This window comes from Kineosporia rhizophila (assembly GCF_021277265.1).
Classification (GTDB): domain Bacteria; phylum Actinomycetota; class Actinomycetes; order Actinomycetales; family Kineosporiaceae; genus Kineosporia; species Kineosporia rhizophila.
Window position 1 is genome coordinate 1 of sequence record NZ_JAJSOH010000002.1, and the last position, 111,427, is coordinate 111,427.

Genomic DNA, 111,427 nt, shown 5'->3' on the forward strand with positions numbered 1-111,427 from the left:
TCGGTGAGCAGGGCCTCGTCGTCGGCCCGCAGGTAGGCCGAGGCCACCCCGACGCGCAGCCGGCCGTAGCGCCGGGCGCTGTCGCCGATCAGGTACTCCAGCGGCTGCGGCACCGGGGTCCGGCTGTGCTCGGTCAGCCAGCGGGTGAGGTCCTCCCCGGTGCGGCCGGCATCCAGCGCCCGCCGCACCGAGGCCGTGGTGAATCGGAACACCGAGGCCCCGCCCCGGCTCTCCACCTCGGCCATCAGCATCAGCTCGCGCTCGATCGGGGCGGGCAGCCGGCCGGGCGCCACCACGGTGAGGTCGGCCTGCAGCAGCACGTGGTCGACCGGGGGCGGCAACGTCTCGTCGAGCAGGTCGGCGGCCGGCTTGGCGCCGTTCACCCGCCGCTGGGTCTGCGCCGCGCTCGGCTCCGAGCCGCTGCCGGCGCCGTACCCCGGGCCCGACTCCGTCGCCCCGATCAGCACCCGCCCGAACGACGAGACCGCCGCCATCCCGGTGATCCCCAGCCAGGCCGCCTCGGTCAGCGCCCAGCGCACCAGCTCGGGCTGCGACGCCGAGGCCCGGCGCGGAGCCTGCCAGACCAGACGGTTCACCAGCCCGGAACCGGCCGGGTCGCTCAGCGCCGGAGTGACCCCCTCGAGGTGCCGGGCGCTGGCCTCGGCCAGGTCGCCGAGCACCCGCTGCCGCACGATCCGCGCCTGCGGTCGCTCCACGGCCGGCCCCAGCGCCGCGACCGGCCCCTCCTTCGGCCCCCGCGTACCGATCAGGCCGGCCGCCCGCGGGGTCTCCCACCAGGCCAGCGCCAGCCGGGTCCAGCGCTCGCCGATGCTGCCGGCCAGCCAGGTGTCGAACTCGGCGGTGGGCAGCCACGACGGGTCGGCCTCACCGTCGTCGGCGATCAGCCCGGCGGCCAGGGCGATCTCGACCACCAGCCCGGCCACGGTCTCGTCCACGTCCAGCTGGGTGGCCACGCGCCGCAGGTCGCGCACACTGAGCCCACCGGCCCGCAGCAGCGGCGGTGGGTCGACGCCCCAGCGGCTGCCGAGTTCTTCGAGCAGCCGCACCGCCTCGGCGGCGGCCAGCGCGGCCGTGTCGTCGACCTGGCGGGTCTTGCGATCCCGGAACTCCAGTGCGGGGGGCGACTGTTCGGGCCGCCGGTGCACCTTGCCCCCGCGCAACGCCAGGCCGATCTCGCGCGGAAGCACCACGTGCCCCGGATCGGCGACCGCGAGCAGACCGTGGGCGAGCAGCCACTCGACCGGGGAACCGGCGGTACCGGCCCGCACCGCGCGGTCGGCGTCGGGCACCTGCCCCACCGGCGGCCCCCAGACCAGCCGCTCCAGCACCTGCGCGGCCGGCCCGGGGGCCTGGTCCAGCAGGTTCTTCACGGTGTCGGGGTCGCCGAGGTGGTCGGCCAGCCGGGCCAGCGCCGTGTCCGGATCGCCGGACGGCGGGAGCCCCAGATCTTCCATCACCTCGGCCAGGCGCTGCGGCGAACGCCGGCCCAGGGCCTCGGCCAGCGGCGGGCCCCCGCCGGCGGGGGGGGGGGCCCCACCCCCCCGCGCCGCCCCGGCCCCGGGCGGCGGGACAGGGGCCCCCCCCCCCCCCGGGGGGGGGGGGCACCCCGCGGGCCAGGTCGGCCGAGATCATCAGGGGACGCCGGGCCCGCCGGTCGACGAGGACGCCCACCCACAGGGGAAGTAAGAGGTAGGGCACGACGAACGCGGCGCGGGTGAGGGAAAGCTGGAACGCGCTCGCCCCCAGGGTGACCACGGCCAGCACCGGCAAGGAGAGGTCAGCGATCTGGGTACCGGCCTCCGACGCCGTACCCGCCGCCCATACCCGGCGGAACGAGCGGTTGCCCCAGGCCGATGCGGGCGGCCCCGAGCCCAGCTCGCCCTCAGACCCAGTGCCGGCCGCAGCGCCCGACCCAGTGCCCGACCCAGCACCCGGCCCCACGCCCGTCTCAACACCCGACCCTGCATCCGGCCACACCCCCACGCCGGACGCCGAGCGCTGCGCCGTGCCCGAACTCGGGTCCGGCCGCCCACCGGGCTCGGCCTCCGTGTCTGCCTGCCCCGCTCCACCCACCGACATCGCAAGTCCCCATTCCTACGAGCGCCAGTAACCATCGTCCTTAATTTGAAGGTTACCCACAACCAGCGTCGGCGCAACGAGGGTTAGCATTGGTTGTGGCCGAGACCGACCCGAGCACCGAGAGCACGCCCCCGGCGGGCGGCCTCGAACTGGTGCGCCGGTTCGTGAACTCGCTGGACATCGAGGCCGGCACCGACGAGCTCACCGATCCCGACGGATGGCCCGCCTGGGCGGGCCGCAACGGTTTCCGGCAGCAACCGTCCTCAAGTTCTGATGATCTCGCCCGTCTGGTCAGGCTGCGTGAGGCGTTGCGCGAGGGGCTCCAGGCCAACCATGACCGGGCTCCCCTGCCCGAGGCCGTGGCCACCGAGCTCACTCGGGCGGCGCAGTGGGCCGAGGTGCGGGTGCGGTTCTGCCCGGATGGCGCAATGCTCGGCTCGGAAGCCGACGGTGCGCGGGCGGTGGGGGCGCAGGTGCTGGCTCGGGTGGCCGCAGGGCTGGCCGACGGCACCTGGGCGCGGTTGAAAGTGTGTCGAAACGACGCCTGTCGCTGGGCTTTCTTCGACACTTCGCGCTCGCGCACCGGCCAGTGGTGTTCGATGGGGGTGTGCGGCAATCGGGCGAAACAGGCACGGCACCGGTCCCGCCGGACCGCGGAGCCGAACCTCTGAGCCCGCCCTTCTCAGCATCGTCACCCCTCGGCCGATGGTTGAGGCAGATGCTGTTGCCAGAAGGAGGACGAGTGCAGACCCGACCGTCTCAGCCGGCGCGTCCGCTCGCCACTCTCCTGCGGGACCCGGTCCTGCTCGGACTGGTGGCGCTGACCGTCGTCGGGTGGGTGCTGTTCGGTTTCTTCCCCGGCAACACCGTGCGCCAGACCCAGCTCTACTGGGCCGTGCAGGTGCCGATGGACGCGGTGCTCGCCGTAGGGGCCTGGCGGCTTCGACAGCTGGCGCCGCCCCACTTCCGCCGCTTCTGGTCGTTCATCGCCTTCGGCGGCACCTCCTTCACCATCGGCGACAGCTTCCAGTTCTTCTACTGTCTGGCGGTGCCCGACCAGGCCTCGGTCGACGGCAGCATCGTGCAGAACGCGTTCTTCGCGGTCGGCATGACCGGCAACCTGCTGGCCTGCCTGACCTTCCCGCAGGGCCCGCAGACCGGCCGGGAACGGCTGATCTTCTGGCTCGACTCGGCCACCGTGCTGGTCGGCGGGGCCGTGCTGGCCTGGTGTTTCGCGGTGAACCCGGTCGACGAGGGCACCAACCGGGTGGCCGCCAGCCTGACCGTGGCCCTGGTCGTGGTGGCCGCGTTCGCCGCCACCAAGGTCGCGCTGTGCCCCGACCCGCCGATGGACCGGATCGCCGCCTGGCCGATGGTCGCCGCGCCGGTGGTGCAGGGCGTGAGCGTGTTCCTGCTGGGCATCTTCGACCAGGAGCACGAGCCCTACGCCTTCGCCGTGCAGCTGCTGCCCTCGCTGCTGATCGCCGCCGGCCCCCGCATCCAGGAACTCACCGTCCGGATCACCGGTTACGCGCCACGGCCCAAGCGCCGGGCCTACAGCCTGCTGCCGTACGTCATGGTCGCGCTCACCTTCGTGATGTTCTACTTCGTGCTGCCGGACCACGTGTCGATCCAGCTGTGGGGGGCGTTCGCCGGGATCGTGGTGATCACCGCGCTGGTCACCGGCCGGCAGCTGATCTCCTTCCAGGACAACAGCCGGCTGCTGGGCCGTCTGGACGTAGCCCTCGAGAACCTGCGTGGGCAGGACGTGCAGCTGCGCTGGCAGGCGTCGCACGATGCGCTGACCGACCTGGCCAACCGGGTGCACTTCCAGGAGGAGATGACCCGGCTGCTGGCCCGTACCGAGGCCCGGCGGGCCGGTGACCCGGCCGACTCGCACACCGTGCTGCTGATCGACCTCGACGACTTCAAGACGGTCAACGACACGATGGGGCACGCCGCCGGCGATGCCCTGCTGGTCTCGGTGGCACAGCGACTGCAGGAGGCGGTGCGGCCGGGCGACCTGGTGGCCCGGCTGGGTGGTGACGAGTTCGCGGTGCTGCTGCCCAACGCCGACGCCGTGGTGGCGCTGCGGGTTTCCGAGCGCATCCTGCAGGGCTTCGCCGAAGAGGTGGACGTGTTGCAGCACACCCTGGCGGTGCGGGCCAGCATCGGCATCGCCGTGGCCCAGCCCGGCACCCTGCCCTCGGTGCTGCTGAGCAACGCCGACATCGCGATGTACGAGGCCAAGCACCGCGGCAAGGGCACCTCGGCGCTGTACGACCAGGAGATGGGCGTACGGATCAACGCCGAGGCCGACACCCTGCGCGACCTCGAGACCGCGGTCAACGCCGGCGAGTTCACCCTGGTCTACCAGCCGATCGTGCGGCTGCAGGACATGAGCCTGGTCGGGGTCGAGGCGCTGATCCGCTGGTGGCACCCGGTGCACGGGCTGGTCGCGCCGTCCGACTTCATCCCGCTGGCCGAGCGCAGCGGGCAGATCGTGCAGATCGGCCGGTGGGCGCTGCGCGAGGCCTGCCGTCAGGCCGCCGTCTGGCGGAAGGAGTTCCCGCAGGCCGAGCAGCTCAACATCGGGGTGAACGTGGCCGGCCGGCAACTGCGCTCCGGCACCTTCGTCCAGGAGGTGGCGCAGGCGCTGGAGGAGTTCGGGCTGCCCGCCGAGCGGCTGAGCATCGAGGTCACCGAGACCGCGGTACTGGACGACCAGGAGTCGATGGACGCGCTGGTCGCGTTGCGCGAGCTGGGGGTCAAGCTGGCGCTGGACGACTTCGGCACCGCCGCCTCCTCGCTCGGCCTGCTGCTCACCTGCCCGGTCACCACGCTGAAGCTGGACCGCTCGTTCGTCGAGTCGATCACCACGGTGGGCCGGCAGGCCGCGGTCGCCACCGCGGTCAGCCAGATGGCCGACACGCTGGACTTCGCCTCGGTGGCCGAGGGCATCGAGACCGAGGAGCAGCGCAGCCTGCTGCAGGACCTGGGCTACCAGTACGGGCAGGGCTTCCTGTTCTCCCAGCCGGTCACCGCCGACGGCCTGACCGCGTCCTGGACCCGGATCGACGAGGCCAGCCCGATCAGCGCCGCCTGAGTGGTAGCGGCAAATTCGGGCAACTTCTACGGTGGCCCGGTGAAGCTTCTGTCGGTCAACATCGCCCACGCCATCGACAACCCGTGGCGCACCGCGTCGCAGACCGGGATCGACAAGCGGCCCGTGTCGGTGCCGGTGCTGGTCACCGCGCCCGGCCCGATGGGCGACGGTTCGGTCGGGCTGGCCGGCGACCGGGTGTACGACGTGGACCACCACGGCGGCACCGACCAGGCGGTCTACGCCTACGCCCGGGAGGACCTGGACTCGTGGGAGTCGATCCTGGGCCGCCCGCTGGTCAACGGCTCGTTCGGCGAGAACCTGACCACGGCCGGTATCGACGTGAACGAGGCCCTGATCGGCGAGCGCTGGAAGGTCGGCGACGAGGTGGTGCTGGAGGTCACCCGGCCCCGCATCCCCTGCTCCACGTTCCAGGGCTGGCTGGACCGGAAGGGCTGGGTGAAGGAGTTCACCAAGGGCGCCCTTCCCGGCCCCTACTTCCGGGTGATCACCCCGGGGCACCTGCAGGCCGGCGACGCCGTGGAGGTTCTCGAGCGCCCCGACCACGACGTCACCGTGAGCCTGGCGTTCCGGGCCATGACGCTCGAACCGGCGCTCCTGCCTCGGCTTCTCGATGCGCCGGCCCTGCCGGCTGCCGACCAGGCTCTGGTGCGGCGGCGGCTGCGGCTCTAGGGCCGCTCAGGCGCTCATGTGCTGGTCGTTGGCGGGCAGGCCGTCGACCTGATCGGCCTCGATGGTGACGGCGGCGAAGGCCATCGGCAGACCCTGGGCCAGGGTAGGTGATGCCCTGTCCATCAGCTGGGCGTGCACGTGGGGTTCGCTGCTGTTGCCGGAGTTTCCGCAACTGCCGACCTGGTCGCCGGCATGGACCCGGTCGCCCACCCGGACTTTCAGCGAACCTTGCTGCAGATGGGCGACGGCGGCGAAGATGCCGTCCTCGCCGCGGATCACCACGTGATTGCCCAGAATAAACCCAGGTCCGCCGATCTCGCGGACCATCCCCTCGGCGAACATGTAGAGCAGCGCCGCAGTGGTGGAGCGGGAACGGTGGTCGCGCCGCCAGCCCGAGGCCTTCACCACCTCACCGTCGATCATCGCCAGCACCGGTTGCCCGAAGGCCGGGTACTGGTGGTTGGGCCGCAGAGCAGGACCAACCCCGAATTGAGGACGAGTGTCAGCCTCCGGTTCGTGGACGAGATCGATCGCATACGCCTGGCCGTAGGCCCGGATGCCGTGGCTGGGCGTCTTCGTGGCGGGACTGTTGATGCCCAGCCACCTTCCGCGGACCGGCGCGGTGACCACCCTGGGCTCGGGCACCGGGAGCAGCTTCGGGCCCAGGACGACCAGCGCCAGGCAGAGGACGACGGCCACCAGGGCCAGGATCGGGAGCACCGGCGGCAGTGCTGCACCGGACAGGACGTTTCCGATCAGGATGACCGCAGCGCCGAGGTAGATCGGCATACGCACGCGGTACAGCGCCAACACCGTTGCCTTCATCGCTGCGCTCCAGTCAGACAGGCCAGCAGTGGCACCACGCGTGTGGCCGGGACCTCGTAGCTGCCCCGCCCGCTCTGACGCAGCCAACCCGCGGCCATGAGGGGCCGTAGGTGGTGATGCAGCTGCCCGGTGGTGCCCAGCGACTCCAGCGCGGCCAGGTCGGCGGTGGTGTGCCGGCCCAGCAACACCTGGCGCAGGATCTCGATGCGCACCGGATGCCCGAGCGCGGCGAACACCGAGGCCTGGTCGGACCACTCTGTCTCGAGCAGCCCGGCCGTGCCGGCGCTCTGCTGCCAGGAGACCGGCGCCCCGGTGGGCAGGGTCAGCGCTCCGACCAGCATGACCGCGCCCTCGGCAGTGGACGGGTCGTCGTCGAGCCGGGCCTGCAGGCCGGTCAGCGCCCAGAACGTCTCCTCCGACAGGGGCCCGGGCGCAGCGGGCTGCTTCTCCAGCGCTTCCACCCGGTCGGTCAGAGCCCGCAGCTCCGCTCGCAAGGCGAGCATGTCCTCGTCCACAGTTCTACGTTACTACGCACAAACGTATTAACGTCCAACCCGGCGAATTCCCTCGCACTCTGCCCGCCGTTCAACGACGCGACACCCGGTGGTGGCAGGCTCCCCGTTCGGCAGGTCAGGCAAGAGAGGGCGGTATGCGCAGGTCACGTGGTGGGGCTCGACCCGGTCAGGCACCCACGCTGGTCATGATGGGCGCAGTGCTCTCCCTCACGGCAGCCTGCTCCAGCGCGAGCGGCACCCCCCGCGGGCAGGGCATGACCACCCCGCCGCCGACCGTCCAGAAAGACAGCGACGAGCCTCCCGGCCTGGGCGACGTGTGGACCAAGCAGGACGTGGTCGAGATGTACGAGCGGGACAAGGGCCTGCGCCTGAAGCTGCCGGTGACCCTGCCCGAGGGCTACGAGTTCACCGGCTTCGTGCCCCCCGACGTGCGCCCGACCAAGAAGGGCGAAAAAATCATCGCCCGCAAGGCCTGGTTCCGGCTGAACCACGAGACCGCCATGGTGTGCGTCGAGCTGACCCGCGCCGACGCCGGGATCTGCCCGGAGACCAACATCGACGTGAGCAGCACCGAGAAGGGGCAGCTGCTCCAGGTCTCGGTGGAGGTCCCGGTGTCGAACGACACGCTCGACTGGGGCGACGTGAGGTACTCGGCCGATCCGGCCGACTGGACCTGGCTGCCGTAGTTCAGCCGGCCGGCCGCCAGTGGGCCTCGGCCTTCTGCAGGTCGACGACCAGGTGCCCGGCCGGTTCCTCCTCGGTGAAACCCTCGCTGCTCACCGGGTAGAGGCTGAAGGTGAGCACCCGGGCCTGCGGCGGCAGCGGCCAGTCGCCGCGCGAGCCGTGAGTGGTGTCGCCGCCGGTGAACGGCGCGATCGCCCCGCCGTCCTGCGGCTCCCACGGCAACGGCACGTCGGCCTCGTACTGGATGCCCACCAGGTAGCGGAAGAGGGCCGCGCCGTCGGACTGCGGCGGTACCCCCGGCGCGAGCTCGTACTCCAGCGAGAAGCCGAGATAACCTCCACCGTCGAGGTATTCGAGCATCTGTTCGTACTCGCCCGCGTCGCCGTCCCACTCCTGAGGCACGGTGAGCTCGTACGGCCCGGCCAGACCACGCGCGATGAAGTTATGCCCCGGCACCAGCTCACCGCAGTCCACGTCGAAGGCCTGCAGCATGCTTCTCGCGGCCACCGCGGGGCCGCGCGGTGGCAGCCGGGAGCTCTTCACGCCGCTCAGCGTCGGGCACCGGAGGTTGCGGCGGCAAGTCGTTTCCGGGGCTCTTGACCGGCGCAATCCGGGACGCTCAAACTGCTCCTCATGCTCGTTCAGCGGATCAGTGCGTTCACCCGTGACCCCGAAGGCGGCAATCCGGCTGGTGTGGTGATCGGCGACTACCTGCCCGACGAGGCCACCATGCAGCGGGTGGCGGCCGAGGTGGGCTACTCCGAAACAGCTTTCCTGGCCATCGCCCCCGGCTCCACCGTGGCCGAGGTGCGCTACTTCAGCCCGGAGCGGGAGGTCGACTTCTGCGGCCACGCCACCATCGCCTCGGCCGTGGCCCTGGCCGACTCGCACGGCCCGGCCACCTACGAGTTCCGCACCCGGCCGGGTGTGGTGATGGTCAGTACCGACCTCGAAGAAGGCTGGCCGGTGGCCACTCTGACCTCGGTCGAGCCGCAGGTGAAGCCGGTGCCCGACGGTCTGCTGGAGAAGCTGCTGCCGCTGCTGGGCTGGAGCCCGGACGACCTGGATCCCGAACTGCCGCCCGCCCTGAGCTTCGCCGGCGCCTGGCACCTGGTGCTGGGCCTGCACACCCTGGGCACGCTCTCGGCCCTCGAGTACGACTTCACCGCCGTGCGTGAGCTGATGCTGGCCGAGAACCTGACCACGCTGCAGTTGGTGCACCGCACCGGCCCCGACACCTTCCGCGCCCGCAACCCGTTCCCGGTGGGCGGGGTGGTGGAAGATCCGGCCACCGGTGCGGCGGCGGCTGCGCTGGGCGCCCACCTGCGATACTTCGGCATCGTCCAGCCTCCGTCCGAGGTGCTGGTGACGCAGGGCATCGAGATGGGCCGCCCGAGCATGATCAAGGTGAACATCCCGGCCGAGGGCGGGATCAGCGTCAGCGGGAACGCCTGCCGGATGAGCTGAGCACCGGCCCGGCCGGGCTGGGCTGCTCGTTCGTGAAGAGGTGCCGCAGGCCGACCACGGCGAACAGGACCAGCCAGGCCAGCTGCGGGAACACGGCCACCCGCTCCATCCCGCCCATCCCCAGCCCCAGGTACTGCTGGCTGAGGAACAGCGTGAACGCGGTCAGGCCGAGCGCGCCCAGGGGCAGGCCGAAGCGCCGCACGATCGGGTCGGACGCCTGCCGCCCGGCCACGATCAGGCCGATGTTGCCGGCCAGCATGATCAAGGCCGCCCCGAGGACGTGCACGTTCTCGTTCACGTCGGCCGGTGCCAGCCCGACCAGGACCCAGCCGAGGCCCGCGCCGAGCAGCAGCCCGCGGGCCGCCCGCGCCCCCGGCCGCCACAGCGGAGCGCTCAGCAGCAGGCCGATCACCGCGAGAACGCCCAGCCGTATGAAGGATTCGTTCATCATCCCGTGATCGGGTGAGCAGACCCAGCGCATCTGCGGCTCGGCCTGGACGGCACAGGTGCGGTTGCCCAGATCGCTGATGTTGTGGTCGGCCCAGCTGTACGGCCGTTCCCAGGCGGCCTGGACCACGAGGTGGAACACCAGGAACTGCACCACCGCGCCGACCAGCGCAGCGAGCCCCACCACGGTCTTGGTCTTCCGGTTCGTAAGCATGTGTCCAGCACACCAGCGGGCCGTACTACCGGGCACTCCGATGCACCACCGAACGGGGGTGGGGTTAACCCCCGTAAGTCACACCAACCGGATGCGGATGGGGCCGCGCACAGTCGCAGGATCGACGGCCTCACCGCCCTGGGTGATCTCGACCCGGCCGTCGGAACGCAACCCCCGGGCGGCCTCCCGGACCGGTTCCATCAGGTCGCGCCACTGCTCACCACCCAGGGCCCGGGCCACCTCGGACGGGCAGATCGTGGCCCCCTCCCGGCGCTCGGCCAGCAGGTCGAGGATGCTCTGCCGCAACTGCTTCTCACTCGGCGCCGCCATGGGAACACCCTGCACCCGGCGGGCGGGGCCCGCAGCCGTGCCTGCCCGGATACCGACCAAAGTCCCGCACAACCGGGCCGGGAGGCCCCTCCCCCACAGGTGAGAAGCCACAATGATGCCATTACCGCGTTCGCCAGCACGAGCGTCCATCATTGGCCGAAGGAAACCGCCATGCAGAGCACCCAGCTCACCGAACTCGCCGACGAACTGCTGGAGCAGGCCCGCGCGGCCCACAGCGGCCGCGCCGCGCACACCCTGGTGGTGGGTCACGAACACCGGCTCAAGCAGCTGGTTCTCGCGCTCGCGGCCGGGCACCGGCTGGCCGAGCACGACAACCCCGGCGAGGCGACTGTGCAGGTGCTGACCGGCAAGGTCACGCTGCAGGCCGGCGAGGAGACGTGGAGCGGCGCGGCCGGTGACCACCTGGTGATCCCCGCGGCCAAGCACGACCTGAACGCCGAGGAGGACGCGGTGGTGCTGCTCACCATCGTCGCCGGGCGGCTCAGGGAAGAGTGATCGCGATCTTTCCGCGCCCGTGACCGGTCTCCAGCTCGCGGTGCGCGTCGGCGGCACCGGCCAGCGGGTAGGTGCTGCGGATGTGGATGCGCAGTCGGCCCTGCTCGTGCAGTTTCACCAGCTCGGCCAGGCGGGCGGCCGAACGCGTGGCCGGAGTGACGCGGATGCCGAGCTCCTCGGCCCTGCCGTGCTCGACCAGGGTCAGGATCCTTGAGCGGTCGGCCACCAGAGCCAGTGACGTCTCCAGCGCCGCACCGCCCGCGCAGTCCAGCGCCGAATCCACGCCCTGCGGGGCCAACTGCTTCACCCTCTCCACCAGACCTTCGCCGTACTCGACCGGCGTGGCACCGAGAGACCGCACGTAGTCGTGATTCTCGGGACGCGCCGTGCCGATCACGACCGCACCCGTCTGAACCGCCAACTGCACGGCGACCGTGCCCACCCCACCGGCTGCGCCCTGAACCAGAAAAGTCTCCCCCTGGGCGGGCCGCAGCTCACCGTGGGCGATGTGCGCGGTCTGGGCGCTCGCACTGAACGCGCCGGCCACTTCCCAGGACATGCTCGGCGGCTTCGCGGTGATCTGGTCGGCCGGGATCACCAGGTATTCGGCATAGGCGTCCAACCGTCCGAACCCGAGAACCTCGTCGCCCGTGGCGAAATCGGTCACGCCAGCGCCGATCTGATCAATCACCCCAGCGAATTCGTTGCCCGGGATCGTCACGGCCCTTGGCTCTACCCCCTGCGGTATCCATCCGGCCCGCACGGCGAGGTCGAACGGCTGAACCCCGGCCGCCCGCACCGCGATCCGCACCTGCCCCGGACCTGCTTCGGGCGCCGGAACCTCCATCACCTTGAGCACTTCCGGCCCGCCCGGCTGCTCGAACGCCGCTGCCCTCATCGTCTGGCCCCCTGCTGCTCGCTCCTACGTCCCGCGGGTAAGCCTGATTGCTGAAGCGCGCTTGAGGTCAAGGGGCCGCCCAGATCGGGTCGTCGTCGGCCGGACGGCCGCTGAGCGTGTTCAGCCGGCCCGCACCCCGCACGAGACGGGAGCGGCAGACGTTCACGAAGGTCAGCTTGGCCTCGTCGAGAGCCCTGCGCTGGGCCGCCCACTCGGTGAGAGATATCGGGCGTCTCAGCAGTTCTCGCCCGACCCTCCAGAGTGACGCGTCCAGATCGTGCGCAGCCTGAGCGATCTCGGCGTCCGCCCGGATGTTCAGCGCCTCCAGCGCCTCGTTGAACTGGGCCCAGTCAACGAAGTCGGAGGTGTGCTGGGCCGTGGCGGCCGTGCCGGAACGCACCGCCTCGACGTGGGCCAGGTAGACGCCGGCGTAGGCAGCGAGGAACGCGGCGCAGGCATCGGCCTGTTCGGAGAACCGCCAGTGCCGGCTCTGGGCGCGGGCAGCCAGCAACCCGCCGACCACCACGCCGAGCAGGGCCAGCACCGAGCCTGACACCGCGATCACATGGGCCCAGGCCTGTCCGCTCATCGCTGCCCCCCACCGTCGGATGGCGAGGGAGCCTAGGTTCAGCCGGGCCGGCGGCACGGCGCGACTGCCGGACAGTGCACCGCGGAGGCTCAGATGTAGACGCTGATCCGGTTCCGGCCGCTGGACTTGGCCGTGTAGAGCTGCTGGTCGGCGCGGGCCAGGAGGGTCTCGTAGGTGTCGCCGGGGTGCTGGGCGGCGACGCCGGCGCTGAGAGTCAGCCCGCGGCCGGGGGTCACCGGGCTCCAGTCGTACTGCTGCACGGTGCGGCGCACGTGCTCGACGATGCGGTGCGCCCGGCCCCGGCTGGGCGTGATCATGACCAGCAGGAACTCCTCCCCGCCGAGCCGGGCGGCGAACGATCCCGCCTCGTCCGGGGGCAGCGCCGCCTCCAGCAGTCCGGCCACCGTCTGCAGCACCCGGTCGCCGGCCTCGTGCGAGTAGCGGTCGTTCACCGACTTGAAGTGGTCCAGGTCGACCAGTGCGACGCTCAGGCCACCGATCGGCCCCGGGCCGGAGGCCAGCAGTTCGCCCAGCCGCTCCTGCACGTAGAGCCGGTTGCGCAGGCCGGTCAGCGGGTCGCGGCGGGCCTCCTCGCGGTAGCGCGCCGCCTCCTCGCGGGCCGTGCGGGTCTCGAACAGGGTCTGCCGGATGCGGGCCTGGGCCTCGCGCTCGTGGGAGAGCAGCTCACGGTCGGCGGTGCTGAACGCCTGGAGCATCTCGTAGGCCGCGCGGTAGTCGCCCAGGGCGGCCCGCACCTCGGCCCGGGCCTTGAGGATCTCGTTCTTGACCCGGGCGCAGCCCTCGTCGGCGCAGGCCTGCTGGGCCCGGGCGAGGGCGTCCAGGGCGGCCTGCGGCCGGTCGAGCGCCAGCTCGGCGGCGGCCAGGGTGATCAGGTAGTACGAGCCGGCGTCGGGGGTGCGGAAGTCGACCTGGACGGCCGCCTCCACCGCCTGCTGGGCGACCTCGGCCGCCCGCTGCGGCTCACCGGCGAGCAGGTGGATGCGGGCGATGGTGTCGAGGCTGGCCGCGTTCAGCGGGTACCCGTAGCGGGCACTGAACGCGGTGAGCTGCTGGGCCCCGGCCCGGGCGTCCTCCACCCGGGCATCGCGCAGCGCGGCGTAGGCCCGGTTGTTGATCACCAGCAGGTGCATCTGCGGATCGCCGACCGCCAGCTCCTCGGCCCGGGAGTACCACAGCTGCGAGTCCTCCCCGGCGCCGAGCTTGTGCAGCAGGTCGGCGGTCTTGTTCAGCACCCTGACCCGCAGCGGCCGGGGCACCTCGTCGGTGAAGGCGAGCACCGCGTCCATCACGTGCTGCAGGGCGGTCGGCTCGTCGCCCAGGTCGTTGTGCACGAACGCCTTCAGCAGCGAGGCGCGCACCCGGTTGACCGCCGTGAGCGCCACCGGCCCGGCGCAGGCCTGCCGGATCAGCTTCACCGCGGCCGTGATCTCGCCGGTGCGCTGACTGGCCTCGGCCCGGCAGAGCAGGGCCCCGGCGACGATCTGCGGCTCACCCAGGGCCTCGGCCCGCACCTGCAGGTCGCGGGCCCGTTCGGCCGCCACCGCCGGTTCGGAGGTGACCAGCGCCTGCAGCTCGCGGAGCTCGGCCTCCGGCCCGGGCCCGAACCCCGGATCGGCGGGCAGGGACGGCGGGCGCATCCGGACCAGCAGCCCGGCCGGCGCGTCGGCCCCGGGCGAGCGTTGCACCTGATCCATGCCCCGCGCCCTCCGGCCCGCTTATGTCTGCATACGACGCTTTCGCAACGTTTGCATAGTGTCGCAGCCGCACCGCTGAAGCGACAGGGATTCAGCGCTGATGTCTTGCCCGTGCGCGGACAATTCTCCTCGGCCGCCGATTTCGCGGCCGGTTCTTGCCCTGGCCTTGACGCGAACTGAAACTTCTTCACGATCGGCCCGATGCACTGGGTGAGCAGCCCTGCCCGCACCGTCATCATGCCTGCGATCTGCCTCACCCGTCCGCCGATTTACCCTCATACAACAGTGCTTTGGTTCTGGTGGGCAGAATGCCTGCACTAGAGTCGCGGTATGTCGCCGAAGCCTCGCCCGCTCAACTTCCTGGGTCTGCTCGGTGCCTTCGTGGTGACGAGTCTGGTGGCGGGCGTCCTCGCGGCCGGTCTGGCGGTCCCCGCGATCGGCGCCTCGGGCCTGGCCACCAGCAACGTGATCAAGGCGTTCAACGAGCTGCCGACCGAGCTCGCCGACACCCCGATGCCGACCAACACCAAGGTGCTGGCCGCCGACGGCTCGCTGATCGCGACGTTCTACGACGAGAACCGCGTGCCGGTGAAGCTCAAGGACATCTCGCCGTTCATGCAGACCGCGATCGTGGCGATCGAGGACGAGCGCTTCTACGAGCACGGCGGGGTCGACCCCAAGGGCCTGCTGCGCGCCGTGGTCGCCAACCAGGTCTCCGGCGGGGTCTCGCAGGGCGCCTCCACGCTCACCCAGCAGCTGGTCAAGAACATGCTCAAGGCGGAGGCCTACCTGGCCGGTGACCAGGCCGGGTTCGAGGCCGCCCAGGAGCGCACCAACGAGCGCAAGCTCAAGGAGATCCGGCTGGCCACCGCGCTGGAGCGGCGGATGGACAAGAAGGAGATCCTCGAGGCGTACCTGAACATCTCCTGGTTCGGCGGGCAGATCAACGGCGTCGAGGCGGCCGCGCGCTACTACTTCGACACCACCGCCAAGAAGCTCACGCTGCCCCAGGCGGCCACGCTGGCCGGGATGATCCAGTCGCCGCCGCAGTACAACCTGGCCGAGACCGAGAAGCACGTGCGGGCCAAGCAGCGCCGCAACACCGTGCTCACCAAGATGTACCAGCAGGGCATGATCGACGCCGAGACCCGGGACAAGGCGCTGGCCGCCAAGCTCGGCGCCGACATCAGCCCGACCTACCAGGGCTGCGCCAACGCCGGCACCCGGGCCTACTTCTGCGACTACGTGTACAACCTGCTCACCAAGAGCCCCGGCTTCGCGGCCCTCGGCAAGACCGAGGAGGACCGGGCGATCGCGATCAAGCGCGGCGGCTACACGATCAGGACCACCCTCGAGCCGAAGATGCTCAACGCCGCCTGGAAGGCCGTGAAGTCGGCGATCCCGCCGGACGACAAGAGCCGGGTGGCCACCGCGTCGGTCACCGTGGAGCCGGGCACCGGCAAGGTGCTCACGATGATCCAGAACAAGTACTACAGCGTGGAGAAGGGCCGGCAGAACACCACGGTCAACTACTCCACCGACTACACCTACGGCGGCTCCTCGGGCTTCCTCACCGGGTCCACGTTCAAGCCGGTCGTGCTGGCCGCCTGGCTGAAGTCCGGCCGCAAGCTGAACGACACGATCGAGAGCGGGCCGGGCTCGCTGGGGGTCAGCTCGTTCCGGGCCTGCGGCTCGAACCTGCGCAGCACCGAGACGTGGAACTTCAACAACGCCGGCGACGGCAGCGGGTCCGGGGCCATCACCGCCTGGGACGCCACCGCCAACTCGGTCAACGGCGCCTACGTGCGGATGGAGCAGAAGCTCGACCTGTGCCAGGTGCGCGAGATGGCCGAGGCGCTGGGCATGCACCGGGCCGCCGCGGTCGAGTGGGGCGAGGAGAAGGCGACCACCGGCATCCCCGACACGGTGCCCTCGATCGTCCTCGGCACGATCAACCAGTCGCCGCTGACCATGGCCAACGCCTACGCCACGTTCGCCGCGAGCGGCAAGTACTGCGAGCCGATCGCGGTCACCTCGATCAAGGACCGCAACGGCAAGGCGGTCAAGATCCCGAAGACCAGCTGCAAGCAGACCGTCCCGGCCAACGTGGCGAACACCGCCACCCTGGGCCTCAGCCGGGCCCTGATCAACGGCACGGCGGCCAGTACCGGCCGGCTGTCCAGCGGCCAGGACGCCTCGGGCAAGACCGGCACCACGAACAACTCGCAGGACACCTGGTTCGTCGGCTACACCCCGCAGCTGTCCACCTCGGTGTGGGTGGGCCCGGAGACGGTGAACGGCAAGCGCAAGTACATGCAGGGCGTGCGGATCAACGGCCAGTGGCACTCGCACGTGTACGGCGGCACGATCGCGGCGCCGACCTGGAAGAAGATCATGGAGTCGGCGCTCAAGGGCAAGAAGGTCAAGAGCTTCCCCAGCGCGGACAGCAGCCTGATCGGGCAGAAGCCGCTGCCGCCGAAGAAGGAGAAGAAAAAGAAGGACGATCGTGGCGGCGACGGTCCCGGTGGTAACGGGAACGGCGGCGGCGGCAATGGTGGCGGCGGGAACGGTGGCGGTAACGGTGGCGGGGGTAACGGGAACGGCGGTCGCTGACCACCGGTCCCGTCACCACCTCACCGGCTCACACTGAGGCGTAGACCGGCAGTTCGGGCATCGGGCTCGAGCGGGACAGCAGCGCCCGGTGGGCCAGTCGGCGCGCCGGGCCGCTGGCCGCGATCCGGTGCGCGGTCTCGAGCACCCGGAGCCCGGCCTCGGACTTGGGAAAGATGATGCGCGGCACGCCGGGCGGGAAGGCCTGCACCTTCTCGGCGTAGGGCCGCATCACCCGCTCGTAACCACCGAAGGCCTGGGCGAGGTGCCGGTTGTCCCACCCCTGGGCCAGTTCTCCGGCCAGGACGTAGGCGCCGACCAGAGCCAGTGTCGTACCCATACCCGAGGGCCCCGAAGCCCAGGCCGCGTCGCCCGCCAGCACCACCCGTCCTTTGGTGTAGGCCGGTAGACGCACCTGGGTGAAGCGCTCGAGGTAGAACTCCTCCGGCCGGGCCGCGAAACCGTCCAGCACGCGCTCACTCTGCCACCCGACATCGGCGTAGCGCTGCCGCAGCACGTGCAACTGCGCCTCGAACGGCAGGGTCTCCAGGCCGATCGGCGGGGAGAGGAAGGCCAGGTTGGCGCGGATGGTGCCGTAGGCATCCGGCCGCAACGAAACCATACGGCTACCGGTGGTTGTCATCCAACGCCACCAGTCGTCGTCCTCAGGTGTGCGGTCGATCGTGCCGTAGGCGATGTACTCGCCCAGGTCGCGCCAGCGCACCTCGTCGCCGAACACGATCTGCCGCGTGGCCGAACGCCGCCCCTCGGCCACCACCAGCAGGTCGTAGCGCTCCTGCCCACCGCTGGCCAGAGTCACCTCCACGCCGTCGTCGAACTGCTCGACCGCGGTCACGTGATCGCCGTACCGGTGCGGGATCTCGTCCTTGGTCAGGGACAGCAGCAGTTCGGCCAGATCACCACGCAGGATCTCCATCTCCGCGGTGGGGCCGTCGTGCCCGGTCTCGGCCGGGTGCTCGCCGTAGGGGCGGCCCGCCCGGTCGACGAAACGCGTGCCGACCTCTCCGGTGCGGGCGGCCAGCACCGCCTCACGCAGGCCCATCGCCTCGATCACCTGGTGCCCGGCGTCGCGGATGTCGATGTTCTGCCCAGCGGTGCGCTGCTGGGGTGCCCGTTCCATCAGCGTCGGGGCGAACCCGGCCCGATGTAGGGCCCAGGCCACCGCCGGCCCGGCGATGCTGCCCCCGGTCACCAGCACGGTTCTCGCCATGTCGTCCACTCCCGTCCTGGATGATTACTTCACGGTGAAGTTACCTCAGTCGTGAAGTATTGCATCTCGTGAAGTAGATTGCCCTTCATGAGCGAGGAGATGCGGCCCTTCCCGCCGATCCTCCGGCCCGGCCCCCGCCTGGATCTGCTGAACCAACTGCGGGCCTACGCCGGCGAGTTCCAGGAGCTGGCCCGGCACTCGGCGCGCGGCCTGGGGCTGCACACCACCGACGCCAACGCCCTGGTCGAGGTGCTCTCGGCCGAGCGGCTGGGCCACCCGCTCTCCCCCGCCCGGCTCTCCGAGCGCGTCGGGCTCACCTCCGGCGCCACCAACGCCCTGGTCAACCGCCTGGAGAACGCGGGCTACGTGGTGCGTACCCGGGAGCACACCGACCGGCGGCAGGTCACCCTGCGCACCACCGAACTGGCCCGCGACCGGGCCGAGGCGATCTACACCGAGCCGGCCCGGCTGCTCGAGGCCACGCTGGACGGGCTGGAACCAGAGGTCCTCGAGCAGCTGACCGGCGCCCTGACGCTGCTCACCGGCACCCTGACGCAGGTCAATCAGCAGATGGCCGCAGCCCACGAACACTGATCCCCGCGCGCCGGGTGGCGCATCCGGACCGAATCAGCGAAAAAGGTGTTCCGGCCTCGCGCGTAACTCACGTGCCGGGGCCGGCCTACAGAGAGGGCATGCATGACCGTCACCAACCCGCCGACCGAACAGAGCCTCGGCGGAGCTGATCTGGTGGTGCTGCTCGACGAGGACACCAACCCCAACGGCACTGCGAACCGCTTGACCGTGCACGACACGCAGACCCCGCTGCACCTGGCCTTTTCTCTGCACCTGCTCGACGAGCAGGGCCGCACCCTGCTCACCCGCCGGGCCCTGGGCAAGAAGACCTGGCCCGGGGTGTGGACCAACACCTGCTGCGGCCACCCGCGCCCGGGTGAGGACATCACGGCGGCGGTGGAGCGGCGGGTCGGTGAGGAACTCGGCCTGCACGTGCCCGCCGAGTCGCTCAGCGTGGTGCTGCCCGACTTCCGCTACCGCGCTGTCGACGCCGGCGGGGTGGTGGAGAACGAGTTCTGCCCGGTGCACGTGGCCGTGCTCGACCCGGCGGCCGTGCCCCGGCCCGACCCGGGTGAGGTGGCCGAGTACACCTGGGTGGCCTGGCCCGACCTCTACGAGGCGGTGCGCCGCACCCCGTTCGCCTTCAGCCCCTGGCTGGTGCTGCAGGCCGCGGCGATCGGCCCGGAACTGCGCCCCAGCAGCAGTTCATAAGTCCATGCCGGTCTCCGTCCACCTGCTGCTGGCCGACCACCTGGCCGCCCGCATCCAGGCCGGGCACTTCCCGCCGGGCGCCCCGCTGCCCAGCCCGCCCGACCTCGAGCACGAGGGCTACCCGGTGCGCACGGCGCGAGATGCCCTGCGCCGCCTGGCCCGCGAGGGCTGGGCCGAGCAGCGCGCCGACGGCGGTTACTACGTCACCGGCGAGAGCGCCGACGCAGAGTGGGACCTGGTGCACCGCCAGGTCGAGGCCCTGCTGGCGGCCTGGTCGGGCGAACCTCGGCAGGGCCGGGTCGAGGGCCGGCTGGACCAGGTCTGAGCCATCAGGGTGGCCGGCCCTCGACCCACCTCAACCCGGCCCGGTCCGACAGCCGATGCCGTCTGTCGAGACTTCGGGGGGACGGGTCCATGCACGCAAGCACACTTCGGCCGGCGGGTGGTCCGGCATGCCGGTGACCTCGTCCGAGGCCGGCGCCCGCCGGGCCATGCTGGTCTGCCGGATCGGTGCCGACCTGCTGAACACCCCCGGCACCGACGCATCGCTGATCCGGGTGGCCGGCTGGGGAGCGATCCGCGACCTGACCGAGGAGACCCCGGGCCTGCGCGCGGTGCGGATGGCCCGCACGGCCGACGGCTTCGGGCTGGGGCCGTGGCTGGGCCCGTTCCCCGAACAGCCCCCGGCCATCACCGGTGTTCTGGACGCCGACGTGCCGCTGGTGCACGAGGTGCTCAACCGGGCGGCGGGCGCCGCCTGCACCTGGGTGATGATCACCTATCCGCACGTCGCGCCGGACGTGACGATGGCGCTGGGGCACCCCGAACAGCTCGACCTCGAGGTGGTGCTGACCGCCCGCAGCATCCTCAACCAGGTGATGCTGGCCTACCGCACCAGCCTGGTGCACGAGGAGCTGGCCCGGACCGCGATCACCGACACCCTCACCCACCTGGCCAACCGGCAGGCCTTCACCGAGGTCTTCTACGACATCCTCGACCAGCCCGGGGCCGGTGAGGCCGCGCTGCTGCTGATCGACCTCGACGACTTCACCGCCCTGAACGAGGCGTGCGGCCGGGAGACCGGTGACGAGGTGCTGCGCCGGGTGGCCGACATCCTGCGGGAGATCGTGCGGGGCAGCGACGTGGTGGCCCGGCTCGGCGGGGACGACTTCGCCGTGCTGCTGCCCGGCATCGACGAGGCCGCGGCGCTGCGGATCGCCGAACGGATCACGTTCGCGGTGGCCACCCTGGCGGTGTCCACCCCGGGCGTGGACAGCACCGGCGCCGGGATCGGGGTGGTCGGCGTGGAACCCGGCGCCGACCTGCAGACCCTGATGCTGCGGGCCGAGGTGGCGCTGAAGGCGGCCAAGCGCCGGGGCCGCGGGCAGGTGCAGAACTGGCGCCCCGACCTGGCCACCGAGACCTGAGTGCGACCGACGGCACGCCCGCCGCCTCACCCATCACACTGCCCAGGCCATAGGCTCGGGGACGACCAGAGTCACAACTCAGGGACGGAGAGCCAGCGTTGGCGTCGGACGCTTCCACCATCATTTACACCCACACGGACGAGGCTCCTGCGTTAGCCACGTACTCGCTGCTGCCGATCGTTCAGGCGTACGCCTCGACGGCGGGTGTGACCATCGAGACCCGGGACATCTCCCTCTCCGGCCGCATCATCGCCGCCTTCGCCGACCGGCTGCCCGAGGGGCAGAAGCTCGACGACGCCCTCGCCGAGCTCGGTGAGCTGGCCAAGCGGGCCGAGGCCAACATCATCAAGCTGCCGAACATCTCCGCGTCGATCCCGCAGCTCAAGGCGGCCGTCGCCGAGCTGCGCGAGCAGGGTTACGACCTGCCCGACTACCCGGACAGCCCGGGCACTGACGAGGAGCGCGACATCCGCGCCCGCTACGACAAGGTCAAGGGCAGCGCGGTCAACCCGGTGCTGCGCGAGGGCAACTCCGACCGCCGCGCACCGGCTTCGGTCAAGAACTACGCCCGCGTGCACCCGCACCGGATGGGCGCCTGGACGGCCGATTCGAAGACCAACGTGGCCACCATGAGCGCCGGTGACTTCCGCACCAGCGAGAAGTCGGTGGTGCTGGAGAACGACGACACGCTGCGGATCGAGCACGTCGGCACCGACGGCACCACCACGGTGCTGCGCGAGTCGGTCCCGGTGCTGGCCGGCGAGGTCGTCGACGCCACCCGGATGGACGTGGCCGCGCTGCAGCAGTTCCTGAGCGCCCAGATCGCCCGGGCCAAGGAAGAGGGCGTGCTGTTCAGCGTGCACCTCAAGGCCACGATGATGAAGGTCTCCGACCCGATCGTCTTCGGCCACACCGTGCGTGCGTTCTTCCCGCAGACCTTCGAGCGCTACGGCGACACGCTGGCCGCCGCCGGGCTCACCCCCAACGACGGCCTCGGCGCCATCCTCGGCGGCCTGTCGGCCCTGCCCGACGGCGAGGCGATCAAGGCCTCGTTCGACGCCGAGCTGGCCCAGGGCCCGGCCCTGGCCATGGTCGACTCCGACCGCGGGATCACCAACCTGCACGTGCCCAGCGACGTCATCGTGGACGCCTCGATGCCGGCGATGATCCGCACCTCCGGGCACATGTGGGGCCCGGACGGCAACGAGGCCGACACCCTGGCGGTGCTGCCGGACAGCAGCTACGCCGGCGTGTACCAGACCGTGCTGGACGACTGCCGGGCCAACGGCGCGTTCGACCCGGCCACCATGGGCTCGGTGCCCAACGTGGGCCTGATGGCGCAGAAGGCCGAGGAGTACGGCAGCCACGACAAGACCTTCGAGATCGCCGAGGCCGGCACCGTGCGGGTGGTCTCCGCCGACGGCACCGTGCTGCTGGAGCACGAGGTCTCGCCGGGTGATATCTGGCGCGCCTGCCAGACCAAGGACGTGCCGGTCCGCGACTGGGTGAAGCTGGCCGTGAACCGGGCCCGGGCCACCGGCGACCCGGCGGTGTTCTGGCTGGACTCCGCCCGCGCGCACGACGCGAACCTGATCACCAAGGTCGAGCAGTACCTGCCCGAGCACGACACCGACGGGCTGACCATCAAGATCATGTCCCCGGTGGAGGCCACGGCCTACTCGCTGGAGCGGATCCGGCGGGGCGAGAACACCATCTCGGTCACCGGCAACGTGCTGCGCGACTACCTCACCGACCTGTTCCCCATCCTCGAGCTGGGCACCAGCGCGAAGATGCTGTCGGTGGTGCCGCTGATCAACGGGGGCGGCCTGTTCGAGACCGGCGCCGGCGGCTCGGCGCCCAAGCACGTGCAGCAGCTGCTGCGCGAGAACCACCTGCGCTGGGACAGCCTGGGTGAGTTCCTGGCCCTGGCGGTCAGTTTCGAGCACCTGGCCCAGACCACGAAGAACGCCCGGGCCCAGGTCCTGGCCGACACGCTGGACCGGGCCACCGGCACGTTCCTGAACGAGAACAAGTCGCCCAGCCGCAAGGCCGGGGAGCTCGACAACCGCGGCAGCCACTTCTACCTGGCCCTGTACTGGGCCCAGGAGCTGGCCGGGCAGAACGACGACGCCGAGCTGGCCGAGAAGTTCACCGCGCTGGCGGCCGCCCTGGCCGAGAAGGAGCAGACGATCCTGGACGAACTGATCCAGGTCCAGGGGCAGCCGGCCGACGTGGGCGGCTACTACCGGCCCGACCCGGCCAAGGCCGAGGCGATCATGCGCCCGTCGGCGACGCTCAACCAGGCTCTGGCCGCGCTGAGCTGATCCGATCCGCACAGTCAGTCACCGCAGCCCGTGTCCCGGCTCACCCGGGGCACGGGCTGCGGTGCTTTTCGGCCGCCGCAGGCCTTTTGGCCGATTCGAACCACCCGGCCGGTCGAACACATGTGCGAACGAGTGTGGGAGTCTTGCCCGGTGAGGGATCGGCAGGCACCCAGTTCGTTCGCAGGCTCGACCAGGCCGATCGCTGCCATCGAGAACAACCTCACCACCGAGGAGATCCCCTTCCCCGGCCGGGCGAGGCTCCAGACCGACCCGGCGAACTCCCGGCCCACCGGCCGGCACTGCTGGGTCACCGACCCGGCCGCCCCGGCGCGGCCCCTGGCCGGTCTCCTGATCGACTGGCGGCGTGACGGCGACGGCTGGTGGGGCCGGGTCATCCTGAGCACCTCCTCCCCCGAGGGCCGGGCCACGGTCACCGACACCTGGCTGCCGGCCAAGCGCCTGCGCCCCGCCCGCGCCCCTCGGCCCTAGGGCGCCTATCGTGCTCCTGTGATCACGAGACGGGCCGATCTGACGGTGGCCGCGATCCAGTCGATCCCGGTGATCGGCGACGTCGAGGCCAACTTGGAAGCCGCCGAGACAGCGCTCGCCCAGGCCACCGAAGGCGGTGCACGCCTGGTGCTGTTCCCGGAACTGTCGCTGACCGGTTACGACCTCGACCGGCTGGACGACCCCCGGCTGTGGTTCGCGCCGGGCGACGCCCGTCTGGACCGGCTGCGCAAGAGCGCCCGGGCAGCCGGGGCCGTGGTGGTTGTGGGCGTCCCCGTCCGGGTCGGCCAGCGCCGCTACCTCGCCTCGCTGGCCCTCAGCGGCAACGGCCCGGACGTCGTCGCTCCGAAAAGCCACCTGCACGGCGCCGAATCAGACATCTTCGACGCAGGGCACGAGCCGGTCGTCGTGCCGGTGGCCGACTGGAGCGTCGGCTTGGCGGTGTGCTTCGACACCGCATTCGCGCAGCACGCCGAAACCCTGCGCACCGCGGGCGCCCACGCGTACGCCGCCTCGGTGATCTTCACCGAGGGCGAGGAGCGCGAACTGGACCAGCGCATGGCCTCCCGGGCAGCCGACAACAATTTTTGGACGATCGCGGCCAACTTGGGTGGCTCGCCTCTCGGTCGGCGTTCGGCCGGCGGATCAGGCATCTGGTCCCCGCAGGGCGCCGTCCTCGCCCGGGCCGCGGGAAGGGACTCCGAGATCGTCTTCGGCACACTGACCGAGGCTTCCCTCAGCTCCTGATCAGCGCGCCGCTGCAGCCGGAGGGGTTAACCCCTTGTTCCGATCCGCTGTCCGGGCGATGTCGTCCATCGCCTCACGCGCCCCTGGTGTCTTACGCTCGGACGGGACAACACCTGCGGACGACGGGGATGTTCATGGCCGACGAGAGCTGGCTCGAGGACTCAGGCTCCAGCGTGCTCGCGGTCGCCACCACCTCCTTCCTGCTCCTGGTCCTGGCCCTGGTTCTGCACCAGGCGGCCCGGCGCCGGGCCTACGGAAGGCTGGCCCCGGCCGAGCGCGAACTGCTGCTCCAGGCCCTGCTTCTGGTCGTCCACAGTGGGGCCGTCGAGAAGGGCCAGAGCGCCCTGGGCCCGCCCCGCGCCCCTGCCCGGGTGCTCGGCGACCTGCTCGGTCTCGACGTGCACACGGTGGACGGGGCACTGCGCCGGCTGATCGAGCACGGCTACCTCAACGGCCTGCCCGGGTCGCGGTTCGGGGCGCTGACCACGCACCTGGAAACCACGGAGAAGGGCCGCCGGTTCCATGAGCGGCACTTCGGCACCACCGGCGGCGTGTTCGAGGCGGCTCCTCTGGGCCTGGTCGTCCTCAACGGCCAATCACCGCGATTCCGTCCGCTTCCACCCGCTCCGGACGCGCTTTCGCTGCGCCACACCGACAATCGGGCCGAACCTCCGAGTGCCTAGCCGCTGAGGACGACTGCGCCCAGTACCGTGGCAGCACCCAACGGGGGTTGCGGGCACGGGGGTCGGGTTGCGGTTCGGTCGGATAACGCGGGTACGTTTCGCGACGGGGGTGTTCGCCGCTCTCTGTACGCTCGGCCTGCTCGCGCCCTCCCCTCGCGGGTACGCCCGGCCGAGCGACCCAGGCGACATCTCGCTCAGCGCGGGGCGGTTGTTCGAGGTGGACAGCGGCGCGGTCAGTGTCTCGGGCACCCACGAACTGCGCCGGTCCGCGTCCGGCGCCTACTCCGTGAAGCACGGCCCGGCTCCGGCGATTCCGCTGACCGCGGCTCCCCGGGGCCAGCACCGGATCAAGCAGTCCGGGTCTTATTCGCTGGTCGGTGGAACGGTTTTCGTGGCTGCGCCGAGGAACGGCGCCCGGCTGATGCTGCGCACCGGCACGTCGGACACCGACCTGTTCGGCCCGCACGTGGTCTGGTCGACCGACGACGGGCAGGTGCGGCAGCGGTACCTGAACCCGGAGGGCCCGGTGAAGAAGATCCTGGCCCGCAGCGGGGCGGCCGGGCCGGTGGCGGTCTGGGGCCCGCGATCGGCCTACCTGGACACCGAAGGGCGGATCCACATCCTCGGGAACCTCGGCTACGAGCGCCGAACCGTCCCGGCCGGTCGCCGGGTCCGGGATCTCCGGCTGAACTACGCCACGCTCTCCTGGACGGCCGACGACGGCAGCGTGCACGTGATGGATCTCGGCGAGGCCGAACCACGCCGGTACAAGCTGGCTCTGCGGCCGCCCTACGCCGTCGAGGGACGCCAAGTCGCCGGGATCGACGCCCAGGGGCGCGTGCGGGTGCAGAACCTGCCGTTCACCCCGGGAAGGCAGGCCCCCTGGCTGATCTCGTCGCAACTGTCCACCGAACTGGAGGCCGGGAAGCCCTGGAAGCCGCGTTTCGACGTGTCCAAGCCACTGACGAACGTGCGCCTCACCCTGCTCGGCTCCGGTTCGGCGCTCGCCACCCTGCAGTCGAAGGCTCCCTTCGGCACCATCGGCGGTTTTCGCTGGGACGGCCGTGACCACTCCGGCCGAGCAGTGCCCCCCAGTTGCTACACCTGGGTCCTGCAGGCCGAGGCGGCCGACGGCAGCGGTCCGGTGATCGGTGACCTGGGACCGGAACCGGGCGGGAGCCTGAACCTGACCCCGGTCGGCGGCTGGCCGGACGGTCTGGGCATGGGCTGCTGGAGCGGGTACTGAAGGCGCTCACGGGCGGATCGGCCGAGCCACCCCTCCCCCGAACACGCCACAGAACTACTCGCCGGTCAGGCCTAGTTTGTCGCACTGGCCGAGAAGACGGGAGACCGGGATGACGGCGCGCACCAGCGGGCGGCGACTTCGCACCGGGGTGGCCGGTCTGCTGCTGGCGACCCTGCTGCCCAGCCTCACCGCTCCCGGCCCGGCGGCGGCCCGGCCCGCCGAACTGACCATCCTGGGCTTCGATTCCGGCCGCCTGGCGGTACTGCGCAATGACGCCACCATCCTCGCCGCACGCCCGGGAGCGCCCCTGACCCAGGTGGCCCAGGCCCGGCTGCGCCAGGGCTGGCGGGAGAACTACACCGACCTGCACGGCCGCGTCCTGCGCTGGACCGAGGACGCGGGCCCCGGGATCACCCTGCACCGGCTCGACCTGGCCAGTGGCCGGGAAAAAGCCTGGCGCACGCCGGAACAGCTGGTCGCCTGGACCCCCCGCGGCTGGATCGGATACCAGAACGACCGTCTGGTGCAGCATTTGCGGGGCGGGGTGAGGCGAGAACTGCTCCAGCTGCCCGCGGGCGGCTACGAGAGCACTCCCTACGTGGTCAGCGACGGTGAGCGCACGCTGGTCTACCGTCACGGGCGCCTGCTGCTGGTCACCGACGACGGGCGCACCACCCAGGCGCTGTACGACGCGGGCGAGGGGCCGAAGTTGCTCTCGGGCATGACGTTGACCCCCAGTTCGGTGGTCTGGAGCCTCGCCGCCGCCCCCGACGGTTCCTCCCCGAGCACGGTGGTGCGCCTGACGCCGGCCACCGGCGAGACCACCGAGATCGAGTCTCCGGGTGAGCTCGCGGCCGCCACCGACGAAAGCATCGCCGTGGTCGCCACCCACGCCTCGGCCTCGCCCACGGCCGACGACCGCCACACCGTGCACCGCTGGAACGGCTCGTCGTGGACGCAGGTGCAGTTGCCGGGGCGGGCGGACGAGAGCGGCAGCCCCGAAAGGATCAGCGGCCCGGTCACTGACGGAACGAGCTTCTACCTGACGGTGGGCCCGGGCATCTACCGGATCCAGGAGAACGCCACCACCCGTCGCGTCGCCAGGAGCTGAGCCTCGGACTGAACGGCCGGTTAACGGTCGGAGTGCGTTCTTGATCAACGGGAGTTAGGCTCGACCGTTCACCCGGTCGGCCACGTGACGATCGCCACGTTCTCAGGCTCTTCACAGCTTCTCACCGGGCTCTCATACTTCCCTCACATTGCGCCATCGGCGCAGTTCAGCGCGTCTGCACCGATTCCGATGAACGACCCTGAGGGTCTCCCGGCGGTGAAGAACCCGCGCCGCCGCCGATCCGGGGCGGTGCAGTAAGGGTTCGAGCGAGTTGTGGCGCCAATCGTGACTTATGCGGTCGACTAGGCTGCCACTCCCCCTGATTGACGCGACCCGACCCGGTGGCTGACCTTGGCCGGCGGTGACGGCTGCGGAAGGTGCGAGATGCTGAAGAAACGCGCGGTGACCGTTGTGGCCGGCCTGACGGTGGCTGTCCTGGCCGCCTGCAGTGCGCCCCCGACACCCAGCGTGAGCAGCGTCGAGGGCGACCAGGCGGCGGTGGCGGCCTCCGGGTCCAAGCCCAACATCGTCTTCGTCCTGGTCGACGACCTTGCCACGAACCTCGTCGAGTACATGCCGACGGTGAAGGCGATGCAGGACGAGGGCGCCTCCTTCGAGAACTACTTCGTCAGCAACTCGCTGTGCTGCCCCTCGCGCGCCACGATCTTCACCGGCCGCTACCCGCACAACACCGAGATCATCACCAACACCGCGGCCACCGGCGGCGGGTACTACATGTTCAAGGGCCGCGCGCTCGACCAGGACACGTTCGCCACCGATCTGCAGGCGGCCGGGTACCGCACGGCGATGATGGGCAAGTACATGAACGAGTACCAGCCCGGCTCCCCGAAGAAACCCTCGGCGAACAACCCGGCCGGCTGGGACGAGTGGGCCCTGGCGGCCAGCGGCTACGCCGGGTTCAACTACAACCTGAACCAGAACGGCGAGGTCGTGCACTACGGCCGGGCCGAGCAGGACTACCTGACCGACGTGATCTCCGAGCGCGGCCAGGACTTCATCAAGCGGGCCGCCGCCGAGGGCGAGCCGTTCATGCTCGAGCTGGCCCCGTTCACGCCGCACAAGCCGTACGTGCCCGCCCCGCGCCACGAGAACCTGTACAACGACCTCAAGGCGCCGCGGGTGGCCTCGTACGACAAGAAGAACAAGAACGCCCCCAGCTGGATGGCCTCGCAGAAGCTGACCGGCCCGCGCAAGAAGAAGATGGACGAGCAGTTCCGTCAGCGGGTGCGCACCACGCTCTCGATCGACGAGATGATCGCCGACGTGAAGGCCCAGCTGCGCGAGAGCGGCGTCGCCGACAACACCTACATCGTGTTCAGCTCCGACAACGGCTACCACATGGGTGAGCACTCGCTGATCTCCGGGAAGATGACGGCGTTCAGCACCGACATCCAGGTGCCCCTGGTGGTGACCGGTCCCGACGTCCCGGCCGGGGTGAAGGTCGAGGACCTGGGCTCGAACATCGACCTGCGCTCCACCTTCGGCGACCTGGCCGGGGCCACGGTGCCGGCCAGCGTGGACGGTCAGAGCCTGGCCCCGCTGTGGAGCGGTGGCACCAACGACCGGCAGCATCTCCTGGTGGAGCACAAGGGGATGGAGGTCGACAAGATGGATCCGGACACCGGCATCTTCCGCAGCCCCATCCCGCCGAACTACGCCGCCCTGCGCCACCGGGACTGGCTGTACGTCAAGTACAACAACGGCCAGCGCGAGTACTACGACCTCACCAGCGACCCGTACGAGATGAACAACATCGTCGGGAAGATCACCAAGAAGCGCCTGCTCACCCTGGACCGCCGGCTCAAGGATGTCCGGCAGTGCGCCGGGCAGGAGCAGTGCACCCACGCCCACGCCGAGCCGGCCTCGGTCTCGGAGTTGCGGCAGGCCCGGAGGCGGGCCAAGGCGAAGGCCGACGAGCTGCTCGAGGAGAGCACCTCGCCCTCGGCCACGGCCACCCCTTCGCCGAGCGCATCGAGCACCCCGCTGGGTGCCGGTCTGCCCTCGGCCAACTGATCTCCGGCTCCCCACCAGGAGTTTTCGGCCGATCCCCATCGGGGGTTCCGGAATTTCACCGGGGCCCCCGGAACTTTTGCCCACGTCCCACATTCTCTACCAGATTAGTAGACTAATCTGGAGTCCCCCTGACACTCTCACCCGCACCGCTACCGCGGTGGCGGCACAAGGAGGTGCGCAACCGTGCGCAACCCGTGGCGGGTCCTGCCCCTGACCGGCTTTCTGATCACCGCCCTGGTGGCCTGCGGCACCCCGCCGGCCACCACGTCGATCGTCGACCGGCCCGCCGAGGAACCGCTCGTCCAGCCGGTGGTCCAGCCCGCCGCCGGCGGAAACGGCGACCCCAACATCGTTCTCGTGCTCACCGACGACCTGTCGATGAACCTGCTGAAGCACATCCCGGCCGTCCGCACGATGCAGCAGCAGGGCACCACGTTCGAGAACTACTTCGTCAACAACTCGCTGTGCTGCCCCTCCCGCACGTCGATCATGACCGGCCGCTACTCGCACAACACCGGGATCTGGACCAACGGCACCCCCGACGGCGGCTACCAGGCCTTCCGCGACAAGAAGCTGGACCAGGACACTTTCGCCAGCGACCTGCGCAAGGCCGGCTACCGCACCGCGATCATGGGCAAGTTCCTGAACGACTACCAGCCGGGCAGCACGAAGTCACCGTCCGGCAACCAGCCGGCCGGCTGGGACGAATGGTCGCTGGCGGCCAGCGGTTACGCGGGCTTCAACTACAACCTGAACCAGAACGGCGAGGTCGTGCACTACGGCCGCAAGCCCAAGGACTACCTGACCGACGTCATCTCCCGCCGCGGCCAGGACTTCATCCGGCGCTCCGCGGCCCGCGAACAGCCCTTCCTGCTGGAACTTTCCACCTTCACCCCGCACAAGCCCTACATCCCGGCCCCCCGCCACGCCGGCCTGTTCAAGAAGGCCAAGGTGCCGCGCGGGAAGTCGTACGACAAGGCGAACACCAACCCCTCGGCCTGGATGCGCGCGCGGAAACTGACCAAGGCCCAGAAGAAGCTGATGGACGAGCAGTACCGCCAGCGGCTGCGCACCGTGCAGTCGGTCAGCGACCTGATCGTCGACATCAAGGGCCAGCTGCGCCGCAGCGGGGTCGAGGACAACACCTACATCGTGTTCACCTCCGACAACGGCTACCACATGGGTGAGCACGCCCTGGTCTCGGGCAAGATGACCGCGTTCGACACCGACATCCACGTGCCCCTGGTGGTGACCGGCCCGGACGTCCCGGCCGGCCAGAAGGTGTCCGCGCTGGGCCAGAGCATCGACCTGCGGCCGACTTTCGCCGACCTGGCCGGGGCCCCGCGCCCGAAGAAGGCCGACGGCCGCAGCCTGGCCCCGCTCTGGCGGGGTGGTACCAACAGCCGGCAGTACGTGCTGATCGAGCACCGGGGCCCGCTGGTCGACCCGAACGACCCGGACCGCGAGGTGTTCCGCAGCCCGAACCCACCGGACTACACCGCCATCCGCGGCAAGTCGTGGCTGTACGTCGAGTACGTCACCGGGGAGCGGGAGTACTACGACCGTAAGAAGGACCCGCTCGAGCGGCGCAACGTGGTGAACCAGCTGTCCCAGAAGAAGTTGCGCAGCCTGCACCGCAAGCTCGAGGCGGCCGAGAAGTGCAAGCGGCAGGCCGCCTGCCTCAAGGCCCAGTCACTGACCTGACCCCCTGGCTGGGCCGGTTCAGCCTTCGAACCGGCCCAGCCAGCGAGTCAGCAGCTCCTCGAGCGTGCGCCTCTCCAGCGGACTGAAATGCTGCAATAGTCGCTGCTCGTTGGCCATGTGCGCGGTGTACGCCCGGTCGATCAGCTCGCGCCCCTGCGGGGTCAGCGCCACCACCCGGCCCCGCCCGTCCACCTCGCTGACCCGCCGCGAGACCAGCCCCGCCTCGACCAGCCGGTCCAGCCGCTTCGTCATCGCCCCGGTGGTGACCATGGTGTTCTGGGCCAGCTCGCCCGGCGCCCGCTCGAACGGCTCTCCCACCCGGCGCAGGGCAGCCAGGACGTCGAACTCCCCCTCGGTCAGACCGAACTGCCGGTACACCTGCACCAGTTCCTGGGTGAGCGCGTTGGCCAGGCGGTGCAGGCGGCCGATCACCGCGACCGGGCTGGAATCCAGATCCGGTCGTTCCCGGGACCATTCGGCCATCACCCGGGCCACATGATCAGGCGTGCTCATCGGCCGACTATATAGCTTCCCGGGAAGCTATATTAGCTTCCATGGAAGCTAACGTCCGCTGGGTGGCGCTCACCGCCGTCGCCCCCATCGTCTTCGGCTCGACGTACTACGTCACCAGCCACACCCTCCCTGCGGACCATCCGTTCTACGGCGGGGCCCTGCGTGCCCTGCCGGCCGGTCTGCTCCTCCTGCTGATCACCCGACAGCTACCCAAGGGCTCCTGGTGGTGGCGATCGCTGGTGCTTGGGGCACTGAACTTCGGGGCGTTCTTCACCCTCATCTACATCACTGCCCAGCTTCTACCCACCAGCGTCGCCTCGACCACCATGGCCACCTCCTCGGTGATGCTCATGCTGCTGGCCTGGCCCCTGCTGGCCGAGCGGCCGCAGGTGTTGGCGGTGGTGGGCGCCGTGGTCGGGATCGCCGGGGTAGCCGTGATGTTGCTGGGCAACTACGGCGGGGAGGGCATCGACTACCGCGGTGTTCTGGCCTCCCTGGCCGCCATGATCCTCTCCAGCCTGGGCGCGATCCTGACCAAGCGCTGGAGCCCGAAGATCAACATTCTGGCGCTGACCTCCTGGCAGCTGATCGCCGGCGGCCTGATCATCCTGCCGGTGGCGATCGCGGTGGAGGGCGCTCCCCCGGCGATGACGGCCGAGCGCCTGGCCGGGTACGGCTACGTCACCTTCGTGGCCACCGCCCTCGGGTTCACCCTCTGGTTCAACGGCCTCAAACGCCTGGACGCCGCCACCGTGGGCCTGATCGGGTTGCTCAACCCGGTGTCCGGGGTGGTGCTCGGGGTGCTCCTGGCCTCCGAGCCGTTCGGGGTGCGGCAGATCGTCGGGGTCACCCTGGTCGTCCTGGGCATCCTGCTCGGCCAGCCGATCGCCCGGCGCCTGCTCACCGGACGGCGCACTGCACCCGCGGGCACCCCCTCCGAGCCCACCTCGGTGGAGACCGGGGCACCCGCGAAAAGGCAGTGATCGCAGGCGGCCTGGGCCCGCGCCGGAGAACCACCGAAGACCTGAGGACGATCGGCGCCTCTGAGTCCTTCGGGTCGCCGTTCGATCTTGGTTGACTTACTCTCGGACGATATGAGCGTCTTGCGTCGTGTGCGGCCGGCCAGCCGGAGCAGGTCTCTCCGGCTCGGTTCGGCCGGCCTGACCGCCCTGCTCCTGCTGTCCGCGTGCGCCTACGCCGAAGACGGCTCGGTGGGCACCGGCCCCGACTCCGGCGGCAGCTCCCAGTCCGGCGCCGACGAGCTGAAGACCGACATCGACACCTCGATCCGGACCTCGGAGAGCTACTGGGAGTCGTTCTTCGAGTCCCAGGGCGGGCAGTTCACCCCGGTCCAGGGAGTGATCCCCTACGACGAGGAGGGCGACGGCGACTGCGGCGGCGAGCCCTTCGTGCTGAACAACGCCTTCTTCTGCCCGGTGGGCAACTTCATCGCCTACGACCAGAACTTCATCGCCGGTCAGTACCAGGCCATCGGCGACGCCTTCGTGTACTACCTGATCGGCCACGAGTACGCGCACGCCGTGCAGGACCTGCTGGGCATCCAGCACCGCCTGACCATCCAGCACGAACTGCAGGCCGACTGCATGGCCGGTGCCTATCTGGGCGACTCGGTCCGGGCCGATGTGCTGGCCGTGGAGGAAGGCGACATCGACGAGTTGCTCACCTCCCTGGCCACGGTCGGCGATCAGCCGGGCATCCCGTGGTTCGCCGAGGGCGCTCACGGCACCGGGCAGCAGCGCACCCAGGCCTTCGCCCAGGGCTACGAGGGCACTCAGGGCAACGGCAGTGCCCTGGCCAGCTGCCTCTCGTCCTAGGATCCATTCTTCCAATAGCTGGATCCAATGGCTAGGGTTCGCTCATGGAGACCGACGGCCCCGATGCGCGCGCAGACCGACTCGAGCACATCGTCCCCGATTACTCAGACCCGCCGTACGGGGCGCGCTACGGCAAGCAACTGAAGGCTTTCCATCGCACCGGTTCTCTGCTGATCCTGGGCGGCATGACCCCGGAAGACCGTGACGGCACCGTGCTGAATCCGGGACGATTGGGCGAGAACCTCACCGTAGAGCAGGGTTACGTGGCTGCCCGTAAGGCTGCCGCCAACTGTCTGGGCATGATCCGCCTGGCCGTCGGCTCGCTCGACCACGTGCTGGCCCCGGTGCAGATGCTCGGTTTCGTGGCCTCCACACCGGATTTCGACCGCCACCACGAAGTGGGCGAAGGCGTGTCCGACGTACTCGCCGAAGTCTTCGGGGAGGCCGGGGCGGTGACCCGGGCGAACATGGGCGTCACCAGCCTGGCCCGAGGCAACTGTTACGAAGTGCTGCTGACCGTGGAGCTACACCCGAACACCCCCTGACCCACAACAAAGGACGCCCGACCTCGGTGGCGAGGTCGGGCATCCTTTGTCTGTTCGAGGGTTTCGGTCAGCCCTCGGTGATCTCGATGGTGCGGGGTGCGGTCTCGCCGGTCTTCGGGATGGAGACCTGCAGCACACCGTCGGCCAGGGAGGCACCGATCCGGTCGGCCGCCACGCCCTTCGGCAGCAGGGTGCGGTACTGGAACCGCCCGGCCCGACGGGCGTGCCGCTGCTCACCGTCTTCGGACTGCGCGTATTCGCCACCGACAGTGAGGGTGTCACCCTCGACGCTGATCTCGATCTCGTTCCGGCGGAAACCGGGCACCTCGAGGCTGAGCACGTAGCCACTGTCGGTCTCGCTCACGTCGGCCAGCGGGCGCCACGGACGCCGGCTCTCGGCCTGCTCGCGGCCCGCGGGACCGAACACGGACTGGACCAGACTGTCGAACTGCCGCTGCATGTCGCCGAACTCACGGAACGGATCCCACCGCACGACCGCGTCGCCCGAACGCACAGGAAGAGCCATTTCGACTCACGCTCCTTCGAAGCATCTCGTTCTCGCGACCCCTCTTCCGGGCCGCACGAAGAAGGTAACGCCGATCGGGCGCCGATGCATTCCGAAGTTGAGCCCTTATCGCTCAACTTTTCGCCCAGTCGGCTGCTCACTGACGTTTGACCAGGTCAAGGGCTTGTTTTGGATTTTGGACGCTGGACCTGGCCCGGGTGCGGAGGGGCAAGATCGACGGGCGAGGGCTGGGCGAGCGGGCTACGGATAGGGCGTGACGATCAACTCAGCCCCCCAGCCGACCGGCCCGGACGAGGCCCACCGGGTGCCGGAAGGGGTCAGCGACGCGACGGTGGAGGCGCTGGGCAAGCTCTCCGAGGCGCTCGAGACGCTGGAGCAGGCCCGAGGGCACCTGTACGCGTTCCACCAGATCACCGGACGCTCGGATCTTCAGTTCGGGGAGGCGGTGGAGGCGCTGCGCACCGCCGGGCACCCCGAGCTGGCCGACCGGATCGAGAAGGAGCTGGTGGGGCACAACGTGATCGCCGGCCGATGGACGTTCCAGGTGGTCGAGGACTACGACGACGGCTACTGGTCGCTGGCCCGTGAGCTGGAACGCACGGCGCGTGAGGAGCTGGTGGGTGGGCGTCGGCACCTGTTCGAGGCCCGGATGAAGGAGGACCGGCGTACCCACGGGCGCGCCGGGCACGAGGCGCGGCCCTGAGGGAGGCTCAGGCCTTGTGCACGTCTTCGCGCCCGTCGCGACGGCGGCCGGTGATGCGGGCGTACTCGACGGACTGCTCGGACGACTGGTCCAACCGGAGGGTGAGCCCGGCCGGGCCGATGTGCAGCACCTCGCCCCAGGTGGTTCCGAGGCGCGCATCGTCTCCGGGCACGAAGTCGGACGGGCCCCAGGCGGAGGCCGACCCCAGCGCGCCGAGCCGCTCTAGAGCCTGCCGCCCGGCTCGGATGTTCCCCGCGAGAACGCGCATCTCTTCTTCGATTTCGAAGCGCTGCGACCGGTCGGCCAGATCAGGCAGGGCCCGGCGCAGCCGCCGCAGCTGGTCCCGTTCACCGGCCAGACGCTCCCTGATCACCGCCGCACGATCGGGCGGGGCCGACGGGCGGGCGAATTCGGTTGCGGAGGAGACCTGCTCGAAGGCGGCGTGACGGCCCTGCCGGACGATGCGAACCATGTCCATGGGTGCGGTGACCGGGCTCGAACTTGGCGTCATCAGATTGCTCTCGATCAAGGGTTGCGGTGGAACGGATCTCACACGCACCGGGAGGGATCCGGCCGAGGCGCTGGCCTGCACGCCGGACGGAGGAGGCGACCGGGTTGCCGAAACAATGAAGTAGCGGACGAATTCCGGGCAGTGGTGCTCACGGTCGCCTGGAAGTTGAGGCTTTGATCATCCTCTTCCATCAGTACCGCCCGACGCAAGTCTTTGCCGAATACCGTCTGACCTGGGCTGATTCTGTGATCGGGCACCTGCGATCCAGTGACGGGAATCCGTGACCGAACGAGATTCAGCGATTGCCGGGCGTATTCGACCGCAGTGACCGCTGAATGCCCATGGGTAGCGGATGTTCGACGCTGGAACTACCGGGAGATCGGAAGAGGTAGACATCAGCTGTCCCGCCGACCGGCGAAGCCCTCGCACGAGCGCGGGGCGCGCCACCTAACGTCAGCCTCGGAGAGGGCCTCCGCTCCCGCAACTCGAAAACAAGGGTTTCGATATAACGACTTGATCTCGGCCGGGGGGCGAGCCGCTGCGGAACGCCGGGCGGTGTTGGTTCGTCGTCACTTCATACCCGCACCTACCACGCGTATCGGCGGCCCCGCGCGAGCGGAATGCCGATTCCGTGTCAGGATGGCAGGTGGCCCAGGCCCGGCGGGACACCGAAGTCAGGACCGGACCATCCGAATCCCAGTCGCCAAGGTGAGAGAACTTTGATCAATTCTGCGGTCGTGAGCACCGGACACGCGATACCGGACGGCGTGATCACCTCGGCGGAGATCGAAGCCCTGGTCACCGAGCGCAGCCCCGGCTTCGCCATGCCGGCCGGCCTGGTCGAGCGGCTCACCGGGGTCGGCGCGCGACGTCACGCGGTGCCCGGCACCACCTCTTCCGACCTGGCCGCGCAGGCCGGGCTGGCCGCGCTGCGCAACGCCGACGTCGACCCGCTGTCGGTCGACTTCCTGATCTACTCCTCGGCCTCGCACGACGTGTCCGAGCCCGCCACCTCCGCGATCGTGCAGCACAAGATGGGCGCGCGGAACGCGACCTTCGCCGACATCAAGAACGCCTGCAACAGCTTCCTCAACGGCCTGGACTTCGCCGCCGCGGCGATCGAGACCGGTCGCGCGCGGCGGGTCCTGGTGGTGGCCGGCGAGGTGCTCTCCCCCACCATCAACTTCTCGATCGAGAGCTCCAACGACCTGCGCAAGAAGCTGGCCGCGCTCACCCTGGGCGACGCCGGGGGTGCGGTGCTGCTGGAGGCCACCGAGGAGGAGAACACCGGTCTGCTGCCCGGGCGCTTCGTCTCCGACGGCTCGAAGTGGGAGCTGTCCACCGTGCTGGCCGGCGGCAACCTGATGCCGCACGACAACTCGCGCTACTTCTTCGAGTGCGACAGCGCGGGCCTGCAGTCGCTGGCCATCGAGCACATCCCGCCGCTGATCGAGAAGTCGATCGACGAGCTGGGCTGGAAGCTCGACGAGGTGAAGCGGATCTTCCCGCACCAGGTCTCCAAGGGCGTCACCCAGGCGCTGTGCTCGGCCATCGGCTACTCCCCCGACCAGGTGGAGTTCACCCTCGACCGGTTCGGCAACAACGCCGCGGCCAGCATCCCGCTGGGCCTCAGCCTGGCCTCCGAGCAGGGGCTGATCAGCAAGGGCGACAAGGTCCTGCTGGTCTGCGGCGCGGCCGGGTTCACCGCCGGGGTCCTGCCGGTGATCTGGTGAGCCCGGAAGTGAGCAGCCCGGCGCACGGGGTCGACCCGCGCTGGGTGCGCAAGGTGCGGGTGGCCGAGGCCACCGGCGCGGTGCACACCTGGCACGTGCTCGACAACCAGGACGTGCTCGAGGCCGAGCCGGTCGGGACGCTGCTGTGCGTGCACGGCAACCCCACCTCGTCGTACCTGTGGCGCCACGTCATCGCCGCCCTGTCCACCGGTCCGCGTCCGTGGCGGGTGATCGCGATGGACCAGCTGAACATGGGCTGGTCCGAGCGCACCGGCGTGCGGCGCCGGCTCGGCCTGCGGCTGGACGACCTCGACCGGCTCACCCGGGCGCTGGAGCTGAAGGGCCCGGTGGTCACCCTCGGGCACGACTGGGGTGGTTGCATCTCCCTGGGCTGGGCCACCCGCAACACCGCCCAGCTGGCCGGGGTCGCGGTGCTCAACACCGCCGTGCACCAGCCGCCCGGCTCGGCCCTGCCGTTCCTGATCGGTGCCGCCCGGCTGCCCGGCGTGCGCCGCCTGGTCACCGCCACCTGCCCGATCTTCCTGCAGGGCACCCTGGCCATCGCGCACCCGTTGCTGCGCCGCCCGGTGCGGGCCGGCTACCTCGACCCGTACCGCACGGCCGAGCGGCGCACCGGCATCGACCACTTCGTGGAAGACATCCCGGTCTCGCCCAGCCACCCCAGCTGGGACGCGCTGCAGAGCATCGTGCAGGGCCTGCCCCGGCTCGCCGACGTGCCCGCGCTGATGCTGTGGGGCCCGCGCGACCCGGTGTTCACCGACCTCTACCTGCGCGATCTGCGCGAGCGCCTGCCGCACGCCCAGGTGCACCGGTTCGAGAAGGCCGGCCACCTGGTCGCCGAGGACGCAGACGTGGCCGGCGCCCTTCGGCAGTGGCTCGAGGACGCGGTGGTGCCCACCCTGGGCGCCTCCGGCCCCCCGACCGCCGTAGGTGCGCAAACATCGTCCATTGTTGGTTCTGAGAGTTCCGAGAGTTCTGAGAACCGCCGCCCCCTGTGGGCGCCGCTGACCGAGCGGGCCGAAGACCTGACTGCCGCCCTGGTGGAGGCGACCGGCAACGGCACCGCGCAGACCGCCAGTTGGCGCACTCACAGCTGGTTGCAGCTGTCCAACGACGTCACGCGGGTGGCCTCCGGCCTGCTCGCCTCCGGCGTCGCCCCCGGCGACCGTGTGGCCCTGCTCGTGCCCCCCGGCGCCGACCTCACGGTGGCGCTCTACGCCTGCGCCCGCATCGGCGCCGTCGCGGTCATCGCCGACGCCGGGCTGGGTCTGCCGGGCCTGCACCGGGCCATCCGCGGGGCTGCGATCAAGCACGTGATCGCCATCGACCGGGGCCTGCTCGCCGCCCGCGCCCTGCGCTGGCCGGGCCGGCGCATCTCGGTCGGCCTGCGGGCCGGCTCGCCCCGGGCCCGCGCCCTCGGCGTCAGCACCACGCTCGAGAGCCTGAAGAACTCGGCCGTCACCGAACTGCCGCCCGAACCGGCGCCGGACGACGAGGCCATGGTGATCTTCACCTCCGGCTCCACCGGCCCGGCCAAGGGCGTGGTCTACACCCACCGCCGTCTCGAGGCCGTCCGCGACGCCCTGACCCGCGCCTACGACCTGGGGCCGGAAGACCGTTTCGTGGCCGCCTTCGCCCCCTTTGCGCTGTTCGGCCCCGCCCTCGGGGTGCCCTCGGTGGTGCCCGACATGGACGTGACCGCGCCGCGCACACTCAGCGCCACCGCGCTGGCCCAGGCGGTCCGCGCGATCGACGCCACCATGGTCTTCGCCTCGCCCGCGGCCCTGGCCAACGTCCTGCACACCTCGGTCGAGCTGGGCGCCGCCGAGCGCAGCGGGCTCGACCAGGTGCGGCTGCTGCTCTCGGCCGGGGCCCCGGTCCCGGCCGCGCTCCTCACCTCGCTGCAGGCCCTGCTGCCCGCGGCCGCCCTGCACACCCCCTACGGCATGACCGAGGCGCTGCTGGTCACCGACGTCGACCTGACCGAGCTGGTGGCCGCCGGCCCGGGCAACGGTGTGCTGGTCGGCCGGCCCCTGCCCGGGGTCGAGGTCACGCTCAGCCCGCTGCAGGCCGACGGCACCGCCGCCATCGCCGAGACCACCGACAAGCCCGAGGTCACCGGCGAGATCCTGGTGCGGGCCGGGCATGTGAAGAACCACTACGACCAGCTCTGGTACACGCAGCGCACCACGTTCACCGAAGACGGCTGGCACCGTACCGGCGACGTGGGGCACTTCGACGCCGAAGGCCGGCTCTGGGTCGAGGGCCGGCTGGTGCATGTGCTCGGCACGGCCGGCGGTTTCGTCACCCCGGTCGGCGTGGAGCAGCGCATCGAGACGGTGGCCCAGGTCAGGCGGGCGGCCCTGGTCGGGGTCGGCCCGGCCGGCGCACAACAGCTGGTCGCTGTGCTCGAGGCCGAGGCCCCCGCCGGGGTGGCCCCGCTCGAGCTGGCCGCCGCCGTGCGCGCCGTGGCCGGCGTCGAACTCGCTGCGGTGCTGGTCACCGACGGCCTGAAGACCGACATCCGGCACAACTCCAAGATCGATCGCACCGAGGTGGCCCGCTGGGCGGAAGGCCGTCTGGCGGGTTCCCGATGAGGGTTCTGGTCACCGGCGCCAGCGGTCTGCTCGGTGGTGGGGTGGCCCGGAAGCTGGCCGACCGCGGTGACGAGGTCACTGTGTTCCAGCGCCGCCCATCGTCTTTGGCCGGTGTGCGGGAGGTGACCGGCGACATCACCGATGCCACCAGCGTCCTCAAAGCAGTAGAAGGAATGGACGCGGTGGTGCACCTGGCCGCCAAGGTCAACGTCACCGGCCCCTGGGCCGAGTACGCGGCGGTCAACATCGATGGGGTCCAGAATCTTTTGGACGCCATTGAGCACGCGGGTACTCCGCGTCTGGTTCACGTGTCGTCGCCTTCGGTGGCCCACCACGGCCACGCCCTAATCGGTGCGGGCGCGGGCCCGGCCGAACCAGAACGCGCCCGCGGCAACTACTCTCGAAGCAAGGCTGCCGGTGAGCAGCTCGCCCTCGCTGCGAATGGTCCCGACCTCGCCGTCGTCGCCATCCGCCCACACCTGGTCTGGGGGCCGGGCGACACGCAGTTGGTGGGCCGCATCGTGCAGCGCGCCCAAGCCGGCCGCCTGCCCCTGATCGGTTCCGGGGCAGCGCTGATCGACACCACGTACATCGACAATGCGGTAGACGCGACGGTTGCCGCCCTCGACCGCATCGATCATGCGCGGGGGCAGGCCCTGGTCGTCACCAATGGCGAACCTCGGCCGGTGGCCGATCTTTTTGCCCGTCTGTGCGCGGCCGCCGGAGCCGAACCGCCCAGCCTGCGCATCCCCTTCGGCGTGGCCTGGCTGGCCGGTGCTGCAGTGGAAGGCGTTTGGGCCGCCGGCAAGCGCCGCGACGATCCTCCCCTCACCCGCTTCCTGGCTGAACAGTTGGCCACCGCGCACTGGTTCGATCAGAAGCACACGCGTTCGGTGCTCGACTGGACGCCTGCGGTGGGGCTGGAAGAAGGGTTCGAGCGGCTGGGCCAGTACTACGCCAGCCACTGATCAGGGGGTGCCGCCCGCCACCCTTCCTCGACCTTCCCGCTTGGCCACGTACAACTGACGGTCCGCCTCAGCCGTGAGGTGCGACAGGTCCGCGGCCGGCCCCCGGTGCAGGCCGAGGCTGATCGAGATGCTCAGCCCGGGTGCCACTTCCGACCAGGGATGCTCGCGGACCGACTTCACGATGGCCTCGGCCCGGGCCGCCCCGATCCCCCGGACGTCCGCGCACATCACCACCACGAACTCGTCCCCGCCCAGCCGGGCCGCCAGGTCGTCCGAGCGCACGTGCGAGGCCAGGATCGAGCCGATCCGGCGCAGCACCTGGTCTCCCACGTCATGACCGAAGGTGTCGTTGACCTGCTTGAAGTGGTCGACATCGACCATCATGATGACCAGCTCGGTCTCGGTGGACCGACGGCGCCGGGAGCTCCCGGGCGGGCCGAGGGTGCGGCGGATCCGCTCCAGGTAGGCGGTGTAGGCACGCCGGTTGCCCAGACCGGTCAGCTCATCGATCAGCACCTGGTCGCGCAGGAACTCGTGCTCCGCCCGGCGCCTCTCGGCATCGATCGCCGCGCGCATCGACGTGAGCCGGCTGAGCCGGGAGTTCCAGCGCAGGGCAACCAGTTCCGAGGCGTAGGTGAGTGCAGCCGGTGGGGTTCCCGGATCGCGGACGGCCAGGTTGAGGGCCAGCAACCTCACGTGCATGGGGACGTTCGGAGTGACCGGACCGGCGCAGGGCCCGGCGAGGCGGGCGGCCCGGGCCGCGTCGCCGGCCTGGTGGGCCCGGATCGCATCGGCCACGGCCAGCATGGCCAGGTTCGGATCGTCGGCCTGCCCTTGAGCCTGCTGGGCGATCATCCGACGGTCGGCCGGTGAGGGGCGCCCGGCCAGGGCGGCGAAGATGTCGGCGAAGGCGTGGACCATCGCCACCCAGCTCGGTGCCCAGCCGTCGTCCAGCGGAGTCAGGACGTCGGGCAGGTGGCGGACGGCATTGTGCGCGGCGGCCTTCCACTTACCCACCTCGGCCAGCGCGCAGGCCTCGTCCACGGCCATGTCGATCTTGTTCGCGTGCACCACCCGCTTCTGCCGGTGCAGCACGTCATCCCAGAGCGGATCGTGGGCCTGCCTGAACAGGGGCTCCAGCAGGGCCAGTTGCTCGTGGGCCAGCGGCCACAGGCCCAGGGCGTGGAAGCCCCCGGCGACCTCCAGCCGGGCGGCCACCCGGTGCACCACGAGACTGTGAGCGCTGTCGAGCAGGATGACCGCGCGCACCAGAGGCTCGGCTCCGACGCGCGCCTCCAGCGGGTTCGCGCCGACCGTCGCGTCGCGCATCGCGGTAGTGGCCAGACCGAGCGCCACCAGAGCCGGATCGCCCAGTTCCTGCACGGTCTGCACCATGGCCCGGACGTGTTCGGAGTCGTCGCGGCCGGCATCACGCTCGAGCAGCGAACGGGCGAAGTGCATCAGCAGGACCACCTCGCCCCAGCCCTGCTCCCGGGCCTGGGCGTCGAGCGCGGCCAGTTCCTCGGACACGTCGTGGTCCTGCGCGGCCTCGATCAGCTCGTAGGCGGCACAAACGGCCCTGGCCTGCTCCTGGGCCGGCATTCTCTCCCATCGGCAGGCAGCGCGCCGGGGTCAAGTCCTGCCTCTAGAAGATCCACGTCAGGACCAGGAACAGGAGGAAGGCGTAGCCACCGGTCAGCCTGCGCGCGCCCGGCCTCGGGGTGGGCAGGAAGGGCGCCGGGCGAGCCAGCAGGAGGAACAGCGGCGCCCCCAGTGGAGTGGTCCACAGCCAGAACCAGGCCCAGCGGGTGGCCCGCAGGGGCTGCGGACCACCGATCAGGCGGGCCAGCACGCCCACTGACAACAGAACGTATGCGGCGGAGAGCCACTCGGGTAGATGATCCCAGCCGTAGATGCTGCCGTAGCTGTTCAGGTCGGGGGCGGTCGTGATGGAAAGGTCGGGATTCTGCTGGCGTAGGTACGGTTCGGCACCCTCGGCGTCGATCCGCGGCGCGCCTCGGTTGACGCTTCGGTCGTCGCCGGAAACCACCTCGACGTAGCGGCGGATCAGCCCGTCCCGCCAGTGGATGCCCTGGGTGAAGGTGCCGCCCTCCATCCACTCGCCGCTGACCGCCACCTCGCTCACCCGGCCGCTCGCGATGTCCCGCTCCAGGTTGCTCAACCGCCCCTGCCGCTCGCCCAGGGTCGGCAGAAGGACGAAAGCGGCCAGGAACGCGCCCAGCACCCCCCACCGGACCCACTGGGCGGCCACGTCCATCCGTGACCGGCCAGGGGCTGCGGCGGGAGGGGGGAAGATCTGAGCGCTCATCATCCGAACATACGAGATGCGCAGCGGGTGGAATGTGTTCAGCCCTCGAAGGGGGCCATGACGTCGAGCACCCAGATCACCCCGAACTGGTCCGCAACCATGCCGTAGAGCTTCGCCCAGCCGGAGGGCTCCAGCGGCTCCCGGACCGTGCCGCCGACCACGATTTTGTCCCAGTAGCCGCGGATCTCGTCCTCGTCCTGCCCCCGCACCGACACGAACACGGCCTCGACACCCGGGTCGTGGGCGCGGTCGCCGGGCACGTCGAAGGCCATCACGTGGAAGCCGGCCTCGGACTGGACCTCTCCCCAGATCACCTGATCGGCCTCTTCAGGTCGCTGCACCCGGTGCGCGTCGGCGTAGGTGGCCACGGTGAGACGGCCCCCGAAGACGGACTGGTAGAACTCCAGCGCCGCCCGGGCCTGGCCCCGGAAGTTCAGGTGGACGGTGGTGGTGACGCTCATGATCTGCCTCCTTGAGCGGGTGTTTCCCGCTTCGACACGAGGACCATCGCAGGGGTAGCGGCCAGGTTGTGGCCTCTACTCCCGGGCGGATCCGGAACGCATCTCGTGGGCTCGGGCAGGTCCACCGTCGGGCACTTGGCCCCGCGCCCAGCACGCCGGCCGGACGCGGTGCGGAGGGCCTACGCTCCCGGGTCTCAGCCCTCCAGAAACATGAGCACGGCTCGCACTCTCCGGTGCCCGCTCTCCGAAGCCGCGAGGCCGAGCTTGGCGAAGATGTTGCCGATGTGCTTGTGCACGGCGTTGTCGGTGATGAAGAGGCGCTCGGCAAGGGCCTGGTTGTCCAGCCCTTCGGCCATCAGGGCCAGCACCTCCCGCTCACGAGGGCTCAGCGTGGTGATCGGCCCGGGCCGGCGGTTGGCCAGCAACTGGGCCACCACCTCCGGATCCATCACCGTGCCGCCACCCGCCACCCGCAGCAGGGCCTCGGTGAACTCGCTGACCCGGCTGATCCGGTCTTTCAGCAGATACCCCATGCCACCCCCGGCGGTGAGCAGTTCGCCCGCGTACTGCTGCTCGACGTACTGCGACAGAACGAGAATCGGCAACGTGGGACGCCGCCGTCTGACCTCGAGGGCGGCCCGGATCCCCTCGTCCCGGAATCCCGGCGGCAGACGCACGTCCACGATGGTGACGTCGGGTTCGTGTTCCTCGACCGCGCACAGGAACGCGGTCGCGTCACCGACCAGGGCCGCCACCTCGAAACCGGCCTCGGCCAGGAGCAGTTCGAGCCCGTTGGCCAGCAGGACGTTGTCTTCGGCGATCACCACCCGCATGGCAACTCCACCTGGATCACTGTAGGCCCACCGGCCGGACTGTCGATCTGAAAACTGCCGTCCAGAGCACGCACTCGATCCCGCATCCCGTTCAGCCCACTCCCTCTGCGTGCATCGGCCGCACCGGCACCGTCATCGGTCACCGTCAGACGCAAACCCGACGACGGGTGAAGACGAACCTCGACCCCGGCCCTCTGCGCGCCGCTGTGCCGGGCCACGTTGGTCAACGACTCGGCCACCACGAAGTAGACGACGGACTCGACAGCCGCAGGAAGCCTGCCGACCTCGTCCATCTCCAGCCGGGTGGGCACCGCGCACCCGGCCGTTAACGTCTTCAGCGCACCGGGCAGACCTCGGTCGGCCAAGATCGGCGGATACACGCTGCGCAACACCGCCCGCAACGACTCCATCGCGGTGCGCGCCTCCTGGTGCGCCTGCCCGATCAGTTCGCCGACGCGCTCGTGTTCGCCCCGGGCCTGGGCCTTCTCGGCCACTCCGAGCCGCACCGCGATGGCGACCAGATGGGCCTGCGTGCCGTCGTGCAGGTCGCGCTCGATGCGCCGTAGCTCGCCCGCGTGAGCATCCAGGACATCGGCCCGGGTCTCGGCGAGCACCGCGACCCGCTCGGCCAACCGCCCGGCCCGCAGGTCGGCCGCGGACGGCGCGAGCACGACCAGGCACCAGCGGGCGTAGGCCCGGGCCAACGGACCGGCCGTGGCCAGGGTGAGCGAAAGCAGAAGAAGGATCTGCAGCGGAGCGAGCGTCAGGGCAACGAGCCAGCTCCGGACCGGGACCTCGACGAACAGCCGCGCGGGATCGGCCGGGCTCAGCAGCCACCAGATCGAAGCAGCCATGACGGCCTGCACGACATTGCCGACGACCAGCAGCCCCACGATGCCCAGGACCGTACCCACCACCGCCTGCACCAGCGCCCAGGCCGCCACCCGCCACCGCCCGGCCACCCCCTCCCGCCGTACCTGCCCCGCCTGCCCTAGCCGCCCGGCTTGGTCTACCTGCCCCAACTGCCGCCCAGGCTCGGCCTCCACGCCCCGGGCGACTGCCCGGTCTTCTTCCTGGTCCCGTCCCGCCTTTTGCCCTGCCCCACTCGGCTGCCCGACGCCCTGACCGAGCCCTGACCGACTTACCAGCTGAGCCTGCGGCACCTCGTGCACCGGCCCTGCGCGTCCTTCACCCGCGGCCAGCGGCACCGGATCAGCCAACCGCAGCAACCCTCGGGCTCTCTCCTGCTGCAAGGCAGCCCATCTCACCGACAGCCCTGGGCGCCACAGCAGCGGCAGCATCAGGAACGCTGCCACCCCTTGGGCCAGGCCGGCCTCGATGTACCCGACGCCGCGCACTGCGTCGATCGCCCGCTCACGCATCCCATCCCCCAGCACGCGCAACAGTCTGCCGACCTCGCCGGGCCACTGGCACTACAGCCAGCTGTAGTCGATGACCTACAGCCCGGGGCACTGCGCTGCTCGGATCGCGAAAACTACTGTCGTGGCATGAATTCACGACGTCATCGCCGCCGCTCGACCGCTGCACTGCTCCTCGCCGGGCTTGCGTTCACCGCAGTTGCGGTTCCGCCGGCCTCCGCGGCCACTGCCCCACACCCGCACCCCCACCTACAGGCAGACGCCGATGCCATCACGGCCCTCGGGGTCGTCGGGGTGCAGGCAGAGCTGCTCGACCGCGGGAAGCGTTCCCTGGTCACCAGCGGTGCCGCCGATCAGGCCGGAACCTCGATGCCCCGGCAGGGCTACTTCCGTATCGCCAGCACCCGCAAGTCGCTGACCGCCGTGGTCGTGCTGCAGTTGGTCGCCGAGGGCCGGCTGGGCATCGACGATCCGGTCGAGAAGTGGCTACCGGGAAGGGTTCGGGGCAACGGCAACGACGGGCGCCGGGTCACCGTGCGGCACCTGCTGCAGAACACCAGCGGCCTGCACGACGACCTGCCCGGATACACCAGTCCCACCGAGTACCTCGAGCAGCGGTACGACGTCTACACCCGTGATCAGCTGATCGACCGGGCGCTGCAGCACCGCCCAGACTTCGCCCCGGGCACCGACTGGTCCTACTCCAACACCGGCTACCTGCTGCTCGACGAGATCGCCGAACGGGTCGGCGGCAAACCCTTGCAACAGCTCGTCATACAGCGCATCGCCGGCCCCCTCGGCCTGCGCAGGCTGGTGTGGTCAGGAACTTCACCGTCGTTGCCCGAGCCGCATCCGCAGGCCTATCAGGAGTTCCCGAACCACGGCTTGGTCGATGTCACCGAGCAGGTCACCACCGATCCGGATGCCGTGCTGGCCACCACGCACGAGGTCGCCGTCTTCTTCCGGGCCCTGCTCGGGGGCAAGCTCCTGCCCGCTGCCCAGCTGGCGATGATGCGCCGGACGGTGCCGGTCAGCGAAGACATCGAACACCTTCTGCCGGGCGCCCGTTACGGTCTCGGGCTGATCAGCCGTCCCCTGTCGTGCGGCGGACTGTACTGGGGCCACGACGGCGGAGACGCCGGCTTCATCACCGTCACCGGCGCCACCGAGGACGGCAAGCGCAGTGTCGTGCTCACCATGAACACTGCCCTGGGCGGCTCCCTCGAGCAACTGGCCAGCCAGCAGCAGGCGGCCGACCGACTCGTTGACAACGCCTTGTGCAGCTGAGCTTGGCCCGCTGCCCGGGCCTGCCCGAAGTCTTCATCCGAGACCCCGCACCTGACCGGAACCCACTGATCCGCCGAGTTCTCCGATCAGAGACCCGTCCCCGTCCGCCGCCTGGCCAAGGAGCCTCCAGTGATAAACACCGAGTGCCACCTTGCGGCCGGTCTGGTCGCAGCCGTCCCGGACCACTGGCCAGGCAGGCCGGCCTACCGAACGGCCGGGCCGAAGCAGCGAACCCTCGTTCGGCGCTGCGAACGTTCAGGATGTTCGGACCGGTCCGGCGGGAGGTCAGACCGAGACCGCAACCGCCCCGAGAACGTCCGCGTAGGCAGCAACGTCCGCCGGATCGTCCGAAAGCATCCGGAAGACCACCGCACGGGACATCGCCGCCCGGGCCGGACCGCTCGTCCAGTCGTCGAGGGCCTTGCGCGAGGCGTCGTGCCACAGCACGCTGTCGAGCACGCACACCGCGTCCGCCCACAGCACCGGCCGCCAGGCCGGGGCGAAATCGATGACGACCGGGGCCCGGTTCGCATCCAGCAGAACGTTCCCGGCCAGGTCGGCATGAACCAACTGGTCCCGCCCGATCGTGTTCTCCTGGTCGGCGGCCGCCAGAGCGCGTTCGACCAGTTCCGTCACCTCGGGCCGCCCTTCGGGCACCGGTGCCTCCCCGAAGGCGACCCGCTCCGCCCGGGCCCAGCGATCGGTGCGCTCGGGCAACCGGACCGGGCGCTGCGGAACCAGCGAGGCCAGCCGGGCGTGCAGCAGGTGCCCGGCCGCGATGGTGACGTCCAGATCCTGACAAGCCACCGAGCCGGGCTCGTAACGGCTGGCCGCCCAGCCCTCGACCACCCAGGCCCCGTCGCGGGCCGGGACCGGCACGGCCACCCGCAGGTCCTGCGGATGCCGGGCCGGGTCCACGTCGAGCCGAACGGCCAGCCGGGCCAGCAACGGGCTCAGCCAGTCCTGGATCAGCGCGTCGCGCTCGGGGCTGAGCACCAGGTCACCGGCGCGCACGCTGCGCCCCTGACCGCCGGGCAGCGGCTCGAGGTCTTCGGGAACGGCGAACAGGTCCAGTACGTGAGGGGAGGGACGCACCCCCCGAGAGTATCCAGACCGATTGATGACGCGAGTGCGACCAAAGCGGGAACGTCACCGGAGCGCGGATGGGACTTGGGAGGGACGCGCGGTCAGGGCCGCACGCGACAGCTTTGGGGTATCCCGTTCCGGCAGCGAAGGACGAAAAGCCATGGCTCGCAGCACACGCATCGTCGTCACCGGCCTCACCGCCGGCGCGCTCGGCATCGGCGGCCTGCTCCTGGCCGTCAACTCCGCCCAGGCCTCCCCCACCCCGTCCACCGCCGACGTCCACCAGGTGTCCTGCTTCGGCACCCCGGCCACCCTGGTCGGCACCGCCCGGGCCGACCAGCTCACCGGCACCGATGGCCCCGACGTCATCGCGGGCCTGGGCGGCAACGACACCATCGAGGGCCTGGACGGCGACGACATCATCTGCGGCGGACCGGGCGACGACACCGTGCGCGGCAGCTCCGGGGACGACTCGATCGACGCGGGCCGCGGCGACGACCAGGTCGTCGGCGGCCAAGGCGCCGATCTGGTCGAGGGCGGCGACGGATCCGACGTGCTGGCCGGCGAGGCCGACGACGACATCCTGAGCGGCGGCGCCGGGAACGACCGGCTCACCGGCGGCCAGGGCAACGACGTGCTCAACGGCGAGGGCGACGACGACTCCCTCGACGGCGGTCCGGGGGCCGACGCCGCGATGGACGAGAGCGGCCGCAACCTGATCCGGGGCGGTCCCGGCGACGACATGCTGATGGGCGGCGACCAGGCCGACGAACTACAGGGCGGAACCGGCGACGACATCATCGCCGGCGGCAAGGGCCACGACACCATCACCGGCGGCCCCGGCCGCAACGAGACCTACCAGGACACCGCCACCGCCTGACTCCACACGCCATGGCCTCGGACAAGCCGTAGTAAGATCGGATAATCCGATACTGGCCTCGGGGGTGCGGTTTAATGGACAGTGCAGCAGCGACCGAAGACCCGTCAGCAGACGGCGGCAAGTGGGTGCGGGCTCAACTGCGCAGACACGCGCCGGACGCTCGGCACGCTCGCCGGCGAATACTGGACCGGTCCGCCCCGGACAGAATCCGCTACTTGCCGAGAGGGAAGGGCCCGACGTCGATGAACGATCTCTCGGACGAACGCTTCTCCCTTCCCCTCTACACGGTGGCCGAAGCTTCCAGGTACCTGGGCGTCAGCAACTCCACCTTCCGCTCCTGGGCCCAGAGCCATCGTCGGCCGGCGGAGACCGGTGAGCAGCAGAACGTGCCCGCCGCGGTCACCAGGATTCCGGTGGAGGGGCGGGGATCGGCCAGTGTCCCGTTCATCGGCTTGGCCGAGGGCCTCGTCCTGGCCGGCATCCGTAAGTCCGGAGTGCCGCTGCAGCGGATCAGGCCGGCTCTGGATCAGCTCCGGACAGAGTTCGGGATGGACCATGTCCTGGCCTCCCGGCGCCTCTACACCGACGGCGCGGAGGTGCTGTACGACTTCGGCCGGCACAGCAAGGATCCCGAAGATGCCTCGGCCCTCAGGCAACTCGTCGTGGTCCGTCATGGTCAGCGGGCCTTCACCGAGGTCGTCGCGCAGTACCTCCAGCAGATCGAGTTCGCGTCCGACGACTTCGCACAGCTCATACGTCTGCCCCGGTTCGGCAGCGCCAAAGTGGTGGCTGCCCCAGGTCGAAACTTCGGCCAGCCGACTTTTCAACGGGGCGGAGCCCGCCTGGAAGATGTGCTTGGGCTGTTCTGGGCCGGAGAGTCCCTGGCCACGGTGTCAGCCGAGTACGGCGTCCCCGAAGACGAACTGGAAGACGCGGTCCGCGCAGCGTCCCGCCCCACGGCCGCGTGAGCCGGAGAGCGCCCCGACTACCTCACGTTTTCGTAGACCGCAGTCTGGGGCGGATTCTCGTGCCCCAGCTTCTCCGCGAGGCTGGTGTCCAGCTCACCACGCTCGCCGAGTACTACGGCATACCCCAGGACGAGGGCGTGGAAGATGTCACATGGATCGCGGAGGCCGCTCAGCAGGGCTGGATCCTGTTCATGAAGGACGACCGGATCCGTCGCCGACCCGCGGAGCGGGCAATGATCCACCAGCATCAGGCCCGGTGTTTCTGCCTCGCCAACGCCAATCTGCGTTCGAGTGAGATGGCCCAGTGCTACCTGCGGAACCTGCCGGCCATAGCCCGGGCCGGTGCTCAGCCCGGGCCCTTCCTCTACTCCGTCCAGGCCGGCCGCATCGAAAAGCTCGCGATCAGCTGAAGCCCACGCTCCGGGTGGCTCCGGCGCCCAGCACCCCCGCCATACCGGCGCTGGCCAGGGCCGCGCGCCGGTATTCGGGAGAGATGGTGGCCAGGGCGAGCATGCTGGCGGCGTGGAGGCCGTCGATCCGGCCGGACCAGCGGGCGGCCTGGGTGGGCGCGGCGCTGATGGCCACGGCCTGCAGCACATGACGGGCGCCCAGCACCCGGGCGGCGACGACCGCACCCGGTAGATCCGGGTCGGCCCCGGTCAGCGCCAGGACGCGGCGCGGCTGCCAGAGCAGCGCAGCCCCGAAGGCCGCCCCCGTCAGCGCGACGACCCCGGGCCTCATGCAGCGCCCAGCCGGCGGCGGGCATCGGTGACCATGCCGCCGATCTTGCCAGTTGCCCGGGTGCCGATGTCGATCAGGCTCGCGCCCAGGTTGCTGGCGGCCGGGCCGAGCGTGCCGCCGGCCGCGGCCGAGAGCTCACCGAACCGGTGGGCCACCCACTGCTGCTTGCTCCAGGTGCGGGCCTGGTCGTCGAAGATGCCGTGCGAGCCGAAGTCGCGCCCGCCCGGGCCGTCGGCCGGCTCCCACAGGTTGGTCGGCTGGTCGGCGGGCCGCGGGTCGGGGGTCTGCTGCGAGTCGAAGCCGGTGCGCACCAGGTAACGGTCGAGCACGGCCGGGATCAGGGCGTTGCCCAGGATGGTCTTGGCCGCGCCGGTTCCCACCCAGTACTCGCGGCGCTGCGGGTGGTCGGCCGCGAACAGCACCGCGCGGGCCGCCACCTCGGGCTGGTAGATCGGGGGCACCGGCTGGGCCTGCTTCGGCAGCCGGGAGAGCACCCAGGAGAACTGGGGGGTGTTCACCGCGGGCATCTGCACCATCGTGGTGCTGATCCCGCTGCCCTCCTGCAGCAGCTCGATGCGCAGCGACTCGTGGAAGCCCTGCACCGCGTGCTTGGCCGCGCAGTAGGCGCTCTGCAGCGGGATCCCCCGGTAGGCCAGGGCCGAGCCGATCTGGACGATCGTGCCCCGGTCGCGGGCCTTCATCAGCCGCAGCGCCGCCTGGGTGCCGTAGACCGTGCCCAGGTAGGTGACCTCGGTGACCCGCCGCACCTCCTCGGCGCTGATCTCGGCGAAGCGGGCGAAGACCGAGGAGAACGCCGAGTTCACCCAGATGTCCACCGGTCCCAGTTCGGCCTCGGCCCGGTCGGCGGCCGCGTTCACGGCCTCCGGGTCGGCCACGTCGACCGGGATGACCAGCGGCACGCCCCCGGCCTCGCGCACCTCGCGGGCCGCGCCCTCCAGACCGGTCTCACCCCGGGCCAGGAGCGCCACCTTCGCCCCGCGGGCGGCGAAGGCCACCGCGGTGGCCCGGCCGATCCCGGCGCTCGCCCCGGTGACCACGACGACAGGCGGATTCTTCCCAGATACGACGGAGGACATGGTGATCAGTGATGCAGGGGCCCGGCCGCCCTGCAAGTCGACCCGCCCGCCCGCGATGCCCTCCCAAGTCGCCACCGACGTCCTTGATTGTCAGGCTGACCGGGACCGTTCGACCACGAGACGAGGCGTTCATGCAGGCACCACCGGTAGTCCTGATCACCGGCGCGAGCGGCGGGATCGGCACCGCCGTCGCCCTGGCCTACGCCGAGCGCGGGGCCTCGCTCCTCCTCACCGCCCGCTCCGCCGGCGAACTGGAGAATCTGGCCGAGCGCTGCCGAAAGGTGGGCGGCCGGGCCCTCACCCAGGTCGTGGACGTCAGCGACAGCGCGGCGGTGGGTAGTGCCGTGGACCGGGCCGTGCAGGAGTTCGGTGGCCTGGACGTGGTGGTCCACACCGCCGCAGTGGTGGCTTACGGCAGGCTCACCGAGGTACCTAGGCACGTCTGGGAACGGGTGGTCGACGTCGGCGTGCACGGCACCGCCAATGTGGCGCGTGAGTCGCTGCGCGTCTTCGAGCCGGCGAAAAGCGGCAGCCTGGTGATCATCGGGTCGGTGCTGGGGCAGATCACCGCCCCGCGCATGGGCGCGTACGCCACCTCGAAGTGGGCCGTGCACGGGCTGGCTCGCACCCTGCAGCAGGAAGCCCGCAAGACTCCCGAGGTGCACGTGGCACTGGTGTCGCCCGGCGGGATCGACACGCGCATCTACCGGATGGCCGCCACCTACGTGGGCCGGGCCGGCTCGCCTCCCCCGCCGGTGCTCAGCCCTGAGGCGGTGGCCCGCAAGGTGCTGCGGGTGGTGGACAAGCGCCGCCACAACGCCGCGGTGGGCCCGTTCAACCCTCTGATGCGGCTCGGATTCACCGTTGTGCCAAGGCTTTACGACGTCCTGGTGGGCCCCCTGTTCAATCTCCTGGCCCTGGCCCGCAAGCCGAGCCCGGCGAGCGAGGGCAACGTGTTCCGCGCTACTGAAGACGTCGACTAGGCACCGCAACCGTCTGCAGATCGTGCGCCACCACGACGTCGGGATGAATGGCCCCGGCCTCCTTGGCGTGCTCGTCCAGATCTCCGTAACGTGAGGAGAAATGGGTGAGCACGAGACGCCGAACCCCTGCCTCCACCGCCAGTGTGGCCGCCTGCCGGGCGGTGAGATGCAGGTTCTCCTCGGCCAGGGCGGCCTCGGCCTCCACGTAGGTGGCCTCGACGACCAGCAGGTCACACCCCTGCGCGAGAGCCAGAGCCCCGTCGCACACCGCCGTGTCCATGATCACGGCGATGCGCTGACCGGGCCGGGGAACACTCACGTCGTCGAGCGAGACCCCGCGAATCTGCTCACCCCGCTGCAACCTTCCGATCTCCGGACCCCAGACCCCGCGCTCGCGAGCCTGTTCCGGCACCACCCGCCGCCCGTCGTCCTCGACGAACCGGTAGCCCACCGTGGGTACCCCGTGCTTCAGAGGTGCCGTCCAGACGCCCCACTCGTTCAGCCGCATCACCTCGACCAGGCCGTCCGAAGGCGCGGGGACCCACCGGTGCAGCGGTACATCGCCTCGGGTGGCGAATCGGGTGAGCAGATCGAGCCGTTCCAGCGCGGCCTCCGGCGCCACGATCGGCAGCGGGCCGACCGCCCCGTCCAGCCGCCGCCGGTTGAGGAAACCGGGCACGCCGTAGGTGTGGTCGCCGTGCTCGTGGGTCAGGCACAGGGCCGAGACCCGCGAACTGGCCGCGCTGGCCCGCAGCATCTGTCGCTGGGTGCCCTCGCCGCAGTCGACCAGGACACTGACCTCGCCCAGCCGCACCAGCGTGGCCACGTGATTGCGCTCGCGGGTGGGCACCTGGCACGAGGTGCCCAACGCAACGATCTCCCTGCGGCCCATGCGCCGAACTATCCGATCCGGACCGGGGCACCGTCGTGGCCCGGTCCGGCCGACACGAGCCCGGAGACTGGGAGAGTCATCGCCATGCGGTCAACCCTAGATCCCGAACCGCTCTCGATCACCCTAAGCCGGACGTAAAGTTCGACCGGTGACGATCGTTCTCGAACTGCCGTTCACCGGCTCCTGGCTGGTGCAGAACAGCCCGGCCGAGCGGGTGCCCAGCCACGGCACCGACCGGCTCGGGAGCCGGTACGCCATCGATTTCGTGGCCGTGGACGAACGGCACCGCAGCGCGTCCCGGCGCACCTGGCGCACCCTGCTGGCCAGTGAACCCCCAGAACTGTTCCACGCTTTCGGCCGACCGGTGCTCGCGCCGATCGCCGGGCGGGTGGTGAGGGCCCACGACGGGGAGCCGGACCACGAGGCCCGCCGGTCCCAGCTCACGCTCATCCCCTACGCCCTGGGCCAGGCCCGGCGTCTCGCCCAGGGCCCGGCCGCCGTCGCGGGCAACCACCTGATCGTCGAAATCACCCCCACCGGGCCCTACCTCGCCCTGGTACACCTGAGGCGGGGGTCGCTACGGGTGGCCGAAGGTGAACGGATCGGCGTTCACCAGCATCTGGCCGACTGCGGCAACTCCGGCAACTCCACCCAGCCGCATCTGCACCTGCAGGTCAGCGACCGCCTCGACCTCGGCACCGCGCTGGGCGTCCCCATCCTGTTCCGCCGTTTCACCGAGACCCGGCGGCCGGGCACGACCGCTCAGGTCCGGCACAACGCCCTGCCCACGGAACGGGCAGTGATCGGCCCGGCCGGCTGAGCCGCGTCAGGACTCAGGCGGACGGGGCCTGCAACCTCTCGACGATGTCGGTGGCCAGATCGCGCAGCTTCACGTTGCGGCCCATCGAGGCCACCCGCAGGATCTCGAACGCCTCGTCGGCCGTGCACCGGTTCTGCGCCATGATCGCCCCCTTGGCCTGCTCGATCACCGCGCGGCTGGCCATCGCCGCCTGCATGTCCGCGGCCAGCTTGGCGCTGTCCTGGTACGACACCACGTTGCCGATGGCCACGGCGATGTGCGCAGCCACCTCGCGGGCCGCCTCCAGCGACTCCGGGCCCATCGCCCCGGGCTTGCGCGCGTACAGGTTCAGCCCGCCGACCAGCTCGGTCTGCACCGGCAGAGGGATCGAGAGGGAGCTGAGCACTCCCCGCTCGACCACCACCGCGGAGTAGTCCGGCCAGCGGGTCTCCTCGCGCATGTCCGGGATGACCAGCTCGGTGCCGGACGTACCAGCGTCGATACAGGGGCCGTAGCCGCGCTCATACTGCAGTTCGTCGGCCGCCAGAGCGAGATCACCGGTGTAGCCGGCGGTGAAGGGCCGGTTCTGCCGGATCAGGGTGATCGAGGCCTCGTCCACCCCGGGCACCCCGGCCTTCGCGATCCGGACGTACTGGCCCAGCACCTCCTCCAGCGTGGCGTCGGCGAACCGGATGTTCAGCAGGTCGGCCAGGACCGTCGCAGGGAGCTTGGACATGCTGGCACGCTACGACGGCCGCCCCCGCTCAGCCATCCGATCTGCTACCTCCCGCCCCAGGCCCTGACCACCACCGAGGCCGCGTAGTCCCACAACCGGTCGGCCGCCCCAGGGTCCACCGACCACTCGGCCACACCCGGCCCGTCGGCGTCCGCCTTCACCACCGGCAGCTCCTGGTTGTCCTCGAAGTACCGGCCACCGACGCCCTCGACCAGCGGTGAGGCGGCCAGCAGCACCGAGGTCGCGGCCCCCTGCTCGGGCGTCTTGTAGTAGTCCGGCGTGACCAGATTGCCCTCCTCGTCCATCCCGCCCAGCGCGCGCATGGTCTGCGCGTCGACGTGGCGCTGCAGGTTGGTGTGGATGTAGCCCGGGTTCAGGGCGTTGGCCATCACCCCCGTCCGGCGGGTGATCCCCACGGCCAGGAGCACGTCGGCGACCTTCGACTGGGCGTAGGCGCTCCACGGGTCGTAGGCCCGGCGCTCGAAGTGCGGGTCCTCGAAGTCGAACGGCGCCTGCCGCTGGATCCCGGAGCTGACGACCACCACCCGGGCGCCCGGCCGCAGGTGTTCGCGCAGGCCGGTGACCAGGGCGAAGTGGCCAAGGAAGTTCGTGGCCAACTGCAGTTCCCAGCCCTCGGCGGTGACCTGGCGGGCGGGCACTGCCATCACACCGGCGTTCGCCACCACGATGTCCAGCGGGGTGTGCCAGTTCTGCACGAAGGCCTTCACCGACTGCAGGTCGCTCAGGTCCAGCCGAACGGCCGACGAGGCCGGGTCAGGGTTACGGGTGGCCACCGTGACCTGCGCCCCGGCGTCGGCCAGGGCCTGGACCGTGGCGGCCCCGAGGCCGGAGGCGCCCCCGGTGACCAGCGCTCGGCGGCCGGTCAGGTCGACGCCCTCGAGAATTTCGGACGCGGTGGTGCGGGCTGAGAAGGAAGTCGTGATCATGTCCTCCACAACGACCCGTCTCGTGGACTTATCGTCTTCCTGAGTCCAGGCTTCTTCATCCATCGTCCAGCGAGAGGTCTCATGGATCCGCTTCAGGACGTTCTTTCGGTGGTCGGCGCCACCAGTTACCTCTCCAGCGGCATGGTGGCGGGCGGCGACTGGGCGGTGCGGTTCGAGCCGCCCCTCGGGGTCAAGTTCAACTCGGTGCAACGCGGCCGGTGCCGGCTGCAGGTGGAGGGCCTGCCCGCACCGATCGACCTGGCGCCGGGCGACTGCTTCCTGCTCACCCAGCCGCGGGCGTTCGTCCTGGCCAGCGACCTGAACCGGCCTGCGCTGGCGGCTGCCCCGATCTTCGCGGCGGCCGGTCCCGCTCCGGCCCGGGCCGGGCACGGCGAGGACGTGCTCCTGCTGGGCGGCGGCTTCCTGTTCAACGAGCGCGCCCGCAGTGTGCTCCTGCAGAACCTGCCGCCGGTGGTGCACGTCCCGGGCGGTCTGCCGGAGGCCGGGACCGTGCACTGGGCCCTGGCCAAGATCGGCGCCGAACTGGCCGGAGGTGACTTCGGGGCCGGGCCGATCGCCGAGCACCTGGCCATGGTGATGCTGATCGAGGTGCTGCGCCTGCACCTGCGGCACCGCCCCGCCGAGGTCCACGGCTGGCTGGCCGGGCTGTCCGACCCGCTCGTCGCCGGCGCCCTGCGGGCCCTGCACGAACGGCCCGGGTACGCCTGGACGGTGGCCGAACTGGCCGCGGTGAGCCGGGTCTCGCGCTCCTCGCTGGCGGCCCGGTTCAAGCAGGTGGTCGGGCAGGGCCCGCTGGAGTACCTCACGGCCTGGCGGATCGAACTGGCCTCGCAACGCCTGCGCCAGGGTGACCAGACCCTCGACCGGATCGCCCGCGAGGTGGGTTACAGCTCGGAGAGCGCGCTCAGCACGGCCTTCAAGCGGGTGGTCGGCGTCTCGCCCCGGGAGTACCGGCGTGGTCGCCGGGACCATACCGTGGCTTCGTGAGCGAACCCGAGTTCCTGACTGCCACCCGCGACTCCTACGAGACCGTGGCGCAGGCCTACACCGAGGCCAGCAGCCAGAAGCTGGCCCACCGGCCCTACGACCGGGCGATGCTGCCGCTGTTCGCCGAACTGGTGCGCGAGGCCGGCGGCACCCGGGTGGCCGACGTGGGCTGCGGTCCCGGCCACGTCACCCACTGGCTGCGGGAACTCGGCCTGGACGCGTTCGGCCTCGACCTCTCCCCGGCCATGCTGGCGCAGGCCCGTCAGACCTACCCGGACCTGTCCTTCCACGAGGCCTCCGTCCTCGACCTGCGGGTGACCGATCTGAGCCTCGACGGCATCGTGGCCCTGTTCTCGTTCAACACCGTTCCGGCAGAACATCTTGCGCAGGCCTTCAAGGGCTTCCACCGGGCGCTGCGGCCGGGCGGGGTGGCCCTGCTGGCCTTCAGCGTGCGCGAGGAGCCGCTCCGGATGACCAGCTGGCTCGACCATCCGGTCACGCTGCCGTTGCAGCGCCTGGTGCCGGACGAGGTGGAGCAGGCGCTCACTGATGCCGGGCTGCAGGTCCAGGCCCGCCTGGTGCACGAGCCGCGCCCACCTCACGAAACCCGTCCGTACGCACATCTTCTGGCCACCAGGCCGCGAGCATGAGCGACCATCTGGCGCTTACGTCAGAAAGGCTGCTGTTCCCCCACACCCGCGAACTGGCGGCTGACGACCCGTCCATAGGTAAGGCTCTTCTGGCCCACACCGGCGAACCGCCGCCTGTCGCCAAACAGCTCACCCTGGAACAAATCTCTTCCCCCGCCGACTGGCAGCTCTACGAGGAGCTGCGCATCGAGGTAGAGGCCGGTTTCGGCGTACCCCCACCTCAAGTCCGCGCAATGGTCGCGGTTCTTCGTGAACGCACCGCGATCCTGCGTCTGACCATGTATTTCGGGCGCACAACAGAGGACGGGGTGGTTGGCTCGATCGGTCACTTCGGCGAAAGTGGGTGGGCACGTTTGCAGGAGGTCGACATCTTCCCGGCCTGGCGCGGGCAAGGCCTCGGCGATGCGCTGCTCGCCGCGACCCTGCACCGACTGCACGCCGATGGAGTGAACACGGTGATCGTGGGGGCGGACGAGGACGACTGGCCGCTGACCTGGTACCGCCGCCGGGGCTTCACCGATGTGGCCCGAGTGGCGCTGACCCGCTAGTACGAGTTGTGGGCCTGACTGAAGTTCCAGGCTGCGCACGGGGTTCCGTAACGCTCGGCGATGTAGTCGAGGCCCCAGCGGATCTGCGTGACCGGGTTGGTCTGCCAGTCCGAACCGGCCGAGGCCATCTTGCTGCCCGGATAGGCCTGCGGGATGCCGTAGGCCCCGGACGAGGGATTGGTGGCCTGGTAGTTCCAGTGGCTCTCCTTGGTCCACAGCGAGTCCAGGCAGGAGAACTCGGCCGAGGACCAACCCCGGTCCTCGAGCATCACCCGGGCTGCCGACCGAGGGTCGCGCTGGGCGTTGCGCAGGGCCCGCTCACGACGTCCCTCGGCCGCCTTGATCCGGTCGGCCGCGGCCTTGGCCTGCGTGTACTGGGCCAGCGCGGCCTCCGCCTTGGCCGGCGAGGCCTCCTTGACCGCGCTGTTGAGCGCAGCCGACTCCTGCGCCGCTGCCGCAACCGCCCGTTGCTCGGCCTCGGCCTGCTCCCGCTCGGCAGCCTGGTTCTGCCGCTCTTCATCGCTGAGCACGAAGGCGGCCGAGGCAGCGCCCTCGCCATCGCCGAACAGTGGGAGGGCGTGATCGGCAAGGTAAGACGCCCCGACCCCCTGCGCACCCACGACGAGAGCCATCACCAGAAGACGCGCGGCTCCGGTAACGCCCCTACCTAACGGCGGGCGAGTGGCGGGTAAGGCGATCGGCACCATGGGCGCCGCCTGCGCGGGGTTGCGGAACGGATCGGAGGAGACCTGCGGCGGCAGGGGTACGTCGATGCCCGCGGGGCGGCGCGGATTGGCTTGCGGTATAGGGAGAACCGCCGGGGTAGGCGCCACGGCGACCGGCGGGTGCGAGTACGGGAACTGCTGTAACTGAGGACGCTTGTGGGCCTCAACGCTGCGAGCGGCAGCTACGGGGGCGGCCGGGGGACGCAACGAACTGTGCGGAGCACCGGACGGCCGGCTGTCAGCGGGACGGGCAGACGAACCGTTATGGCCACGTCGCGCTTCGGCCCTGCGAAGCTCGGACCGCTTGGGGTAGCGGCCGCCGGTGAGGGTGGCTGGTTCCGGCCACTCACGCGCACCCGCCACCGTTGTCACAGAGACCAAGGTGACCTGTGTTAAGCCTGAGCACAAGGGTCGCCCGCGTCTTTTCACCGCAGGCTACGGATCGGCCCCGGAGGGTGAGACGAGTCCATTTTGTCGTACCCCTCCGGCACGCTGTGCTCATGGACGATTCACGATGGGAATTGTCGGCCTCGACCGATGAGCGCGCCCTGCTGCTGGGCTACCTCGACTTCCAGCGCGAGGCCCTGGTGCGCAACTGTGCGGGGGTGGCCGACGCCGACCTCCGGCGCCACCCGGTGCCCAGTTCGCAGCTCACCCTGCTCGGTCTGCTCCGGCACCTGGCCGCCGTCGAGCGCTGGTACTTCCAGGTCGTCCTGGCCGACGAGAACCCGCCCGAGCTCTACACCGAGACCGACGACGCGGAGGAGGAGTTCGTGCACCTGGCCACCGCCACCGGCCCAGCCGCCCTGGCCACGTGGCGCGAGCAGGTCGCCCACTCGCGCCGGATCACCACCGGGCTCACCCTCGGCGACACGGTCGTGCACCCGGTCAACGGCCGCACCGTGTCACTGCGCTGGGTCCTGCTGCACCTGGTCGACGAGTACGCCCGGCACAACGGCCACGCCGACCTGATCCGCGAGGCGATCGACGGTGTCCGCGGCGAGTAGGCGACACCGGTCCCGCCACCGAGATCCGCCCACCCTCGCACCTGCGCTTCAGCGGGGGGTCAGGCCCGCAACGACCTCGCGTACCCGGCCACCGCCCGAACCATCTCGTTCACCGTTCGCAGACACCGGAAGAGGCAGTACAGGGTCAGCGCACCGGCCAGGGCGATCACCGGATTGGCGATCCACGGCACCAGTTCTTCGGTCCGGCCGTCGGTGTACACGCACGCCTGCGAGAGCGGAAACAACCGCTCCTTCATCGGCGGGTAGTCCGGAACACCGTTACGGCACATGGCCGAGACGCCGTGGAACCAGTCCCCCGAGAAGAACACCAGGAAGACGAACCAGAGAAAGAGCGTGAACCCGGCGCTGATCGCCGTGACCGCGGCCCGGAGCAGAAGCTGACCGACAAGATGCACACCAGCAAGCTAGGCAGCCGTCCGGGTGGGCGAATCGTCCCGAAGTACCGGCTTCGCAGCCTCAGGTGCCGCCCGCCACTGCGGCCTCCCGACGCCGTCGCCGGGCCGCCCACTTGCGCCAGATCACGAACATGAGCCAGGCCAGCAGGATCAGCGCGATCACGATCAGCACCGGCGCGAAGACGGCCAGCACGCTGAGCACGAGGGAAAGCACGTCCTCGACCGTCGAGACCACCGGCGCCCCCACCCCGGCCGTGCTCACGTTCACCACCGGGCGGGCGGCCGACTTGGTCGCGTGCGTCAGCCCGGCCACCACCACGCCGATCACCGCCCCGGCCCAGGGGTTGTCGCGCATCCACTGGCTGTTGTCCAGGTTCTGGGCGCTGAACGTGGCGCTGGAGATCAGCCCGCCCACGGTCGGCCGGACCGCGGTCTGCACCAGGTCGTTGAAGTGGTCCACCACCGGCACCTTGTCCAGCACCAGCTCGGCCAGCAGCAGCAGGGCCCCGACCCCGATCGCCCAGTCGCTGATCACCCAGTCGTAGTCGCCCGGCAGCTCGATCAGGTCGCTGGTCCGGGCGGTCAGGGCCACCAGCATGAACGGGATCCAGGCGTTCAGCCCGGCCGCCGCCGCGAGGCCGGAACCGGTCAGCGCCGCGAACACGACGCCTCCAGGGATCCGCAGGAAAGGGGCAGAGCAGCTGTCATGGCCGCGATTGTTCCGGATCCGGCGCGTTGCGCCACCGATACCCCCGCACCCCACCAGCCTCACCTCGACGGCGACGCGCCCCAAACCCTCGTCCCCCGTTCACTGGATTACCCCCGGTTCCAGCGAAAGCCGCGCACCCCCGTCCTACGGTCTTGGCCAGGTTTCACGGGGAAAACGGGGGAAGACGATGAAGCTCGGCAGATCCGGTCGATTGTGCTCGGCGGTCACCGCGGTGGTGGCCACGGCGACGGTGGTGACATCGGTCGCCTGGGTCACCCAGACCGCGTCGGCGGTGCAGTCCGACCAGCCTCAGTGGCTCACCCCGCCGCCGGAGAAGGTGCTGCGGCCGGTGATCGGAGACACCACGTTCACCGTCGAGGCCGCCGCCGGCACCACCCTGACCTGGACCGGCCGGGGAGCCAGCTGCCTGAAGACCAGCGGCTCGGCGGCCGAGTGCCGGGTACGCGACCGCTCCCGGGGTGGCCGGATGGCGTTCATCGCCAGCCGTCCCGACGGCTCCCGGAGCACCACGAGCACGCAGGTGCTGGACGACGTCTCGTTCGTCTCGCTGGGCGACTCCTACGCCTCCGGCGAGGCCGACCCGCCCTTCGTCACCGACGAGTACGACACCACCGCCAACGGCTGCCACCGCTCAGCCACCGCCGCCACCCGCCAGCTGGCCGACCGGGCTCGTGTCCCCGCCGGGGGCAGCACCACCTTCCGGCACGTGGCCTGCAGCGGCGTCACGATCCCGGGGCTGCTGGCCGGATCCAAGGGCGAGCCGGGGCAGCTCGCGCGGCTGGCCGCCACCCCGGACGTCAGCCTGGTCACGCTCTCGGTGGGCGGGAACGACGTGGGGGTGGGCAAGATCCTGACCTCGTGCCTGCCCGCTGCCGGCTGCCAGGAGGCCCTGGCCCAGGCCACCCGCGCCCTGGCCGCAATGACCACGCCGCTGCCCGAGCACGGCGGGATCTCGTTGCTGGAGCGCACCTTCCGGGCCGTGCACGAGGCCGCACCGCACGCCCACCTCGCGGTCACCGGCTACCCCATGCTGTTCCCGCCGAACGATCCCCAGGCCTGCGCCCCACTCGGAAAGCCGGCCACCGACCTGATCAACGCGATCACCCTGGAACTGAACCGGCGCACCGAGCTGATCGCCCAGAAGGTACCGGGCACCACGTTCGTGGACCTGGTGGAGCCGTTCGCCGGGCACGCAGCCTGCGAGCAGGTGCCGGCCAGGCGCTGGCTGACCTACGTAGACCCGGTGAACCCGACGTACAGCCTGCACCCGAACGCCCGGGGGCAGGCCGAGATCCGCCGGGCGCTCGAGGACACCCTCTCCTGAACCCCGCTGAGATCCCGGCTCACAGGTCGTCGAGCGAGACCAGCCCGTCCTGGATCGCCCGGGCCACCAGCGTGGCCTTGGTCGAGGCGGGCCGGCCGGTGTTGGCGTACTTGATCCGCACGCGGTCGATGTAGGTGGACACCGTCCGGGCGGAGATCCCGAGCTTCTGCGCCACCAGGTCCTTGGACTCGCAGCGGAACCACTCCAGCAGCACGTCGATCTCGCGGGGCGCGAGGTCGGGGCGGATCCGGCGGCTGTCCACCCCCATCGCCCCGGCCAGCGACGGCGAGACGTAGGGCCGCGACTCGGCCGCCGCCCGCACCGCGTCGACCAGGTGGGCCTGCCCCTCGGCCTTGGTCAGGTAGGTGAAGGCCCCGATCTCCAGGCAGGTCAGCGCGGTGTCGCTGTCCTCGCGCATGGAGTAGACGACCACCTGACGGCCGTGCTCCACCAGCCGCGACAGGTCGGCGTAGGCCGGGGCGCCGCCGAGCTGCAGGTCCATCACCACCACAGGCACCGAACGACCGGGCTCCAGCCAGGCCACCGACAGGTCGGACCCGGCAGCCACCACATCGACCGCCGGGCTGGCCAGCGCCATCCAGGCCTGCACCCCAGCCAGGATGGCCGGGTGGTCGTCGACCAGAACCACCTGCACGTCGGCGCTCACAGCCGCACCGTCCGGCCGTCCACCGTCCGCGCCGTCCGTGCTTCCCATGCCACCTCCACCCGGAGCCGGTCGTCACTGACCAGCCGGCTCACCCGTACCCGGCCGCCGGTGTCCCCGGAGACGACGTCCTTACGTGTTGGTTCAGCGGGTGTGCCTTCTCGGCCGTCGGCGAGCTTCCCGACGGCGCGCCCGCCCTGACCGAGGTGGCGGGAAGAAGCGGCTTCACCCGGCCGGACGCTGCAGGTCAGAGACACCTGGGTGGGTAGCTGACGGGCTTGCGCCGGATCGGCCACGAGCCGCTCGCGGGGGCGCCGGGGAAGGCCAGGACGGTTGCGTCCGGCCGCAACCAGGGCCCGGCTGCCGACTGCGGGGCGCAGGGCCGGTGCCTGCGATTCGCGCTCGACGGGCGGTGACGACACGGGCGCAGTATGACAGCAGGCAGTGCAAGACTCACCATATGTCACCCGAAAGTGACGCACCATCACGTCTGGTCACCAATAGAAGACCAGTCGTCCCAGCCGGATCGCGCCCGGCACCCGCCCCTCCTCGGGTGCCGAGCAGCCTCTGCCACCCAAGGGGCAGAAGAGGTCCGGCGCGCTCGTTGTCGCGTATGAAGTCTGTGTCATGGCTGCGTGCGGTGGTGACGGTCAAACACCCCACACTGATCAGAAGGTCGCGCCGGTCCACAGACGCGCCGAGTTATCCACATATGGCCGGATCGCCCGGCAGCCGGAATGCCCTCCGGCGTACAGTGAGGCAGGTCACGCTCGCATCGCTCCAGGGGGTACCAGTCGTGCTCACTCAGACTGCACTTCGCCGGGTTCTGCTACCTGCCTCGGCTCTGGCTCTGGGCGCCTCGGCCGTTCTCGGGCCGGCCGCTCCCGCTCTGGCCGGCAGCGCTGCGCAGGGGCAGGCCGAGGTCGAGAACTGGTACCTGCACTACACGGCCGCCCCCGGGCAGGCCAACCAGCTCACCGTCACCACCGAGCTGGCCGACGACGGGTTCTACCGCTACACCATCGACGACTCGCAGCCGATCGACGCGGGCGAGGGCTGCGAGTACCCGGCCGCCGCCGACCTGACCGAGGTGGTCTGCCTGGTCGAGGGCCGGGAGTCGCAGGACCCGTACGTGATGGCCAAGTTCCGGCTCGGCGACCAGAGCGACACCGTGCGCTTCCACAACCGCACCCGGCAGGCCTACTACTCGAACGAGTTCTGGCTGGGCGCCGGCAACGACAAGGCCGACACCCGCCCGCAGCCGGGCGCTATCGACGGCAGCGGGATCTGGGGGCAGGACGGCCGCGACCAGATCACGGCCGGCGGCATCGGCGACCTGGGCGGCGTCTGGGGCGGCAACAACAACGACACGATCCGCATCGGCGGCGGCTACAACTCGGCCCACGGCGGCAACGGCGACGACAAGCTCTACGGCGACAAGAGAGCCTCGTTCCTGCGCGGCGACCGCGGTGACGACCTGCTCGACGGGGGCGCCGGGGCCGACGGGCTCTACGGGGGCGAAGGAAACGACGTGGTCTACGGGCGGGCCGGCGCCGACGAGCTCTTCGGCAACAGCGGGAACGACCGGCTGTACGGCGGCCCCGGCACCGACACCATCTCCGGCGGCCCGGGCCGCGACCACATCGAACACGACTAGACCTGCCCCGCAGTAGGCGAGTGATCCACAGAACAGGACCCAGAACCCACCGAAGGCGAGGTCACCGCGACTGCCCAGCACAAACGTCCTCAAGCGGGTTCTGTGGTCCACCCACCACCGGCACCCGTAGGCGGGTTCGGGCGGCCACCCGAGCACAGACGTCCGTGAGCGGGTTCTGCGGTTCGCTCAGGAGACCACGCTCGGTCAGCTGAGGTCGGTGACGCAGTCTTCTGGTTCGTCTTCGGACCCGTTCGCGGAACATGAACGGGTGGTCCGCCAGACCGACCGGAACTCGATCTCCTGCACCGGATCGAAAACCGGCCGCTGCCCGGCCTTCACCGTGAACTCCGTGACGTACGAGGCGCTCTGCCCGCCGGCCGGGGCGAACCAGCCGGGTTCGACCGCCAGGGAGGCCTCCCCCGGCACGTCGCCGTTCATCCGGAAGTCCGCCGACGGGCTACCCGACCAGTCCAGCCACTCCTCGACCGGCGTCCGCGGGGTGGCCTGCAGGTACAGGCGGCTGACCACGGGATCCGGCTGTCCGGCGCGACTTCGCGGGCTGGCCGTCGCCTTGTGCTCGTAGGCCCACACGTCCACGTCCACGTCCGCGTTCCCGTCGCGGGCCAGCCTCCACAACTTCGAGGTGATGTAACCGGTGCCCCAGCCCGCGATCTCCATGGTGCGGGCCTGCGCGTCCTCCATCACCCACTGGTCGTTCTCAGCGCCACCGATGCCCGACGGACCCGACTCCCACAGCTCCTCGGCCGTGCTCGACCCGTCCGAAGGGCCGTACGAGGAGCCGAACGAGAAGGACACACCCGGCGCCAGGACGACCAGCGTGGTCACGGCCAGCAGCCCGGCCAGCACGTAGTGACCCAGGTGAAACCTTCTGATCACGTTCGGCGTTCCTTCGTCGGCAGATCCGGGTCGCCGAACGATAGACCACCCCTGAACCATGCGGGGCCGGATCGGGCCTCAGTTGGGCCGAGCGAGCGCGATCGACACCTCACGGTCATCCCCGCCCAGCCGACCGTAGCGAGATCGCCCTGCTGCAGTGCGGTCTCGGCGACTGCCCACCGAGCGTCACCCACCCGCCACGGCAAAAAGACAGTCGTCTGATACTCATCCTTCGGGAGGATCGCCGCGGCCCCTTCGCGCGGCGAGCATCATCCCGGAGGCTGATTCGGCTTCGTCCCAGACAACCTTATGGTTCGGTAATGCGTCACTTGAGGTGATGCCATTCCTGATCCCATGAGGGGGACCCCCGTGAGCCCGATCCGCCGCCCTGCCGCCAGGCGCGTCGCACCTGTCGCCGCCGTGGCCCTGACCGCCGTGATGGCGGGTTCTGTCATGACCGCCGCTGCCGTGGAGGCGGCCGGGCAGGTCTCCGGGGCCGAGTCCGCCGCCACCTCGAAGGCCGCGCTCGACTTCGTCGTGCCGGTGAAGACGCAGAGCGTGCAGCGTTTCAAGGGCGAGCCGATCGCCCTCTACGGCCTCGGCTTCTACGCCGTCGCGCCGAAGACCCTGGAGATCCGCACCGACCGGGGCAAGTCTTACAAGAACCCGATCACCACCAAGCTGATCGTCGGCGAGGGGGACAGCAAGGTCACCAAGACCCTGCCGGCCAACATCACCGCCAGCCCGTCCACGCTGACCAAGTTCTTCGACCTCAAGGTCACCCGGGCCGGCAAGACGGTGCACAAGAGCAAGCTCGACTTCTGCCTGAACTCCGACCAGCAGAGCCGGATCGCCCCCGACGGCGCGGCCGAGTCGCCCTACCCCAAGCAGTGCGGCTACCACCCCTACGCGATCGGTGGCCTGTTCGGCCTGCCCGGCGGCTGGTCCACCCCGGTCTTCGCCGACTGGAACAACCCCCTGCAGTTCAAGGGCAAGGACGGCACGTACACCGTCGAGGCCACGGTGAACAAGCAGTGGGCCAAGGCCCTGGGCATCCCCGCCGCCGAGGCCACCTCGAAGATCAAGGTCAAGGTCAAGACGGTCAAGGAGGACCAGGGCATCGGCTTCGCCGCCGCGGAGGCCGGCCACAGCCACGGCCAGCAGCCGGCCGGCATCGACCCCGACGCCGAGAACCTCTCCCCGCAGCAGGCCCAGCGCGAGATGGACCGCAAGGCCGCGCTCGGCAAGCCCAACGTGCCGGCCAAGACCGCGCCCACCGGCAACCGTCTCGGCGCCGCCGCGGTCGACGACCTGCCCAAGCCCGACCTGCGCTCGCTCCCCGCGTACCAGATCATGCTCGACACCTCGAGCAAGAAGAAGAAGACCTACCTGAGCTTCGGCGCCACCGTCTGGAACGCCGGCCCCTCGCCGCTGGTGGTCGACGGCTTCCGCCAGAAGGGCAAGCCGGTCCTCGACGCCTACCAGTACTACTTCGACAAGGACGGCAAGCAGGTCGGCTACACCGGCGCCGGCGAGATGGAGTGGGACCCGCGCGAGGGCCACAACCACTGGCACTTCCGGGACTTCGCCTCCTACCGGCTGCTCGACTCGACCAAGAAGAAGGCGATCATCAGCGGCAAGGAGGCCTTCTGCCTGGCCCCCACCGACTCGGTCGACCCGAACGTCGAGGGCGCCCAGTGGCAGCCGGAGTCGATCGACCTCTACACCGCCTGCGGTCAGGGCAACGCCAACCTGCTGAGCATCCGTGAGGTGCTGGGCACCGGCTGGGGCGACACCTACGGCCAGTACCTGCCGGGCCAGTCGTTCGACATCACCAAGGTCAAGAACGGCATCTACTACATCCAGACGATCGCGAACCCGGACAAGAAGCTCGGCGAGGCGAACTACGACAACAACTCCTCGCTGCGCAAGGTCAAGATCGGCGGCAAGCCGGGCGGCAAGCGCACTCTGAAGATCTACCCGTACCAGGGTGTCAAGGGCTGACCAGCTCCTCGCACCGAACCGGGCCCCGCGGAACTCGTTCCGCGGGGCCCGGTTCGTTCGGGCGGCTCAGGCCACCGGCATGGCGAGAGTGGTGAGGTCTCCGTGGTCGGCCGAGCGGATGGTCGCAGGCAGGGCCGCACCTCTCAGTTCCACCACCAGATCGGTCCCGATCGCGGTGCTGATCGCCGGGTACAGGTTGGTGAGCTCGAACTGCACGACAATGGACGTCCCACTCACCACTGCCTCCACCGGAACCTCCCCGATCAGGAGGCTTTCGGGAGAAACCCGCAGAACGGCACGATCGCCCGACCCGGTCTCCAGCGCGGCCAGGACCGCCGACTTCTGAGTGAGGACGCGGGTGGTCACCTCCGGCAGCCCTTCGAGCAGGGCGCGGTGGTCGGGATAGTCACCGGGCCGGATCCGGTAGCCGCTCTCCTGTACACCTTCCCGCCCGTCCAGCCGAAGGGTCAGGGCGCGCTCGCCGATCGAAACCGATACCCGATGACTGCTCCTGAGCTCGGGCAGACCGGCCCGCAGGTCGTCCGCATCCACAGTGACCGCGAACGTCCCCCGAGAATCCAGCGGGGTGAGCGTGCGGGTCGAGAGCCGGTAGCGGTCGGTGGCAGTCAGAGTCACGGCACCGTCGGCCAACTCGATCCTCACCGCGTTCAGGATGGGTAGCTCGGCCTGCCGCGCGGTGGCCGCGAGCACCTGATCCACCGCCGCCGCGAACACCGGCCCGCTCAGGGTGAGCACCGGCTCGCCCGCCTCCCCGTTCAGGGTCGAGACGATGAGAGCGGCCTGAAGCCGGGCACTCTCGGCACTGTCGGCCATCCGGCGCACATGTTCCTCGACCAGCTCGACCGCCCCGGCGAGCACGTCGGACACGGCCGGCAGCGGCATCCCGATCTCCCGCAGGCGCCGGACCAGCACGGCCCGTTCCACCTGGGTCTCGGAGTAGAACCGGTACCCGGTCGACGGGTCGACCCGGGCCGGGGCCAGCACCTCGGCGTCGGCGTAGAAGCGCAGGGCGCTCGCGGTCAGGCCGGTGCGCTGGGCGAAAGTACCGATGGGCATGAGGTCTGCGGTGGGCATGCCGTCATCCTGGAGCTTCATCCGACCTGAAGGTCAACCTGACCGCCGTTACCCCACTGGTGCCGCACCCAACGGGACGGCGACGGCCCACTGGCCACCGCCGTCCTCAGTTGGGGAGCTTTTCAGGCCTTCACCAGGGCTCCGGCGCCCTGCGCCAGCCGCGGGGCCACCACCTGGTCGAGGCTGAACCGGCCGGCGCCGACCGCCGCCAGCAGCAGCGAGGTGACACCCAGCACCAGGACCAGCTCGTAGCCGCCGTCGGCGGCGAAGATGCCGCTTTCCAGGTGCACGATGAACAATGCGCCGAACATGTTGACGAGCAACAGAAGTCCGGCCACAGGGACGGCCAGACCGACGATCAGCAGGGCGCCGCCCACCACCTCGACGATCGCCGAGAACCAGGCACTGCCGGTGGGAACCGGCACGCCCATCTGCTCGAAGGAGCCGGCCGTGCCTTCCATGCCCCACTCGCTGAACTTCTGCCAGCCATGGGCGATGAAGACCACCCCGAGGGCGATCCGGGCAATGAGTACGGCGACGTCCCGCAGTACGGCGTTGTTCACGACAGTTCCTTTCGACAGGTCACAGGTCCGGCCCGGCGAGGGGCCCCGTCGCTCCCCGGCGGCCGGTCTTGGAGGGCCAGCCGGTCCAGCCTGACCGAGCGCGAAACTTGAAGCAACAACTATTTAGCTTTCAACCATGAGGCACTCGTCACGGATTCGCTGTGGATCCGCTGTGCCGGCCCAGGCCTGAATCAGACCGCAGTGCTGTGATCGGACCGGTCCCGGTCCCGCCCCCCGGGCAGATCGTAGCCCCGTACCGGAAGGTCGGTACGCTCCAGCAGCCGGACCAGATTGCCGTTCATCCGCCGGATCACCGGCAGCGAACTGTTCCCGTTCAGCGTGCCGATGCGCAGGCGGGTGCGGCCGTCGGCGTACGACCCGGTCTTGGGCTTGCGGCGCATGTCCTTCAGCGAGGCCAGGTTCTCCCGGGCATCCTCACCGAGAAGATCCACCGCGCTGAGCAGGTCGGAGTAGGCCATGGCCAGAACACCGGTCTCGCGCAGGGCGGAGAGCTGCCCGTGGAGTTCGCCGGTGCGCTGCACCACCGCCTTGAGATCCTTGATCTGCGGCCCCAGTTCGGGCATCTTCGGGTAGGCCGGGTAGTCGAGATCGGGGCAGGAACTGCCGCAGCCCCGCAGGCGAGCGGCGTTGGCCGAGTTGATCTCGTCGATCTGCGCCTCGACCTGCGCGAGTTCGGTGTTGTACTCCTGGATCTGCACCCGCGCCTGGTGCATGGCCGGCAGGTAGCGGCGCTCGGCCCCGAAGAACACCGCCCGGATCTCCATGAAAACACCCAGGCCGGAACGCAGGTCGGCCTGCTCCTGAGCCAGTGCGGCAGCCCGGCGCTCGGTCTCGCTCGGACCGCCCACCACTCCGGTGGATCTCAGCGTGGCGAAGGTCAGACCGGCCACCACCAGCAGCACGACCAGGACGAGGCCGAGCCCGAGCCCCCAGCCACCGCCGCGGGAGCCCTGCCTCGCGGGCGTCAGGATCTCCTGCATGTGCACCTGACGCGGCCCCGGAACCTGGACGACCGGCCTACGCACCGGCCGCGCGGGCGGATCGCCGGCCCGGGCCCCGCAGGTCTCGCAGAAGGTCTGCCGGTGCCCCAGTAGGCGCGCGCAGGCGGGACAGGACAGCGTCGTGACACCCACGTTGGCCCCCGAAGCCGTGGACGGTCTGGTCAGGGATACATCGGCGGCGGGCCTGCTCAGATCAAGGCCATGACCCGGACTTCCCCGCCGTGGGTCGCCGGGCGGCATGATGGCGAGGTGCGACTGGTCACCGATGCCGAACGCCGCTCCCGCCTGGCGGTCCGTCATGCGCTGGTTCCCGGCCTGGAGGCGGACTCCCCCGACGCGGTCACCCGGGCGCTCACCGCACTGCACGCCACCGAGCCGGCCACGCCGTACTTGTCGTGCTGGGCCCGGACCACGTCGATGCAGCCCAAGGATCTGGACCAGGCGCTCTACGAGCAGCGGTCCCTGGTGAAGCAACTGGCCATGCGGCGCACCCTGTTCGTGTTTCCCCGGGAGCTGCTGCCTTCGGTGTGGTCCAGCGCATCAGCCCGGGTGGCGGCCACCGAACGAGCGAAACTGATCAAGGACGTCGTCGCGGCCGGGATTGCCGAGGAGGGCGCCGGCTGGCTGGACGCGGCGCGGGCGGAGATTCTGGCTGTTCTCGCCGAGCACCCCACCGGGCTGACCGCGGCCGAGATCCGTGAGGCCGTGCCCCGGCTGCGGGTGAAGGCGAGCGCGGTGGGCGGCGAGACCTGGGCCGGGCCGCGGATGCTGGTCCTGCTCGGCGCCTCCGCCGACATCGTGCGGGGTGTGAACACCGGGCGCTGGGTGGCTTCCCGGCCGCGATGGACACTGACCCGGGACTGGCTTGCCGGTGGCTCGGCTGGCCCGGGTGGCCCGGGTGGCTCGGTCGACTCCGCTGGTCTGGCTGAGCCGACCAGCTCGGGCGACTCGGACGGCCTGGCTGACGGTGGGGTGCCGGATGTCGACGCCGGTTATCGGGAGCTGGTGCGGCGCTGGCTCTGGTCGTTCGGGCCGGGCACCGAGGGCGATCTGGTGTGGTGGCTGGGCTCGACCAAGAAGGCGGTGCGCACGGCGTTGGCCGAGCTCGGGGCGCAGGCGGTGCAGCTGGAAGACTCCTCGACCGGCTGGCTGCTGCCCGAGGACCTCGAGCCGGTCGCCGACCCCGGCCCCTGGGTCAGGCTGCTGCCCGTGCTGGACGCCACCGTGATGGGCTGGCAGGCCCGCGACTTCTACCTCGGACCCCACAAGGCCCGGCTCTTCGACACCCGCGGCAACGTAGGCACCAGCGCCTGGGCGAACGGCCGGATGGTCGGCTGCTGGGTGCAGGACGCGGCCGGGCGCGTGGAAGTACGCCTGGTGGAGGATGTCCCACCGGGGGTGCGCAGCGCGCTCGACAAGGAGGCCGCCCGCCTGACCGATTGGCTGGACGGCCTGCGGATCGGCACGGTGTACCCCTCTCCGGCGATGAAGTAGCGCATCGTTCACCGGAGCCGGGCGACCTCGCGTGACTCCGACGACCTGCGGGCGCGGTGCCGGGGTGGCCCTCAATTCCACCCCGACACCGTCGCCCTCACCCGGCCGGGCCCCTGAACCCAGCCGGGCGCTACGAGCCCGGCGGATGCCACTGCGGCTCCGTTCGGGCGTTCACGACCTCGGGTGCGGACCAGGCCGCTCAGGGGACAGCCCGGTACCCGCACACCTACTGAGATGCGCGCGGGCCCGGTTTAGGTCGCAGAATTTCAGGTGACCTGAGTCACAGCAGGCCGTGCAGTCAGGCCGATGAGGGCTAAACGGGAGCTAAGTGCGCTGTTGTCTCCGACGACAACCGACGCCGATCAAGCACCGAAGACCTGGGTGATCACGCCGGGATGCATGGTTAAGCTACGCAAAGTAGTCGGACGTGCGTTCCAATTATGGCTGTGCACGGGGGTTTTGCGGGCTGTTAGGGTCACCGCCGTGACTCGGCGTAAAGAAAGCTCGGCCAGGCAGCGGCGCATCGCGACCGTCGCCGGTGCCACCACCGTTCTCGTGGTGAGCGCCGCCGCCACGGCCATGGCCTGGCCGCAGCAGGACAGCGTCCGAGCCGGCACCCAAGTCAGCACTCAAACCAGCGCACCTGCTGCGAGCGCCTCGGCCGGAGACGTGATGGCCAACCTTTTCCAGTGGAACTGGGCCTCCGTGGCGACCGAGTGCACCGAGGTGCTGGGGCCGAACGGCTTCGGCGGCGTGCAGGTCGCCCCGCCGCAGGACTCGATCCGGGTGAACTGGGACCACCACCCGTGGTGGGAGGTCTACCAGCCGGCCGGCTACGACCTGAACAGCCGCATGGGGTCGGAGGCCGAGTTCCGCGACATGGTGCAGACCTGCCGCGACGCCGGGGTCAAGGTCTACGTGGACGCGGTGATCAACCACATGTCCGGCAGTGACATGACCGCGAGCGGCGCCACCTCCTACAGCGGCAACAAGTACAGCGCGATGACGTATCCCGGGCTGTACACGAAGGACGACTTCCACCAGGCGGCCGACTGTCCCACCAGTTCCGGGGATGTCGAGAACTACGACGACGTCCAGCAGGCGCACTTCTGCCGGCTGGGCAAGCTCGAGGACCTGAAGACCGAGAGCGACTACGTCCGCGGCGCGATCACCAAGTACCTGAACAAGCTGGTCGGGTACGGGGTCTCGGGCTTCCGGGTGGACGCCGCCAAGCACATCCCGCGGGCCGACCTGAAGGCGATCATCGACGGTCTGGACCCGACCGTGGACGGCACCCGGCCCTACGTGGCGCTGGAGGTCTTCGGCGGTCAGGGTGAGCTCTCGCAGGCGGCCTACTCCGAGCTGGGCAGCGTGCTCGGCCTGGACGCCTCGGTGCAGCTGAAGAAGGCGTTCAGCGGCAACCTCGCGGCGCTGGAGAACTTCGGCGACGGGCTGGTGGCCTCGGACAAGTCGCTGACCTTCGTGATGAACCACGACACCGACCGCACCGGTGAGTCGATCAGCTCCAAGGACGCCGCGACCGAGAAGCTGGCCACCCAGTTCGTGCTGGCTCACGACTACGGTGTTCCGCAGGTCTACTCGTCGTTCCGGTGGAACGCCTACGACGACGCCCCGCCCTCCGGGGCCGACGGCCTGATCACCGACACCGACTGCAACAACGGTGCCTGGAACTGTCTGGACCGCGACCCGGCGGTGCTCGGGATGGTCGCCTTCCGCAACAGCGTGGGCGACGCGGCGGTGACGAACTGGTCGGACGACGGCGCGGACCTGATCTCGTTCAGTCGCGGTGAGGCCGGCTGGACGGCGCTGAACAACGGCACCTCCGCCCAGACGCAGACGTTCGCCACCGGTCTGCCCGAGGGCACCTACTGCGATCTGACCAGCGGCGGCACTCAGGACGGCAGCTGCGTCGGCACCACTGTGAAGGTGGGCGCCGACGGCCAAGCCTCGGTGAAGGTGCCGGCGAGGGCAGCGGTCGCGATCACCCAGGACTCCCGGCTCTAGGCCCGGGACCCACGAGCTCCGGCCCTGGCCGCCCCAGGGTCGGATCATCCACCGCCCACCCACGATCCGCCGACGGCCTACCGGTGGGACTCGGGGGTGGGCGGTGGACTTTTCGAGGTGAGTCAGGCCTGGGCGACGGCCTTGGTCAGCCCGTTCAGGCGCAGGCCGGTGGCGCCGCGCAGGTGCTGCAGGTCGACCCCGCCGTCGCCGCGGTAGTTGAGGAAGGCGACCTGCTCGGTCCAGTCGAGCAGCGTGCCGCCGGGTTCGCCGGTGGCTCCGGGCAGTGGGTACAGCTCGACGGTGAGCAGGGCCGTCCACATCAGCACATCGTTGATGGCGGCCTCGTAGGACTGCACGAGGCGGCGCCCGGGCACGATGTCGATCCAGCGGGAGCGGTTGTGCACCAGCTCCGGTTCGCCCTCGAGCGGGGTGAACGTGCTGCGCGCCTGCTCGGTACCGCCGATCCGGAAGTCGAACGAGTACTCGCTGTCGCGGCCGGGCAGGCGGAACCAGATCCGGCGCAGATCATCGTCGGCGAAAACCCGGAAAACCGTCTCCGGCGGGGCGTCCAGCTCCCGGGAGACGGTGAAGGTGTGGTGCCTGACCCCGCTCACGGCCGTGTCCATGACCGCCAAGTGAACCACCTGGCGGCCACGGGCATCGGCGCGTAGTGCGGACTCAGCGGCGGCCGCGGGCCTTGCTCTGGTAGTTCACCGGACCCGGCAGGTCGACGGAGTGGCGGCGGCTGCGCGAGTTCCACGACCAGCGACCGATGTGCCAGGTACGGCTGGTGCCCGTCTTGGAGACGTTCAGGCGCAGGAACGGGAGCATCTTGATCCGTTTGCGGAACGTGAAAGGCATGTCTTCTCTCCCTTGCTGCGAGGCGAAAACCCGACATGTCCACCATTGGGGCAATCGATCACTCCCGCAAGCCGAACTGGATCATGACCGCTCCGAGAGGAAGACCAGCTGATCGGGCAGGAGGCTGCGCCAGTAACCGTGGTCGTGCCCACCCTCGCCGAGCGAGCCGGCCGGAGCCGGGTCACAGGCTTTGCAGTAGCGCTCCGTCTCGGCCCGGAAGGGGTCGTCCGCCCCGCAGGAGACCGACAGCGGTAGGTCGCCGACGTCAGGATCGGCGGCCAGGTCACCCCAGCGCTCGAAATCCTCGGCATCGTCGAACGATCCGGCCGACGTGACCGAGGCCCGGGCGAAGAGGGCCGGGCTGGAGGCAGCGGCGGCCACCAACTGGCCGGGCGCCCCGAAGCGGCCGTTCGACGCCTCCCGGGCCAACATCAAGGCCCCGAAACCACCCATTGAGTAACCCAGGAGGGAAAGGCGGCCGGTGTCGAAGCCGATTTCGCCGAGTCGGGGCAGCAGTTCGCCGGAGATCATGGCCAGCGGGTCGTCGCCGTCGGCCCGGGGATGCCAGTAGGTCTCGCCACCGTCGACCGATGCGATGCCGACCGGCGCACCGCCGTTGGCCACGTGCTGGGCCAAGAACTCATGAGCGGCAAGGGAATCGAAGGCGGAGTGGGCATCATCTCCCCGGCCGTGCAGTACCAGAACAACTGGCAGCCCGTCAGGTTCGTGATCGGGCGGAGTAGCCCACCCGTACGTAACCGGCTTTCCGCGCGCGCTGGAGTCAAACGTCTTAAATTTGGGTTCCGCTCCCCCGACCCCGGGCAGGACACCACTCAGGTAGCCGGCCACCCCGGCGCCGGTGACCACGGCACCGGCGGTGGCGGTCAGGAACAGTCGGCGAGAGATATGGCTGCGGGTAGCCACATTCAGGCGCCGGAGAGGCTGAGCTTGTAGCCGCCGCCGGTGGAGAACTGCACCGCCACGGCGAAGCGGTCGGCCCGGACCAGGGTGCGCCGGTACTCGGCCGGCCCGGCCGGCCCCTGAGCCCTTCGCTCGATGGCGAACCCGGCCGTCTCCGGACCGATTCCGAGCAGCTCGCGCTCCGGGGCGGTGGGCAGGACGGCGTGGATCGTCTCTTCGCCTCCGCCCAGCCGGATGCCGCAGCGCTGTTCCAGTTCGCGGTAGACCGCGGTGTGGCTGAAGTCGGCCTCGAGCAGCGGGGCGGCCAGGGCGGCGGGCAGCCAGACCCGGTCGAAGGCCAGCGGCTCGTCACCGGCCAGCCGCACCCGCTCCAGGTAGAACAGCTCGGTGTCGGGCCCGAGGGACAGGCGGGAGGCGGCGTGGGCGTCGGTGCGCAGATCGATCGCCCGCACGATGCTGCGCTGCTCCAGCCCTTCGGCCTCGACCGAGGCGAACAGGCTGTAGAGCGCCCCCAGGGGCTGGGTGATGCGGCGGGTGCCGGAGGCGACCCGGGGGCGGCGGCCGCGCGCCGCGATCACCACGCCCTCGTCGCGCAGGCGCCGCAGGGCCTCACGCACCGTGTGACGGCTCACGTCGTACGCCTCGACCAGGGCCATCTCACCCGGGAAACCGGCCGTGAACTGCTCAGCATTGAGGCGGCGACGCAGGTCGGCGTGCACCTGGGCCCACAGCGGCAGCGGGGCGGACCGGTCGATCGCGGCCGACCAGGACCCCCGGGCCGGCGCCCCTTCTTCGGTGTGCACGCTCGTGAAGTTCACCATCGCTCCGTTGCCCTCGTCTGCGCTGGGCACTTAATGTACGGACATTCGGATGTCCCAGCAATGCGCGGGAGCGTGAGCACGTGATCCAGGTGGACGTGATCGAGACCAGCGAGCTCGGCGACCGCAGCTACATCGCGCACGACGGTTCCAGCGCCGTCGTGATCGACCCGCAGCGCGACGTCGACCGGGTGCTCGGCCGGCTCGGCGAGCTGGGCCTGAGCTGCGTGCTGGTGCTGGAGACGCACATCCACAACGACTACGTCACCGGCGGCTACGAGCTGGCCCGGCGCACCGGCGCGGAGTACGGCGTGAACCGGGACGACGAGGTGGGCTTCGAGCGCCGGCCGATCGGTGACGGCGACGAGCTGACCGCCGGCGGGCTGCGGGTGCGGGTCGTGGCCACCCCCGGGCACACCGACACGCACCTGGCCTACGTGGTGGAGGACGGCTCGTCCGACCCGGTGGTGTTCACCGGCGGCTCGCTGCTGTTCGGGAGCGTGGGCCGGACCGACCTGGTCGACGCCGCCCGCACCGTGGAACTCACCCACGCCCAGTACCGTTCGGCCCACCGGCTGGCCCACGAACTGGCCGACGAGGTGCAGGTGATGCCCACCCACGGGTTCGGCAGCTTCTGCTCGGCGGGCAGCGCCACCGGCGGCTCGGCCAGCACCATCGGCGAGCAGAAGAAGGTGAACGACGCGCTGCTGGAACCGGACGAGGACGCGTTCGTGCAGCGGCTGGTGGCCGGGCTGACCGCCTACCCGGCGTACTACGTGCACATGGGCGTGCTGAACCGGCAGGGCCCCGGTCCGGTCGACCTGTCGGTGGCCGAGCCGGTGCAGGCCGACGAGCTGCACCGCCGGATCAGCGCCGGGGAATGGGTGGTGGATCTGCGCGATCGCACCGCCTACGCCGCCGGGCACCTGGCCGGCACCGTCAGCATCGACCTGAGCGGGCAGTTCACCACCTACCTGGGCTGGCTGATGCCCTGGGGCGCGCCGCTCACCCTGATCGGTGAGAACCAGGAACAGATCGCCCAGGCCCAGCGCCAGCTCGTGCGGATCGGTATCGACCGGCCCGACGCCACTGCGTTCGGCGACGTCGCCGCCTTCACCGACGAGCCCGCGTCCTACCGCAAGGCCTCGTTCGAAGACCTCGCCCGGGCCACCGACGCGGTGGTGCTCGACGTGCGCCGCGACGACGAACGGGCCGCCAGCCACCTGCCCGGCTCGGCCCACCTGCCGCTGCACCGGCTGCTCACCGGGCTGGACTCGCTGCCGCCGGGCGAGCTGTGGGTGCACTGCGTCAGCGGCTACCGCTCCTCGATCGCCGCCAGCCTGCTGAAACGCGCCGGGCGCCAGGTGGTCTGGGTGGCCGACGACTACAGCAACGCCGAGCGCGCCGGTCTGCGGGTGGAACGCGCCTGACCTACGAGCGGTCGACGGCGTAGTTGCCGTTGGCGCTGCCCTCGGGGTCGATCCGCTGCATCACCTTCAGGGCCAGCTCGAGCACTTCGGAGTCGTGGGTGACACCGGCCTGCTGCAGCCCGGTGATCAGCGTGTCCTTGTCGTTCTCGGGCTGGTCCACGTACTGCTGCAGGGCCTCCAGCGCGTCCGGACGGCCCTCCAGCCGGGCCTGCAGGGCGCTGTGCAGCTTGCCGTAGTCGTCCTCGACGGCACCGATCATGGTGTTGGTCTCGGTCTTGGACTCCCCGGCGACGACCGCCGTGAGAATCAGGGACATCGGTTCCATGACCACCTTCTGCGTGACTCGGGCCTGCGTTACCCGTCCGATTCTTGTGCTCGGGCGGCCGCGGCGCACCTCGGGCCCGGGATGCCGAACCGATCTTCGGGCCACATACTGGGCACCGCCGGATCCGCCCGGCTGGTTGAGTGCTGGAGGCCCGAAAAATGGTGCAGCCCCGTGTCAAGCTCGATCCCGACACCTCGCTCGGCCCGGTCGAGAAGCTGCGCGAGCCGCTGGAGGACCAGCTGACCTCGGCCCTGCGCGTGGCCGTGAAGAAGGTCGACGGCCACTACTCCGGCGAGAGCGTCGACGAGGTCGAGGAGGAGCTCCTGGAGAAGACCCGGGCCGGTCTGCACCCGGACATCGCCGACGCCTTCGCCCCGAACCAGGAGCACCTGCGCGACGTGGCGGAGAGCATCGTCGAGAACGCGTGAACCCCGAACTCACCCCCGACGGTCATCATGTGGTGATCAAGGGGCGGAAGTGGCGGGCCACCGATCCGGAGCTGCCCGAAGAGGTCGGCGCGGTCCTGCGCAAGGAGCTGATGAGCGCGCGGCGTGAGGTCGGGCGCGCGCTGCGGCAGGAAGACGAGGCGGCCGAGCGGGCCGCCCGCGACCGGGTGCAGCGGGCCAAGGTCGCCCTCGGCGAGCGCGGCACCCCCTGGTGGGAGCATTCCAGCCAGGACCGGAAGGCGCGGTGGGAGCCGCTGTACCGCGAGCTGGGCGCAGATCAGGGGTGAGTCCGCCTCGCCCTATGCCCTTTGTGCTCACCAGTAACCCCTGGTGGCGGCGCGAGGGCCGGGCCGGGTAACGTCCAGAGCCGCTGCGTGGAGAACTCGCGCGCGACTCCCCCGGTCAGTCGCTGCCAGCAGCCGGCCGGGCCCCCGAACGCCGGTGGAGGCGGGCGCCGATGCCCCGGATTCCCGTCTCCACCGGCCCCCTCTCAGTTCGGGGTGAACAGCCCCTGCAACCCGACCACCACGGCGATCAGCCCGAAGATGGCCAGCACCAGCGCCGTACCCTCGGGCGGGCCGGCCTGGCCCCGCAGCGGAGGGCGACCGGTCAACCGGTCCCACAGCAGGATCACGCCGACCGCCAGGCCGACCACCTCGAAGTGGAACAGGTGCGGGCCCGAGACGAGGTGCACGATCAGGTAGTAGCCGCCGGTGACCAGGGCCACCACACCGACGATCCAGGCCCAGGGGTCGATCCGGGAGATCAGGCGGGCGCTCTGCTCACCCCCGCGGGGGGCCAGGCGCAGCAGGGGCAGGCCGAGCAACAGCCCGCCGACGATGTTGGACAGGTCGAGAAGAAGAGCGATCACCGTGAGCTCCGGTCGGCCGGGGGGACGTCAACGCGCTCAGGTCGGTGAGCCCCAAAACCGTAGCAGGACGTGATCAACTTGCCCGTTCGCGGCCTTCCGGTGATCCCGGGCTACTGGTCCACGCGTACCTGGATCGTCTCCGGCTCGGCGAACACCGCCGCGTCGGCCACCCCCGTCACCCCGTCCAGCAGCACCCCGATGCCCGAGGCCAGCCAGGCCAGCGCCACCCCGATGAACGCCTCCGACCCGGGCCAGGCCCGGCGCAGGCAGTCGAAGGCCACGGTGTGCGCCTCCAGCGCGCGCTGCTCGGCATCGGCCAGGTCGGGCACCGGCCGGTCCATGCGCCGGGTGTACCGCTCCAGACAGTCGCCCTCGAGCACCTTCCGCAGCACATCGGCCGCCTCGGCCGGGCGGGCCCCCGGCACTCCGGCCGAGACCTGGTCGAACGAGTCCTGCCCCAGCGCCAGCGCCAGCGCCAGGAAGCCGGCGCCACTGGTCCGCGCGGTCACCGTGCCGCCGGGCGTGAGCCCATCGGGACGCAGTTCAAGGGTCGAGCCCCCGGCCAGCAGCACCTTTCCGGGGCGCTTGACCAGGGCGTCGAGCTCGGGAGGCATCCGGACGCTGTCCTCGTGCCGCCGCACCGGCCACGAACGCGGATGTTCGATGCTGATCGGATAGCCGCCGACGTTCACCACCTTCAGCACCGGCGCCCCGTCGGCCAGCCCGTAGCACCAGCGGATCCGCTCGCTCGGCCCGGCGCTGACCCGCACACCGGTCAGACGGGCGGCGGACTCGTGCTCACAGGTCGGCTGGGCCCCGGGCTCGGCCAGCACCGAGGCATAGGTGGTGGCGACGGCGTCGCGCAGCCGGGAGAAGTCCCAGACGAAGGCGTTCCACCAGGCCAGCTCGTACACCTCGGCGGTGATCGTCTTCTTGTCCGGATCGTACTGCGCCGGAACGATTTTCCAGGTGCGCTCGGCGGTGTCGTAGTGGCCGAGCACGGCTGCGGCATCGGCGTCCGCGGCCGCCGGTAGCGGCTCCATCCGCACCGGGAAGGTCAGCCGGACCGGCCCGGTCAGCCGGGCTCCCTGCAGAGCAATCTCGTAGGCGCCCCCGACTCCAAGGAAAGGTGAGCCGGACACCGGCGCCAGTCGTCCATTGTTGGGTTCCCTGACCACCAGCGTGCCCGCACCCGACACCGCACCGGCCGGCACGTCCACCACCGGACCGCCCGGCACCGCCACCCGCCCGCCCGTCGGGCCGACAACTCCGGAGACGCCGGGCGAAGCTACCGGTGAGGCTGCGGCCAGCGGGGTATGGGGCTCGGTGCAGCCGGCGAGCAGCACGGCCGCGCACACCAGAACCAGCACCCTCTTCAGCTGCCCACTCCTACGTCCGCGCCCGCGGCACCGGGCGGAAGACGACCACCGTAGAGCCCGGTACCGGCCCATCAGCGGATACCCGGCGGATACTCGCGGGTCTCGGCCGAAGAGCCGATACGCTCCCCGATGTGCACTCCTGTCACAGACCTGGCTAGCGTGTGCCGCCGGTCCACGCAGAGGGAGCGTCAGGTGTCAGTTCGGCCCCGCCGATCCCGTTCGGCCGGCCCCGACCAGCTCAAGGCCCTGCTGCTGGTCCTGGTGATCTTCGGGCACACCTTCGCCGAACGCCTGGACGACAGTTTCACCAAGTGGCTGATCTACGGCTTCCACATGCCGGCGTTCCTGTTCCTGTCCGGCTATCTGCTGCGGGCCGAGCGACTGCAGGAAAGAAGCTATCCCGAGCTGCTCACCGACTACGGCCGCCGCATGCTGCTGCCCTGGCTGGCCGTGAGCCTGCTCTGGGCCAGCACTTTCGGGGTGTTCCCCACCGACCTGCGAGCAGTGGCCGAACTGTTCACCGCGCCGCAGTGGCACCTCTGGTACGTGCCGGTGCTGTTCGCCATGATCAGCCTGACCTGGCTCGCCGTTCGCCTACCCCACCCGTTCCTGCTCCTGGCCGGAACCGCCGCCGTCGGGTGGCTGATCTGGGGTACGCCGCTGGCCGAGCAGCTCCCGCCGCAGCTGGATCTGGTCGACGATCGGTACTTCAGCTACCTGGTCTGGTTCGTGGCCGGCTTCAGCGCGCGCAACACCGCTGCCCTACGGCCTCATCCCGCGCTGCTGATCCCCGGGCTCCTGGCCGCTGCGGTCTACTCGTACTCGTACCAGGGCAGCGATTGGCTGGCCGCGATCAGCTTCCTGGTGCTCAACCTGTGCCTGGTCACGATTGTCCCTGCAGCCCTCGACGAACTGCGCGAACCGCGGGCGGGTTGGCTGGTGTTCATGGGGCAGCAGTCGCTGTGGGTGTACCTCTTCCACGCGTTCGCCACCGAACCGCTGCGCGACGCCGACCTTCCCACGCTGGTGCAGCGCACGGCCGGGCTGGCCCTGACGGCACTGATCTGCGCAGTGGTGGCGCTCTGGTACTTCCGGTCCGAATCGAAGGCCCGATCTGCGGAACGGGTCTAGTGTCGCTGCTCATGGAGGACGAACCGCGCCTGGCCGAACTCGTCGCGGCCACCAAGTACGTGCTGCTCGACTTCGACGGGCCGATCTGCGACCTGTTCGCCGGCCTGCCCGCCGACGTGCTCGCCGACGCGGCGCTGAACGAGCTGGAAGCCTTCGTCGGCGGCCCGGTGGACGAGGAGCTGACCGACATCGACGACCCGCTCGACCTGCTCGACGGGGTCTCGGAGATCTACCCCGAACTCACCGCGCGCGTGGACGCCTCGGTACGGGCGCTGGAGGTGGACGCGGCCGCCGAGGCCCCGTTGACCGTGGGGGCCGAGGACTTCCTGCGGGCCTGCGCCGAGAGCGGCCGGCCGGTGGCGGTCGTCAGCAACAACGGGGCCGAGGCGGTGCACAAGGTCCTGGCCCTCTACGGCCTGTCCGAACTCGTCGGCCACGTCGAAGGCCGCGATCCCGATCCGCGCCTGATGAAGCCCGACCCCACCCCGCTGCTGCGGGCCATGCGGGCACTGAACGCCACCGCGGCCGAGACCACGATGATCGGCGACTCCTCCAGCGACATCCTGGCCGCACAGGCCGGGGGTGTGGCGGCGGTGGCTCTGCTCAGCACCCCGCCGCCGCCCGGGACCGATCAGCTCTGGGTCGACGGCATGGACACGCTGGCCGGTCTCTTCCGCGATCAGCGGCCGTAGTACCCGTCGACCTGCGCGTCGAGGTAGGCCAGATCGGGGTGGCTGGTCAGGTCGAAGAAGAGCGCGTCGGCGCGTACCTGCCCGGAGAGCACCTCGAGCTTGTCCGAGCAGGCCTGCAGAATGCCGGCCAGGCGGCTGAGTTCGTCCATGGCTCAATCATGTGCGGAGAGGTACTTGAGCGTCACGACACCACGGCGCCGACCACCCGCCCGGCCCAGTGCCGCCCCTGAAGGAGTAGCACGCGGGAACCAGCACCTGGGCCGATCGGGTGCTGTTCCCCGCGAACTCCTCAGAACCGGGCCGGCTCTCAGGCCTGGATCTCGATCGGGGTGCCCAGGGGCAGGGTCTCGGCCAGCTCGGTGATCACCTCGTTGGACAGGCGCAGACAGCCGTGGCTGACGTCGGTGCCGAGCTTGTCCGGCTGGTCGGTGCCGTGCAGGCCGAGCTGCCCCGGACCGCCGGCGAACTTCTTCAGGGTGTCGGAGTGCCCGGAGATGCCGAAGGCGTAGGGACCGTAGGCGCCGTCCGGGTCACTGGGCTGAAGCAGCTCGGTCAGGTAGTACTCGCCCGGCGGGGTGGGGGTGGCGGCCTTACCCACTCCCACCTCGTGCTCGGCCACCAGCTTGCCGTCCTTCAGTACCACCAGGCTGTGCTTCTTCATCGAGACCACCAGCCGGTAGGGCGTGACCGACAGTTCGACCTCCGAGCGTGAGACCCAGCCGGTGGAGCCGTTCGGCCGCGTGGGCAGGTGCACCTTCAGCCAGTCGTCCTTCTCATCGGTGACCAGGAAGGTCAGCGGTCCCCCGCTCTCGATCGGGCTGGCCAGGTTCTTGCCCTTGGTCCCGCCCGGCTTCTTCAGCACCTCCACCCCACTGCCGGTCGCGGTGGCCACGAGACTGCTTCCGTGCTGCAGGTTCTCGAGATGGCTGACCACCTGCGCCTGCTCGTCAGTTCCGATTGAGGACGACGGTGCCGCCTGATCGGCGACCGGCGCCTTGGGTTCCTCGGCAGTCGAGGAACACCCGGAAAGCAATACGCCGCAGGCAATTGCGACAGCGGTCAGAATCTGCGGGGTGCCCCGCCGGGCTCGGAGCCCGGCGGGACGACCACCAGAAGTACGGCGCACCAGGCTCAGCCGGTGAAGCTCGGGTCGCCCTGGACCGGCCGGGCCGGGCGAGCCGCCGGAACCTTGCCCTCGTCCCGCGGCATCGCGGTGGGAGTCGCCTCCGAGGGCCGCTTGCTGGGCCGGGCCGTGGTCTCGACCGGGGCGGGCCGCGTCCTCTCCTCCGCCGTGGGCGAGGGTTCCGGCGTGAGGTCGTTCCCGGCGGCCAGGGCCGTGCCCGACGCCCCGAACAGCAAACCCGCCGAAACCAGTACCGCAGCCACCAGCTTGGTCTTGCGCATCTTCGTCCTCCTCGTCCGGTGATCCGGCAGGGGTGCCGGTCTCACTGAACGAACGACTCACCGGTGGGGACAAAGGTTGTGCGACTGAAAGCTTTTTCGGGGAAGTAGTTTTCCGGTCACTCCGAGTCGTCGGTGGGGCTGTCGGTGCGGCGGGTCGGCTCGGCCTCGGTGGCCCGCGGCACGGACTCGCGCGACGGCGCCCGGGTGGTGGTCTCGCGCACCTTCGCCGGGCTGGACCTCGGCACGGCCGCCGTGCGCTCGGGTTCGGCGGAGGGCCTCGGCTCGATCTTGCCGGACTCGACCGGGCGGGTGCTGGCCGTGGGGCTGGGGTCCGGGGTGGTCGCCACGACCGGCGGCGGACCGGCCGGCACCACCTCGACCCGTTGCCCGGGCCGGTCCAGCAGCAGCGGAATGCTCAGCACCAGGGCCGCGATCGCCATGGCGGCGGCCACCGGCACCATCACCGAGGCCCGGAACCACCGCGACTTACGCCGCCCGCGCATCCCTTGCCGCAGCCGTTCCCGGGAGCCGGCCCGCACCTGGATGTCGCCGAGCTCCTCGTCCAGCTGCTGGCGCAGACGCTCTTCGTCGGTCATCGCGGTTCCTCCTTCCCTGATGATTTCTGTTGCAGCAGCTCTGGTCGCTGTTCCTCTTGGAGCACCTTGCGCAGCTTCGCCAGCCCGCGTGAGGCGTACCCCTTCACCGAACCGGACCGCAGCCCGAGAGCGTCCGCAGTTTCCTTCTCGGACAGATCCAGGTAGTGCCGCAACAGCACCACCTCCCGTTCCCGCCGAGGCAGCGCCGCGATGGCCGCGGTGAGCGGCCCGGGCAACTGCGCCTTCAGGGCCGCGTCCTCCGCGCTCATCTGGTCGTGCTGGCGCAGCCCGGCCAGCCGCTGCACCACCGAGCGCCGGCGCAGCCGGGACCGGGCTGTGTTGATCACGCTGCGGTGCAGGTAGCCGACCGCCTCGTCCTTGTTCCGGATCCGCTCCCAGCTGCCGTGCACGGCCAGGAACGCGTCCTGGACCACGTCCTCGGCCAGCACCGGATCACCGACCAGCACGGTCGCCACCCGGAGCATGCGTAGCTGGTAGCGGTCGAACAGGATCTCGACCGCCGCCTCGGCGTCGAGACCGGACAGGGTGGGCGCCGCCGGCACCTCGTCACCGAACCCGGGCGAGGTGCCGGCAGAGGAGGACATGACCATCACCCCGGTACGACGCGTGACCCGACAGAAAGGTTGTGCCCGCTCTCAGCCCTGCCTGAGCACAGCACTGAGGAAGGCGTACACGTTCAGCTGCAGGGTCTCAGAACGGCGCTGTCGGGCGGCCGCATGGTCGAAGCCCTCGTACGGCGTGGGCGGCAGGATCCGGACGTTGGCCGAGCACTCGAACCCGGAGCAGACCAGGGTGCCCAGGGTGTTGCCGTTGCGCCCGGCCGGACCGGCCCGCCGGGCGCTGAAGAACACCACGTCGTTGTTGTCCTGCACGCTCTCGCACCAGTTGCACAGCGGCCGGCTGCGGGTCTGGGCGTCGGCCTGGCGCATGACCACGCCGACCAGCTGATCGTCGATCTGGGCGAGGACGTAGCCCAGGTTCAGGTACTTACGGTCGCGCCAGCCCAGGTAGTCCAGGTTCTCCCAGTCCAGCTCGCCGAGGTTCTCCGGCAGCACGAGTTCCTTGCGCTCGCGCAGGGAGGAGTTCACGAAGGACGTGCGGATCTGCTTCTCGGTGATGGGACGCAAGGTTCTGCCTCATGTCTGATCGCCCCGCGGCCGGACCGGCCGCAGGGAATGACGATTCTCAGTGGTGGGAAATGACCTCGAGGAGGCCACGGACGGCGTGCGGAAGACGCACGCGGATCACCGGATGAGGGCAGAGCTACCTCGTGCCGGCGCGGAGAGCGCCGAGGACCTCCAGACGCCCGGCGGGCGGAGGGCACGAGTGAGTCACGAACGCAACTATACGCCGCTATCTGCCGCTGTACGCCTCAGACCAGGTTGCTGTGGTCGTCGCGGTGCGGGTCGGTGCCCCCGGGCAGGTCGAACTCCCGGATCGGCAACTGGGTGGCGTCGAGCACGAACAGCAGAGACTTGTTCATCCGCCGGATCGAGTTGAGGGCGTTGTCGTCGTCGACCGCGACCAGGACGAACGGGCCGCGAGAACGTTGCAGCACAGCGGCGTTACGCCGGGCGTCGCGGGCCAGCGTGCGCACGGCGTTGATCAGGTAGTCGTGGGCGTCGGAGGTGACCCCGGCCTCGGGCCGGACCTCCCTCAGTTGCTTCCCCAGCGCGGTCAGCTCGTCGGCCACCTGGTCCAGCTCACCGGCCGGGCCGCTGAAGTCGGGCACCGCGGTGCGGCGCTGACCGGACAGGTAACGCCGGTTGTAGGCCTGGGCCCTGGTCTCGGCCTGTTTCATCGCCGGCAGGTAGCGGCGTTCGGCGTCGAAGAACACCGCCCGTGAGCTCATCAGGTCGTCCAGCGCGGGCCGGACCTGCTCCTGCACCGTGACCAGGGCCTCGGCGTCCTTGTCGGCCTCGCTCGGGGCGCCGACCACGCCGACCAGCCGCAGCGTGGCCAGCACCAGGGCCAGCGCGACGACGGCGACGCCGATCCCGAGCAGCAACCGGCGCCGGCGCACCGGGTCGCGCAGCGGCGCCTCCTCGGCGATGTCGTGCAGCAGGACCTGGGCGGGGGCAGGCGGGGTCTGCGGGGGCGCCTCGTCCGTGGTCGTGCTCACCAGCAGTTCTTCGGAACGATGGACGGGGGTGGTGAAGGGTGGTTACGGCGTTCGGCCCAACCGGACCTGGACCGGGCGGAAGTGAGTGACCAGCCGGCCGTCCTGGTCCAGCAGGTGGATCGCGTAACCGGGCGGGGCCTGGGGTTCCAGGACTTCGGGGCCCAGCACCGGCAGCTGGGTGGTCGACACGCAGCCCGGCCCGACCACCAGCGGCCGGCCCGCGAACGTGGTGGTCGCGGCGGTGTGGGCGTGGCCGCAGACCAGGGCGACCACGTCCGGACGCCCGTCCAGCAGATCGGCCAGTTCCTGCTCGCCGGTCTGCCGGATCGCGTCGACGGAAGGGATGTGCAGCACGGCCGGCGGGTGGTGGAAGGCCAGCACCGCCGGGCGGGCCGGATCCCGCTCCGCCAGAACCTCTTTCAGCCAGGTCAGGGTGACCGGGCTGAGCCGGCCCCCGCTCTCGCCGGGGATCGTGCTGTCGCACAGCAGGAAGTCGGAGTCGCCGACCGGCACCACCTGGTTGATCTCATCGGCGGAGGCGTCGCGGTCGAGCAGGGCCGGCCCGAACTGCTCGCGCACGTCGTGATTGCCGGGCAGCACGAGCACCGGCCCCTGGAGTTCGGCGAGCAGCTCCCGCACCAGGCGGTACTCGGCGGCAGTGCCGTGGTCGGCGATGTCACCAGTGACCAGCACGGCGTCCAGCCCGGACATCGCCTTCAGCCGGCCGATCAGGCGCCGGGCCCGCTCGGTGGCCCGCTCCCCCAGATCGATGTGCAGATCGCTGACGTGCGCGAACGTGATCATGTTCTCCCCCTCCGGTTGTGCCTCAGCGGCATGCTGCTGGGCCGGCGAGCCGGGGCAAAGGGCCGATTCCACCCGAGTGGACACACCGCTTCGTGTTGATGGGGGTGTGCGGGCCAGGCTACGGTTGCCTGCCGCACGCAGAACTGAATACGCCGTCGACGCGCGACGGGAGAGCCTTCCGTACCGGAAGCGCCGTAGGAGCAATCCCTCCCCAGGAATCTCTCAGGCCCAGATACCGTCGCGACGAGGCAACTCTGGAGAAATCCGGCCGGATGCCGGTTTACCGAAGGTGAAGTGCCCCACCCGTCCGCGGGCGGCGGCCAAGCTCTCAGGTCCCAGGACAGAGCGGGGAGGAATCGGCCCACCGGCGCCGCCGTGCGCGCGGTCGCAGGATTCCGGAAGGCAGCTCATGTCCGACAGGCCCGTGCCCCGTTCCACGCCCCTGCACGAGGTGCACGCCGCGGCCGGCGCCCGGCTGACCGACTTCGCGGGCTGGCTCATGCCGCTGAAGTACAGCAGCGAACTGGCCGAGCACGAGGCGGTGCGGACCACCGCCGGCCTGTTCGACCTGAGCCACATGGGCGAGATCCGGCTGCAGGGCCCGGAGGCCGGCGCGGCCCTGGACCACGCCCTGGTGGGCAAGCTGTCGGCGATCGCCCCCGGCCGGGCCAAGTACTCGCTGCTGTGCGACGAGAACGGCGGTATCCTCGACGACCTGGTCACCTACCGGCTCGCCGACGACGAGTTCCTGGTGATCGCCAACGCCTCCAACACCGCCACCGTCCTCGAGGCCCTGACCACCCGCGTCGGTGGCTTCGACACCCGGATCACCGACGAGACCGAGCAGACCGCCCTGATCGCCGTGCAGGGCCCGGCCTCGCAGGCGATCGTCCAGGCGCTGGTGGCGACCGACGCCGAGCGCGAGGCCGTCGCCGCCCTGCGCTACTACGCCTGCATGCCCGCCCAGCTGGCCGGTCTCTCGGTGCTGCTGGCCCGCACCGGCTACACCGGCGAGGACGGGTTCGAGGTCTACGTCGCCGCCGACCAGGCCGTGACGCTGTGGCAGGCGCTGCAGCCGGGCCTGGAGGCGGCCGGTGGGCGCCTGGCCGGCCTGGCCTGCCGCGACACCCTGCGGCTGGAGGCCGGGATGCCGCTGTACGGCAACGAGCTGAGCCTGCAGACCACCCCGTACGCGGCCGGCCTGGGCCGGGTGGCCCAGCTGGGCAAGCCGTTCGTGGGCCAGGAGGCCCTGGCCCGGCTCGCCGAGGAACCGCCCGCCCGGGTGCTGACCGGCCTGGCCGGCAGCGGCCGCCGCGCCGCCCGCGCCGGCAACACCGTGCTCGACGCCGAGGGCCGGCCGGTGGGTGTGATCACCTCCGGCGCCCTCTCCCCCACCCTGGGCCGCCCGATCGCGCTGGCCTACGTGGACCGCGAGGAGGCCCTGGCGGGCCGGGGGCTGCAGGTCGACGTGCGCGGCACGCACCTGGCCTTCGAGGTCGTCCCGTACCCGTTCTACAAGCGCTCCTGAGGAGTCCCACGATGAGCAACCCCGCCGACCGTCTCTACACCGCCGAGCACGAGTGGATCCTGCTGGCGCCCGGCACCACGGACGACAGCCTGCCCACCGGGCCGGTGCAGGTGGGCCTGACCACCTTCGCCCTGGACGCCCTGGGCGACGTGGTGTTCGTGGACCTGCCCGAGGTGGGCACCACCGTCACCGCGGGCGACGCCTGCGGTGAGGTGGAGTCCACCAAGTCCGTGTCCGACCTGTACTCCCCGGCCACCGGAGTGGTGGCCGAGGTCAACCAGGCGATCGTGGACGACCCGGCGCTGATCGCCGCCGACCCCTACGGGAACGGCTGGCTGTTCACCGTCACCCCGGAGACCACGGCCAAGCTGCTGACCTCCGAGGAGTACCAGGCCCTGCTCGACTAGCCCGACCAGCTCGACCAGCTCGACTGCTTGAGCCCGTGCAGCCCGGCCAGGACCGGCAGGGCCGCACGGGTGAGGGCCGCCCCCGCCGGGGTGTTGGTGGCCAGCACCCAGTTCACGGTCTTCATCGCGGCCCGGATCGCCTCGGCGCCACGTTCGCGCATCCCGCCCTCGAAGTCGTGCACGGCCACCCGCAGCGCCTTCTGCCCGGCCCGGGCCGCCTGCAGCTCCTGGACCAGCGCGGCCGCGTCCCGGATGGCCACCCCCGCACCCATCCCGGCGGTCGGCGGAGTGGCGTGGACGGCGTCCCCCAATGCAGTGACGTTGCCGGCCGGCCAGGGCGCCTGCTCCTGCGGGTCGGAAGAGGCCGCGTTGAACCGGAAGACGGCGATGCCCTGGGTGTCGGTGTGCTCGAGCACGGCCAGCGGGCGCTCACCCCAGCCCCGCGAGCGCAACAGGTCGCGGGTGGCGTCACGGAGACCGCTCTCGCTCAGCGCACGCATCTGTCCGGTGTGCTTGCTCTCGGGAAACATGGCTCCCCAGATGTAGATCGGCTCCTTGGTCACCGCCATGCTCAGCTCGGGGGCGTCGAGCACGGCCTGGGCGCCCGGGTCCAGGTAGCCCACGTACAGAGCGGTGCCGTGAGCTCCGACCGCCAGGCTGGAACGGGTTCCGAGCCGATCCTGCTCGTCCTGGCTCAGCCGGGCCCGCGGGGTACGGCCGCAGACCCCGACCAGGCCGGTGGGCCTGCTGGTGGGCCCGCCCGCCAGTTGCCGGGCCACCCGGGACTGCACTCCGTCGGCCCCGACCAGGAGGCCCGCCTCCCGTTCGCTGCCGTCGTCGAACCGCGCCACCACGGTGCCGTTCTCGCTGTGCCGGAAGTTCTCGAAGGTACGGCCGAGGACCAGGCGGTCACCGGCGGCCTCGGCCAGCAGCACCCGCAGGGTGATCCGGTCGATGTCGATGCCGGGGACCCCGCTCGCCGTCCTGGCCTGGCCGATCAACCGGCCCTGGTGGTCCCAGAACGGGTCCGGGTCACGCAGTCTGCCGTCGGCCGAGGAGGCCAGCAGGCGTTCGAAGACGTCCGGCGGCAGCAGCCCGGCCAGGGCCTGCTGGGCTCGGGGATCGAGGGTGATGTGGTAGCCGCCGGTCCGGCGCAGGTCGGTGTCCCGGTCCAGCACGGTCACCTCGAACCCGTGCCGGCGAAGGCCCGCGGCCAGCGCGAGACCCCCGATCCCGCCCCCGACGACGATGATGTCTGTGCCTGGTGAGTCGGTCATGCGACGCACCCTGGCAGCCGTAGTGGCCGCGGGATGGCCACTAGGTCCTGTCCTAGGTGGAAGCATCGCCGACATGGCCACCACCTCCGCCCGCGCCCTCCGGCTGTTGTCGGTGCTGGGGCTCGGCACGACGCTCGGCGCCGCAGCGCTCGCCGAGCGTCTGGACACCTCGGTGCGCACGGTGCGCCGCGACATCGAGACCCTGCGGGAACTCGGGTACGAGATCGAGGCGATCCACGGAGCGGGCGGCGGCTACCGGCTCGGGCGGGCCACCCGGCTGCCCCCGGTGGTCTTCGACGAGGACCAGGCGGTGGCCGCTGCGGTGGCCCTGCAGACGGTTCCCACCATTCTGTCCGGAATCCGGGAGAACTCGGCCCGGGCCCTGGCCACATTGCGCCAGGCCATGCCGGCCCGCAGTCGCGTGCAGGCCGAGGCCTTCACCGTCTCGGCCGCGCGGAACTACTGGGAGTTCCCGGCGCCCCCGATCGACGCCGGGATCGTGCGATCGATCGGCAGTGCGATCAGCCGGCGGCACCGGCTGCGGGTGGAGCACGAGGGCACCGACCTCACCCTGGAACCGCACGAACTCGTGGTCTGGGCGGCCCGCTGGTACCTGGTGGCGTTCGACCCGCAGGCGCAGCGCTGGCGGGTGATGCGGGCGGACGGCCTGGTGCCGGGGCCACCCACGCACACCCCGTTCGAGCGGCGCCCGGTGCCCCTGAACGACGCCGTCACCTTCGTCATGACCACGCCCGACCGGGGCGACACCCCGGCCCGGTGGCAGTGCCAGGGATCGGCGGTGCTGGCCCTGCCCGCCCCGGTGGTGGCCCGTTACGCTCCCGGCGGCTCCACGGTCGAGCAGTTGACCGAGGCCAGTTGCCGGCTGACGCTGGGCGCCTGGTCGTGGGCCGGGATCGCGGGACTGATGCTCACCTTCGACGCCGACCTGAGCGACCTGGAGCCGCTGGAACTGCGCGAGGCCTTCGCTTCGCTACGGGCCCGGACCGGCCGCGCGCTGGACTGACACACCCTCGCCGATCTGGCCGCGGCGTCCGCCCCGATGAGGAGGGACGGCGTCGCGGCCAGATCGGCTTGACGGGGTATGCCTGGTTTAGCGCATCCCCGGTAGTAGGAACAGCCGAACGCACGGGTAGGAAACAGCCGGGGCACAATCGTTCTCACCCGTTCAGCCGAGGTCGGCCAGGCGCGCCGCGAGTTCGACGAACTCTTCGACGTGGGCCGGGTGCCGGCCGGGCAGGACGGCGATGCAGAGCCCCACGTGCGGGCCGTCCACCACCTTGCGGTGCACCAGGCCCGGCCGCCGGTAGGTCTCGGCCACGCTCACCGGCACCAGGGCCAGCCCTTCGCCCGCGGCGATCAGCTGCAACTTCTCCTCCAGCGTGCCCACCCGGCGGGCCTGGACGTCGAGCATGACCTCGCCCTCCAGATCCGCCATGCTCAATCTGCGGCGCCGGGCCAGCCGATGGCCGGAGGGCAGACACAGCACCTTCTGCTCGATCCCGACGGGGACCGTGCGCAGATCATCGAGCTTCTCGGCGGTGCGCAGACAGCCGACCTGCACCCGCCCCTCACGCACCGCCGCCCCCTGCTCGTACCACTGCACCTGCTGCAGCTCGACCGTCACCTCCGGGTGGAGCGCCGCCCACTCCCGCACCAGTGGCGCCACCGAAAGCCCGGGCGCGAAGCCCAGAACCATCCGCTGCGGACCCTGGGCGGCCCGACGGACCTTTCGGGTGAGCTGTTCGGCTGCCTGAAGCACGGCCGGAACTTCCGCGTAGAGCTGCCGGCCCGCGTCGGTGAGACGCACGCTGCGGGTGGTGCGCTCGAGCAGGGCGCAGCCCAGTTCGGCCTCCAGAGCCCGGATCTGCCGGCTCAGCACGGGCTGCGCGATGTAGAGCCGCTCGGCGGCCCGCCCGAAGTGCTCGAGCTCGGCCACCGCGGCGAAATACCGCAGCTTGCGCAGATCCAGATCCATGCCCTGAGGGTATCAATCGCGCAGAACAGGTATGGGACGCTGCGCGCCGGCCGGGCCGATGGTTGCCGTAACGCCCCGACACCAGGAGATCGTCTTGATCCTCATCACCACCCCGACCGGACAGATCGGCCGACAGGTGCTCCCCCTCGTTGTCAGTTCGGGGGTTCCGGTCCGCGTGATCGCCCGGCGACCAGACCGATTGGCACCCGAGGTGGCCGCCCGGGTGGAGGTCGTCCCGGGCGCCCACGACGACCCCGACGTCCTCGACCGGGCCCTCACCGGGGTCGAGACCGTGTTCTGGCTCCGGCCGCCGGACCCTTCGCTGGCCCATCTCGACGACTACGTCGGATTCACCCGTCCGGCCGCGGCTCTCTTCGCTACCAAGGGAATTCGCCGCGTGGTCGGCATCTCCGCGCTGGGGCGGGGCACGACCGACTCGGCCGGTCTGGCCTCCGCCTCCTGGGCGACGGACGACCTGATCGCGGCTTCGGGGGTGGACTACCAGGCCCTGACCCTGCCCTCGTTCATGGACAACTGGCTGCGTCAGGTGGCCCAGATTCGCGAGCAGGGTTTCTTCACCGACATTTTCGACCCTGATCACGAGGCGCCGCTGTGCGCGGTGCGGGACATCGCGGCGACCGCGGCCGACCTGCTGCTGGACGGCGCCTGGAGCGGTGTGGCCGAGCATCCGTTGCTGGGCCCGGAAGACCTGTCGCGCCGCCGCTGCGCCGAGATCATGTCCGAGGTGCTGGGACAGCCCGTGCGCTACGAGCGCATCGGGCTGTCGGACCTGAAGCGGCAGCAGCTGGCCGCCGGGGTGAGCGAGGCCGTGGCCCAGGCCCGGTGCGACATGCTGGCCGCCAAGGCCCAGGGGCTGGACAACCACCTGCAGCGGATCCGGGAGACCAGCTCTCCCACGACCTTCCGGCAGTGGTGCCAGGACGAGCTGATGTCTCAGGCCTTGACCCGGCGGCACACCGCGTAGGCCCCGGCCCCGCACACCAGGGCGATGACGAGTGGGTAGCCGGCCAGCAGCGCGGCCATCGGCTGGCCGGTGAACCAGTCGCCGATCGAGGTCCAGGCCTCGGCGTAGGTCGCCCCGACCACGAACAGGCCGATCCCCAGGGCCAGCAGGATCAGGGCCGCGTAGGAGCCGATCGTGCCCCAGCGGGCGTACACGGCCCCGAAGAGCGCCCCGATCCCGCTCACCGCGAGCATCGGGGCGGCGTAGCCGAGGATCTGGGTGACCGGGTCGCCGGTGTCCCAGCCGCCGATCGCGAAGAACTGCAGATCCATCCAGAACCCGCCGGTGGCGTTCTCGACGAGCCGCATCAGGTAGAGCGCCAGCGCCGAGGCCAGGCTCAGGCCGACGGCGAACAGGGCAGTGCCGAGCAGGTACGCCCAGCGGGTGAGGCTGAAGTCGAGGGCGAAGGCGAGCTGGCGGTTCATCGCCGAGACGAACACCAGGCCCACGGTGATGTAGAGGGAGAGCAGACCGCCGGTGAAGGCGGCCTCGTCCGAGCCGATCCCCCGGGCCCGTAGCAGACCGAAGATCAGCAGGTTGACCGCCAGGGCACTGAACATCACCGAGTACGGGATGAGGATGCTCTGCCAGCCGATCAGGTGCAGCCGGGCCGCGTCGGTGATCCGGGTCAGCGGGGTCCGGCCGGCCGTGACGGCCGGACCCACCGCGAACTGCTCGACGGTACTCATCGCGCTCTCAGACCCCCACTCGTCGGGCGACCAGGTAGGCGCCCCCGCCGAACACAGCCACCGCGATCAGCGGGTAACCGGCCATCACGGCCACCGTAGGCTGTCCGGCCCACCAGGTGAAGAACGAACCCCAGGCTCCGGCGTAGATCATGGCGACGGTGAACAGGCCACCGACCAGCGCCACGAGGACACCCGAGGCGTAGACCCCGGTCAACCCCCACCGGTTGTTGATCGCGCCGTACAGCGCCCCCAGCGCCATGAACGCCAGCATCGGCACCGCGTACGAGGGCACCGCGACCAGCGGATTGCTGCTGAACAGCCCGGCCGGCCCGAAGAACTCCAGCTCCAGGCCCCAGCCGCCGGTGGCCTTCTCGATGCCCAGCAGGGCGTAGAGCGCCAGCGCCGAGCCGACCGCCATCAGCAGGGCGAACAGGGCGGTGCCGAGCAGGTAGCCCCGGCGGGTCAGGCCCAGCCCCAGAGCGAAGTCGAAGTTGCGGTTCAGCATCTGCACGGCGGCCACCGCCGCACAGATGTAGATCGACAGCAGGCCCCCGGTGAAGGCGGCCGACTCCGACGGGTTGCCCAGCTGGATCGACCAGAAGAGCAGCAGGTTGATCACCAGGGCACTGGCCAGCACGCTCCAGGGCACGAGCACGTTCTGGTAGCCGAGCAGATGCAGCCGGGCCGCACCGACGACGCGGTTCATCGCTTGCCCTCCGTCTTCTCCGGGTTGACCTGGAGCGTGCTCTGCACCACGAGCTGCTGCAGGGAAACGGGTTTCACGTCCAGGCCGAGGGCCCGGGCGTGCTGCGGGTCGTCCGGGTCGCCGAGCACGGTGACCCGGCTCTGGCCGAGCATCTGCTCCTCGTGGATCCGGGTCATGGCGTAGCTGAACTTGTCCACCAGCTCGGTCGGGCCGCTGACGCTGATCGCCCGGCCGCGCAGCAGCTCGGCCTCCTCGTCGATCACCAGCCGGCCCCGGTCGATCACCAGGACGTGCTCGATCAGCTCGCTCACCTCGTCGATCAGGTGCGTGGAAAGCATGATCGTGCGGGGGTTCTCGGCGTAGTCGGCGAGCAGCCGGTCGTAGAACAGCTGCCTCGAGGTGGCGTCCAGGCCGAGGTAGGGCTCGTCGAAGATGGTGATCGGGGCCCGGGCGGCCAGGCCGACCACGATCCCGACGGCCGAGCGCATACCCCGCGAAAGCTTCTTCACGTGGCGCTTCTTCGGCAGATTGAACACCTCGAGCAGCTCGTCGGCGTAGTCCTGGTCCCACCGGGGGTAGAGCAGGCGGGCCGCCGTCAGGACGTCCCGGACCCGGAAACCGTCCGGATAAACCTGGTTCTCGGCCGCGAAGCAGATCTGCTGGGTGATCGCGTCGTTCTCGAACGGCTCGGCGCCGCGCACCATCACTTGCCCCGAGGTGGGCAGCGCCTGCCCCGAGATCATCCGCATGATCGTGCTCTTGCCGGCCCCGTTGCGGCCGAGCAGACCGTAGATCGTGTTGGCCCGCAGCGTGAAACTCACGTCGTCGACCGCGGTGAAGTCGCCGAACCGCTTGCTCACCCCGCTCAGTGCGGCCACCTCGACGGCGGCCGGCACGGACGTCCGGTTCTCCAGGGCGTTCATCGCTTCCCCTCCTGAGTGATGACCGCCTCGTCCGATCCGGCGGCTCCCTGACCCCATTTGTCGATCATGTTCTTCAGCTCGTCGGCGTCGAGGCCGAGCTTGCGGGCCTCGACCACCAGCGGAACCACGAACTGCTCGGCGAACGCGTTGCGCCGCCGCTCCTTCAGCTGCCCCCGGGCGCCGTCCGAGACGAACATCCCGATCCCGCGGCGCTTGTGCAGAACTCCGTCGGCTACCAACTGATTCACACCCTTCGCGGCCGTGGCCGGGTTGATCCGGTGGAAGGCGGCCAGTTCGGTGGTCGACGGGGCCTGCGCCCCCTCGGCGAGCGAGCCGTCGATGATCGCGTTCTCCAGCTGCTCGGCGATCTGCAGGAAGATCGGGCGTCCCTCATCCATCGGGGGTTCGCCACCTCGCTGGTTCATTACTCATGTAACTAACCATGCAACCTGGTCGGCCCGGTGTCAACGCACAGTTGGCCGACCCGGGCCGCAGGCAGCACGAAGGCGCAGGTCAGAGGCCTGCAACAAAAGATCAGAATTGATGGACGCCGGTGCTGGGCGACCGTCGGAGGTTCACTACCCGAGTGGGGAACCCAGGGCAGTGACGGGCCTACGGCTCGGCCGGGAACTCCTCGTCGGCCACCAGGGCCACCTTGCGCAGCAGGCGGTTGAGCGAGGCCAGCTCCTTGGGCGAGAGCGCACCGAAGAGCCGGCGCTCGGCCTGGCCACGCAGATCCATCGCCCGACGCCAGACGTCGACCCCGCGCGAGGTGGCCTCGACGGTGACGCTGCGCCGGTCGGTGCGGCTGGGGGTGCGCTTGATGAGGCCGGCCTTCTCCAGCGCGTCGAGCCGGCCGGTCATCCCGGCCGGCGACACGTCGGCGGCCAGGGCCAGCTCCCGGGGCGAGGCGGTGCCCGGGGTGTCGCGGATCATCAGGGCGTGCAGCGTCTCGTACTCGTAGACCTGCAGACCGACCTCGGCCGCAGCCCGGCGGGTGCTCTCCTTGGCGTGCCGCTTGATCCGCGAGATGCGCACGGTGGCCAGCTCGACCGCGTCGTCGAAGTCGATGTCGATCCAGTGGTCCCGCCAGCGGGCCACGTGCCGCTCGGCGAAGTCCTCAGCCATTCCCCGAGGCTACCTTTCCGGTGATCGGCGGGGCGAGAAGTTCGTTGACGAATATTTCGCTGGCGAACTAAATTGCTGGCGGTGGGTGGCCGGGCAGACGGGGGAGACAGGATGGAGAGCAACATGAGCAGGGGCGCATCCGGCGACATGGACGAGACGGCCGGAATTCGTGACGCGGCGGGAGCTGACGGGCCGGCCGCAGATCTTGGGAGCGGTGGGTCAGTGCCCGGGCCTCCCGCTTCTGCGGTCCTCGACGCCCGGGCCTGGGAGTCGCCGGCCTTCCGCTGGTTGCTGGCCGGGCGCACGGTGGTCAGCCTGGGATCGGCCATCGCCCCGGTCGCGCTCGCCCTGGCGGTGCTGCACCTGGGCGGGTCGGCCACCGAGCTCGGACTCGTGGTGGCCGCCTACGCCCTGGTCGAGGTGCTCACCACGCTGCTGGCCGGGGTGATCGGCGACCGGTTCTCGCGCACCCTGCTCATGCGTGGTTCGGCCGCGCTGTCGTGCGTGGCTCAGACCTTCGTGGCGGTGGCTCTGCTGGCCGACTGGGCCACCGTGCCGCTGCTGGCGGTGATGGGCGGGGTGAACGGGGCGCTGGCCGCGCTGGCCGGACCGAGTTCTCGGGCGGTGGTCGCGCAGACCGTGCCCGAAGCCGCCCTGCCCAACGCCATCTCGGCACTGCGGTTGTCCCAGAACACCGCCATGGTGCTGGGTTTCAGCCTGGCCGGGGTGCTGGTCGGGTTCTTCGGGGCGGGCTGGGCGATCGCCGTGGACGCGGCCACGTTCGCCCTGGCCGGGCTCTGCTACACGGCGATGAAGGTGGCTCCCCTGGCCGCGGCCGAGTCCCAGAGCCTGCTGGACGACCTGGGCGCCGGCGCACGAGAGGTGTTCCGGCACACCTGGTTGTGGCTGCTGATCTCCCAGGCCCTGATCTACCACCTGGTCTACGGCGGGGTGCAGGGCGTGGTCGGGCCGATCGTGATCACCCGCGACTTCGGCGAGGAGGCCTGGGGTCTGGCCCTGGCTGCACTGATGGTGGGGTTCATGGCCGGCGGGGTGATCAGCCTGCGCTACCGGCCCACCCGGCTGCTGTTCGCGGGCACCACGATGCTCGCCCTCACCGCCTGCTTCCCGCTGGCCATGGCCCTGGACGTGCCGCTGCCGGTGATCCTGCTGGGCGCCTTCGTGCACGGTCTGGGCCTGGAGATCTTCAGCGTGAACTGGGACCTGGCCATCCAGGAGCAGATCCCGCCGGACAAGCTGGCCCGGGTGTTCGCCTTCGACCAGGTCGGCTCGTACGTGATGCGCCCTCTGGGCCTGGCCGTGGTCGGTCCGGTCGTCCAGGCCACCGGCGAGCGCACCTGGCTGCTGGTCGCGGCGGGTGTGATGGCGGGATCAACGGCTCTGGCGCTGATCCCGCCATCGGTGCGCAACCTGCGCAGGCGTCAGGCTGATCAGGTCGGGTAGCGGCGGGGCGTCAAGACCACCGGGGACCCGTCGGGGCGGGTGCTGATCCGGGTCTGCGACGAGCCGATGATCAGCAGCGTGCGCATGTCGACGACCTGCGGGTCGAGCTCGCCCAGCGTCACCACGCCGACCTTCTCCTGGTCGGAGCCGACCGCCCGGCCGATCACCACCGGGGTGGCCGGGTCGCGGTGGCGCAGCACCACGTCGCGGGCCCGGGCGACCTGCTCGCGGCGCTCCTTGGAGGCCGGGTTGTAGATCGCGATCACCAGGTCGGCGGCGGCCACGGCGTCGAGCCGCTGCTCCACCACCGCCCACGGCTTGAGCCGGTCGGACAGCGAGATCGTGCAGAAGTCGTGCCCCAGCGGGGCTCCGGCCCGGGCCGCGACCGCCTGGGCGGCACTGACTCCGGGCAGGATGCGCACCGGAACGCCCTTGTAGGCCGGCTCGTCGGCGACCTCCAGCACGGCCGAGGCCATGGCGAAGACGCCCGGGTCGCCCGAGCTGACCACCACCACGCGACGCCCGCGCAGGGCCAGGTCGAGAGCGAAGGCAGCGCGCTCGGACTCGACCTTGTTGTCGGAGGAGTGGCGCTCCTGGCGGGGATTGACCGGCACCCGGTCGAGATAGGTGATGTAGCCGACCAGATCGTCGGCCTCGGCCAGGGCCTGCTGCACCTCGGGAGTGGTCCAGTCGCGGGGGCCGGGGCCCAGACCGACCACGACCACCTCTCCCCCGTGCGAGCCGTCCGCAGTGGCCTCGACCACCGCGGCCTTGCCCTCGTTCAGCGGCCCGGGCATGAGCGCGATCGACATGTACGGCACGGCCTGCGGATCCACGTCGGCCAGGGCCGAGGTGCGCTGGCGCGGGCTGCTGGCCCGCTCCACGTACCAAGCCCGGTCCAGCTTGCCCGCCGTCTCGAAACCGTCACGCACGCCTTCGAAGGTGCGGCCCAGCTTCATCACCACCGCGGCATCGGTGGTGGCGAGGCGCTGGGCCAGCTCGGCGGGAGGCAGGGTTCCGGGCAGCACGGTGAGCACCTCGTCGCGCTCCACCAGAGGACGGCCCAGCGCCGCCGCCGCAGCGCTGAAAGACGTGATGCCGGGCACCACTTCGGTCGGGTACCGGTGGGCCAGCCGCTTGTGCATGTGCATGTAGGAGCCGTAGAAGAACGGGTCGCCCTCGGCCAGCACCACCACGTTCAGGCCGGCCTCCAGGTGGGCGGCCAGACGCTCGGCGGCGGTGGTGTAGAAGGCGTTCATCGCGCCCTGGTAACCGCCCGGGTGGTCGACGGTCTCGGTGGTGACCGGGTAGACCAGCTGTTCCTCGATCTGACCGGAGCGCAGGTAGGGCTCGGCGATCGAGCGGGCGATGCTGCGACCGTGCCGGGCGCTGTGATAGGCGATCACGTCGGCGCTGCCGATCAGCCGGACCGCCTTGACGCTGACCAGTTCCGGGTCGCCCGGGCCGAGCCCGACGCCGTAGAGAGTGCCGCTCATTCCTTCTCGCTCGCAATCGCGTTGACGGCTCCGACGGTCATCGCACTACCGCCGCGCCGGCCGTGCACCACCAGGTACTCCAGCCCCAGCGGGTTCTGGCTGAGGGCCAGCTTGGACTCGGCCGCGCCGATGAAACCGACCGGGATGCCGAGGATCGCGGCCGGGCGGGGAGCGCCGTCGCGGATCAGCTCGAGCAGGCGGAACAGCGCGGTCGGGGCGTTGCCGATGGCCACCACACCGCCCTCCAGCCGGTCCATCCACAGATCGATGGCGGCGGCGCTGCGGGTGGTCTCCAGCTTGGCCGCCAGTTCGGGCACGCCGGGTTCGTTGAGTGTGCAGACGATCTCGTTGTCCCGGGGCAGGCGGGCCCGGGTGATGCCGCTGGCCACCATCTGCGCGTCGCACAGCACCGGGGCGCCGTCGAGCAGGGCCTGCCGCGCGGCCTTGACCGCGTTCGGGCTGTAGGCGAAATCGGTGGCCAGGTCGGTCATCCCGCAGGAGTGGATCATCCGGACCAGGACCCGGGCCGCGTCGGCCGGCATCCCGGCCAGGTCGGCAGCGGTCTCGGACCGGATGGTCGAGAACGACTCCCGGTAGATCTCCACGCCGTTCGCCTCGTACGGACCGGGCCAGGGGGTGGTGTCAGTCATTGCCGGGGCTCGTCTTTCAGTCCAATACTTGAGGACGCCGCTGCGTTGCGGTCGCTTTCGGGAAGTTCACCGTTCACCCGGTAGCCGCCTTCGGCCGCGAGCAGGGCGACGGCCGCGTGGGGGGTGCCGCAGCCCCGGTCGCACCCGGCCCAGTGCACCGCGGGCCCGTCCGGTGCGGAGATCGCGGCGAAGGCCCGGGCGTCGGCCTGCACATCGGTCCGCGACTTGGCGCAGCCCGGCTGCCCGGCGCACGCGGTGATCCGGGCCCAGGGCGATTCGGGTTCGACCACCAGCCCGACCGCGGCCAGGAGTTCCTGGGCGGCCAGGGCGGCGGGAAGTTCGAGATCACGGACGACCACGCGGCGCCAGGGGGTGATGCGCAGGGGGGTGCTGCCGGGAGACCCGGCAACCATGAAGCCGTCCGGCTCAGCGCCGGGGAAGTCTGTGCCGTCGAGTAGGGCATCGGACGAGGGGTACCCGTCCAGGAGTTCCTCTTCGGCCAGACCTTCGTCGGTAGCCATCTCACAGCAGGCGGCGAGGGCGTCCATCTGTTCGCCGTCGAGAATGCCGAGCGGAACCACGGCGCAGACCGCGAACCGGCCGTCGCGCTGCTCGGTCAACCCGGGGGTGACGACAGAGGCTGCGGGTCGCCCGGTGCCTAGGTCGCCGGCTTCGGGATGGCCGGCGGTCAGCAGAGCCGTGACGACGGCGGCCGCACCACCGGGCAGTTCGTCGACCCGCCAGGCCTTACTCTCCTGGCGCGCCCGCTCGGCCAGGAAGGCCGTGACGGCGACCAGCGCAGCCTCCACCACCTGGGCCCGGCCGACCGTTACTCCGGCCGACGCCCCAAGGGGGCACACCTCGAACCGTCCGGGCGCCGCGGCCCGGATCAGCACGTCCGGCTCCTCCCCGGCGATGTCGCCGGTGCCGTCGTCCAGGCCGAACAGGAACCGCCCGGGGAGTTCGACCAGATCCGCCCGTGCGCACAGAGCCGCATCCAACGACGGAACGAGCTCACCGACGTCCTCAATCGACCCGAACCCGCACCCCGCCAAAGGTGAGGCCACGATGTTCCGCACCCGCTCGTGCGTGGGGTGGGGCAACAGGCCGAGCCCGGCCAGGCGAGCTTCGAGACGGCCTACGCTCGCCGGGTCCACTCCCCTGACCTGCAGGTTTCCTCGCGAGGTGAGCCCGAGGCGGCCGTCGGCCAACTCTTCCGCAACCGCCCGTAGGCCGCGCAGGGCATCGACCGTCAACGCTCCCCCGGGGGCGCGCAGGCGTGCGAGCGCTCCGTCTGCGGCCTGATGCGGACGCAGGACTCCCGGACAGGAATCTGCCGCCACTCGCTGCACCGGCATCGGCGCCACCCGTCCAACCACGCCTTCGATCCTACGTGGCCGCGCCGGATGCCTACCCCCGCCGGTCTTCCTCACCGTGGGGCAAGAGTCCCGAAGAGGACGGAACGGGCGCTACGCCCAGCCGCGCTGGCGAGGGTCGGGTGGCAGCCGGGGGTTGAGCAGATGAGCCACCAACGCCGTCCATCCGGTCTGATGAGTGGCTCCCAGGCCCTCCCCGGTGTCCCCGTCGAAGAACTCACTGAACGTCGGGTGCTCTGCCCACAGCGGGTCGTCCGAGGCCTCGATCCGGTTCCCGTCTGCCGGACGCTTCCCGTCCACCGGGCGGAACAGGGCGGTCAGGCCACGGTCGATCATGTCCGCGGCCTCTACGAGAGTGCAGTGGTTCCCCGAACCCGTGGGGATCTCAATGGTGAACGTATCGCCGAAGTGGCGCCCGTACGTCCTCAATTTGTCGGCCAGCAACACGTTCACCGGGAACCAGATCGGCCCCCGCCAGTTGGAGTTCCCCCCGAACAAACCGGTGCGCGACTCCCCTGGTTCGTACTCGATGGAGGCGCTGCGGCCATCGATGACCGTGGTGACCCCGGAACGAACCGCCTGGGACATCGAGCGGATGCCGTACGGAGACAGGAACTGCTCCGTGTCGAACATCCGCTCCAGGATGCGCCGAAGCCGCTCGGGGTCGAGCAGGGAGAGCAGCATCTTGCGGCCTCCCTGCCCCTTGGCGAACAGCAGGGGGCCCACCAGTTCCGGCCGCCGGCGCTGCAGCCAGCGCAGGCGGGCGGTGACGTCAGGGCACTCCTCGTTGATCCAGGAGGGCACCTCGGTGGCCCCCAGGATCGGCAGCAGGCCCACCATCGAGGGCACCCGCATCGGCTGGGCACTACCGTCCTGGCCGACCAGGACGTCGTAGAAGAAGCCGTCCTCCTCGTGCCAGAGCGAGACCTCGTGCGAGCCGAAGTTGGTCATCGAGCGGGCGATCGACAGGAAGTGCTCGAGGAACTTGGTGGCGGTGTCGTCCCAGGCCTTGTCGTAGCGGGACAGCTCCAGGGCGATCTTGAACATCTGCTGGCAGTAGAAGGCCATCCAGCTGGTGGCGTCGGACTGCTCGAGCCGGAAACCGGGCGGCAGCGGGGCGGACCGGTCGAACAGGCCGATGTTGTCCATCCCGAGGAAGCCGCCCTCGAAGATGTTCGACCCGGTGGAGTCCTTGCGGTTGACCCACCAGGAGAAGTTCAGCAGCAGCTTGGTGAACACCCGGATCAGGAACTCGCGGTCGCGGTAGCCGTCGATCCGGTAGACGTGCCAGGCCGCCCAGGCGTGCACCGGCGGGTTCACGTCGCTGAACTCCCACTCGTAGGCCGGGAGCTGGCCGTTGGGGTGCATGGCCCATTCCCGGCACATCAGCACCAGCTGTTCCTTGGCGAAGTCCGGGTCGACGTGGGCCAGCGGGATGGCGTGGAAAGCCGTGTCCCAGGCGGCGAACCAGGGGTACTCCCACTCGTCGGGCATGGAGATGACGTCGGCCAGGGACACCTGGCGCCAGGTGGTGTTGCGGGCCCCCTTGGCCCGGCGGGACTCCGGCGCCGCGGTCGAACTGCCCGGGTCGCCCTCCAGCCACTGCTCCACGTCGTAGCGGTAGAGCTGCTTGCCCCAGAGCAGACCGGCGTAGGCCCGGCGGGCCACGTGCTGGTCGGCGGCGCTGATGTCGGGATGGATCACCCGGCTGTAGAACTCGTCCGCCTCCCGGCGCCGGGCCTTCATCACCGCCTCGAAACCCGGGCCGAACGTGCTGTTCGCCGGCATCTGCCGGCTGAGCCGGAGCTTGACGGTGACCGACTGACCCGGGGCGACCGAGTCGAACGAGTACCAGATCGCGGCTTTCGTGCCCTCGTCGAAGGGGTTGATCGCCTGCGTGTCACCGTGCACGATCCGCTGGTTGATGCCGTCCTTGGGGTACTGGCTGTTGTTGCGCTCGGCCCCGAACAGCGACACCGCATTGGTCTCGTTGTCGCAGAAGAGCAGCACCGGAGCACCTTCGGCGGCCAGGTAGTAGGTGCCGAGCGAACCGTGCTGCACCTCCAGCGCCTCCATCCCGCCGACCGCCAGGGTGGGTGGCAGGAGCTGGTTCAGGTGGCCGCGGCGCGAGTCCCGGCCCCAGGCCCAGGTGTTGCGCAGCCAGATCTGCGGCAGCAGGTCCAGGGGCGCTGCCTCGGGGCCGTGGTTGGTGGCCCGGACGGTGATGCAGAGATCCTCCGGAGACGCCTTCGCGTAGGTGACCAGGACGTCGAAAAACCGGTTCTCGTCGAAGATCCCGGTGTCGCCGAGCTCGAACTCGCGCTCGTCCCGGCCCCGGCGGGCGTTCTCCTCGCGCAGCTGGTGGTAGGGGTACTCGCGCTGGGGATAGCGGTAGAGCCACTGCATCCAGCTGTGGGTGGGAGTGCCGTCGACCGCCCACCAGTACTCCTTGGCGTCCTCACCATGGTTGCCCTGGCCGTTGGTCAGGCCGTAGAGACGCTCCTTGAGGATCGGGTCCTTCCGGTTCCAGAGGGCGACGCCGAAGTTGAGAAAGCCGAACCGGTCGCAGATGCCGCCCAGCCCGTCCTCACCCCAGCGGTAGGCGCGGGCGTGCGAGTGCTCGAACGGGAACGCCGACCAGGCATCGCCGTCGGCCGTGTAGTCCTCGCGCACGGTGCCCCACTGGCGGCCCGCCAGGTAGGGGCCCCACTGCCGCCAAGGACTGCCCGGCCCGGGCGACTCGGCCAGGCGGGCGTGCTCGGCGGTCGGCTCGGCGGGCAGACCCCACGAGACCCCGCCGTCGCCCCAGGCCTTCTCGTCGGAACCGTCCGCATCGGACGAACTGCCGTCGGACGGGGACTTCTCGGACCGGTCGGACTTGGACGCCGAAATCTCCTGCGGCCGGGGCGACTCGTCGGCCGCGGTCCGGGGGGCCGGGACCAGGGCGTCCTTGACCGGGGTCTTTCCGTCCGCATTCACTGGGCCCGTCTTCGCTGCTGCCGCGCTCACTTTGCTGTCTTCGGCAGCGCCGGCCGCTTCCTGCACCCCGGTCTTGCGCGCGGCCGATGCTCGCGGCGTCTTCCTGGCCCTGGGCTTCTGTCCGGAGGTCACCGCCCAAGACTGCCCGGCCGGGCGCCCGGAATCCCGCCTAGCACGCGGAGTGCCGGGCGACTTCATCGTGCGGACCGACTCCTGCTCACCGGTCAAAATCCGCGAAGTCGGCTCAATCCTCCGGAGCCAGGCGCTGATACAGCGTGGCCAGTTCCCGCACCAGTTCCTCGCCGCCGAGCCAGGCCCCGGGCACCGGCAACTGGCGCAACAGGAGGTCGGGCGGCAGTTCGGGATGGCTGGGCAGCGGCAACAACCGGCCCGCCGTCCAGAACGCGACCGCATCCCCACCCGCGGGGCCGGGTTTGGCCTGCTTGCCACCGGAAACCGCCGCTATCGGGTCAGGTTCGCCCAGGGCCAGCCGGGCGCTGAGCACCGGTCGGCCCGTCGGCACCGGCGCCGCGACCGGCCGGTCTTCCTCGGGCACCTCCTCGACGTCGCCGCGCAGTGCCCGCAGCCGCTCGAGCAGGGCCTCCTTCGAGCGGCCGCGCCAGCGCAGCAGCAGGAACGGGTCCTCGTCGAAACGCTCGGCCAGCAGGTAGAACACGGCCGCGATGTGCTTGCAGGGCACCGCCTGGTCGGGGCACGTGCAGCGCAGGTCCAGGTCGGCCAGCCGGGCCGGGAACAACGGCGCCCCGATCTGGGCCAGGACCGGCTCCAGCTCGCGCGGGAACTGCCCGGCCAGCAGCTGGGCGCTGTAGAGGGCCTGCTCGGCCAGCGCCACCTCGATCTTGGCCCAGACCAGCTCGCTGAACTTCTTCAGGCCGATCCGCACCCGGTAGGGGGTCACCCGCGAGCCCTGCACGTCGGCCTGCACCTCGCCGACCGCGATCTCCAGCGAGATCACCTGCCCCTTGCGGGCGTAGGAACGCCCCCGGGTGAGCCGCGTGCCCAGGGCGAACGACTCCAGCACCCCGATGAACCGGCGCGACCACCACTGCTCGCCGATGTCACCCCGCTCGCTGCGGGCGGTCAGGCCGTTCTCGACCGGCCGGGGCGCTCCGAACTTGCTGAAATCGGCCATCTCAGCCCACCGCCGAGGGATCGAGGGTGAGCAGGTCGCGCAGCTCGGAGCTGGACAGTTCGGTGAGCCAGCCCTCGCCGGTGCCGACGATCGAGGCGGCCAGACCGCGCTTGTCGCGGATCATCGTGGCGATCCGCTCCTCCAGCGTGCCGGCGCAGACGAACTTGCGGACCTGCACCGTACGGGACTGGCCGATCCGGAAGGCGCGGTCGGTGGCCTGGTCCTCGACCGCCGGGTTCCACCAGCGGTCGACGTGGATCACGTGGTTGGCCGCGGTCAGGGTCAGCCCGGTGCCGCCGGCCTTCAGCGACAGCACGAAGATCGGCGGCGCGTCGTGGTCGCCGCTCTGGAACCGGGCCACCATCTCGTCGCGCCGGGTCTTGCTCACCCCACCGTGCAGGAACAGCACCTCGCGGCCGAACCGGGCGGTGAGGTGGGTGCGCAGCATCTCGCCGAACTCCGCGTACTGGGTGAACAGCAGAGCCTTCTCACCGGAGGCGAGCACCTCCTCCAGGGTCTCCTCGAGCCGGGCCAGCTTGCCCGAACGACCGGGGATCCGGCTGCCGTCGCGCTGGAACTGGGCCGGGTGGTTGCAGACCTGCTTGAGCCGGGTCATCGCGGCCAGCACCAGCCCGCGCCGCTCCATGCCCTCCTTCTGCTCGATCCGCTCCATCATGTCGGTGACCACGTTCTGGTAGAGCGCGGCCTGCTCGGCGGTGAGGGTGCAGACCACCTCCATCTCCAGCTTCTCGGGCAGGTCGCTGATGATCTTCCGGTCGGTCTTGACCCGGCGCAGCACGAACGGCTGGGTCACCGCCCGCAGCTGCTCACGGGCCTCCTCGGAGCCGACCCGCTCGATCGGCAGGGCGTAGCGCTTCTTGAAGTCCGCCGGGTCGCCGAGCACGCGCGGGTTGGCGAACTCCATCAGGCTCCACAGGTCGGCCAGACGGTTCTCGACCGGGGTTCCGGTGACCGCGATCCGGCGCTCGGCGGTGAGCGAACGGGCCGCGGTGGCCGCCTGGGTGGCCGCGTTCTTCACCGCCTGGGCCTCGTCCAGCACGATCCGCCGCCAGCCGTACTTGCGCAGGGCCACGGCGTCGCGGGCGAGCAGCGAGTAGGTGGTGATGATCAGGTCGGACCCGGCCACGGCAGCGGCGAACTCCTCACCCTGGGGGCGGTCGGAGCCGTGCTGGACGTGCACCCGTAGTCCCGGGGTGAACTTGGCGGCCTCGCGCTGCCAGTTGCCGACCAGCGACATCGGGCAGACCAGCAGCGTCGGCGCGGGCACCAGATCATCGGTGCCTTGAGGCTTTTCCTGGTCCGAGGCGATCAGGGCGAGCAGCTGCACGGTCTTGCCCAGCCCCATGTCGTCGGCCAGAACCGCTCCCAGGCCGAGAGATTCGAGGAAGGCCAGCCAGGAGACACCGCGCTCCTGATACGGGCGCAAGGTGCCCTTGAAATCACTGGTGACCGGAAACGTCGTCAATTGACGCTCTTCCGGGGAGGCCAGGAAGTCGGCCAGCCAGCCGGAGGCGTCCACCCCGGTCACCTCGAGCCCGGCGGGCCCTTCGGAACCAGCACCGATCACCGAGAGGACGTCGGCGATGGACATGGTCTGCGGGCCGGTCTTGCGCTGTTTGCGCAGAAAAGTACGCGCCTTGCGCAGCTTTTCGGGATCGACCTGCATCCACTCGCCGCGCAGCTTCACCAGTGGCGCCTGGGCCTCGATCAGCGACTCGACCTCGTCGTCGGTGAGCAGCGCGTCGCCGACGGAGAGCCGCCAGTCGTACTCCACGATGTCGTTCTGCCGGAAGACCGGTGTGCCCTCGACCCTTCCGGGCTGGGGCTTGGTGCCGGCCTGCAGCCGCGCGCCCAGCCGTTGCGGCCGTGACCACCAGCCGGGCAGCTGCACCCCGAAGCCTGCGCCGATCAGCAGACCGGCCGCCTCGGTGAGGAAGTGGTGGGCCCCGGCGTTGTCGAGCAGGAGCTCGACGGGCTGCGCGTGCAGCAGCGCATCACGCAGGGCCGGGTAGAGCCGCAGGGCCCGGCCCAGTTCGGCCAGCAGCGTCTCCTGCGGGCGCGGGGCGTTGCGGCGCAGCCGGGTCAGGCTCGGCTCCCGGTCCCAGATGTCCTGCGCGGACACGAAGAGGCCGGGCTGGTCGGCGTCCTGCAGGCCGAACTCCAGCCGCCACAGGGCCGCCAGCTCGGCCGGGCGCAGTTCGATCCGGGCCGGGCGCAGGATGCTGTCGAGGTCGTCGTCGGTGGGCTCGGAGAGGCGGAAGCCGGCCCGCACGAGCCCGCCGTGCACCGTCTCGGCCTGCCAGGTGTCCAGGCCCTCGACCAGGTGACGCATCTGCCGCTGGTTCGCCGGGAACGCGGGGTACTGCCCGTGCAGGGCCTGCCGCCAGCCCAGCAGCCCCAGCCCGCCCGTACCCGGGCCAGGCCCGAGCCTGCCCCGCACTCCCACGTCGACCAGGGCATCGACTGCGGCCGCAGCGCTCTGGTCGGCGGGGGCCTCGGCATTCAAGGACGGGGGCAGAGTGTGCACCGCATGCCGGAACCATTCGCCGTCGTCCCCGGTGATCACCGGGCGCCAACGAGCGACTCCGTGCCCGTCGGGGGTCTCCAGCACGACGGGAAGCACGCGACCGCGGCTGATCAGGTTTTCTGCGAACTGGTGCAGAGCGAGAAGGTGACGGACGTCGGATCCGAGCGTTGGGGCGTCTTCAAGCTCTTTACCTAACCCCAGCAACACCTGGGGGGCCTGCCAGGCGGGCACCGCAATCGTCCTTACCCGCCAGCGGACCTGTGGGAACAGCCGCGCCGACTCCCCCTCGGCACGATCACTGGGCCAGCCCGAACGCAGGTCCAGGAGCTCGGGCGAACCGCCGGGAGCGTGCTGGAACGAGGGCAGCACAAGGTCGGCTGTGCCCTCCTTCCAGCCTTCGTCCACCAGGTCGGCGACATCCGTGATGGTGTGCCGGAGCTCCTCGGAGGGCACGTCGAAGGGGTGCTCGCGGATCTTGGGCCGACGGCCGGTGCGTTCGGCGGGGGCAGTGCGAATCTGTGGATCTTCGGCCCAGAGCACCAGGGAGCCGTCGTCAGCGGGGTCATTGGCAGAGATCGACCACCACGCATGCACGACGAACACCCGGTCAGCTTAGGTGCTCCACGGCCGGGGGTTGGGCGGGTTGCCGAGGGCTGGCACAGTGGCCCCGTAAAGCAACCGCGGTGTGGCGGACAGGAAGCCGGTGAGAATCCGGCGCGGTCGCGCCACTGTGAGCGCTGAGTGACGTTCCAGAACTCCATGGTCACGGCCTGTGAGGGCTGGAAGGCCGGGACGTCACGCGGACGCCGAGCCAGGAAACTGTGCCGCACCGCAGCAACCCGCCGCGCGGACGGCGAGGAAGAGGACGTACGTGACGTTTGAGGCTCCCGAGCGCTCCACTGTGCTGCTCATCTCCACCTCGGACACCGATCTGCTCAGCGCACGCGCGAGCAAGGTGCCCTACCGCCTGGCCAACCCCAACCGGGTGGCCGTGGAAGACCTGGACGGCCTGCTCGAAGGCGTCGCGGTCACCGTGGTGCGCCTGCTCGGCGGCACCCGGGCCTGGGAAGAGGGCCTGGCCGCGCTGCTGGCCAAGGGCGTGCCGGTGGTGGTGCTCTCCGGCGAGGCGCTGCCCGACGCCGACCTGATGCGCCGCTCGACGGTGCCGGTCGGGGTGGCCACCCAGGCGCACGGCTACCTGGCCGAGGGCGGTCCGGAGAACCTGACCGAACTGCACTCGTTCCTGACCGACACCCTGCTGCTGACCGGCTTCGGCTTCGAGCCGCCGCGCAGCACGCCGGTCTGGGGTGTGCTCGAGCGTCCGTTGCTTGAGGTCCCCCAGCCCCTAGGGGGCCGGGAGGTGCCCCCAGAGAGTGGGCGCCCGACGATCGCGGTGCTCTACTACCGCGCCCATCACGTTGCGGGTAACACCGCCTTCGTCGAGGCGTTGTGCCAGGCGGTGGAGCAGGCCGGTGGGCGGCCCCTGCCGATCTTCTGTGCCTCGCTGCGGGCCGCCCCCGACGACCTGATGGAGCTGCTCGGCACGGCCGACGCGCTGCTGGTCACGGTGCTGGCGGCGGGCGGCAACCGGCCGGCCAACGCCTCGGCCGGGGGTGACGAGTCGACCTGGGACATCGGGGCGCTGGCCGCGCTGGACGTGCCGATCCTGCAGGCGATCAGCACGCTGACCTCGCGGGAGCGCTGGCTGGAGAACTCCGAGGGCCTGATCCCGCTGGACGCGGCCAACCAGGTGGCGATCCCGGAGTTCGACGGCCGGCTGATCACGGTGCCGTTCTCGTTCAAGGAGGTCGACTCCGAGGGCCTCACGCAGTACGTGGCCGACCCGGAGCGCGCCCTGCGGGCGGCCGGTATCGCGGTGGCCCACGCCCGGCTGCGGCACCTGCCCGCTGCGCAGAAGCGCATCGGTCTGGTGCTGACGGCCTACCCGACCAAGCACGCGCGGATCGGTAACGCAGTTGGGCTGGACACTCCGGCCTCGGCACTGGTGCTGCTGAAGGCGCTGTCTGAAGCTGGTTACGATGTCGGGCCTTTGGAAGGC

Annotated in this window: 113 protein-coding genes and 2 riboswitches (1 of these 115 cut by a window edge); of the genes, 52 read left to right on the forward strand and 61 right to left on the reverse strand. The window is 70.5% G+C overall.

Annotated features, from left to right (window positions below; all coding sequences use genetic code 11):
* Positions 1-1,475, reverse strand: a 1,475-nt coding sequence (locus tag LWF15_RS03395) for a helicase-associated domain-containing protein (RefSeq protein WP_232808855.1), incomplete at its 3' end; no start/stop codon positions are given.
* Between the two features lie 720 nt (positions 1,476-2,195).
* Between LWF15_RS03395 and LWF15_RS03400 the strand changes: the two genes are divergently transcribed.
* From LWF15_RS03400 to LWF15_RS03410, 3 genes are all read left to right on the forward strand, one after another.
* A complete protein-coding gene (locus LWF15_RS03400; protein WP_232808856.1) occupies positions 2,196-2,771 on the forward strand; it encodes a CGNR zinc finger domain-containing protein in 576 nt (191 codons plus the stop codon).
* Positions 2,772-2,842: 71 nt separating this feature from the next.
* On the forward strand, positions 2,843-5,206 hold the full coding sequence (locus LWF15_RS37265) for a putative bifunctional diguanylate cyclase/phosphodiesterase (protein WP_232808857.1): 2,364 nt from the start codon (positions 2,843-2,845) through the stop codon (positions 5,204-5,206).
* A 39-nt stretch (positions 5,207-5,245) separates the two neighbouring features.
* Positions 5,246-5,896 carry an MOSC domain-containing protein gene (locus tag LWF15_RS03410; protein WP_232808858.1) on the forward strand — a complete coding sequence of 217 codons (651 nt, stop codon included), beginning with the start codon at positions 5,246-5,248 and terminating at the stop codon, positions 5,894-5,896.
* A 6-nt stretch (positions 5,897-5,902) separates the two neighbouring features.
* Here the strand turns inward: LWF15_RS03410 and LWF15_RS03415 are convergent, their stop codons facing one another.
* A complete protein-coding gene (locus LWF15_RS03415) occupies positions 5,903-6,721 on the reverse strand; it encodes a M23 family metallopeptidase (protein WP_232808859.1) in 819 nt (272 codons plus the stop codon).
* Positions 6,718-7,236 (reverse strand): ArsR/SmtB family transcription factor, encoded by a 519-nt coding sequence (locus tag LWF15_RS03420; RefSeq protein ID WP_232808860.1) that lies wholly within the window; start codon positions 7,234-7,236, stop codon positions 6,718-6,720. The genes LWF15_RS03415 and LWF15_RS03420 overlap by 4 nt, the downstream gene beginning before the upstream one ends.
* A gap of 188 nt (positions 7,237-7,424) precedes the next feature.
* Between LWF15_RS03420 and LWF15_RS03425 the strand changes: the two genes are divergently transcribed.
* Complete coding sequence (locus LWF15_RS03425; RefSeq protein ID WP_232808861.1) at positions 7,425-7,922, forward strand: hypothetical protein; 498 nt, start codon at positions 7,425-7,427, stop codon at positions 7,920-7,922.
* 1 nt (position 7,923) lies between these two features.
* Here the strand turns inward: LWF15_RS03425 and LWF15_RS03430 are convergent, their stop codons facing one another.
* Positions 7,924-8,463: a hypothetical protein gene (locus tag LWF15_RS03430; protein ID WP_232808862.1), complete on the reverse strand. Its 540-nt coding sequence runs from the start codon at positions 8,461-8,463 to the stop codon at positions 7,924-7,926.
* A gap of 90 nt (positions 8,464-8,553) precedes the next feature.
* On the opposite strand from LWF15_RS03430, the gene LWF15_RS03435 reads away from it, so the two are divergent.
* A complete protein-coding gene (locus LWF15_RS03435; RefSeq protein WP_232808863.1) occupies positions 8,554-9,387 on the forward strand; it encodes a PhzF family phenazine biosynthesis protein in 834 nt (277 codons plus the stop codon).
* Here the strand turns inward: LWF15_RS03435 and LWF15_RS03440 are convergent.
* Positions 9,359-10,048 (reverse strand): DUF998 domain-containing protein, encoded by a 690-nt coding sequence (locus tag LWF15_RS03440; protein ID WP_232808864.1) that lies wholly within the window; start codon positions 10,046-10,048, stop codon positions 9,359-9,361. The genes LWF15_RS03435 and LWF15_RS03440 overlap by 29 nt on opposite strands.
* Before the next feature lie 78 nt (positions 10,049-10,126).
* A complete protein-coding gene (locus LWF15_RS03445; protein ID WP_232808865.1) occupies positions 10,127-10,378 on the reverse strand; it encodes a DUF3253 domain-containing protein in 252 nt (83 codons plus the stop codon).
* A 171-nt stretch (positions 10,379-10,549) separates the two neighbouring features.
* Here LWF15_RS03445 and LWF15_RS03450 point away from each other — a divergent pair, with 171 nt between their 5' ends.
* Positions 10,550-10,894 carry a cupin domain-containing protein gene (locus LWF15_RS03450; RefSeq protein ID WP_232808866.1) on the forward strand — a complete coding sequence of 115 codons (345 nt, stop codon included), beginning with the start codon at positions 10,550-10,552 and terminating at the stop codon, positions 10,892-10,894.
* Here the strand turns inward: LWF15_RS03450 and LWF15_RS03455 are convergent.
* The 3 genes from LWF15_RS03455 to LWF15_RS03465 form a co-directional block, all read right to left on the reverse strand.
* The gene (locus LWF15_RS03455; protein ID WP_232808867.1) at positions 10,881-11,792 is read right to left on the reverse strand and encodes an NADP-dependent oxidoreductase; all 912 of its coding nucleotides are present in this window, start codon (positions 11,790-11,792) and stop codon (positions 10,881-10,883) included. The genes LWF15_RS03450 and LWF15_RS03455 overlap by 14 nt on opposite strands.
* A 67-nt stretch (positions 11,793-11,859) precedes the next feature.
* Positions 11,860-12,381, reverse strand: coding sequence for a hypothetical protein (locus tag LWF15_RS03460; protein WP_232808868.1), 522 nt, complete (start codon positions 12,379-12,381; stop codon positions 11,860-11,862).
* Positions 12,382-12,470: 89 nt separating this feature from the next.
* Complete coding sequence (locus tag LWF15_RS03465; RefSeq protein ID WP_232808869.1) at positions 12,471-14,096, reverse strand: tetratricopeptide repeat-containing diguanylate cyclase; 1,626 nt, start codon at positions 14,094-14,096, stop codon at positions 12,471-12,473.
* Positions 14,097-14,426: 330 nt separating this feature from the next.
* Here LWF15_RS03465 and LWF15_RS03470 point away from each other — a divergent pair, with 330 nt between their 5' ends.
* The gene (locus LWF15_RS03470) at positions 14,427-16,709 is read left to right on the forward strand and encodes a transglycosylase domain-containing protein (protein ID WP_232808870.1); all 2,283 of its coding nucleotides are present in this window, start codon (positions 14,427-14,429) and stop codon (positions 16,707-16,709) included.
* A 28-nt stretch (positions 16,710-16,737) separates the two neighbouring features.
* On the opposite strand, the gene LWF15_RS03475 is transcribed toward LWF15_RS03470, so the two are convergent.
* Positions 16,738-17,937: an FAD-dependent monooxygenase gene (locus tag LWF15_RS03475; RefSeq protein ID WP_232808871.1), complete on the reverse strand. Its 1,200-nt coding sequence runs from the start codon at positions 17,935-17,937 to the stop codon at positions 16,738-16,740.
* A gap of 87 nt (positions 17,938-18,024) precedes the next feature.
* On the opposite strand from LWF15_RS03475, the gene LWF15_RS03480 reads away from it, so the two are divergent.
* The 12 genes from LWF15_RS03480 (at position 18,025) to LWF15_RS03535 (ending at position 31,004) form a co-directional block, all read left to right on the forward strand.
* The gene (locus LWF15_RS03480; RefSeq protein WP_232808872.1) at positions 18,025-18,531 is read left to right on the forward strand and encodes a MarR family winged helix-turn-helix transcriptional regulator; all 507 of its coding nucleotides are present in this window, start codon (positions 18,025-18,027) and stop codon (positions 18,529-18,531) included.
* Between the two features lie 102 nt (positions 18,532-18,633).
* Positions 18,634-19,221, forward strand: coding sequence for an isopentenyl-diphosphate Delta-isomerase (gene idi, locus LWF15_RS03485; protein WP_232808873.1), 588 nt, complete (start codon positions 18,634-18,636; stop codon positions 19,219-19,221).
* Between the two features lie 4 nt (positions 19,222-19,225).
* Positions 19,226-19,546 (forward strand): GntR family transcriptional regulator, encoded by a 321-nt coding sequence (locus LWF15_RS03490; RefSeq protein WP_232808874.1) that lies wholly within the window; start codon positions 19,226-19,228, stop codon positions 19,544-19,546.
* Positions 19,547-19,673: 127 nt separating this feature from the next.
* A complete protein-coding gene (locus LWF15_RS03495; RefSeq protein WP_232808875.1) occupies positions 19,674-20,648 on the forward strand; it encodes a GGDEF domain-containing protein in 975 nt (324 codons plus the stop codon).
* Between the two features lie 98 nt (positions 20,649-20,746).
* Positions 20,747-22,972 carry an NADP-dependent isocitrate dehydrogenase gene (locus tag LWF15_RS03500; RefSeq protein ID WP_232808876.1) on the forward strand — a complete coding sequence of 742 codons (2,226 nt, stop codon included), beginning with the start codon at positions 20,747-20,749 and terminating at the stop codon, positions 22,970-22,972.
* A gap of 150 nt (positions 22,973-23,122) precedes the next feature.
* Complete coding sequence (locus tag LWF15_RS03505; RefSeq protein ID WP_232808877.1) at positions 23,123-23,461, forward strand: hypothetical protein; 339 nt, start codon at positions 23,123-23,125, stop codon at positions 23,459-23,461.
* An 18-nt stretch (positions 23,462-23,479) separates the two neighbouring features.
* Positions 23,480-24,226 (forward strand): carbon-nitrogen hydrolase family protein, encoded by a 747-nt coding sequence (locus LWF15_RS03510; RefSeq protein ID WP_232808878.1) that lies wholly within the window; start codon positions 23,480-23,482, stop codon positions 24,224-24,226.
* A gap of 134 nt (positions 24,227-24,360) precedes the next feature.
* Complete coding sequence (locus LWF15_RS03515; protein WP_232808879.1) at positions 24,361-24,909, forward strand: hypothetical protein; 549 nt, start codon at positions 24,361-24,363, stop codon at positions 24,907-24,909.
* 109 nt (positions 24,910-25,018) lie between these two features.
* Positions 25,019-26,155, forward strand: coding sequence for a hypothetical protein (locus tag LWF15_RS03520; protein ID WP_232808880.1), 1,137 nt, complete (start codon positions 25,019-25,021; stop codon positions 26,153-26,155).
* Positions 26,156-26,264: 109 nt separating this feature from the next.
* Positions 26,265-27,266 (forward strand): hypothetical protein, encoded by a 1,002-nt coding sequence (locus LWF15_RS03525; RefSeq protein ID WP_232808881.1) that lies wholly within the window; start codon positions 26,265-26,267, stop codon positions 27,264-27,266.
* Positions 27,267-27,650: 384 nt separating this feature from the next.
* On the forward strand, positions 27,651-29,300 hold the full coding sequence (locus LWF15_RS03530; RefSeq protein WP_232808882.1) for a sulfatase family protein: 1,650 nt from the start codon (positions 27,651-27,653) through the stop codon (positions 29,298-29,300).
* A gap of 183 nt (positions 29,301-29,483) precedes the next feature.
* Complete coding sequence (locus LWF15_RS03535) at positions 29,484-31,004, forward strand: sulfatase family protein (RefSeq protein WP_232808883.1); 1,521 nt, start codon at positions 29,484-29,486, stop codon at positions 31,002-31,004.
* 18 nt (positions 31,005-31,022) lie between these two features.
* Here LWF15_RS03535 and LWF15_RS03540 read toward each other — a convergent pair whose 3' ends face one another.
* Positions 31,023-31,517, reverse strand: coding sequence for a MarR family winged helix-turn-helix transcriptional regulator (locus LWF15_RS03540; RefSeq protein ID WP_232808884.1), 495 nt, complete (start codon positions 31,515-31,517; stop codon positions 31,023-31,025).
* Positions 31,518-31,558: 41 nt separating this feature from the next.
* On the opposite strand from LWF15_RS03540, the gene LWF15_RS03545 reads away from it, so the two are divergent.
* The 3 genes from LWF15_RS03545 to LWF15_RS03555 all read left to right on the forward strand — a co-directional run bounded on the left by LWF15_RS03545 (position 31,559) and on the right by LWF15_RS03555 (position 33,897).
* On the forward strand, positions 31,559-32,500 hold the full coding sequence (locus LWF15_RS03545) for a DMT family transporter (protein ID WP_232808885.1): 942 nt from the start codon (positions 31,559-31,561) through the stop codon (positions 32,498-32,500).
* Positions 32,501-32,611: 111 nt separating this feature from the next.
* The gene (locus LWF15_RS03550) at positions 32,612-33,352 is read left to right on the forward strand and encodes a neutral zinc metallopeptidase (RefSeq protein WP_232808886.1); all 741 of its coding nucleotides are present in this window, start codon (positions 32,612-32,614) and stop codon (positions 33,350-33,352) included.
* A 44-nt stretch (positions 33,353-33,396) separates the two neighbouring features.
* Positions 33,397-33,897, forward strand: a complete 501-nt coding sequence (locus LWF15_RS03555; RefSeq protein ID WP_232808887.1) for a RidA family protein — start codon at positions 33,397-33,399, stop codon at positions 33,895-33,897.
* Positions 33,898-33,964: 67 nt separating this feature from the next.
* On the opposite strand, the gene LWF15_RS03560 is transcribed toward LWF15_RS03555, so the two are convergent.
* Positions 33,965-34,423 (reverse strand): Hsp20/alpha crystallin family protein, encoded by a 459-nt coding sequence (locus LWF15_RS03560; RefSeq protein WP_232808888.1) that lies wholly within the window; start codon positions 34,421-34,423, stop codon positions 33,965-33,967.
* Positions 34,424-34,676: 253 nt separating this feature from the next.
* Here LWF15_RS03560 and LWF15_RS03565 point away from each other — a divergent pair, with 253 nt between their 5' ends.
* Positions 34,677-35,126, forward strand: coding sequence for a hypothetical protein (locus LWF15_RS03565; protein ID WP_232808889.1), 450 nt, complete (start codon positions 34,677-34,679; stop codon positions 35,124-35,126).
* A gap of 7 nt (positions 35,127-35,133) precedes the next feature.
* Here LWF15_RS03565 and LWF15_RS03570 read toward each other — a convergent pair whose 3' ends face one another.
* Positions 35,134-35,637 (reverse strand): hypothetical protein, encoded by a 504-nt coding sequence (locus LWF15_RS03570; RefSeq protein ID WP_232808890.1) that lies wholly within the window; start codon positions 35,635-35,637, stop codon positions 35,134-35,136.
* Between the two features lie 737 nt (positions 35,638-36,374).
* Between LWF15_RS03570 and LWF15_RS03575 the strand changes: the two genes are divergently transcribed.
* Genes LWF15_RS03575 through LWF15_RS03585 form a run of 3 tightly spaced genes read left to right on the forward strand, consistent with a single transcriptional unit; the run spans position 36,375 to position 40,956 of the window.
* Entirely contained in the window at positions 36,375-37,370 is a 996-nt protein-coding gene (locus LWF15_RS03575) for a 3-oxoacyl-ACP synthase III family protein (RefSeq protein WP_232808891.1), read from the forward strand.
* Positions 37,367-39,988: an alpha/beta fold hydrolase gene (locus LWF15_RS03580; protein ID WP_232808892.1), complete on the forward strand. Its 2,622-nt coding sequence runs from the start codon at positions 37,367-37,369 to the stop codon at positions 39,986-39,988. Before LWF15_RS03575 ends, LWF15_RS03580 begins: the two co-directional genes overlap by 4 nt.
* Positions 39,985-40,956 (forward strand): NAD-dependent epimerase/dehydratase family protein, encoded by a 972-nt coding sequence (locus LWF15_RS03585; RefSeq protein WP_269809565.1) that lies wholly within the window; start codon positions 39,985-39,987, stop codon positions 40,954-40,956. Before LWF15_RS03580 ends, LWF15_RS03585 begins: the two co-directional genes overlap by 4 nt.
* On the opposite strand, the gene LWF15_RS03590 is transcribed toward LWF15_RS03585, so the two are convergent.
* The 5 genes from LWF15_RS03590 to LWF15_RS03610 all read right to left on the reverse strand — a co-directional run bounded on the left by LWF15_RS03590 (position 40,957) and on the right by LWF15_RS03610 (position 45,976).
* The gene (locus LWF15_RS03590; protein ID WP_232808894.1) at positions 40,957-42,558 is read right to left on the reverse strand and encodes a GGDEF domain-containing protein; all 1,602 of its coding nucleotides are present in this window, start codon (positions 42,556-42,558) and stop codon (positions 40,957-40,959) included. It lies immediately after the preceding gene.
* A 43-nt stretch (positions 42,559-42,601) separates the two neighbouring features.
* The gene (locus tag LWF15_RS03595) at positions 42,602-43,285 is read right to left on the reverse strand and encodes a hypothetical protein (protein WP_232808895.1); all 684 of its coding nucleotides are present in this window, start codon (positions 43,283-43,285) and stop codon (positions 42,602-42,604) included.
* A gap of 38 nt (positions 43,286-43,323) precedes the next feature.
* A complete protein-coding gene (locus LWF15_RS03600; RefSeq protein ID WP_232808896.1) occupies positions 43,324-43,746 on the reverse strand; it encodes a VOC family protein in 423 nt (140 codons plus the stop codon).
* A 194-nt stretch (positions 43,747-43,940) separates the two neighbouring features.
* Positions 43,941-44,579 (reverse strand): response regulator, encoded by a 639-nt coding sequence (locus LWF15_RS03605; RefSeq protein ID WP_232808897.1) that lies wholly within the window; start codon positions 44,577-44,579, stop codon positions 43,941-43,943.
* Complete coding sequence (locus LWF15_RS03610) at positions 44,567-45,976, reverse strand: sensor histidine kinase (RefSeq protein ID WP_232808898.1); 1,410 nt, start codon at positions 45,974-45,976, stop codon at positions 44,567-44,569. The genes LWF15_RS03605 and LWF15_RS03610 overlap by 13 nt, the downstream gene beginning before the upstream one ends.
* A gap of 111 nt (positions 45,977-46,087) precedes the next feature.
* Between LWF15_RS03610 and LWF15_RS03615 the strand changes: the two genes are divergently transcribed.
* A complete protein-coding gene (locus LWF15_RS03615; RefSeq protein WP_232808899.1) occupies positions 46,088-47,245 on the forward strand; it encodes a serine hydrolase domain-containing protein in 1,158 nt (385 codons plus the stop codon).
* A 285-nt stretch (positions 47,246-47,530) separates the two neighbouring features.
* On the opposite strand, the gene LWF15_RS03620 is transcribed toward LWF15_RS03615, so the two are convergent.
* Positions 47,531-48,340: a hypothetical protein gene (locus LWF15_RS03620; protein WP_232808900.1), complete on the reverse strand. Its 810-nt coding sequence runs from the start codon at positions 48,338-48,340 to the stop codon at positions 47,531-47,533.
* 151 nt (positions 48,341-48,491) lie between these two features.
* Here LWF15_RS03620 and LWF15_RS03625 point away from each other — a divergent pair, with 151 nt between their 5' ends.
* From LWF15_RS03625 to LWF15_RS03635, 3 genes are all read left to right on the forward strand, one after another.
* Entirely contained in the window at positions 48,492-49,211 is a 720-nt protein-coding gene (locus tag LWF15_RS03625; RefSeq protein WP_232808901.1) for a calcium-binding protein, read from the forward strand.
* Between the two features lie 242 nt (positions 49,212-49,453).
* Positions 49,454-50,179 (forward strand): MerR family transcriptional regulator, encoded by a 726-nt coding sequence (locus LWF15_RS03630; RefSeq protein WP_232808902.1) that lies wholly within the window; start codon positions 49,454-49,456, stop codon positions 50,177-50,179.
* Positions 50,176-50,589 (forward strand): PIN-like domain-containing protein, encoded by a 414-nt coding sequence (locus LWF15_RS03635; RefSeq protein WP_332879869.1) that lies wholly within the window; start codon positions 50,176-50,178, stop codon positions 50,587-50,589. The genes LWF15_RS03630 and LWF15_RS03635 overlap by 4 nt, the downstream gene beginning before the upstream one ends.
* Here LWF15_RS03635 and LWF15_RS03640 read toward each other — a convergent pair.
* The gene (locus tag LWF15_RS03640) at positions 50,582-50,920 is read right to left on the reverse strand and encodes a hypothetical protein (protein WP_232808904.1); all 339 of its coding nucleotides are present in this window, start codon (positions 50,918-50,920) and stop codon (positions 50,582-50,584) included. The two genes, LWF15_RS03635 and LWF15_RS03640, sit on opposite strands and share 8 nt — an antisense overlap.
* Complete coding sequence (locus LWF15_RS03645) at positions 50,917-52,017, reverse strand: SDR family oxidoreductase (protein ID WP_269809614.1); 1,101 nt, start codon at positions 52,015-52,017, stop codon at positions 50,917-50,919. The genes LWF15_RS03640 and LWF15_RS03645 overlap by 4 nt, the downstream gene beginning before the upstream one ends.
* Positions 52,018-52,148: 131 nt before the next feature.
* Between LWF15_RS03645 and LWF15_RS03650 the strand changes: the two genes are divergently transcribed.
* Positions 52,149-53,000 (forward strand): SDR family NAD(P)-dependent oxidoreductase, encoded by an 852-nt coding sequence (locus tag LWF15_RS03650; protein WP_232808906.1) that lies wholly within the window; start codon positions 52,149-52,151, stop codon positions 52,998-53,000.
* Here LWF15_RS03650 and LWF15_RS03655 read toward each other — a convergent pair.
* On the reverse strand, positions 52,981-53,892 hold the full coding sequence (locus tag LWF15_RS03655) for a ribonuclease Z (protein WP_232808907.1): 912 nt from the start codon (positions 53,890-53,892) through the stop codon (positions 52,981-52,983). The two genes, LWF15_RS03650 and LWF15_RS03655, sit on opposite strands and share 20 nt — an antisense overlap.
* 148 nt (positions 53,893-54,040) lie before the next feature.
* Here LWF15_RS03655 and LWF15_RS03660 point away from each other — a divergent pair, with 148 nt between their 5' ends.
* On the forward strand, positions 54,041-54,712 hold the full coding sequence (locus LWF15_RS03660) for a M23 family metallopeptidase (RefSeq protein ID WP_232808908.1): 672 nt from the start codon (positions 54,041-54,043) through the stop codon (positions 54,710-54,712).
* A gap of 13 nt (positions 54,713-54,725) precedes the next feature.
* Here the strand turns inward: LWF15_RS03660 and LWF15_RS03665 are convergent, their stop codons facing one another.
* Both LWF15_RS03665 and LWF15_RS03670 read right to left on the reverse strand, forming a co-directional pair.
* The gene (locus LWF15_RS03665; RefSeq protein WP_232808909.1) at positions 54,726-55,427 is read right to left on the reverse strand and encodes a GAF and ANTAR domain-containing protein; all 702 of its coding nucleotides are present in this window, start codon (positions 55,425-55,427) and stop codon (positions 54,726-54,728) included.
* A 44-nt stretch (positions 55,428-55,471) separates the two neighbouring features.
* On the reverse strand, positions 55,472-56,374 hold the full coding sequence (locus LWF15_RS03670) for an SDR family NAD(P)-dependent oxidoreductase (RefSeq protein WP_232808910.1): 903 nt from the start codon (positions 56,372-56,374) through the stop codon (positions 55,472-55,474).
* An 81-nt stretch (positions 56,375-56,455) separates the two neighbouring features.
* Between LWF15_RS03670 and LWF15_RS03675 the strand changes: the two genes are divergently transcribed.
* From LWF15_RS03675 to LWF15_RS03685, 3 genes are read left to right on the forward strand one after another with little or no spacing between them, the layout of a single operon-like run.
* Complete coding sequence (locus LWF15_RS03675; protein ID WP_232808911.1) at positions 56,456-57,382, forward strand: AraC family transcriptional regulator; 927 nt, start codon at positions 56,456-56,458, stop codon at positions 57,380-57,382.
* Positions 57,379-58,032 carry a class I SAM-dependent DNA methyltransferase gene (locus tag LWF15_RS03680; RefSeq protein ID WP_232808912.1) on the forward strand — a complete coding sequence of 218 codons (654 nt, stop codon included), beginning with the start codon at positions 57,379-57,381 and terminating at the stop codon, positions 58,030-58,032. Before LWF15_RS03675 ends, LWF15_RS03680 begins: the two co-directional genes overlap by 4 nt.
* Positions 58,029-58,580, forward strand: coding sequence for a GNAT family N-acetyltransferase (locus LWF15_RS03685; RefSeq protein ID WP_232808913.1), 552 nt, complete (start codon positions 58,029-58,031; stop codon positions 58,578-58,580). The genes LWF15_RS03680 and LWF15_RS03685 overlap by 4 nt, the downstream gene beginning before the upstream one ends.
* On the opposite strand, the gene LWF15_RS03690 is transcribed toward LWF15_RS03685, so the two are convergent.
* A complete protein-coding gene (locus LWF15_RS03690; RefSeq protein ID WP_232808914.1) occupies positions 58,577-59,212 on the reverse strand; it encodes an aggregation-promoting factor C-terminal-like domain-containing protein in 636 nt (211 codons plus the stop codon). The two genes, LWF15_RS03685 and LWF15_RS03690, sit on opposite strands and share 4 nt — an antisense overlap.
* Positions 59,213-59,805: 593 nt before the next feature.
* Between LWF15_RS03690 and LWF15_RS03695 the strand changes: the two genes are divergently transcribed.
* Entirely contained in the window at positions 59,806-60,312 is a 507-nt protein-coding gene (locus LWF15_RS03695; protein ID WP_232808915.1) for a DinB family protein, read from the forward strand.
* Positions 60,313-60,371: 59 nt separating this feature from the next.
* Here the strand turns inward: LWF15_RS03695 and LWF15_RS03700 are convergent, their stop codons facing one another.
* Positions 60,372-60,728 (reverse strand): hypothetical protein, encoded by a 357-nt coding sequence (locus LWF15_RS03700; RefSeq protein WP_232808916.1) that lies wholly within the window; start codon positions 60,726-60,728, stop codon positions 60,372-60,374.
* 61 nt (positions 60,729-60,789) lie between these two features.
* Complete coding sequence (locus LWF15_RS03705; protein ID WP_232808917.1) at positions 60,790-61,392, reverse strand: DUF4126 domain-containing protein; 603 nt, start codon at positions 61,390-61,392, stop codon at positions 60,790-60,792.
* 232 nt (positions 61,393-61,624) lie between these two features.
* Here LWF15_RS03705 and LWF15_RS03710 point away from each other — a divergent pair, with 232 nt between their 5' ends.
* On the forward strand, positions 61,625-62,782 hold the full coding sequence (locus LWF15_RS03710) for an SGNH/GDSL hydrolase family protein (protein WP_232808918.1): 1,158 nt from the start codon (positions 61,625-61,627) through the stop codon (positions 62,780-62,782).
* Between the two features lie 19 nt (positions 62,783-62,801).
* On the opposite strand, the gene LWF15_RS03715 is transcribed toward LWF15_RS03710, so the two are convergent.
* Both LWF15_RS03715 and LWF15_RS03720 read right to left on the reverse strand, forming a co-directional pair.
* Positions 62,802-63,497, reverse strand: a complete 696-nt coding sequence (locus LWF15_RS03715; protein ID WP_232808919.1) for a response regulator transcription factor — start codon at positions 63,495-63,497, stop codon at positions 62,802-62,804.
* A complete protein-coding gene (locus LWF15_RS03720) occupies positions 63,446-63,868 on the reverse strand; it encodes a hypothetical protein (RefSeq protein WP_232808920.1) in 423 nt (140 codons plus the stop codon). Before LWF15_RS03720 ends, LWF15_RS03715 begins: the two co-directional genes overlap by 52 nt.
* A 374-nt stretch (positions 63,869-64,242) precedes the next feature.
* Here LWF15_RS03720 and LWF15_RS37270 point away from each other — a divergent pair, with 374 nt between their 5' ends.
* Positions 64,243-65,103 (forward strand): calcium-binding protein, encoded by an 861-nt coding sequence (locus LWF15_RS37270; RefSeq protein WP_232808921.1) that lies wholly within the window; start codon positions 64,243-64,245, stop codon positions 65,101-65,103.
* A gap of 204 nt (positions 65,104-65,307) precedes the next feature.
* On the opposite strand, the gene LWF15_RS03730 is transcribed toward LWF15_RS37270, so the two are convergent.
* Positions 65,308-66,000: a hypothetical protein gene (locus tag LWF15_RS03730; RefSeq protein WP_232808922.1), complete on the reverse strand. Its 693-nt coding sequence runs from the start codon at positions 65,998-66,000 to the stop codon at positions 65,308-65,310.
* A gap of 453 nt (positions 66,001-66,453) precedes the next feature.
* Here LWF15_RS03730 and LWF15_RS03735 point away from each other — a divergent pair, with 453 nt between their 5' ends.
* Positions 66,454-68,004 (forward strand): lysyl oxidase family protein, encoded by a 1,551-nt coding sequence (locus tag LWF15_RS03735; RefSeq protein WP_232808923.1) that lies wholly within the window; start codon positions 66,454-66,456, stop codon positions 68,002-68,004.
* A gap of 66 nt (positions 68,005-68,070) precedes the next feature.
* Here the strand turns inward: LWF15_RS03735 and LWF15_RS03740 are convergent, their stop codons facing one another.
* The 3 genes from LWF15_RS03740 to LWF15_RS03750 form a co-directional block, all read right to left on the reverse strand.
* Complete coding sequence (locus LWF15_RS03740) at positions 68,071-69,099, reverse strand: DNA polymerase III subunit beta family protein (protein WP_232808924.1); 1,029 nt, start codon at positions 69,097-69,099, stop codon at positions 68,071-68,073.
* A gap of 122 nt (positions 69,100-69,221) precedes the next feature.
* Positions 69,222-69,662, reverse strand: coding sequence for a DoxX family protein (locus LWF15_RS03745; protein WP_232808925.1), 441 nt, complete (start codon positions 69,660-69,662; stop codon positions 69,222-69,224).
* Between the two features lie 191 nt (positions 69,663-69,853).
* Positions 69,854-70,663 carry a hypothetical protein gene (locus tag LWF15_RS03750; protein ID WP_232808926.1) on the reverse strand — a complete coding sequence of 270 codons (810 nt, stop codon included), beginning with the start codon at positions 70,661-70,663 and terminating at the stop codon, positions 69,854-69,856.
* Between the two features lie 270 nt (positions 70,664-70,933).
* On the opposite strand from LWF15_RS03750, the gene LWF15_RS03755 reads away from it, so the two are divergent.
* Together LWF15_RS03755 and LWF15_RS03760 are read left to right on the forward strand one after the other, a co-directional pair.
* The gene (locus LWF15_RS03755; protein WP_408622696.1) at positions 70,934-72,178 is read left to right on the forward strand and encodes a winged helix DNA-binding domain-containing protein; all 1,245 of its coding nucleotides are present in this window, start codon (positions 70,934-70,936) and stop codon (positions 72,176-72,178) included.
* Between the two features lie 483 nt (positions 72,179-72,661).
* Positions 72,662-74,203 (forward strand): alpha-amylase, encoded by a 1,542-nt coding sequence (locus LWF15_RS03760; RefSeq protein ID WP_232808928.1) that lies wholly within the window; start codon positions 72,662-72,664, stop codon positions 74,201-74,203.
* A gap of 122 nt (positions 74,204-74,325) precedes the next feature.
* Here the strand turns inward: LWF15_RS03760 and LWF15_RS03765 are convergent, their stop codons facing one another.
* The 4 genes from LWF15_RS03765 to LWF15_RS03780 all read right to left on the reverse strand — a co-directional run bounded on the left by LWF15_RS03765 (position 74,326) and on the right by LWF15_RS03780 (position 76,704).
* Positions 74,326-74,829, reverse strand: coding sequence for an SRPBCC domain-containing protein (locus tag LWF15_RS03765; RefSeq protein ID WP_232808929.1), 504 nt, complete (start codon positions 74,827-74,829; stop codon positions 74,326-74,328).
* Positions 74,830-74,881: 52 nt separating this feature from the next.
* Positions 74,882-75,064, reverse strand: a complete 183-nt coding sequence (locus LWF15_RS03770) for a DUF4236 domain-containing protein (protein WP_232808930.1) — start codon at positions 75,062-75,064, stop codon at positions 74,882-74,884.
* Positions 75,065-75,145: 81 nt separating this feature from the next.
* On the reverse strand, positions 75,146-75,988 hold the full coding sequence (locus tag LWF15_RS03775; protein ID WP_332879870.1) for an alpha/beta hydrolase: 843 nt from the start codon (positions 75,986-75,988) through the stop codon (positions 75,146-75,148).
* 2 nt (positions 75,989-75,990) lie between these two features.
* Positions 75,991-76,704: a GntR family transcriptional regulator gene (locus LWF15_RS03780; protein WP_352396548.1), complete on the reverse strand. Its 714-nt coding sequence runs from the start codon at positions 76,702-76,704 to the stop codon at positions 75,991-75,993.
* Between the two features lie 182 nt (positions 76,705-76,886).
* Between LWF15_RS03780 and LWF15_RS03785 the strand changes: the two genes are divergently transcribed.
* Entirely contained in the window at positions 76,887-78,233 is a 1,347-nt protein-coding gene (locus tag LWF15_RS03785) for an MBL fold metallo-hydrolase (RefSeq protein ID WP_232808932.1), read from the forward strand.
* Position 78,234: 1 nt separating this feature from the next.
* On the opposite strand, the gene LWF15_RS03790 is transcribed toward LWF15_RS03785, so the two are convergent.
* Positions 78,235-78,549 (reverse strand): hypothetical protein, encoded by a 315-nt coding sequence (locus tag LWF15_RS03790; RefSeq protein ID WP_232808933.1) that lies wholly within the window; start codon positions 78,547-78,549, stop codon positions 78,235-78,237.
* 167 nt (positions 78,550-78,716) lie between these two features.
* Here LWF15_RS03790 and LWF15_RS03795 point away from each other — a divergent pair, with 167 nt between their 5' ends.
* Together LWF15_RS03795 and LWF15_RS03800 are read left to right on the forward strand one after the other, a co-directional pair.
* The gene (locus tag LWF15_RS03795) at positions 78,717-78,986 is read left to right on the forward strand and encodes a hypothetical protein (protein ID WP_232808934.1); all 270 of its coding nucleotides are present in this window, start codon (positions 78,717-78,719) and stop codon (positions 78,984-78,986) included.
* The gene (locus LWF15_RS03800) at positions 78,983-79,291 is read left to right on the forward strand and encodes a hypothetical protein (protein ID WP_232808935.1); all 309 of its coding nucleotides are present in this window, start codon (positions 78,983-78,985) and stop codon (positions 79,289-79,291) included. The genes LWF15_RS03795 and LWF15_RS03800 overlap by 4 nt, the downstream gene beginning before the upstream one ends.
* Before the next feature lie 203 nt (positions 79,292-79,494).
* On the opposite strand, the gene LWF15_RS03805 is transcribed toward LWF15_RS03800, so the two are convergent.
* The gene (locus LWF15_RS03805; protein ID WP_232808936.1) at positions 79,495-79,875 is read right to left on the reverse strand and encodes a hypothetical protein; all 381 of its coding nucleotides are present in this window, start codon (positions 79,873-79,875) and stop codon (positions 79,495-79,497) included.
* Positions 79,876-79,985: 110 nt separating this feature from the next.
* A complete protein-coding gene (locus tag LWF15_RS03810; protein ID WP_232808937.1) occupies positions 79,986-81,245 on the reverse strand; it encodes a hypothetical protein in 1,260 nt (419 codons plus the stop codon).
* 201 nt (positions 81,246-81,446) lie between these two features.
* Between LWF15_RS03810 and LWF15_RS03815 the strand changes: the two genes are divergently transcribed.
* The gene (locus LWF15_RS03815; protein ID WP_232808938.1) at positions 81,447-82,385 is read left to right on the forward strand and encodes an acyltransferase family protein; all 939 of its coding nucleotides are present in this window, start codon (positions 81,447-81,449) and stop codon (positions 82,383-82,385) included.
* Positions 82,386-82,396: 11 nt separating this feature from the next.
* Positions 82,397-83,077, forward strand: a complete 681-nt coding sequence (locus LWF15_RS03820; protein WP_232808939.1) for an HAD family hydrolase — start codon at positions 82,397-82,399, stop codon at positions 83,075-83,077.
* On the opposite strand, the gene LWF15_RS03825 is transcribed toward LWF15_RS03820, so the two are convergent.
* The 8 genes from LWF15_RS03825 to LWF15_RS03860 all read right to left on the reverse strand — a co-directional run bounded on the left by LWF15_RS03825 (position 83,065) and on the right by LWF15_RS03860 (position 88,024).
* Entirely contained in the window at positions 83,065-83,226 is a 162-nt protein-coding gene (locus tag LWF15_RS03825; protein ID WP_232808940.1) for a hypothetical protein, read from the reverse strand. The two genes, LWF15_RS03820 and LWF15_RS03825, sit on opposite strands and share 13 nt — an antisense overlap.
* Before the next feature lie 158 nt (positions 83,227-83,384).
* On the reverse strand, positions 83,385-84,011 hold the full coding sequence (locus LWF15_RS03830; protein WP_232808941.1) for a L,D-transpeptidase family protein: 627 nt from the start codon (positions 84,009-84,011) through the stop codon (positions 83,385-83,387).
* A gap of 197 nt (positions 84,012-84,208) precedes the next feature.
* The gene (locus LWF15_RS03835) at positions 84,209-84,481 is read right to left on the reverse strand and encodes a hypothetical protein (RefSeq protein ID WP_232808942.1); all 273 of its coding nucleotides are present in this window, start codon (positions 84,479-84,481) and stop codon (positions 84,209-84,211) included.
* 116 nt (positions 84,482-84,597) lie between these two features.
* The gene (locus LWF15_RS03840) at positions 84,598-85,077 is read right to left on the reverse strand and encodes a hypothetical protein (RefSeq protein WP_232808943.1); all 480 of its coding nucleotides are present in this window, start codon (positions 85,075-85,077) and stop codon (positions 84,598-84,600) included.
* Entirely contained in the window at positions 85,074-85,682 is a 609-nt protein-coding gene (locus LWF15_RS03845; protein WP_232808944.1) for a SigE family RNA polymerase sigma factor, read from the reverse strand. The genes LWF15_RS03840 and LWF15_RS03845 overlap by 4 nt, the downstream gene beginning before the upstream one ends.
* A gap of 51 nt (positions 85,683-85,733) precedes the next feature.
* The gene (locus LWF15_RS03850; protein ID WP_232808945.1) at positions 85,734-86,225 is read right to left on the reverse strand and encodes an FBP domain-containing protein; all 492 of its coding nucleotides are present in this window, start codon (positions 86,223-86,225) and stop codon (positions 85,734-85,736) included.
* Between the two features lie 245 nt (positions 86,226-86,470).
* A complete protein-coding gene (locus LWF15_RS03855) occupies positions 86,471-87,220 on the reverse strand; it encodes a hypothetical protein (RefSeq protein WP_232808946.1) in 750 nt (249 codons plus the stop codon).
* A 42-nt stretch (positions 87,221-87,262) separates the two neighbouring features.
* A complete protein-coding gene (locus LWF15_RS03860) occupies positions 87,263-88,024 on the reverse strand; it encodes a metallophosphoesterase (protein WP_232808947.1) in 762 nt (253 codons plus the stop codon).
* 156 nt (positions 88,025-88,180) lie between these two features.
* Positions 88,181-88,272, forward strand: a riboswitch (glycine riboswitch).
* A 161-nt stretch (positions 88,273-88,433) separates the two neighbouring features.
* Here LWF15_RS03860 and gcvT point away from each other — a divergent pair.
* Together gcvT and gcvH are read left to right on the forward strand one after the other, a co-directional pair.
* Positions 88,434-89,552, forward strand: a complete 1,119-nt coding sequence (gene gcvT, locus LWF15_RS03865) for a glycine cleavage system aminomethyltransferase GcvT (protein WP_232808948.1) — start codon at positions 88,434-88,436, stop codon at positions 89,550-89,552.
* Between the two features lie 11 nt (positions 89,553-89,563).
* On the forward strand, positions 89,564-89,959 hold the full coding sequence (gcvH, locus tag LWF15_RS03870; RefSeq protein ID WP_232808949.1) for a glycine cleavage system protein GcvH: 396 nt from the start codon (positions 89,564-89,566) through the stop codon (positions 89,957-89,959).
* On the opposite strand, the gene LWF15_RS03875 is transcribed toward gcvH, so the two are convergent.
* Complete coding sequence (locus LWF15_RS03875; protein WP_232808950.1) at positions 89,956-91,236, reverse strand: FAD-dependent oxidoreductase; 1,281 nt, start codon at positions 91,234-91,236, stop codon at positions 89,956-89,958. The genes gcvH and LWF15_RS03875 overlap by 4 nt on opposite strands.
* A 73-nt stretch (positions 91,237-91,309) precedes the next feature.
* Here LWF15_RS03875 and LWF15_RS03880 point away from each other — a divergent pair, with 73 nt between their 5' ends.
* Positions 91,310-92,260: a helix-turn-helix transcriptional regulator gene (locus tag LWF15_RS03880; protein ID WP_232808951.1), complete on the forward strand. Its 951-nt coding sequence runs from the start codon at positions 91,310-91,312 to the stop codon at positions 92,258-92,260.
* 162 nt (positions 92,261-92,422) lie between these two features.
* On the opposite strand, the gene LWF15_RS03885 is transcribed toward LWF15_RS03880, so the two are convergent.
* Entirely contained in the window at positions 92,423-93,232 is an 810-nt protein-coding gene (locus LWF15_RS03885; protein WP_232808952.1) for a LysR family transcriptional regulator, read from the reverse strand.
* A 94-nt stretch (positions 93,233-93,326) separates the two neighbouring features.
* On the opposite strand from LWF15_RS03885, the gene LWF15_RS03890 reads away from it, so the two are divergent.
* Positions 93,327-94,217 (forward strand): NAD(P)H-binding protein, encoded by an 891-nt coding sequence (locus tag LWF15_RS03890; protein ID WP_232808953.1) that lies wholly within the window; start codon positions 93,327-93,329, stop codon positions 94,215-94,217.
* Here LWF15_RS03890 and LWF15_RS03895 read toward each other — a convergent pair.
* From LWF15_RS03895 to LWF15_RS03915, 5 genes are all read right to left on the reverse strand, one after another.
* Entirely contained in the window at positions 94,187-94,945 is a 759-nt protein-coding gene (locus LWF15_RS03895; protein ID WP_232808954.1) for a hypothetical protein, read from the reverse strand. The two genes, LWF15_RS03890 and LWF15_RS03895, sit on opposite strands and share 31 nt — an antisense overlap.
* A gap of 7 nt (positions 94,946-94,952) precedes the next feature.
* Entirely contained in the window at positions 94,953-95,651 is a 699-nt protein-coding gene (locus LWF15_RS03900) for a hypothetical protein (RefSeq protein WP_232808955.1), read from the reverse strand.
* On the reverse strand, positions 95,648-96,574 hold the full coding sequence (locus tag LWF15_RS03905; RefSeq protein ID WP_232808956.1) for an ABC transporter ATP-binding protein: 927 nt from the start codon (positions 96,572-96,574) through the stop codon (positions 95,648-95,650). Before LWF15_RS03905 ends, LWF15_RS03900 begins: the two co-directional genes overlap by 4 nt.
* Positions 96,571-96,972 (reverse strand): GntR family transcriptional regulator, encoded by a 402-nt coding sequence (locus LWF15_RS03910; protein ID WP_232808957.1) that lies wholly within the window; start codon positions 96,970-96,972, stop codon positions 96,571-96,573. The genes LWF15_RS03905 and LWF15_RS03910 overlap by 4 nt, the downstream gene beginning before the upstream one ends.
* A gap of 214 nt (positions 96,973-97,186) precedes the next feature.
* Entirely contained in the window at positions 97,187-97,702 is a 516-nt protein-coding gene (locus LWF15_RS03915; protein WP_232808958.1) for a MarR family winged helix-turn-helix transcriptional regulator, read from the reverse strand.
* Between the two features lie 123 nt (positions 97,703-97,825).
* Here LWF15_RS03915 and LWF15_RS03920 point away from each other — a divergent pair, with 123 nt between their 5' ends.
* Entirely contained in the window at positions 97,826-99,166 is a 1,341-nt protein-coding gene (locus LWF15_RS03920; RefSeq protein WP_232808959.1) for an MFS transporter, read from the forward strand.
* Here LWF15_RS03920 and cobJ read toward each other — a convergent pair.
* From cobJ to LWF15_RS03950, 6 genes are all read right to left on the reverse strand, one after another.
* Entirely contained in the window at positions 99,154-100,662 is a 1,509-nt protein-coding gene (cobJ, locus tag LWF15_RS03925) for a precorrin-3B C(17)-methyltransferase (RefSeq protein WP_232808960.1), read from the reverse strand. The two genes, LWF15_RS03920 and cobJ, sit on opposite strands and share 13 nt — an antisense overlap.
* Positions 100,659-101,312 carry a precorrin-8X methylmutase gene (locus LWF15_RS03930; protein WP_232808961.1) on the reverse strand — a complete coding sequence of 218 codons (654 nt, stop codon included), beginning with the start codon at positions 101,310-101,312 and terminating at the stop codon, positions 100,659-100,661. The genes cobJ and LWF15_RS03930 overlap by 4 nt, the downstream gene beginning before the upstream one ends.
* Positions 101,309-102,670, reverse strand: a complete 1,362-nt coding sequence (locus LWF15_RS03935; RefSeq protein ID WP_269809623.1) for a hypothetical protein — start codon at positions 102,668-102,670, stop codon at positions 101,309-101,311. The genes LWF15_RS03930 and LWF15_RS03935 overlap by 4 nt, the downstream gene beginning before the upstream one ends.
* Before the next feature lie 111 nt (positions 102,671-102,781).
* The gene (locus LWF15_RS03940; RefSeq protein ID WP_352396547.1) at positions 102,782-105,469 is read right to left on the reverse strand and encodes an MGH1-like glycoside hydrolase domain-containing protein; all 2,688 of its coding nucleotides are present in this window, start codon (positions 105,467-105,469) and stop codon (positions 102,782-102,784) included.
* Positions 105,470-105,911: 442 nt separating this feature from the next.
* On the reverse strand, positions 105,912-106,820 hold the full coding sequence (locus LWF15_RS03945; protein WP_232808964.1) for an SWIM zinc finger family protein: 909 nt from the start codon (positions 106,818-106,820) through the stop codon (positions 105,912-105,914).
* 1 nt (position 106,821) lies between these two features.
* Positions 106,822-109,971 carry a DEAD/DEAH box helicase gene (locus tag LWF15_RS03950; protein ID WP_232808965.1) on the reverse strand — a complete coding sequence of 1,050 codons (3,150 nt, stop codon included), beginning with the start codon at positions 109,969-109,971 and terminating at the stop codon, positions 106,822-106,824.
* A 67-nt stretch (positions 109,972-110,038) separates the two neighbouring features.
* A riboswitch (cobalamin riboswitch) is annotated at positions 110,039-110,210 on the forward strand.
* A 29-nt stretch (positions 110,211-110,239) separates the two neighbouring features.
* Between LWF15_RS03950 and cobN the strand changes: the two genes are divergently transcribed.
* Positions 110,240-111,427: the 5' end (the start) of a cobaltochelatase subunit CobN gene (gene cobN, locus LWF15_RS03955; RefSeq protein ID WP_232808966.1), read on the forward strand. It continues 2,556 nt past the right edge of the window; the window shows 1,188 of its 3,744 coding nt (coding positions 1-1,188); the start codon lies at positions 110,240-110,242; its stop codon lies off the right edge, out of view.

What these genes read in the sequence shown, in the direction of transcription:
- gcvT (WP_232808948.1), top strand. Translation starts at nt 88,434, where the DNA reads ATGTCCGACAGGCCCGTGCCCCGTTCCACGCCCCTGCACGAGGTGCAC.
- LWF15_RS03905 (WP_232808956.1), bottom strand. Translation starts at nt 96,574, where the DNA reads ATGAACGCCCTGGAGAACCGGACGTCCGTGCCGGCCGCCGTCGAGGTG.
- LWF15_RS03765 (WP_232808929.1), bottom strand. Translation starts at nt 74,829, where the DNA reads ATGGACACGGCCGTGAGCGGGGTCAGGCACCACACCTTCACCGTCTCC.
- LWF15_RS03415 (WP_232808859.1), bottom strand. Translation starts at nt 6,721, where the DNA reads ATGAAGGCAACGGTGTTGGCGCTGTACCGCGTGCGTATGCCGATCTAC.
- LWF15_RS03715 (WP_232808919.1), bottom strand. Translation starts at nt 63,497, where the DNA reads ATGGGAAGCACGGACGGCGCGGACGGTGGACGGCCGGACGGTGCGGCT.
- LWF15_RS03945 (WP_232808964.1), bottom strand. Translation starts at nt 106,820, where the DNA reads ATGGCCGATTTCAGCAAGTTCGGAGCGCCCCGGCCGGTCGAGAACGGC.
- LWF15_RS03470 (WP_232808870.1), top strand. Translation starts at nt 14,427, where the DNA reads ATGTCGCCGAAGCCTCGCCCGCTCAACTTCCTGGGTCTGCTCGGTGCC.
- LWF15_RS03560 (WP_232808888.1), bottom strand. Translation starts at nt 34,423, where the DNA reads ATGGCTCTTCCTGTGCGTTCGGGCGACGCGGTCGTGCGGTGGGATCCG.
- LWF15_RS03645 (WP_269809614.1), bottom strand. Translation starts at nt 52,017, where the DNA reads ATGTCCTCCGTCGTATCTGGGAAGAATCCGCCTGTCGTCGTGGTCACC.
- LWF15_RS03450 (WP_232808866.1), top strand. Translation starts at nt 10,550, where the DNA reads ATGCAGAGCACCCAGCTCACCGAACTCGCCGACGAACTGCTGGAGCAG.
- LWF15_RS03605 (WP_232808897.1), bottom strand. Translation starts at nt 44,579, where the DNA reads ATGCGGGTGGTGATCGCCGAAGACAACGTCCTGCTGGCCAACGGGCTC.
- LWF15_RS03735 (WP_232808923.1), top strand. Translation starts at nt 66,454, where the DNA reads ATGACCGCCGCTGCCGTGGAGGCGGCCGGGCAGGTCTCCGGGGCCGAG.
- LWF15_RS03930 (WP_232808961.1), bottom strand. Translation starts at nt 101,312, where the DNA reads ATGACTGACACCACCCCCTGGCCCGGTCCGTACGAGGCGAACGGCGTG.
- LWF15_RS03630 (WP_232808902.1), top strand. Translation starts at nt 49,454, where the DNA reads ATGAACGATCTCTCGGACGAACGCTTCTCCCTTCCCCTCTACACGGTG.
- LWF15_RS03885 (WP_232808952.1), bottom strand. Translation starts at nt 93,232, where the DNA reads ATGGATCTGGATCTGCGCAAGCTGCGGTATTTCGCCGCGGTGGCCGAG.
- LWF15_RS03475 (WP_232808871.1), bottom strand. Translation starts at nt 17,937, where the DNA reads ATGGCGAGAACCGTGCTGGTGACCGGGGGCAGCATCGCCGGGCCGGCG.
- LWF15_RS03845 (WP_232808944.1), bottom strand. Translation starts at nt 85,682, where the DNA reads ATGTCCTCCTCTGCCGGCACCTCGCCCGGGTTCGGTGACGAGGTGCCG.
- LWF15_RS03445 (WP_232808865.1), bottom strand. Translation starts at nt 10,378, where the DNA reads ATGGCGGCGCCGAGTGAGAAGCAGTTGCGGCAGAGCATCCTCGACCTG.
- LWF15_RS03585 (WP_269809565.1), top strand. Translation starts at nt 39,985, where the DNA reads ATGAGGGTTCTGGTCACCGGCGCCAGCGGTCTGCTCGGTGGTGGGGTG.
- LWF15_RS03795 (WP_232808934.1), top strand. Translation starts at nt 78,717, where the DNA reads ATGGTGCAGCCCCGTGTCAAGCTCGATCCCGACACCTCGCTCGGCCCG.
- LWF15_RS03555 (WP_232808887.1), top strand. Translation starts at nt 33,397, where the DNA reads ATGGAGACCGACGGCCCCGATGCGCGCGCAGACCGACTCGAGCACATC.
- LWF15_RS03675 (WP_232808911.1), top strand. Translation starts at nt 56,456, where the DNA reads ATGGATCCGCTTCAGGACGTTCTTTCGGTGGTCGGCGCCACCAGTTAC.
- LWF15_RS03935 (WP_269809623.1), bottom strand. Translation starts at nt 102,670, where the DNA reads ATGCCGGTGCAGCGAGTGGCGGCAGATTCCTGTCCGGGAGTCCTGCGT.
- LWF15_RS03550 (WP_232808886.1), top strand. Translation starts at nt 32,612, where the DNA reads ATGAGCGTCTTGCGTCGTGTGCGGCCGGCCAGCCGGAGCAGGTCTCTC.
- LWF15_RS03525 (WP_232808881.1), top strand. Translation starts at nt 26,265, where the DNA reads ATGACGGCGCGCACCAGCGGGCGGCGACTTCGCACCGGGGTGGCCGGT.
- LWF15_RS03895 (WP_232808954.1), bottom strand. Translation starts at nt 94,945, where the DNA reads ATGAGTACCGTCGAGCAGTTCGCGGTGGGTCCGGCCGTCACGGCCGGC.
- LWF15_RS03695 (WP_232808915.1), top strand. Translation starts at nt 59,806, where the DNA reads ATGGACGATTCACGATGGGAATTGTCGGCCTCGACCGATGAGCGCGCC.
- LWF15_RS03835 (WP_232808942.1), bottom strand. Translation starts at nt 84,481, where the DNA reads ATGCGCAAGACCAAGCTGGTGGCTGCGGTACTGGTTTCGGCGGGTTTG.
- LWF15_RS03495 (WP_232808875.1), top strand. Translation starts at nt 19,674, where the DNA reads ATGCCGGTGACCTCGTCCGAGGCCGGCGCCCGCCGGGCCATGCTGGTC.
- LWF15_RS03490 (WP_232808874.1), top strand. Translation starts at nt 19,226, where the DNA reads ATGCCGGTCTCCGTCCACCTGCTGCTGGCCGACCACCTGGCCGCCCGC.
- LWF15_RS03570 (WP_232808890.1), bottom strand. Translation starts at nt 35,637, where the DNA reads ATGACGCCAAGTTCGAGCCCGGTCACCGCACCCATGGACATGGTTCGC.
- LWF15_RS03750 (WP_232808926.1), bottom strand. Translation starts at nt 70,663, where the DNA reads ATGCAGGAGATCCTGACGCCCGCGAGGCAGGGCTCCCGCGGCGGTGGC.
- LWF15_RS03900 (WP_232808955.1), bottom strand. Translation starts at nt 95,651, where the DNA reads ATGAACCGCGTCGTCGGTGCGGCCCGGCTGCATCTGCTCGGCTACCAG.
- LWF15_RS03425 (WP_232808861.1), top strand. Translation starts at nt 7,425, where the DNA reads ATGGGCGCAGTGCTCTCCCTCACGGCAGCCTGCTCCAGCGCGAGCGGC.
- LWF15_RS03590 (WP_232808894.1), bottom strand. Translation starts at nt 42,558, where the DNA reads ATGCCGGCCCAGGAGCAGGCCAGGGCCGTTTGTGCCGCCTACGAGCTG.
- LWF15_RS03860 (WP_232808947.1), bottom strand. Translation starts at nt 88,024, where the DNA reads ATGATCACGTTCGCGCACGTCAGCGATCTGCACATCGATCTGGGGGAG.
- LWF15_RS03600 (WP_232808896.1), bottom strand. Translation starts at nt 43,746, where the DNA reads ATGAGCGTCACCACCACCGTCCACCTGAACTTCCGGGGCCAGGCCCGG.
- idi (WP_232808873.1), top strand. Translation starts at nt 18,634, where the DNA reads ATGACCGTCACCAACCCGCCGACCGAACAGAGCCTCGGCGGAGCTGAT.
- LWF15_RS03670 (WP_232808910.1), bottom strand. Translation starts at nt 56,374, where the DNA reads ATGATCACGACTTCCTTCTCAGCCCGCACCACCGCGTCCGAAATTCTC.
- LWF15_RS03625 (WP_232808901.1), top strand. Translation starts at nt 48,492, where the DNA reads ATGGCTCGCAGCACACGCATCGTCGTCACCGGCCTCACCGCCGGCGCG.
- LWF15_RS03435 (WP_232808863.1), top strand. Translation starts at nt 8,554, where the DNA reads ATGCTCGTTCAGCGGATCAGTGCGTTCACCCGTGACCCCGAAGGCGGC.
- LWF15_RS03480 (WP_232808872.1), top strand. Translation starts at nt 18,025, where the DNA reads ATGAGCGAGGAGATGCGGCCCTTCCCGCCGATCCTCCGGCCCGGCCCC.
- gcvH (WP_232808949.1), top strand. Translation starts at nt 89,564, where the DNA reads ATGAGCAACCCCGCCGACCGTCTCTACACCGCCGAGCACGAGTGGATC.
- LWF15_RS03875 (WP_232808950.1), bottom strand. Translation starts at nt 91,236, where the DNA reads ATGACCGACTCACCAGGCACAGACATCATCGTCGTCGGGGGCGGGATC.
- LWF15_RS03545 (WP_232808885.1), top strand. Translation starts at nt 31,559, where the DNA reads ATGGAAGCTAACGTCCGCTGGGTGGCGCTCACCGCCGTCGCCCCCATC.
- LWF15_RS03820 (WP_232808939.1), top strand. Translation starts at nt 82,397, where the DNA reads ATGGAGGACGAACCGCGCCTGGCCGAACTCGTCGCGGCCACCAAGTAC.
- LWF15_RS03650 (WP_232808906.1), top strand. Translation starts at nt 52,149, where the DNA reads ATGCAGGCACCACCGGTAGTCCTGATCACCGGCGCGAGCGGCGGGATC.
- LWF15_RS03440 (WP_232808864.1), bottom strand. Translation starts at nt 10,048, where the DNA reads ATGCTTACGAACCGGAAGACCAAGACCGTGGTGGGGCTCGCTGCGCTG.
- LWF15_RS03465 (WP_232808869.1), bottom strand. Translation starts at nt 14,096, where the DNA reads ATGGATCAGGTGCAACGCTCGCCCGGGGCCGACGCGCCGGCCGGGCTG.
- LWF15_RS03685 (WP_232808913.1), top strand. Translation starts at nt 58,029, where the DNA reads ATGAGCGACCATCTGGCGCTTACGTCAGAAAGGCTGCTGTTCCCCCAC.
- LWF15_RS03665 (WP_232808909.1), bottom strand. Translation starts at nt 55,427, where the DNA reads ATGTCCAAGCTCCCTGCGACGGTCCTGGCCGACCTGCTGAACATCCGG.
- LWF15_RS03880 (WP_232808951.1), top strand. Translation starts at nt 91,310, where the DNA reads ATGGCCACCACCTCCGCCCGCGCCCTCCGGCTGTTGTCGGTGCTGGGG.
- LWF15_RS03770 (WP_232808930.1), bottom strand. Translation starts at nt 75,064, where the DNA reads ATGCCTTTCACGTTCCGCAAACGGATCAAGATGCTCCCGTTCCTGCGC.
- LWF15_RS03825 (WP_232808940.1), bottom strand. Translation starts at nt 83,226, where the DNA reads ATGGACGAACTCAGCCGCCTGGCCGGCATTCTGCAGGCCTGCTCGGAC.
- LWF15_RS03460 (WP_232808868.1), bottom strand. Translation starts at nt 12,381, where the DNA reads ATGAGCGGACAGGCCTGGGCCCATGTGATCGCGGTGTCAGGCTCGGTG.
- LWF15_RS03615 (WP_232808899.1), top strand. Translation starts at nt 46,088, where the DNA reads ATGAATTCACGACGTCATCGCCGCCGCTCGACCGCTGCACTGCTCCTC.
- LWF15_RS03740 (WP_232808924.1), bottom strand. Translation starts at nt 69,099, where the DNA reads ATGCCCACCGCAGACCTCATGCCCATCGGTACTTTCGCCCAGCGCACC.
- LWF15_RS03710 (WP_232808918.1), top strand. Translation starts at nt 61,625, where the DNA reads ATGAAGCTCGGCAGATCCGGTCGATTGTGCTCGGCGGTCACCGCGGTG.
- LWF15_RS03840 (WP_232808943.1), bottom strand. Translation starts at nt 85,077, where the DNA reads ATGACCGACGAAGAGCGTCTGCGCCAGCAGCTGGACGAGGAGCTCGGC.
- cobJ (WP_232808960.1), bottom strand. Translation starts at nt 100,662, where the DNA reads ATGAGCGGCACTCTCTACGGCGTCGGGCTCGGCCCGGGCGACCCGGAA.
- LWF15_RS03915 (WP_232808958.1), bottom strand. Translation starts at nt 97,702, where the DNA reads ATGGCTGAGGACTTCGCCGAGCGGCACGTGGCCCGCTGGCGGGACCAC.
- LWF15_RS03595 (WP_232808895.1), bottom strand. Translation starts at nt 43,285, where the DNA reads ATGAGCGCTCAGATCTTCCCCCCTCCCGCCGCAGCCCCTGGCCGGTCA.
- LWF15_RS03515 (WP_232808879.1), top strand. Translation starts at nt 24,361, where the DNA reads ATGGCCGACGAGAGCTGGCTCGAGGACTCAGGCTCCAGCGTGCTCGCG.
- LWF15_RS03540 (WP_232808884.1), bottom strand. Translation starts at nt 31,517, where the DNA reads ATGAGCACGCCTGATCATGTGGCCCGGGTGATGGCCGAATGGTCCCGG.
- LWF15_RS03530 (WP_232808882.1), top strand. Translation starts at nt 27,651, where the DNA reads ATGCTGAAGAAACGCGCGGTGACCGTTGTGGCCGGCCTGACGGTGGCT.
- LWF15_RS03640 (WP_232808904.1), bottom strand. Translation starts at nt 50,920, where the DNA reads ATGAGGCCCGGGGTCGTCGCGCTGACGGGGGCGGCCTTCGGGGCTGCG.
- LWF15_RS03690 (WP_232808914.1), bottom strand. Translation starts at nt 59,212, where the DNA reads ATGGCTCTCGTCGTGGGTGCGCAGGGGGTCGGGGCGTCTTACCTTGCC.
- LWF15_RS03655 (WP_232808907.1), bottom strand. Translation starts at nt 53,892, where the DNA reads ATGGGCCGCAGGGAGATCGTTGCGTTGGGCACCTCGTGCCAGGTGCCC.
- LWF15_RS03790 (WP_232808933.1), bottom strand. Translation starts at nt 78,549, where the DNA reads ATGTCCCTGATTCTCACGGCGGTCGTCGCCGGGGAGTCCAAGACCGAG.
- LWF15_RS03920 (WP_232808959.1), top strand. Translation starts at nt 97,826, where the DNA reads ATGAGCAGGGGCGCATCCGGCGACATGGACGAGACGGCCGGAATTCGT.
- LWF15_RS03455 (WP_232808867.1), bottom strand. Translation starts at nt 11,792, where the DNA reads ATGAGGGCAGCGGCGTTCGAGCAGCCGGGCGGGCCGGAAGTGCTCAAG.
- LWF15_RS03910 (WP_232808957.1), bottom strand. Translation starts at nt 96,972, where the DNA reads ATGGATGAGGGACGCCCGATCTTCCTGCAGATCGCCGAGCAGCTGGAG.